The sequence below is a fragment of the Amycolatopsis eburnea genome (assembly GCF_003937945.1).
Taxonomy (GTDB): domain Bacteria; phylum Actinomycetota; class Actinomycetes; order Mycobacteriales; family Pseudonocardiaceae; genus Amycolatopsis; species Amycolatopsis eburnea.
Map to the genome: position 1 here is coordinate 392,501 of NZ_RSEC01000036.1, position 111,917 is coordinate 504,417.

Here is a 111,917-nt window from a genome sequence, read left to right on the forward strand (position 1 = left end):
GCGGCGACAAAGCCACATCGCCGAACGAAGACGTCAGCGCCAGCACCACCGCCAGGTCGATGCCCGGCTCCGTGATCTTCATGCCGCCGACCGTGGCCGTGTACACGTCTTTGTCGCCCAGCTTCAGCCCGCCGCGCTTCTCCAGCACCGCCAGCACCATCGCCACCCGGGCCGAATCGAGGCCGCTGACCGCGCGCCGCGGCTGGGGGGCCGACGTCGACGACACCAGCGCCTGCACCTCGCCCAGCAGGGGCCGCTTGCCCTCCATCGACACCGTGATCGCCGTGCCCGCGACCGGCTCCGCCGTGTGACTGAGGAACAGCCCGGACGGGTCCGGGACCCCGACGATGCCTTCTTCCTGCAGTTCGAAGCAGCCGATCTCGTCGGAGGCGCCGAAGCGGTTCTTGATGCCGCGGAGCATCCGCAGCGTCGAATGCTTGTCACCCTCGAACTGCAGCACCACGTCCACCAGGTGCTCCAGCACGCGCGGGCCGGCCACCGAGCCGTCTTTCGTGACGTGCCCCACCAGCACCACCGGCAGCCCGCGCTCCTTGGCCAGCGCGACCAGCCCGGACGTCACCGCGCGGACCTGCGTCACCCCGCCCGGCGAGCCGTCGACCTGCGGGGACGCCATCGTCTGCACCGAGTCGACGATCAGCACGCCCGGCTTCACGTCGTCGACGTGCCCGAGGATGGCCGAGAGATCGCTCTCGGCGGCCAGGTACATGCGGTCGTGGACGTTGCCCGTCCGCTCCGCACGCAGCCGGACCTGGCCCGCGGACTCCTCGCCGGTGACGTACAACGACCGGTCGACCGTCTTCGCCCACTGGTACGCGACCTCGAGGAGCAGCGTCGACTTGCCGACGCCCGGCTCACCCGCGAGCAGCACCACCGCGCCCGGCACCAGGCCGCCGCCGAGCACCCGGTCCAGCTCCGAGACGCCGGTGCGCCGGGCCCGCGCCGCTTCGACGTCGACTTCGCCGATCGGCCGCGCGGGAGCGCTGGGCGCCCCGGCCGCGACGCGCTGGATGGCCGGCCTGGCCGGCACCCCGCGCTCCTCGAACGAGCCCCATTCCTGGCACTCCGGACACCGGCCCAGCCACTTGGCCGCTTCGTACCCGCAGCTGCCGCAGCGGTAGGTGGTCCCTTTCTTCACCCCGCGAGGCTAGCGGCGACCACCGACAAAACCGGGGACCTACTCCTTGGCGTGCGCCGGCGCCGCCACGGGCAGCTCGACGGTGACCGGTCCGGCGTTCTTGAAGACGAACGTGACCTTGATGACCTGACCCGGCCACAGCGGCTGCTTCAGCGCCGGCAGCGTCACGGTGGCCTGGCCGACCTTCTCCGGCGCGGTCGGCGTCGCGGCCGGGCCGGACGACGGGACCTCGGAGGTGGCGGTCGCGGTCAGGTTGCCCGGGCTGGCGGTCGCCGAGCTGCTGCCGGACGCGGTCGGCGTCGACGAAGCCGGCGAGGACGGCGTGGCCGGGGCCGAGGTCTGCACCTCGTTGGTCGATTCGACGGCGTCGTCCGGGCCGACCACGAGCGAGTGCGCCGCGACGACCTCCTTCGAGCCGCCGATGGTGGCCTGGGTGCCGTCCTCGGTGGTGACCGAGACGAGCGAGTCGTCCTGGGCGCCCTGGTTCACGATCGTCAGGGTCAGCGCCGGGGTCGCGCCGACCGGGTAACCGGGGCCGGACGTCGGGTACTGCACCGCGGCGTTGCGCAGGACAATGGTCTTGACCTGGGCGTACGTCCCGTTGACAGCGGGCTGCTGCGAGTCGGTCTGGGTGATCTGGCCGGCCCCGCACCCGGCGAGCACGAGCGCGGCACCGAGCGCCAGCACGCCCGCGCCGAGCACGCGACGATTCTGCAGCCTCACGTCGCAGTCCTTCCCTTTTCACGGCCTCGTCCCCGCGAAGACTAGCCGGGGTCGATCTCCGGCACCGAACCGGTCCGCGTTGCGCCCAAGATCAACCGTCCAAAAAGGATTTCGCGATACCTGCCGGAACGCTTCCCCGCTACCTGCGTGAGCACGGGGGTCCGACGTTTGTCAACCCCCGCTCAGGCCGCTGACCTGCGAGGACGAGTCCGGCCCGCTAGGTGGGCACTGGCGGCCCGTGCTAGGATGGAGTCAGCGAAAGGGGCAGAGGACACATGGTTTTCAAGGTCGGAGAGACCGTCGTCTACCCGCACCACGGTGCCGCACTCATCGAAGCCATCGAGACCCGCGTGATCAAGGGCGAGGAAAAGAAGTACCTCGTCCTCAAAGTCGCGCAAGGGGATCTCACGGTTCGCGTGCCCGCTGACAACGCCGAGATCGTAGGCGTGCGCGATGTCGTCGGGCAAGAAGGACTGGACAAGGTCTTCGACGTTCTGCGTGCTCCCCACACCGAAGAGCCCACCAACTGGTCTCGTCGGTACAAGGCCAACCTCGAGAAGCTCGCCTCCGGCGATGTGAACAAGGTGGCCGAAGTGGTGCGCGACCTCTGGCGGCGAGAGAAGGACCGCGGACTTTCAGCCGGCGAGAAGCGCATGCTGGCGAAGGCGCGGCAAATTCTGGTCAGCGAGCTCGCGCTCGCGGAGGGCACCGACGAGGACAAGGCTGAGGTCCTCCTCGACGAAGTTCTGGAAACCGCGACGGTCTGAGCCCAAGGCGGCTCGCTCGCCCGGCGGGCGGCTGCCTCTACGATCGCGAACCGATGAACGTCGTCGTGATCGTGACCGTCGCACATCATGCCTCCGACTGGGAGCTCGCTCTCACGCCGGTCCATGGTGAGGCGCTACTCACGCACACCGTGCGGGGGCTGCTCGACGTACCGGAAATCTCTTCGGTGCTCGTGGCGGCCCCCCAGCGGTGTGCGAAGTCGTATTCCGAAGCCCTCGACGGGCTTCCGTGCCGGGTCGTCCCCGGCTCGCTCCGGCAGGCCTTCGCCGTCGTCGAGCCCGAAGTTCCCCGTGACTCAGTTGTACTCCTCCATGACGCTCTGCGTGCCTTCATTCCTGCGCAAACCGTGCGTGACGTGATCGACGCCGTCGGTGACGCCGGCGTCGTCGTCCCGGTGCTGCCGATGGCCGACACGGTGAAGGTGACCGACGACGCGTCGCTCATCGTCGGCACGGAGGACCGCTCCCGCCTGCGGACGGCCCAGACGCCGATCGGCTTCACGCTCGACGCGTTCCTCGCCGCCGGCTTCACGACGGCGGTCCCGGTGGGCGCGGCGACCGTGCCGGGCCACCCGGACGCGATGCGCGTCACCACCGATTTCGAACTTTCCCTGGCCGAGGCGATCGCGGCGGCACCGAAGAACGAGGAGACGCTGTGAGGATCGGCAACGGGGTCGACGTCCACCCGATCGAACCGGGCCGCGAGTGCTGGATGGCGGGCCTGATGTGGCCGGAGGCCGACGGCTGCGCGGGTCACTCGGACGGCGACGTCGCATCCCACGCGCTGTGCGACGCCCTGCTCTCCGCAGCGGGCCTCGGCGACCTCGGCGCGGTGTTCGGCACCGGCGACCCCCGCATGGACGGCGCCCACGGCGCGGACATGCTCGCCGAGGTCAGGACCCTGATCGAGGCCGCGGGCTGGCGCGTGGGCAACGCCACGGTCCAGATCGTCGGCAACGCGCCCCGGGTGGGCAAGCGGCGCGAAGAGGCGCAGGAGGTCCTGTCGGCGGCGGTGGGCGGCCCGGTGAGCGTGTCCGGCACTACGTCGGACGGCTTAGGCTTGACCGGCCGAGGTGAGGGCATCGCGGCCTTCGCGACGGCCTTGCTGCTGGCGGCCGAGTAGCCGCCCCAAGGTGGCCCGTTCGGCGTGAGCGGCTCCGGTGGGCCTCCGGAATAGGACCCCGCCGGAGCCCGTTCGGCGTGATATGTCCCTCACCCTCCCCGACGCCGTCCGCGCGCTGATCGACGGGAAGAACTTCGCCACCGTCGCCACCCTCGACGCCGACGGCGGGCCGCAGACCTCCGTCGTCTGGGTCGGGCTCGACGACGGCGACCTCGTCTTCAGCGCGACCGAGGACCGGCGCAAGGTCCGCAACCTGCGGCGCGACCCCCGCCTCAGCGTCTCGATCACCGACGCCGGGGACCCGTATCGGCACGCCCAGCTGCGCGGCACCGCCGAGATCACCCCGGACCCCGGGAAAGCGCTCCCCAAGGCGCTGAGCCACAAGTACCTCGGCCAGGACCCGCCGCCCGAAGGCCCCGAGGCCGAGCGCGTCGTGGTCCGGCTCAAGGTCGCCAAGATCGCCGGCAACGTCAAATAGGGTCCGGGCCATGGGTGTGACATTCAACGAGGCCACCAAGGCCCTGCTCGACGGCCGCAACTACCCGGTCGTGGCCACCACCAACGCCGACGGCTCGCCGCAGAGCTCCGTCGTCTGGGCCATGCGCGACGGCGACACCGTGCTGTTCGTGACCGTCCGGGGGCGGCGCAAGGAGCGCAACATCCGCCGCGACCCGCGGGTGTCGCTGTCCGTCTTCGACCTGGCCGATCCGGAGAACTACGTCGAGATCCGCGGCCGCGCCGAGGTCAGCGCCGAGGGCGGGCCCGAGCTGAACGACGAGCTGGCCCGCAAGTACACCGGCGGGGTCTTCCCGCCCGAGCCGCCGGAGGTCGTGCGCGTGCTGGTGCGCGTCGTGCCCGAACACATCACAGGGCATTCGGCCTGATGTCCCCGATAGGCTGAAACCATGACCATCAAGGCGGTGTTGTTCGACTACTCCGGCACCCTGTTCCGGCTGGAACAGGACGAGACCTGGCTCGCCGACCTCACCGACCACTCCGGCTCGCCGCTGGACATCGAGGCGCAGGCCGAGCTGATGCGCCGGATGACCGCCCCGGTCGGTCAGGTCGTCGAGCTGGACGCCGAGCACCTGCACGCGTGGCAGCACCGCGACCGCGACCCCGCGCTGCACCGGAAGGTGTACCTCGAGGTGCTCGGCAAGTCGGGCGTCCCGCGGCGCGAGGAGGCCGTCGCGCTGTACGAGCGGCTCATCGATCCCGGCCAGTGGACGCCGTACCCGGACACCGAGGCCGCGCTGAAGGCCGCGTCCGAACGGGGCCTCAAGGTGGGGGTGCTCAGCAACATCGCCTTCGACATCCGGCCCGCCTTCACCGCCCGCGGGTGGGACGCCTACGTCGACGAGTTCGTGCTGTCGTTCGAGGTCGGAGCGGTCAAGCCGGAGCTGGAGATCTTCCGCAAAGCGGTCGAGGGCCTCGGCGTGCCGGCCACCGAGACGCTGATGGTCGGCGACAGCGAGGAGGCCGACGGCGGCGCCCGCGCGCTGGGCTGCGAGTTCGCGCTGGTCGACCCGCTGCCGACGGCCGAACGGCCGGATGCCCTGCTCATGGCGTTGCGCGGCTTCGGCATCGGCTGAGGGCCTGCGACGCGGCTCACGCCGACCCCGTACCCTTTGAGGGTGGCCCTACACCTTTTCGACACAGCGACCCGGAGCGTGCGGGAGTTCCACCCCGTCCGTAGCGGAACGGCGTCGATCTACGTGTGCGGTGCCACCGTGCAGGGCGTGCCGCACATCGGGCACATCCGCGGCGCGCTGAACTACGACGTCCTGCGCCGCTGGCTGGTCCACAGTGGACTGGACGTGCTGCTGGTCCGCAACGTCACCGACATCGACGACAAGATCCTCACCAAGGCCGCCGACGCCGGCCGTCCCTGGTGGGAGTGGGCGGCGACGCACGAGCGCGCCTTCGAGCAGGCCTACGACCAGCTCGGCTGCCTGCCGCCGTCGATCAACCCGCGCGCGACCGGGCACGTCACCCAGATGGTCGAGCTGATGCAGCGCCTGATCGACCAGGGGCACGCGTACGCGACCGAAGGCGACGTCTACTTCTCGGTGAAGTCGTTCGACCACTACGGCGAGCTGTCGCGCCAGGGCCTCGACGACGTCCAGCAGGGCGAGACGCCGACCCGCGGCAAGCAGGACCCGCGCGACTTCACGCTGTGGAAGAGCGCCAAGCCGGGCGAGCCGTCGTGGCCGACGCCGTGGGGCGACGGCAGGCCGGGCTGGCACCTCGAGTGCTCGGCCATGGCCACGGCGTACCTGGGCGCGGAGTTCGACATCCACGGCGGCGGGATCGACCTGATCTTCCCGCACCACGAGAACGAGCGCGCCCAGTCGAACGCCGTCGGCGACCCGTTCGCCCGCTACTGGCTGCACAACGCGTGGGTGACCATGTCCGGCGAGAAGATGTCGAAGTCGCTGGGCAACACCGTGACGATCCCGGCGATGCTGGAGCGCTACCGGGCGGTCGAGCTGCGGTACTACCTGGTGCAGCCGCACTACCGGTCCAACATCGAGTACTCCGAAGCGGCGGTCACCGAGGCCGCGCAGGGCTACCGGCGGATCGAGACGTTCCTGCGGCGCGCGGCCGGGTCCGGCGAGGTCGGCATCGGCACGCTGCCCGGCGGGTTCGCGAACGCGCTCGACGACGACCTGGCCACCCCGCAGGCGTTCGCCGTGGTGCACAACACGGTCCGCGACGGTAACGCCGCTCTCGACGCGGGCGACACCCCGAAGGCACTCGAACTCGCCGCGGCCGTCCGCGCGATGACCGACGTGCTCGGCCTCGACCCGCTGTCCGCGCGCTGGTCCGAGGCGGGCGGTTCCGACACGCCCACCAAGGAGGCGCTGGGCTTCCTCGTCGAAAGCCTGCTGGCCGAGCGCCAGCAGGCCAGGGCCGAGAAGGACTTCGCCCGCGCGGACGCCGCCCGTGACCGCCTCCAGCAGGCGGGCATCGTGGTGGAGGACACCCCCAACGGTCCTCAGTGGACCGTCAAGGCCGACTGAGCAACGCAAGGAAACTTTCACCATGGCAGGCAATTCGCGGCGCCAGGGCGCGATCCGCAAGACGGGCACCAAGAAGGGCGCCGTCGTCGGCTCGGGCGGTCAGCGCCGCAAGGCCCTCGAAGGCAAGGGGCCGACCCCGAAGGCGGAGGACCGCCCCGGGCACAAGGCCTACCGCGCGGCCAACGCGGCGACCAAGCGCGACCAGGCCCGGCAGAAGAAGGCCGACAAGCCGGAGCTGATCGCCGGGCGCAACCCGGTGGTCGAGGCGCTGCGCGCGGACGTCCCGGGCACGGCGCTGTACGTCGCGCTGAACATCGACATCGACGAGCGCGTCAACGAGGCCGTCCGGCTGGCCGGCGACAAGGGCATCTCGATCCTGGAGATCCCGCGCGAGGAGCTGGACCGCAAGACGAACCGGGCCATGCACCAGGGCCTGGGCCTGCAGGTCCCGCCGTTCGAGTACGCCCACCCGGACGACCTGATGGCGGCCGCCCGCGACTCGGGCTCGACCCCGCTGTTCGTCGCGCTGGACGGCGTCACCGACCCCCGCAACCTGGGCGCGGTGATCCGCTCGGCGGCGGCGTTCGGCGCGCAGGGTGTCCTGCTGCCGGAACGGCGCAGCGCGGGCATGACGGCGGTCGCGTGGCGCACGAGCGCGGGCACGGCGGCGAAGCTCCCGATCGCGGTGGCGACGAACCTCACGCGACAGCTCAAGGCGTGGGCGAACGAGGGCCTGATGCTCGTCGGCCTGGACGCGGACGGCTCGGTCGACATCGACGAGCTCTCGCTGGCGGCGGACCCGCTGGTCATCGTGCTGGGCTCGGAGGGCCGCGGCCTGTCGCGGCTGGTCCGGGAGACGTGCGACGCGACGGTGTCGATCCCGATGGCGGCGGGCGTGGAGTCGCTGAACGCCTCGGTGGCGGCCGGCGTGCTGCTCGCCGAGGTGGCGCGACGCCGCCGTGTCGCCGGTCGGGTCTGACACCACCACCCGGTCGGGTTAAGGTCACCGTCGGATAAACCGAGGGGACCCGATGTCGTTCGTATCGCCACTTTTCCTGTGGTACTTCATGCCGGCGGTGCTCATCGCCGTGCTGGTGTGCCCGCGGAGCTGGCGCAACGGCATCATCGCGGTCGGCAGCCTGCTGTTCTACACGATCGGCGCCGGCGGGTTCGTGTTCCTGCTGCTCGGCTGCATGGTCGTGAACTTCGCGGCCGGCCCGCTGCTGGCCCCGAGCCCGTGGGACGTCCACGGCGTCCGGCGGCGCCGCATCCTGATCGCGGTGGTGTCGCTGGACGTCGCGGTGCTGCTGATCTGGAAGTACGCGGGCTTCGCGACCCAGCAGATCGCGGCGGTGGCGCACTGGTTCGGCGGCAGCGTGCCGGTCGCGAGCCTGGTCGTCCCGATCGGCATCTCGTTCTACACGTTCCACCACATCTCGTACGTGGTCGACATCTACCGCGGCGAGCGCCAGGCGCTGCGCAACCCGGTGTCGTTCGCGGCGTACATCGCGATGTTCCCGCAGCTGGTGGCGGGCCCGATCGTGCGCTACCGCGAGATCGCCGACCAGCTCCCCCAGCCGAGGTCCCACCGCCTCGACGACATCGCGGCGGGCTTCCCGCGGTTCGCGCTCGGCCTGTGCAAGAAGACGATCATCGCGGACTCGCTGAGCCCGTTGGTGGAGGCGTGCTTCAAGGTCCCGCCGGACCAGATGACGTTCGCGACGGCGTGGCTGGGCGCGATCGGCTACACCCTGCAGCTGTTCTTCGACTTCTCGGGCTATTCGGACATGGCGATCGGCCTCGGCCGCATGCTGGGCTTCCGGCTGCCGGAGAACTTCGCGAGGCCGTATTCGTCGGTGACGATCACGGAGTTCTGGCGCCGCTGGCACATGAGCCTCAGCCGCTGGTTCCGCGACTACGTGTACATCCCACTGGGCGGCAACCGGAACGGAGCGGCCCAGACGTACCGCAACCTCTGCATCGTGTTCGTCCTGACGGGCTTCTGGCACGGCGCCCAGTGGACGTTCCTGGTGTGGGGCTGCTACCACGGCGCCCTCCTGGTGATCGAGCGCCGCTTCGGCCTCGACCTCGACCCGGCGACACCGTGGAAACGCCACCTGCGCCGAGCCCTGACCATGCTCCTGGTGGTGTTCGGCTGGGTGTTCTTCCGTTCGGCGGACCTGGGCCACGCGTTGTCGATGATCGGCCACATGCTGATCCCGGACTTCGAGGGCTTGGGCGCCGGAGTGGAGCAGGCGTTCACGAACCAGCGCCTGGTCCTGCTGCTGGCGGCACTGGCGGTGTTCCTCCTGCCGGCCCACCCGGTGACGGGCCCGCTGCTGGAGTCGTCCCGCAGCCGCCCGGCCACGGCCCTGCGCATCGGCGTGATGACGGCGGGCCTGCTGTACGCGGCGATCCTGATCGCGACGGGAACGTTCAGCCCGTTCCTGTACTACCAGTTCTAATGTCCGCTCCTGGAAGAGTGGATCTTCGGCAGCTGAAACCGCCCTCTACCTGCGGTTTCAGCTCTCGGCGCTTCTCCGGACTTCTCATCCCGGCCCGTTGCCAGACGGCCTGGAGACGGCCTGAGCGGGCCTCGACCGCGTCTCCCCGTCGTCCCGATAGGCAGCCATCCAAGCGGCCGTCGCGTGGCGGCCGTTGGACGATCCGGCGTTCGGGTCGGCGGGGTTTGTGACAAGCGTTGCGTGGCCGGCCACCTGCCAGAGCTGGCCTCCGGGGCTGAGGCGGGCTTTCGGCGGCACTCTGTGCCCGGCCGCGCTCGGCGGGCTCGGCCCGCGACCGGCGGCCGAAGCGGAGCGGCGGGCCGTCCGTCCGTGTCGTATGGGCCCAGAGCCCACCAACGCAAGGTGACCAGCGCGCCGCCGTTCGGCGGCGCGCCTTGATCCCATAGAGCCAAGTTCGACAGAAGTGCCATTAGGTCAGACTTCCGTCGCAGTTTCCGACGTTCATCCCGACATAGTTCCCGTCGTAGTTTCCGAACTAGTTCCAGAACTAGTTCCCGACATAGTTTCCGACGTTCATCCCGACATAGTTCCCGTCATAGTTTCCGAACTAGTTCCAGAACTAGTTCCCGACATAGTTTCCGACGTTCATCCCGACATAGTTCCCGTCATAGTTTCCGAACTAGTTCGAGAACTAGTTCCCGACATAGCTCCCTGATACAATGTCAATGTTGACGCAAAGCGCTAAACCCCCCAGCCGACGCCACCCAGAGCGGCCTGACCAGGGGGTTTAGCTCACCGGTACAGGTGGTCGAACAGGTCTTGGAGGATCCTGACCACCTGGACTAACGTGCCAACGGTACCCGGTGGAAGAAGCTTCCACTTCTTCCACCGGGACCTATACTTCCGACATGGGCAGGCCATATCGCCGTGCGGACACTTAATTTTGTCGCCTTCCTGCTCGTAGTGGCCAGAGCCCAACCCAAGCTTTGATCCTCACGAACCAAGGCTTGAGGATCGAACTCAGATGAAGATCGTCGCTGGCGCCAGCGCGATATACGCAGTGTGCGCCCAAGAACGAGTCGATGCAACTACCAACGCGACATGATCTTGCTTTTTGCGCGGGTGATCGCCAGTTCCCTTGGCGTCCATTGCCGACCGTTGTCGTCCATTGACGTCCATTGCTGTCCACTGACGTCCACTAAGATCCGCACCCCTGACGAACCCAACCCGTAAGGATGTGATGCATTTCACTTGCACCTAGCGCTGTGGTGCGTGCCTCGCTCGGCCCGGATCAGACGTTGGGTTGAGCGGCAACGCCGCGTATCGCAGCCCCGGTGCTGACTGTGACGGCGAAGGCGAAGCGGGCGCTGATGACGCGGACGGGGTTGCGGTGGCAGAGTTCGTTCAGCCCGTTCCTGTACTACCAGTTCTGATCCGGTGACGATCGAGATGTCCCCTGAACTAACCAAGATGATCCGCAGCTGGCGCATCGAGGAGGGGCCGAGCCGGCGAGAGGTCGCCGCTCGCGCAACCCGCCACCTCGGTCTGGACCCAAGCGACAACCAGCTCGCCGGCCGCGCCTTGTGCTCCGAAGCAGCGGAGCTGCTCGGCGGGGAGCCCTGGAACTGACACGAGCCAGCTTCACCCGCCCCCGGCCAGACCCCACCCACCGACCCGGTACGAAGCCATCCTCAGCGGCCACGTCGCCGGGTCAAGGCACGCTTTCCCGCCTTGACGCGGGGACGTGGCCGTTGAACGATCGGCGGACCGGGCCGATGGGACAATCCCCCCATGACCGACCCCGTCGACCTGGCCAAAGTCCCAGGCGTGATCCCGTACGTGGACAACCACACCGGCCCCCGCCGTCTCCTCACCCTGGAAATCCCGCACCTCGGCCACACGGTCCGCGCGTACGCCCCGATAGCCAGCATCGACGGCCGCCAGTACATCGTCTCCTGGGGTTCGGTCACGTTCGAGATCCCGGCGGACCGCAACGTCCACGTGAGCGCCCACCTCCACACCAACAGCGGCTACGAGCACACGATCACGCCGTTCGCTTCGATGGTGCTGGTCCCGCACCCGGCCCCCATCAAGCTGAAAGCCCACTTCGTCCCCAGCCACGGCCCCGAAGGCAGCCTCGTCCCCGTGCCGTGACCTTGTAGCAGACCCGCGCCCGCACGCGACTCCTTTGTCCGTGGACACCCACGAAGAACCGATCACGGACGAAGAGCTGGCCCGCTACGCCAAGGGCAAGTTCCTGCTGTCCGCGCTGCGCCTCCGCCCGGTGTACTACCGCCTGCTCCGCGAAACCAACGGCCGCGACGCGCTGTGGGCTTCCGCTCAGGCCCGGCGCCTGGCACCCGACGACCCGGAGCTCCCGGCCCGGATCCGGGAATCGGTCCTCCGCATCGGCGCCTACCAGATCTGGGGTGACGTCCGGCGCAGCGACGAAGTCGTCGACCGGGTGGCACTTTTCCTGGCCGTCGCGATCCTGGCCGGTGCGGGCGGCGGCGCGGTGTTCTACGCCGACGGTTCGGTGCTGCGCCGGGTCGCGTACGCCGCCATCGCCGTCATCACGAGTCTCGGCGTCTGTTTCGTCGCGGACAGCGCGTCGGCGGTTCGCGCTCCGGTTTCCCCAGCCGGGAAAGCCCTGCTCGGTCTGCTCGGGCTGGGCGCGTTCCTGATCGCGGGCTGGTGGCTGCTGCGGTGGCCGACGCTCTGGGGCCTCGGGCTGTCGTCCGGCATCTTCATCGCCGTGGTCACGCTGTTCGTCCTGGGTTGCCTCTCCCAGCTGGGCCGCGTGCTCTCGCAGGCCGCCTACCGCTTCTCGTGGGCCAGGTGGACCTCCGCCGAGATCACCGAGACCCTCGCCGAGGCGCACTGGTGGTTGAGCAACGAGCCGGAACCCCACTGCCTGAGAAGCACCTCGGACAGCCTGGAGCACGTCGCCATCTGCGTCGAGCGCTTCCTTCCCCAGCACTTGACCGCGTACTTCGCCCCCGTGGTCAGGGCCTCGCTCACCCAGCGCGTCCAGCACGAGTTCGCCGGGATGGCGGCCCGGGCCCGGCTCCTGTCCAGGGAGTGCCTGCTCCCGAAGGCGACGACGCGCGTCGAAGTCGCCGACGAGGTGGCGCACCTGCTCGTCACCGCCGGGCGAGAACAGTGGGGCGAATGGGACCGCGCCGACGCGGACGAGGTCGAACGGTCCACTCGCTGGCGCCTCTGGCTCTCCGGCGCGCTCCGGCTCGGGCTCGGTCTGCTCCCGCTCATCCTCGTCGCCTTCGGCGCCTTCTACGTCTACCAGACCAACCCCGCCTCTCCCTTGCTCAAGGCCGAAGTCCTTGCCCCCGTCCTCGTCGCCGCCCTCGGGTTCTTCACCACCGTCCTCAGCTCCGGCGCCGAGCGGGAGAAGCCGGGGCGCCGTCGCAAGCCCTTCGGGGGGCGCAAGATCGGGACGTGAAAGCCTGAGGACCGTGCTGACCACGCGGTACCTGTTCCTCACCCGGCACGGCGACGCGACCCCGTCCGGCGAGCTCACCGAAGCCGGCCGGCGGCAAGCCGTTCTGCTCGGGCGGCGGCTGCGCGACGTTCCCGTCACCGCGATCCACCACGGTCCGCTGCCACGCGCCGCGCGGACCGCCGAGCTCATCGCCGCGCAGTTGCCCGGGGTTCCCGTCCACGTCGAAAAAGCCGCCGGGGACTTCGTTCCCTACGTGCCGAAGCGCGAGGAGCTGCCCGAAACCGCCGCCGGGGTGCTGCTCGCCTTCGCCCGCAGTCTCCCGCCCGCCGACGAAGAACTCGCCGCCGAGGCCGAACGCCGGTTCAGCGGGCCGGTGCCGGGAACCGAGCCGCGGTACGAGGTTCTCGTCACGCACAACTTCCTCGCCGGCTGGCTCGTTCGCGCGTCGCAGGACGCGCCGCCGTGGCGGTGGCTCGCGCTCAACCACGCCAACGCCGCCCTCACCGTCATCCGGTACTCGCCGGCGCGGCCCGCCGCGCTGCTGACCTACAACGACCAGAGCCACCTGCCCGCCGAGCTGTGCTGGACGGGGTTCCCGCCCGATTTCTACGTTCCGTAGTCGCCGGACGCGGAGCGTGTCCGCGGCGGAAAACACGTCTCGCCCGAATGGCCGCACCTGTCACGATGGCCGGATGAGTCCCGTTCCCGCGCCCACCTCCGATCGGCTGAGCGACTACCTCGCCGCCGACGACGTCGTCGACCACCGGCACCCGCTGATCCGCGCGCGGGTGGACGCTTTGCGCGCCACGAACGGAGATCCGGCCAAGGCCGCGTTCCGGTTCGTGCGGGACGAGGTCGAACACGTCATCGACGCGCGCGACCCGCGCGTCACCTGGCGGGCGTCGGACGTGCTCCGCGAGCGCGTCGGGATCTGCCACGCGAAGGCGCACCTGCTCGCCGCTTTGCTTCGGGCGCAAGGGATTCCGGCCGGCTTCTGCTACCAGGAGCTCTCCGCGCTGCACGGGCTGAATGCCGTGTACCTGCGCGAGCTGTGGTCACGGCTGGACGCCCGCGGCAACCGCACGGGCGCTCGCGGGGAGTTTTCGCTCGACGAGGAGAAACTGGCCTGGCCGGTCGACACCGGGCGCGGCGAACGCGATCACCCGGAGATCCACCCGGCGCCCGCGCCGGTCGTCGTCGAGTTCCTGAAGACCGTCCGCCCCGGCCCCGGCTGGTACGAAAAGGGCCTCCCGGCCACGCTCTGAGCCCGGTTTCCCGCCGTTTTCGGGAAACCGGGAGATCTGGTTAATTATTGCCGAGAGTGACGTTCGGCGGCGCACGCTGTCCCCCGAACTTCTTATTTCGCAGGCCCCCTCAGGCGCGTAAAGTGACTCCGCGCACTCGAACAGACACTATTTGCATTCGTCTGTTCGAGTGGTTCGAGGGAGGTGAAGCAAGTGGCCGCGGAAGGCGGACCCCGCCGCCGCACCCCACTGCAGGAGATCTTCTGGACCAGGACGAGCTTGCTCCTCACCGTGCTCGTCGTCGTCGCCGGCCTCAGCCTCTGGGTCGCCGGCCTGATGGACCCCGGCACCGGGAAGAACCTGGTGACGTCGCTGGGCACCGGCACCCTGATCTCCGCGATCGTGGGGTTCGGCACCACGCTGATCACCGCCAGCGCTTCGCAAAAGGCACTGGTGACCCCGGTGATCGAAGAGAGCAGGCGCGCGCTGGAAGACCTCAGCGCCGAATACCGCGCGCTGAACAAGGAGTTCTTCCCCACCGACGTGTTCGAGGCGACCACCGACCCCGACCCCGCGTTCAACCGCGGGCTGATGGCCGACCTCGACCACACGCGGCAGTACTTCTTCCGCGGCTTCTCCGGGCGGCACGCGGCCGCCCGCCTGCTGCTTTCCCGCACCGAACGCGAACTGCGCGCCGTCATCGCCGATCCGCGCGACGCGACCTCGATCAGCGGGCGCGCCCGCTACCTGTTGCGCCGCGAGGCCGGCGACGTCGACTACGAACAGATCCAGACCCGGCTCGACGAAGAGATCCGGATCGGGCTCGTCGGCCTCTTCCTGGCGCGCAGCCGCTGCGCGTCGGTCGACATCACCGTGGTCGCCGACCCGCCGCTGGACCGCCTCGAGCTGTTCGACGACAGCGTGTGGGTGTCGCTCTACAGCGACGTCCGCGGCGCCACGAAGCTGTACCCGCGGTCCCTGCGGTTCACCGAGGGTTCCTTCCTCTACAACATGGAGCGCGCCGAATTCGTGCGCGTCTCGCAGTCCCGGACCGGCCGCCACTTCCGCATCACGTCCGCGACGACGCGGACGGATTTCCTGGCGCTGTTCGAAAAGATCACCGGATCCCCGCTGTCCGAGGAGCAGTTCCGCGAGCTGGAGGCCAAGTTCCACGCCTTCCGCGCGGAGTTCTCCGAAGTCGCCGAGCTAGGGAGCTGACCTTGCTCACCCGCCTGTCCCCCCTCTCCGAACTGGCCACGCGCCTGCGCACGGCCCAGTTTCCGCTCGCCACCGAATGGCGCGCGGTCGACGGCTGGTTCCGGCCGTGGGCCGCGCAATCCGGCCTGCGCGACGAACTGCGGAACCAGCTGCGCACGCTCTCCGGCGCGCAAGCGACGAAGGTGCTGCGCTCGTCGCGGGAAACGACCACGCACTTCGCCTGGTGCCTGCTGGATTCGCCGGCCGACCCGTTTTCCTTCTGGCTGCACGAATACAAGGCCCAGGAGGACTGGCGGGAGGGCTACGCCGATTCGGTGCACAACCACAGGTACCACTTCTGCACCACCATTCTCCGTGGTGACTACTTCCACGAAAGGTACGAAACGACGATCGACGCCGGCACCGGCCTGATCGAGTCCGCGCGCCTGCGCCGCCGGGCCCTGTGCCAGGCCGGCGACTGCGCGACCATGCTCGCCGACCAGTTCCACCGGATCCCCGAAGCGGCCACCGGGACGATGACTTTCCTGGTGAAATCACGGCCCGTGAGCAGTTTCAGCCTTTCTTTCGATCCCGCCAGCGGAATCGGGCATCGTCACGTTCCGGTGGAGAGCCGATTGGGGGAATTGGCCGACCGCATCTAGCTACACACCGGCGTCAGCGGCGCTTACCATTACTCCACCCGTCTGAACACCACGGCCGGGATGGGAGAGGTGTATGCGCACGCAGGAAAGCACGATCGACCACGTGATCGTCGACGCCGTCGAAGACCGGGTCCACCGGCTTTGCCGCCAGTACGCCGGGCGGCTGCAGTTCCACGGCTGGCACCACGTCAGTTTCGTCCGCGCGAAGGCGGGTCATTTCGCCCGCCACAACGGGGCCGACCCCGCGGTGGTCGAAGTCGCCGCGCTCGTGCACGACGTCAACTACCTGGTGCTCCGGAACTCACCCGCGTCGGCGGGCCGGAACCTGCGCCTGGAAATCCTCGCCGGGTGCGGGGTGCCGCCGCGGGTTTCGCGGTGGATCGACGAGATCGTCGACGAGGCGGAAATGGCCACCCGCGGCCGCGACATTTCGCTGGAGGCGCAGGCGTTGAGCGACGCCGACACGTTGTTCAAGGCGCTCCCGGTGACGCCGGTCGTGCTGGCCCACCGGTACCTGCGCGAGAACGGGCTGAGCCTGCGCGAGCTGGCGGACAAGATCGTCGGCGAGCAGTGCGACGTCCACGACGAGGGTTACTACTTCTACAACCCGGAGGCGGCGGCGACGTACTCGCGCTGGGCGACGGCGAACCTCCAGCTGTGGCAGTGCATCAAGGAGGCGGTCGACGACCCGACGGTGGTGGAACTGCTGGACGCGGTGCACGCGGTCGACGCGCTGGCGTCTTAGCGACTTTCGCGGTTTCCGCCGTGGCGACGGGCGGCGGCTGGTAGGCATTCGGCGTAGCGCCCGCGTCGTCGAGGAGTCCGCATGACCTACGGCCAGTACCCCGGTCACCCGCCCGCTCCGCAGTGGCCCGGCCCCGGCGGGCCGGTGCCGCCGCCGAAGGGACCCGGGCTCGGCGTGGCCGCGCTGGTCCTCGGCCTGCTCGCGCTCGTGCTGCCGTTCCTGCCGGTGGACATGACCGGCTTCCGGGCGTACGTCGCGTTCCCGTTCGGGCTGGCCGGTCTCGTCCTCGGGGTCCTCGGCTGCGTGGGGCGCCGCGGCGGCAAGCCGCTGGCCGCGATCGGTGCCGTGCTGTCGTTCCTCGCGTTGGTGCTCGGCCTGATCATGGTCGTCAACCAGACCGTCCCGCACTAGCCCTGCCCGTAGCCGCGCAGCCGGTCGACGACCTTCGCCACCTCGGGCGGCGGGAGCAGGCTCGGCCGGCCGGCGCTCTGCGCGAGCAGCCACACGCGGCACGCCCACTCGAGCTGCTGCGCCCGGTGGTAGGCGGCTTCGAGGCCGTCGCCGTAGGTGAGCGTGCCGTGGTTGGCCATCAGGCAGCCGCGGCGCCCTTCGAGGGCCTCGAGCACCGCCGAGGCCAGCTCGGGGGTGCCGTACGTCGCGTAGCGCGCGACGCGCACCGACGGGCCGATCGTCGCGATGATGTAGTGGATCGGCGGCAGCTCGCGCACGAGCGTCGACGCGGCGGTGGCGTGCGGCGCGTGCGTGTGGACGACCGCGGTGACCGGCTCACCGTCCGGGTCGCGCACGTCCCAGTAGACCGACAGGTGCATCGGCAGCTCACTGGTCGGCTTGAGCGAGCCGTCGACGACCTGCCCACCGAGGTCGACAACGGCGACGTCGGCCGGCGTCATGCTCGAGTACGCGACCCCGGTCGGCGTGACGGCGACGAGGTCACCGCCCCGCACGGACACGTTTCCGGAGGTGCCGACGACGAGGCCGTCACCGGCCATCCGGCGGGCGTAGGCGCAGACGGCGGCACGCTCGGTCTCGAGGATCATGCGCACCACTCTGGTCCAGCCACGCCCCCGCCCTACGCCGGGGTCGCGTCCGCGCCGCTCAGCCCTTGGCCGCCGGAGCCGGAGCAGGTGCCGGGCTCGGCTTGCGGTCGCCGTTCGACGGCGCCTCCTCCACCGGCGCCAGCAGGCGCATGGCCTCCTGAACCGCCACGTCCGTCGCCGCGATCCGCTCGGCGACCTTCTTGCGCAGGTCCAGAGCCAGCTTCCGGTTCCGGTCGGCCTCGGTCTGCTGCGCACGGGCCGACGTCAACGCCGACTCCGTCTCCTGCTGCTTCCGCGCGACCTCGTCCTCGAACGCCTTCCGCTTCGCCGCGTACTCGTCCTCGAACGCCTTCTTCTTCCGCGCCAGCTCCTCCGCCGCCACCCGGTCGGCTTCCTGCCGCGCCGCGGCCGCCGCCGCTTCGGCCTTCGCGTCCGCTTCCTTGCGGGCGCGCTCCGCCGCCGCGGCCTGCTCGACGCGCTTCGCGCCCGCCGCCGCGTTCAGCTTCTCGATCTCGCCCTTCGCCTCCGACAGCAGGCGGGCGCGCTCTTCCTCCGCGTCCTTCGCCAGCTTGTCGGCCGTGCGGCGGGTTTCGTGCGCGTACTTGTCGGCCTGGTCGCGGGTGGAAGCTGCGTCGGCTTCGGCGGCCGCGCGCAGGTCGGCGATCTCCTCTTCGGCGAGCTGCATCATCATCCGGACGCGCTCGGCCATGGCGCCCGCGCCGGACGGGCTCGAGCTCATCCGCGCGAGGGCGGCCTTCGTCTCGGCCAGCTCCTTCTGCGCGTACGCCAGGGCTTTCGTGAGGTCCGAGGACGTCGCGACGGCTTCGTCGCGGCTGCGCGCCGTTTCGCGCATCTCCTTGGTCAGCTCGGCGAGGCGCTCGTCGACCTGGCGCTGGTTGTAGCCGCGGACACCGACCGCGAACTGGGTGGTCTTCGGGGCGGACTGGGGCTTCTCAGGCGCGACCATCGGCACACCTTAGTGAGCCGGGGACCGTCCGGACGTACCGCCAAACGGATGCATCACGGATTTTGGAACCCCCGGTGACGCATGGCATCCTGAGCTTGTTGACCAGCGGTTAACGGCGAGGAGGCCACTGTGGACATACTCGCCGACATCGGCGCGCACTGGCACGTCTACGCCACCATGCCGCTCATCGCCGCCCTCATCGGCTACCTGACCAAGCGGGTGGCCATCGAGATGATGTTCCGCCCGCTGGACTTCGTCGGGATCCGGCCGTTCCTCGGCTGGCAGGGCGTCATCCCGGCGAACGCGCGGCGGATGGCCACCACCGCCGTCGACCTGCTGACCCGCAACCTCGTCGACCCGCAGGAGATCTTCAGCCGCCTCGATCCGGAGGAAATGGTCAAAGAGCTCGAACCGCCACTGCTCAAGGCCGTCGAAGAAGTCACCCGCGAAGTCATGGAGACCTACCAGCCGCGGCTCTGGGAACTGCTGCCGACGCGGGCCCAGCGGCTGCTCGTCGAGCAGGTCCAGGCGCAGGCGCCGGCCGTCGTCAAGCGGCTGATGCGGGAGGTGTCGGCCAACATCGACGACGTCCTCGACGTCAACGACATGCTCATCGGGGCCATGGTCCGCGACAAGTCGCTGACCTGCCGGCTGATCCGCGAGGTCGCCGCGCCCGAGTTCAAGTTCATCGCGCGGTCCGGGATCTGGTTCGGGTTCGTGATCGGGCTCGTCCAGTTCGTCGCGTGGGCGCTGACGAAGCAGCCGCTCATCATGCCGATCTTCGGTTTCGTCACGGGCTTCGTCACCGACTGGCTCGCCCTCAAGATGATCTTCTACCCGCGCGAGCCGCGCGGGTTCGGCTTCTTCCGCTGGCAGGGCATGTTCCAGAAGCGCCGCCAGGAGGTCGCCGCCGACTACGGCGCGCTGATCGCCGACGAGGTGCTCACCGTGCGGAACGTGCTGGAGGCCGTGCTCACCGGGCCGCGCGCCGACAAGCTGTTCGCGATGATCACCCGCGAGGTCCAGCGCACGGTCGACCAGCAGGCGAGCATCGCCAAGCCGCTGGTCGCGCTGACCATCGGCGGCCGCCAGTACCAGGAGATGAAGCGCGCGGCGGCGGAGAAGGTCATCGCGTACCTCCCCGAGACGGTCAAGCACGTCGAGAGCTACGCCACCGGCGCGCTCGACGTCCGGAACACGATCGTCGGGAAGATGCAGCAGCTGACGCCCATCGAGTTCGAGGGCATCCTGCGGCCGGCCTTCAAGCAGGACGAATGGAAGCTCATCGCGGTCGGCGCGGTGATCGGTGGCCTGGTGGGTGAACTCCAGGTGCTGCTCCTGCTGCATTGATCGCGGGCCGATAGCGTGCGCGGGTGGACTTCGGCACGCACTGGCAGGTGTACGTCACCATGCCGTTCATCGCGGCGCTGATCGGCTACGTCACCAAGCGCGTCGCCATCGAGATGATGTTCCGGCCCCTCGAATTCGTCGGCGTCAAACCGTTCGGCTGGCAGGGCGTGCTGCCGGCCAACGCCGAGCGCATGGCGGCGACGGCCACCGAGATGCTGACGACGAACCTCGTCGACCCCAAGGAGATCTTCGCCCGGCTCGACCCGGCGCAGGTGGCGAAGGAGATCGAGCAGCCGCTGCTGCGGGTCGTCGAGGACGTCACGCGCGAGGTGATGGAGACCTACCAGCCGCGGCTGTGGGAGGTCCTGCCGAACGGCGCGCAGCAGCTGCTGCTCAAGCGCGTCCAGGCCGAGGCGCCGAAGGCGATCACCAAGATCATGCGGGAGATCGCCGACAACATCGAGGACGTGCTCGACCTCAAGCACATGGTCGTGACGAACCTCGTGCGCGACAAGGCGCTGCTCAACCGGCTGATCCGGGACATCTCGCGGCCCGAGATGCGGTTCATCGCGCGCTCGGGCATCTGGTTCGGGTTCGTCCTCGGCTGCGTCCAGCTGGTGGTGTGGGCGCTGACGAAGTCGCCGATCGTGCTCCCGCTGTTCGGCCTCGGCATCGGCTGGTTCACCGACTGGCTGGCCCTGAAGATGATCTTCCTGCCGCGCGAGCCGAAGCGGTTCTTCGGCCTCTACACCTGGCAGGGCATCTTCCAGAAGCGCCGCGACCAGGTGGCCGCCGACTACGGCGACATGATCGCGCGCGAGATCATCACCATTCCCAACCTGCTGGAAGCCGTGCTGCGCGGGCCGAAGTCCGACAAGCTGTTCGCGATGATCACCCGCGAGGTGCAGAAGACGATCGACGCGCAGGCCAGCGTGGTCAAGCCCTTCGTCGCCATCGCCGTCGGGACGAAGAAGTTCCAGGAGATGAAGCAGACGGCGGCGGCGAAGGCCGCGGAGCGCGTGCCGGAGACGATCCGGTACGCGGAGAACTACGCGATCAACGCCCTCGACGTGCGCAACACGATCGTCGACCGGATGCGGAAGCTGACCGCGCTCGAGTTCGAGCAGCTGCTGCGGCCGGCGTTCCGGCAGGACGAGTGGAAGCTGATCGCCGTCGGCGCGGTGATCGGCGGGCTCGTGGGCGAACTGCAGGTGCTCGCGCTGCTCGGGTAGCCGGTACGGTTTCGCTCTCGGGACTGCGAGGGAGGTCGGGGTGGACGCTGTCCTGCGCGACCTCGCCCTGCACTGGCCGGTCTACGCGGCGATGCCGTTCATCGCGGCGCTGATCGGCTACGTCACCAAGCGCGTCGCCATCGAGATGATGTTCCGGCCGCTGGACTTCGTCGGGATCCCGCCGCTGCTCGGCTGGCAGGGCGTCGTCCCGAAGCACGGCGGGCGGATGGCGGCGGTCGCGACCGAGCTGCTGACCGAGAACCTCCTCGACCTCCGCGAGGTGCTCGACCGGATCGACCCGGTGATCATCACGACCGAGCTGGAGCAGCCGCTGCTGCGCGCGGTCGACCACATCGCGCGCGAGGTGCTCGCCGAACACCACCCGCGGCTGTGGGAGGTCATGCCGACGCTGGCCCAGGAAATGCTGATCAAGCAGGTCCAGGCGTCGGCGCCGCGGCTGGTGCGGGAGTTCCTCGACGACGTCCGCGAGCACCTCGACGAGGTCCTCGACGTCCAGCACATGACGGTCCAGCGGCTGACGCGGGACCGCGCGCTGCTGGTCCGGCTGATCCGCGAGACGTCCCGCCCGGAGATGGCGTTCATCGCGCGGCTGGGCATCTACTTCGGCTTCGGGCTGGGCCTGGTGCAGACGATCGTCTGGGCGCTCACGCGCGAGCCGTGGGTGCTCCCGGTCTTCGGCGGCGCGATCGGGCTGTTCACCGACTGGCTGGCGATCAAGCTGATCTTCGTCCCGCGCGAGCCGGTCCGCGTCGGCCGGGTGATCTTCCAGGGCAAGTTCCAGCGGCGGCGCGCGGAGGTGGCGCGGCAGTACGGCGAGCTGATCGCGAACGAGGTGCTGACGGTCCAGAACCTGCTGGACGCGGTCCTGCGCGGGCCGCGCGCCGACCGCCTGGCGGCGCTGGTCGAGCACCTCGTGTCGGACGCGGTCGACAAGCAGATGCCCCTCTCCTGGACGGTCGGCGGCACACGGCTGAAGGAGATGAAGCACGCGGCGGCGGTGAAGGCGCTGGAGCGGCTGCCGGACACGGCCCGGTACGCCGAGGGCTACCTGACCGAGGCGATGGACGTCGCGAAGGTGATCGAGCAGCGGATGCTGGCGCTGACGCCGCTGGAGTTCGAGGGGCTGCTGCGGCCCGCGTTCCGGCAGGACGAGTGGAAGCTGATCGCGGTCGGCGGGGTGATCGGGTTCGTGGTCGGGGAGCTCCAAGTCCTGCTGATGCTCGGCTGACCGGGTGACGGCGGCGGCGCGCCTAAACCCGGCGACGACCCGCGCGTGTTCCGGGCGGCCAACCGGCCGATCGGGACAAGCAGAGGGGAAACCATGAAACGGTTCGTCACCGCGGTCGTTCTTTCGCTCGCCGGCCTGTTCGCGGGCACGGGCGTCGCGTCCGCCGACGTCATCGTCGCTCCGGGCCAGTTCGGGCACGTGTGCAGCGGTTACCAGTACGCCCCCGGCAACTCGGCGCTGTACTGGCAGTCGTGCGCCTGGGCGGACAACAACGAGGTCTACTTCACCGTGCACCTGGGCAACGCCTCGGACTACAACTGGATCCCGTCCCGGGTGAACATCAACTACTACAAGTCCGGCAGCTACTACCTGTGCGCCTACATCACGAACTTCGCGGTGCCGGCCCGTTCGGTCCGGCAGACGCCGAGCAACGCGTGCGTGCTGCAGCGGAGCCGGGCCGCCTACCAGTCCGTCGGCTACCCCAGCGGGGGCAATGCGGCGATCAGCGACACGCTCCAGGTGCAGTAGGTCAAGCCGCCGCGACGAGGTCCGGGGCCGGGTCGACGGACCGGACCCTCGTCCGGCGGTCACGCTGCCAGGCGATCACCCGGCAGACCACGTAGATCAGGAACGAAATCGCCGTCACGAACGCGCTCACCGGCAACCCGGGCGCCAGCGACAGCACGATCCCGCCGATCGCCGACACCTCCGCGAACACCACCGACAGCACCGTGGCCTTCCACGGCGACGCCGTCACGCGGGCCGCCGCCGCGGCGGGCGTCACCATCAAGGCGACCACCAGCAGCGAACCGACCACCTTCACGCTCAGCGCCGTCGAAACGCCCACCAGCAGCGCGAACACCACGGTCAGCGTCTTCACCGGGACCCCGCGCGCGACCGCCACGTTCCGGTCCACCGAGGCGAACAGCAGCGGCCGGTACACCAGCGCCAGCACCGCCAGCACCACCGCCGACGACACCACGAACAACGTCAGGTTCGTCGAATCGATCGTGATGATCTGGCCGGTCAGGATGCCGAACTTGTTCCCGGACCGTCCTTTGTAGAACGACAGGAACAGCACACCCATGCCGAGGCCGAACGACAGGATCACGCCGATCACCGAGTCGCGGTCGGCGTCGCGCGCGCCGAGGATGCCCAGCAGCAGCGCCGCCACCACCGCGCCGATCAGCGCGCCGTACTCGACGCCGATCCCGAGCAGCAGCGCCGCCGCGCCGCCGGTGAAGGCCAGCTCGGACGTGCCGTGCACCGCGAACGACATGCGCCGCATCACGATCAGCGGGCCCAGCACGCCGGCCACCAGGCCGAGGATCAACGCCGCCACCAGCGCGGTCTGCACCCCGGAAAGCTCGGTGATCAGCTCCCAGGTCTTGCCGAAGTCGAACAGATCCAAGACTCAGCCCACTTGCTCTTCGACGTCGTGTTCGTGGTGGTGCGGCTCCTCCTCGCACAACGCGCTCTGCGCGCCCGCGATGTGGATCTGCCCGCCCACCTTCAGCACCTCGACGCGGGTCCCGTACAGCTCGGACAGGGTCGCCGTGGTCATGACCTCGTCCGGCTTGCCGATCCGGAACTGGCCGTTGACCAGGTACAGCACGCGGTCGACGAACGGCAGCACCGGGTTGATCTCGTGCGTCACGAACAGCACCGCGGTGTCCGCCGCGCGCCGCCGGTGGTCGATCAGCTCGCTGATCGCGCGCTGGTGCGCCAGGTCCAGCGACAGCAGCGGCTCGTCGCAGAGCAGCACCTCGGGGTCGCCGACCAGGGCCTGCGCCACCCGCAGCCGCTGCTGCTCACCACCGGACAGCCGGCCGACCGGCTGCTTCGCGTACCTGGTCGCGCCGACCTCGGCGATGGCGTCGGCGACCCGGCGGCGGCGCGCGGCCATGCCGAACAGGCCGGGGCCCCAGCGGTGGCCGTCGAGCCCGAGCCCGACCAGGTCGACGCCCCGCAGCGTCAGCGACTCGTCGATCGCGCGCTGCTGCGGGATGTAGCCGATCTTGCGGTTGGCGCCGCCCGGGCGCCCGCCCGCGATCTCGACCGTGCCCGACGACAGGCCCTGCATGCCGAGCAGCGCCTTCAGCAGGCTGCTCTTGCCGGAGCCGTTCGGGCCGAGGACGGCGAGGAACTCGCCCGGCTCGACGACGAGGTCCAGCCCCGACCAGAGGGTCCGGGGACCGAAGGCCAAGCCCGCCCCGCGGACCCGGACCGCGGGGCGTACGTCGTCGGAAACGGGAGACATGGCTACTTCAACGCCCCCGCCAGCTCGTCGACTTCCCCGGTCATCCAGACAATGTAGTCCGTCACACCCTGCGGCAGCGTCTCGGTCACGTCCACGACGCCGATGCCGGCGGCCTTCGCCTGCCCGACGACGTCCTGGGTCAGCGGGGTCACCGTCTGCGCGTTGTTGATCAGGGCCTTGACCTGCTTGGTGGCGATGAGCTGCTTGTACTCGTTCACCGCGCCGGCCGGGACGTCGGTGTCGTTCTCCACCGCGTCCGAGAACGCCTTGGGCGTCGCGTCCGTCAGCTTCGCGCTCTGGAGCAGGTAGTGCGCGACCGGCTCGGTGACCACGACCTTCGCGCCCGGGTGCGTGGTGCCCAGGTCGCCGAGGCGCTTCTCCAGCTCGCCGACCTTCGCCTTGAACGCGGCCGCGTTGTCGGTGAACGCCTGCTTCGACGCCGGCTGCAGCTCGCCGAGCTGCGCCGCGACCTGGTCGGCGACCTTGCCGACGCCCGGCAGGTCGTACCAGACGTGCTCGTTCTCGTCGCCGGTCGCGGCGATGTCGTAGGCGACGAGCTTCTTGGCGTCCCCGGCCTGGCCGGCGAGCTTGTCGAAGAACTCGTCGTACCCGCCGCCGTTGGACAGGAGCAGCTTCGCGTCCTTCGCCGCGAGGGCGTCGTCCGCGGTGGTCTCGTACGAGTGCGGGTCGGCCGACGGGTCGTGGATGACCGACTTGACCTCGACCTTGTCGCCGCCGACGGCGCTCACGACGCTGCCCCAGACGTCCGTCGACGCCACGACCTTGATCTTGTCGGCGCCGCCGGACTGCCCGCCGCCGTCGGAGGCGGTTCCGCCGGAGCACGCGGCCAGGGCGAGCACGGACAGGGCCGAAGCGGCGGCGAGCGCGCTCCTGGTGCGGCGGGAACTCATCGAGGACACTCCTGCGAGACGCTAATGGAAACCGTTGTCAGATTCAGCTTACCCCATCCGGATGACTTCCTGGCCATCCGATCTCGTTTTGGTGTATGCGTCTCCATGCATGCGGATCGAGACATCGACCACCCGGGGTGTCTCTTCAGGAAAACGATCTGAACCGTTACGGTTTGCTGATGGGACGTCCTATTCGCACCCGGAGGCAGGCGACACTGGCGTCGCTCGCGGCGGAGCTCGGTGTGTCCAGGACCACGGTGTCCAACGCCTACAACCGGCCGGACCAGCTGTCCCCGGAACTGCGCCGCCGGGTCCTCGAGACCGCGCGGCGGCTCGGCTACCCCGGCCCCGACCCGGTCGCCCGCTCCCTGCGCACGCGCAAGGCGGGCGCGGTCGGCCTGCTGCTCACCGAGAACCTCTCCTACGCCTTCCGCGACCCCGCCGCCGTCGGCGTGCTCGAAGGACTGGCCCTGGCCTGCGAAGACGCCGGCGTCGGCCTGCACCTGGTGCCGGCCAGCCCCGGCCGCGAGGACGTCGCCGCGGTGCACCGCGCGGGTGTCGACGGCTTCGTCGTCTACTCCGTGCCGGACGACGACCCGCACCTGGCCGCCGTGCTGGAGCGCCCGGTGCCGACGGTGATCATCGACCAGCCGAGCATCGAGGGCATCGACCGCGTCGGCCCGGACGACGCGGCGGCCGTCGGCAAGATCGCCGAGCACCTCGTGTCACTGGGCCACCGGCAGGTCGGCGTCATCTGCATGCGCCTGGCCCGCGAGCGCAACGACGACTTCGTCTCGGCGGCGCGGCAGAGCGGCGCGCACTTCCACGTCCAGCGCACCCGCCTGGAAGCGCTCGCCGTGGCGTTCTCGGCGGCCGGCGTCGACTGGGCGGGCGTCCCCGTGGTCGAGCGCTTCGACCACACGGTGGACGACGGCGCGTCCGCGGCGCGGCAGCTGCTCGACGCGTACCCGCAGATCACGGCCGTGATCTGCACCTCGGACATCCTCGCGCTCGGCGCCATGGCCGAGGCCGAGCGGCGCGGGCTGCGGGTGCCGCAGGACCTGACCGTCACCGGCTTCGACGGCATCGCCGAAGCCGAGCGGATCGGGCTCACCACGGTCCACCAGCCGGTGCTCGAAAAGGGCAAGACGGCCGGGCGCCTGCTGCTGGGCTCGGCCGAGCGCAGCGCGCCGAAGGTGATCACGCTGCCCACCGAGCTGCGCGTCGGCCGCACGTCGGCGCCGCCGCGGACGGTCGAGGAGCCCTGGTTCGGCGGGTAGAAACCCGTGACATTGCTCGTAGTGCATTGCCCGCCGGGGTGCTCACCGGGTCCAATGGGTGGCACGCCCGCGCCGCGGGGCCACTGGCCGGAAGGTGACCGATGACCTCGATCGACGTACTGCTGAAGCGCAACCAGGAAATCGGCGACATCACCCCCGGTGACCGCTCGACCCCGCGCCCGTCCCTCCAGGTGGCGGTCCTGACCTGCATGGACGCCCGGATCCGGGTGTTCGAGATCTTCGGCCTCCTGCAGGGCGAGTCGCACGTCCTCCGCAACGCGGGCGGCGTGGTGACCGACGACGTGATCCGGTCGCTGGCCCTTTCGCAGCGCAAGCTGGGCACCCGCGAGGTGCTGATCGTCCAGCACACGGAGTGCGGCCTGTCGATGGTCACCGAGGACGACTTCAAGGACGAGCTGGAAGACGCCACCGGCCTGCGCCCGACGTGGGCGGTCGAGGCGTTCCGCAACGTCGAGAACAGCGTCCGCACGTCGATGGAGCGGGTGCGGCGCAGCGCGTACCTGCCGCACACCGAGAACGTCCGCGGCTTCGTGTACGACGTCAAGATCGGGCGGCTCACCGAGGTGAAGTAGGCCTCGGACAGACCGCGCGGCCAGGCGTCGCTGAGGGTGCCCCTCCTGGCGGCCGGCCCCCTGGGGTTCAATGTCCGGCGTGGCTGTGGACGCTGACGTACTGCTCGACTGGTTCTCCACGCACGGCCGGGACCTGCCCTGGCGCGAGCCGGACTGCTCGGCGTGGGGTGTGCTCGTCAGCGAGATCATGCTGCAGCAGACGCCGGTCGTCCGGGTGCAGCCGATCTGGCACGAGTGGATGGCGCGCTGGCCGGTGCCCTCGGCGCTGGCCGCGTCGAGCCAGGGCGAGGTCGTGCGCGCCTGGGGCAAGCTCGGCTACCCGCGGCGCGCGCTGCGGCTGCACGAAGCCGCCGGGGTGATCGCGCGCGAGCACGGGGACGTCGTTCCGTCCGATGTGGACACCCTGCTCGCACTGCCCGGGATCGGGGCGTACACCGCGCGAGCCGTCGCCGCGTTCGCCTACGGGCGGCGGGCGCCGGTCGTCGACACCAACGTGCGGCGGGTCGTCGCGCGGGCCGTGCACGGGGCCGGGGACGCCGGGCCCGCGTCGAACACCCGGGACATGAACGACGTCGAAGCCCTGCTGCCCGCCGAAGACGCGCCCGCCGCGAAGTTCTCCGCCGCGATCATGGAGCTCGGCGCGCTGATCTGCACCGCCCGGGCGCCGAAGTGTGCGGACTGCCCGATTTACGACGAGTGCGCGTGGCAGCTCGCCGGCCGCCCGGAGTACGCCGGGCCCGCCAAGCCGGTGCAGAAGTTCGCCGGGACAGACCGGCAGGTCCGCGGGCGGCTGCTCGACGTCCTGCGCGGCAGCGAAGGGCCGGTCGAGAAGGCGAAGCTGGACCTCGTCTGGCACGACGCCGGGCAGCGTGACCGTTGCCTGGACTCCCTGCTGGTCGACGGCCTCCTCGAACAAACCCGCGACGGTCTCTTCGCACTGCCGGGTGAACACTGACGCACTACGACCAAAGTTGGTCAATAGTTGTCACCGAAGCGTTCCGGAGTTACCTTTCTCCGCATGGTCACTGTTGACCGCCGGACCCTGCTCAAGGCGGGGGCGACCGCGACCGCGGCCGGCGCACTGGGGATGACGACCACGGGGACGGCCGCAGCGGCCGTGCCGACACCGACGATCCACCCGACGTCCGAGTGGGGCGCCCGGCCCGCCGCCGGCCCGATCGTGGTGGAGAACCACAAGCCGACCTACATCGTCGTGCACCACGCCGTCGATCCGCCGATGAACAACGACTTCTCGCTGGCGCGCGCGTTCTACGTCTCGCGGTACATCCAGAACCTGCACATGGACAAGAACGGCTGGATCGACAGCGGCCAGCAGTTCACGAACAGCCGCGGCGGGTTCGTCACCGAAGGCAGGCACCGCAGCCTCGAAATCCTGCGCGGCGGCACCCAGCACGTCCAGGGCGCGAACGTCGCCAACCACAACAGCGAGGTCATCGGGATCGAGAACGAGGGCCTCTACAGCACGGTCGACGTGCCGCAGGCGCTGTGGGACTCGCTGGTCGGCCTGGTCGCCTACATCGCCCACCAGTACGGCATTTCGCCCGAGTTCATCAAGGGCCACCGCGACTTCAACTCGACCGAGTGCCCCGGCCAGGTGCTCTACAACCGGCTGCCCGAGCTGCGGACCGCGGTGGGCCGCGTGCTCGGCGTCTCGGTCGCGCGCGCCGAGGCGGAGTGGCCGCTGCTCAAGCCCGGCGCCACCGGCCGGAAGGTCCAGCTGGCGCAGGAGTTCCTGCGCGAGACCGGCTTCGACGTGCCGACCGACGGCGTCTTCGGGCAGTCCACAAAGGACGCCGTCGCCGCGCTCTCGGCCCGCGCCGGCCTCGGCCGGGACACCTGCAACGCGGCGAAGGCGGAAACCGGCTTCCTCGGCGCCGACGTCTGGCCCCTAATCGTCCCGAGCGGCCGCTCGGCCGCGGCCTGGCGATCCGACCTTTCCAAAATCTAGCCCCCACCCCCGTCACCCTTGTGGGTGCTAAAGCCGCATCTTTCGGCGAGAAAGATGCGGCTTTAGCGCAGTAAGACGTCGGACAGGAAGGCTTCCACCGCGCCGCGGTAGGTCTCCGGGGCCTCGTCGTGGGGCAGGTGCGCCGAACCCGGCACCACGAGGTGCTTCGCGCCCGGCACCCGGGCCGCGACGGCGGCCTGCTGGCCGGGCGGCATCGCCGTGTGCTCACCCTCGACCAGCAGCAGCGGGCAGCGGATGGCGTCGACGACGTCCCAGTAGTCGCGCCTGCCCCATTCGGCCGCGATGACGTACAGGTCTTCCAGGTCGGCGACCAGGTGGTAGCCGTCTTCGCGTTCCTCGACGCAGTCCGCGAAGTACTCGCCCGCGTCGCCGAAGAACTCGCGGACGTGGTCGAGCGACTTGAACGGCACCGGCCAGCTCTCGAAGTACCCGCGCCAGGTTTCGACGGTCCGGCCGCGCTGGTCCGGCGCGAAGTCCTCGGACACGACCGCGCGCACCAGCTCGGGGTGCGTCGCCGCGGTCGCCCACGCGTGCAGGCCGCCCATCGAGTGCCCGATGAGCACGGCCGGGCCCGCGTCGAGCGTCCGCAACGCCCCGGCGATGTCGTCGACGAACTGCTCGGTGGTCCACGGCCCGACCCGCGGGGCGCTGCCGTGGCCACGCGCGTCGAAGCCGTACACCGCGCCGTACGGCCGGAGCCACTCCGCGACCCGCCACCACGTCCGCGCGCGGCCCATCAGTCCGTGGAGCAGCACGATCGGCACGCCCGTGCCGCCGAAACAGAGCACGCGGCCACCTAACCACATAAGCCCTGCTCCGGAACGTGACCGAGTGATCGCTTTCCATCACCTATGGTGGTCTCATGCGCCGCCGACTCGCTGCCCTCGCCGTCTGCGCCGCGGTGGTCCTCGCCGCGGCTTGCAGTGGTGACGCCGTCTCCGGCGCGCCCCAGCCGCCGCCGATGCACCCCACGCCGGGTGCGTCCGGCGCCGGTGATCCGTACTACCCCGACGACGGCAACGGCGGCTACGACGCCCTCGGCTACCAGGTCGCCGTCACCTACGACCCGCCGAGCGGACACCTCGACGGCGACACGACGGTGACCGCGCGGGCGACCCAGGACCTGAGCCGCTTCGACCTCGACCTGCGCGGCCTGGACGTGCGCGGCGTCGACGTCGACGGGAAGCCGGCGCGCTTCAGCCGGGAGAAGGCGCACGAACTGGTGATCACGCCGGCGTCGCCGATCCGCGCCGGGACGACGTTCCGCACGCGGGTGCGCTACGGCGGCGATCCGGCGAAGACCCCGCACGACGGCGGCAGCGAGAACGGCTGGCAGCACTCGGCCGACGGCGGCGCGTACATGGTCGGCGAGCCGCACTCGGCCGCGTTCTGGTACCCGGTGAACGAAACCCCGCGCGACAAGGCGACCTTCACGCTCACCGCGCGCGTCCCGGCCGGGTGGACGGTGGTTTCGAACGGCCGCGAAGGCCCGCCGGGCACGTGGACCGAGCCGAACCCGGTGGCGAGCTACCTGACGACGATCGCGATCGGCAAGTTCAGCGTCGACAAGTCGACATTGCCGGACGGCACCCCGGTGGTCTCGGCGTACGCCCCGGGCGCGGAAGCCCGCCGCGCGATCGGCGACCGCCTGCCGGAGGTGCTCGGCTTCCTGAGCGCCAAGTTCGGCCCGTACCCGCAGTCGGCGGCCGGCGGCATCTTCCTGAACGAGGACGTCCACTTCTCGCTCGAGACGCAGACCCGGCCGACGTACGCGAAGTGGGCCGACCTGCCGACGCTGGTGCACGAGAACGCCCACGAGTGGTTCGGCGACTCGGTTTCGCTGCGCGATTGGTCCGACATCTGCCTGAACGAGTGCTTCGCGTCGTACGCGCAGTGGCTGTGGGCCGAGCGCGAGGGCCAGAGCCTGGACGACCGCTACCGCGCGGCGATCGAAATCACCCGCGGCAGCACGGACTTCTGGGCGCAGAAGCTCGTCGGGATGGGCCGGGGCCACGAGTTCGAAGGCGTCTACAACAAGGGAATCCTGGCGCTGCACGCCCTCCGCCGCGAGATCGGCGACCCGGCGTTCGACCGGCTGCTGAAGGAGTGGCCGTCCCGCTACCGCCACGCGAACGCGACGTGGCCGGACTTCGAGGCGATGGCGACGCGCATCAGCGGCAAGAACCTGAAGAGCTTCTTCGACGAGTGGTTCCGCGGCACGAAGCTCCCCGCGGACGCAGACCTCTTCCCCGGCTCACTGCGCAGCTGAACTGCCCAGCAACGACCGCGTCAAGGAACTCCGCGCGTCCTGCATCTCCCGCAGCGCCGCCGTCAGCTCCTCGTCACCCACCACGACCTCGTCATCCGGCCGCGAAGCCAGCGACAGCAACGACGCGCGCCGCAGCAACTCCTTCGCGAAGGACGCCGTCACGCCCTCGGTGGCCGCCACGATCGGTCCGAGGTCCGCCGTCAGCTTCAGCCCGCGCGCGTACAGGCGCAGCAACGCCTCCCGGCCCGCCGCGTCCGGGAGCGGGATCTCCACGGCCAGGTCGACGCGGCCCGGGCGGTCGGCCAGTGCCCGCTCCAGCGCGCCCGCCCGGTTCGTCGTGAGCAGGAACGTCACGTCGGCGTCGCCGCCCACGCCGTCCATCGCGTCGAGGAGGGTGAACAGCAGCGGGTGCGCGTCCGGGCCGTAGCTGCGGTCCTGGGCGATCAGGTCGACGTCCTCCACCACGACCACGCTGGGCTGCAGCCGCCGCGCCAGCGCCGCCGCCTTCGCCACGAACCGCATCGCCGTGCCGGTCAGGATGATCACCGTGGTGCCCGGCAGGCGGCTCATCAGGTACCGGACGGTGTGCGTCTTGCCGGTGCCGGGCGGGCCGTGCAGCAGCAGGCCGCGCTTGAGGTGCTGCCCGGCGGCCAGCAGCCGTTCGCCGTGCTCCGCGATGCCGACCGTGTGCCGCTCGATCGCGTCGAGCACGCCTTCGGGGAGCACGACCTCGTCGCCGGTCAGCGTGGGCCGCGGGAGGAACGTCAGCAGGTCGTTGCCGCGGTTTTCGCTGGTGCCGAAGGCCAGCACCTGCCCGCGCAGCACGTCGTGGCGGGCCATCACGCGCTCGACGCGGTCGCGCACCTCCGTCGCGATCGCCCGCGACGGCGCGAGCACCTCGAGCCGGCACTCCATTTGCCCCCACTGCGGATTCGCGCCGCGGATCGCGAGCAGCACCGGCTCGCCGCCCGGCGCGCGCGTGCCGACGAGCCCGAGCTGCACGGCCTCGGTCGCGTCTTCGGGGCCGGTCGCCGTCGTCGTGTAGTCGACCGAGCCGAGCTCGAACGTGCCCTGCTTGCGCGCGATCACGAGCATCCCGATCAGGTCCTCGTGCGTGCGCTGGCCGCCGGCGATGCCGAACCAGCCGACGTCGGTGCCGTGCTCGGCGAGGTAGGCGTCGACGCCGCGCTGGATGTTCGCGTGCTCCCACATCGGCCAGTTGCGGGTCACGACCACCACGCCGGGCAGCGGCCCGACGTGCCCGGTGACGCGGTCGACCAGCTCGTTGCCCCCGCTCCCGGCCACGGAGTCGGCGGTCGCCCGGATGATGCGCTGCAAGTCGGCGGCGAGGTCGCGCTCGGTGCTCCCCATGGGTTTCACAGTGGCACGGATCACAGGGCGAGGCCAACTAGGCTGTCACCCATGAGTGTCGTGAAGATCAACGCGATCGAAGTTCCCGAAGGCGCCGGCCCCGAGCTGGAGAAGCGGTTCGCGGCGCGGCTGCACGCCGTCGACCAGCAGCCCGGGTTCCTCGGGTTCGAGCTGCTGCGCCCGGTTTCCGGCGAGACGCGCTACTTCGTGTACACGAAGTGGGAGACGGAAGAGGCCTACCAGGCGTGGGCGAAGGGCGGCCCGGCCGCGGCGGCGCACTCGGGCGAGCGCGCCAAGCCGGTGTCCACCGGGGCGAACCTGCTGGAGTTCGAGGTCGTCCTCGGTTCGCAGCCGGGTGAGTGAGCTCGCCCGTGCCGCGGAGCTGCTCGACGGCGCCGGCGCGCTCCTGATCTGCGCCGGCGCCGGCATGGGCGTCGACTCCGGCCTCCCGGACTTCCGTGGTGGCGAAGGCTTTTGGCGCGCGTACCCGCCGTACGCCCGGCTCGGGCTGCGGTTCGAGGAGCTGGCCGACCCGCGTCACTTCGCCGAAGACCCCGAGCTGGCTTGGGGTTTCTACGGGCACCGGCTTTCGCTGTACCGGAAAACCGTGCCGCACGACGGGTTCCGGCTGCTGCTCGACCTCGCCCCGCCCGGCGGCACCCGCGTCTTCACCTCCAATGTGGATGGACAGTTCCAGGCGGCGGGCTTCGCGCACGTCGCCGAAGCGCACGGCTCGATCCACCACCTGCAGTGCCTGTCCGGCTGCACGAGCGACATCTGGCCCGCAGACATCAACGTCGAAATCGACGAAGAGACGATGCGCGCGGTGCCGCCGCTGCCGTCGTGCCCCCGCTGCGGCGGGCTGGCCCGGCCCAACATCCTGATGTTCGGCGACTACGACTGGGTTCCGCACCGCAGCCAGGCCCAGCTCGACGAGCTGACGGCGTGGCGCCGCACCGCGCGCGACCTCGTGGTGGTGGAACTGGGCGCGGGCCAGGCCGTCCCGACGGTCCGCCGCTACAGCGAACTGGCCAGCGCGGCGACCGGCGCGCTGATCCGGATCAACCCGCGCGAACCCGAGATCCGCCACAACCGCGGCATCTCGATCCCGGCCGGCGCACTGGAGACGCTGACCGCCCTGCTGGCCTAGGTTGGGAGGGTCGGTACGGCCCCGCATCGGCGGCATCGCGGCGCCCGGCGGTGTCTTGAATGAGTCATTCAGGACCTCCGAAGACCTGAATGACTCATTCAAGACGCGAGCGCAGCCGACCGGGCCGCCGGACCCTGTCTCACACTCACGAGCGTCAAGGCAAGCGCACCTCGGCGAACACCGCGCGGTGGTCGCTGCCCGCGACGTCGAACACCCCGTAGTCCAGCACCGCCGCGCGGTTGTCGACGACGACGTGGTCGATCGTCACCACAGGCAGCGACGAAGGCCACGTCGGGGTCAGCGCCGAGCCGTGTTCCTCCGCCGCGTCGTTGTACCCGCGGGACAGCACGGTCCGGAACGCCGCGTGGTCCAGCGTCGCGTTGAAGTCGCCCGCCAGGATGCGCAGGCCGTGCTCGCCCGCCGCGCGCGAGAGGTCCTTCATCTCGCGCTCCCACTGCGGGGTGTCGACGTCCGGGGAGATCGGGTGCACGGCGACGATCTCCGCCACCACGCCGTCGCCGAGGTCGGCCTGCGCACCCGGCTGCTTGGCCGCCGAATCGCCGGTCAGGTTGACCTCCTTCAGCGGGAAGCGCGACACGATCCCCGAGCCGAACGCGCCCGGCGCCGGGTGCAGCACCCGGTACGGCAGCAGCTGGAACAGCCCGGCCGCGGTCAGCCCGTCGACCACCCGGGGCGTCATCTCGACCAGGTTCAGCACGTCGATCCGCTGCTCGCGCACCAGGTCGACGACGGCCTTCGGATCGGCCTGGCCGTAGAGCAGGTTCGACGAGAGCACCCGCAGCGTCTTGCCGTGCACCTCGCGCTGCTCGCTCGCGGACAGCCGCGGGAGCACCAGGACGGCCAGCGCGACCGACAGCACCAGCGCGACCCCGCCGGTCCACCAGCGCCGGCAGGCCAGGGCCAGGCCACCGGCGAGCAGGCCCGCGACCACCGCGTACGGCGTCAGCGCCAGCGCGATCAGGGTGTACCAGTTGCCGTCGAAGCCGATCAGGCGCAGCGCCGCCAGGCCGGCCAGCGGCACGACCGGTACCACCAGCAGGGCCGTGACCAGCGGGGTCTTCCGCCGCGACCGCGTCTCTTCCGCAAGGACCATGCCGCCGAGTATGCCGAGGACCGCCGCCGGGGGCTCGGGTACCGGCAACTCCTCCACAAGATCTCCACCAGCGGCTGCCAGCCGCTGCCAGCGCGCTGTGCGTGGGCTACCAGCGCCGGCGTCCACAGTGAAGCCCACAACGCGACAGCGAAGGAGGACGCCCATGTCGCACGCGATCCAGGCCGAGGGCCTGGTCAAACACTTCGGGGACACCAAGGCGCTGGACGGGGTGGACCTCGAAGTCCCGTTCGGCCAGGTGGTCGGGGTGCTCGGGCCGAACGGCGCCGGCAAGACGACCGCCGTCCGGATCCTGGCGACCCTGATGAAACCCGACGGCGGGAGAGCCACCGTCGGCGGCTACGACGTCGTCAAGGACCCGGTCCGGGTGCGCAGCCTGATCGGGCTGACCGGGCAGTACGCCTCGGTCGACGAGGACCTGAACGGGACCGAGAACCTGGTCCTCATCGGACGGCTCTACGGGATGCCCCGCGCACACGCCAAGCAGCGGGCCGCCGAGCTGATCGAGCGGTTCGAGCTGACCAAGGCGGCCAAGCGGCCGATCCGGACGTACTCCGGCGGCATGCGGCGGCGGCTCGACCTGGCCGCCAGCCTCGTCGGCGGCCCGGAGGTGCTCTACCTCGACGAGCCGACCACCGGGCTCGACCCGCACGCGCGCAACGAGGTCTGGGATGTCGTCCGCGGCCTCGTCGCCGAGGGCGCGACGGTGCTGCTGACCACGCAGTACCTCGAAGAAGCCGACCAGCTGGCCGACAAGATCACCGTGTTCGACCACGGCCGCGTCGTCGCCGACGGCCGCGCCGACGAGCTGAAGCGCCGCGTCGGCGGGCAGACGCTGCAGGTGCGCCCGACGCAGCTGTCCGACATGGACGCCGTCGACCGGATCCTCGGCGACCTGTCCGGGGTCCGGCCGACCCGCGACAACGGGACCGGGCTGCTCACCGCGCCGGTCAACGACCCCGTCCTGCTGTCCACTTTGGTCCGCAAGCTGGACGAAGCCGGGATCACCGCGGACGAGCTGGCGCTGCGGCTGCCCAGCCTTGACGAGGTGTTCCTCGCCCTCACCGGGCACACCGCCGAGCAGTCCACTGAGGACACCACCCGCGACCTCGAAGGGAGCCTGGCATGACGACGCTGGCGCTCGACCGCCCGGCCCCGCCGCGGCACATCAGCCTCGTCAAGGGCCTCCAGCACGCGCTTTCGCTGGCGTGGCGCGGCATCCTGAAGATCCGCAAGAACCCCGAACAGCTCGCCGACGTGACGCTGATGCCGATCGTCTTCCTGGTCATCTTCGTCTACCTGTTCGGCGGCGCGCTGTCCGGCTCGACCGACGCCTACCTGCAGATGGTGGTGCCCGGCATCATCGTGATGAACATCCTGCAGGCCTGCCTGACCGTCGGCGTGCAGCTCAACACCGACGTCACCAAGGGCGTGTTCGACCGGTTCCGCAGCATGCCGATCGCGCGCTCGGCACCGCTGATCGGTGCCGTGCTGGCCGACGTCGTGCGCTACCTTGTCTGCCTGGCGGTGCTCATGGTGGTGGCGACGCTGATGGGCTACCGGATCGCGACCAGCCCCGGCGAGTTCGCCGTGGCCATCCTGCTCGCGCTGGCGTTCGGGCTGAGCTTCTGCTGGGGCTCGGTGTTCGTCGGCATGCTGATGAAGACGCCGGGTTCGGCGCAGGCGCTGATGTTCGTCTTCATCATGCCGCTGACGTTCGGCAGCAACGTGTTCGTGCAGACGTCGACCATGCCGGGCTGGCTGCGGGCGTGGGCCGACATCAGCCCGGTCAGCCTGATGGCGAACGCGTTGCGCGGCCTGATGAACGGCGGCGCGGTCGCCGGGCCGCTGGCCGACGCACTGGCCTGGATGGCCGGTGCGGTCGTGGTGTTCTTCCCGCTGGCCACGTGGGCCTACCGCCGGCGGGTGTGAGGGCGCGGAGACACGGGGGTGTTCCGCACCAAGGGGAAGGTCGTGAGTGGCAAGTAGGGTTAGAACCCGACTTGCCACTCACGACCGTTTTCAGTCCAGTTCGGACAGGAGCCAGGCGATCGCGTCCTGTTTGGACTGGTTGCGGCAATCCTCGTAGAGGGCGTCGTAGCCGGGGAGGGCCGCGCGCAGGTCGTCGATGAGCGCCCGGACCTCCGGGCTGCCGAGGTCGAGCCGCCCGCGGATGACGGCCGACGCGGCGAGCACCCGGGCCGCCGTCTCGTGCCTGCCCTGCTGCGCGCGGATCATCGCCAGCAGCTCCACCGCGCCCGCCATGTCCGGCATGTCGCCCCGCCGGTTCGTCGCCCGGATCGCGACGGCCGCGTGCGGTTCCGCCTCGTCGGCGCGCCCCTCGGCCAGCAGGATCCGCGCCTCGAAGGCGTGCACGAACTCGTCGCCGATGCCGCCGGGGAACCAGTCGTCGCCGCCCATCGCGGTGACGCGGTCGAGCAGCGCCCGCGCCTCGGTCAGCTCGCCGGTGCGCAGCAGCAGTTCGAGCCGCCCGAACATCAGGATCGCGCGGTGCTGCAGGTTCGTGATGTCCTCGCCGTAGCGCTCCGCGGCTTCCTGGTCGCGCCACGCCCCTTCGAAGTCGCCGGTGCGCGCCCGCTCGACGGCCAGCCGCCACCAGTGCTGCACGGCGTCCTCATAGGACCGCAGTTCCATCGACAGCGCCAGGCCCTCTTGGTAGATCTCGATGGCCTTCGCGCTGTCGCCGTCTTGGGACAGCGCGTACGCCTTGAAGCTCAGCGTCATCGCGGTGCCCCAGCGGTCGCCGACGGCCTCGAACCCGGCGTGCGCCAGATCGCGCGCCCGGTCCGCGCCCGCGACGTCGCCCGCGTCGTCGAGCAGGAAGCTCTCCACCCAGTGCCCGCCGGCGCGCGTCCACGTGTCCGCGCTCTCCTGCGCCCGGTGCACCTCGCGGACGGCGATTTCGCGGTCACCGCCGAGGAAAGCCAGCATCGGCAGCGCCACCGCGAGCCCCGGGTAGCGCTCCACCGCGTTCGTGCGCACGCATTCGTCGACCAGCCGGAGGATCTCGCTCTGGTCGGACCGGACCGGGACCGCGTCCATCAGGTAGACCAGCGCCCGGTAGGCCGCCCCGACCGCGGGCGGCAGCCGGTCGCCGAAGTCCAGGGTCTCGCGGATCAGCCCGCCGACCCGGCTGCCCTGGCCGAGGATGGTCAGGTACCAGAACATCCCGTCCAGCAGCTCGACCGCGTTGTCCACATCGGACGCTTCGATCGCGCCGCGCAGGGCGGCGATCATGTTCGCGCTCTCGGCCTCGTACTGGTCGATCGCCCGCAGCTGGTCGGCGGTGCGCAGCGTCGGCTCCAGCCGTTGCGCGAGTTCGCCGTAGAAGGAGGCCATCGCGCGGCGCGTCCGGTCGTGCTCACCCGACTCGACCAGCCGCTCGGTGGCGTACGCGCGCAACGTCTCGAGCATCCGGTACCGCGGCTCGCCGGAGCCGCCGTCCACGGTGTCCACAATGGACTTCTCGACCAGGCTGCCGAGCACGTACGGGACGTCGGCGGCGGGCAGCAGCTCGTCCGCGCAGACGGCTTCGATCGGCCCCAGCTCGGCCCCGCCGGCGAACACCGCGAGCCGCCGGGCCAGCACCAGCTCGGCCTCGGTCAGCAGGTCCCAGCTCCACTCGACGACCGCGCGCAGCGTCCGCTGCCGGGGCAGCGCCGTCCGGCTGCCCGAGGTCAGCAGCCGGAACCGGTCGCCGAGCCGCCCGGCGATCTGGGCCACGGTCATCGACCGCAGCCGGGCCGCGGCCAGCTCCAGCGCCAGCGGCATCCCGTCGAGCCGGCGGCAGATCTCGCCGACCTGGTCCACAGTGGACTCGTCGAGCACGAAGTCGGGTCGCACGGCCGCGGCCCGGTCGAGGAACAACCGCGTCGAATCGAGCTCGGCGGCCTCCGCGGGCGCGGCGCGTTCGGCGGGCACCGGCAGCGGGCCGAGCGGGCACAGCGCCTCCCCGGTGATGGCGAGCGGCTCGCGGCTGGTGGCCAGGATCCGCAGCCGCGGCGCGCGCTGCAGCAGCTCGTCGGCCAGCCTCGCGGCGGCGTCGACGACGTGCTCACAGTTGTCCAGCACCAGCAACGCTTCCGCGCCGCCCAGCACCTCGAGGGCCTGGTCGAGCGGGTCCAGCGGGCGGCGGATCTCGGGTTCGGTGCTGCGGATGTCGCGGATCTCCAGCGCGCCCAGCAGCGCGCCGCCGAGGTCTTCCGGGTCGCGGACGCCGGCCAGCGCGGCGAACCAGACGCGGCCGCGCTGCTGCGCCGGGTGCCGGGACGCCGCTTCGGTGGCCAGCCGGGTCTTGCCCGCGCCGCCCGGCCCGGTCAGGGTGACCAGCCGGGCGCCGCCGAGCAGCTCGGCCAGCAGCTTGAGCTCGTCGTCGCGGCCGATGAACGTCGTCAGCCGGGTCGGCAGCCGGTCGGCCACCGGCGACGGCGGCGCGAGCTCGCCCCGCAGCGCGGCGACGTGGATCTCCTGCAGCTCGGCCGACGGGTCGACGCCGAGCTGGTCGGCCAGCGTGCGGCGGATCCCGGCGTACACCGACAGCGCTTCCGACTGCCGCCCGGCCGCGCAGAGCGCGCGCATCCGCAGCCCGGCGAGCCGTTCGCGCAGCGGGTCGGCCTCGGCCGCGGCGGTGAGGTCGGCCAGGACGGCGGCGTGCTCGCCCAGCCGGATCAGGGCTTCGAACCGGTCCTCGGCCGCTTCGGCCCGCAACCCGGTCAGCCGCCGCGCCGGCGCCGGCGCGAAGGGCGCGTCCAAGACGTCGGCGAGCGCGTCGCCGTGCCACAGCCCGAGTGCCTCGGCGAGCAGCTCGGCCGCGTAGCCGTCCCGGCCCGCGGCCAGCTCGCGACGCCCCTCGGCGGCGAGCCGTTCGAACCGCTCCGCGTCGACGTCTTCCCGCGCGACCGCCAGCCGGTAGCCGCCCGGCCCGGATTCCACCGCCACCGGCAGGGCTTTCCGCAGCCGCGAAACCAGCGACTGGAGGGCGTTGGCCGCGTCGGACGGCGGTTCGCCGCCCCACAGCCCGTCGACGAGCGCGTCGGCGGGCACCGCGCGCCCGGCGTCCAGCGCGAGCCTGGCCAGGAGCATGCGGAGGCGGGCACCGCCGATGTCGATCGGGGTGCCGTCGTCTTCCGCCGCACGCAGCGGGCCCAGCAGCGCGACGCGCATGCGTCCAGCTTTCCAGACGACGGGCGGGCGCCGGTCCGGGCGGGCCGGACGGGCCGACGTAAGTGCTGATTATCCGGACAAAACCGACGCAACGCCCAGCCGCCCGTGATCTTGCCACTACGTTGCGTCCGAGGTCACCCGATAGGACAGGAGCGTTCATGAGGGGACAGAAACCGGTCGTGGTCGCGGCCGCCGTCGTCGCCAGTCTCTGCCTGGGCACCGGCGTCGCCGCGGCGGGTGACGGCTGGGGTGCGACGCCCGGCAGCGACGGCGCCGGGGACAGCTACTACCCGCAGGACGGCAACGGCGGCTACAACGTCGCCGACTACAACCTCAAGGTCACCTACGACCCGGCGTCGCACCAGCTCACCGGGAACCAGGACATCACCGCGCGGGCGACCCAGTCGCTCAGCTCGTTCAACCTGGACTTCAAGGGCCTGACCGTCGACTCGGTCAAGGTCGACGGCCGGGACGCGAAGTTCGCCCGGACCGGCGACCACGAGCTGGTCGTCACGCCCTCGCGGGCGCTGTGGCGCGGCCGGGACTTCAAGGTCAAGATCGCCTACCACGGGGTGCCCGCGCCGATCGACGATCCGGCGCTCGGCAACAACGGCTGGCAGTTCGCCCAGGCGGGCGGCGCGTTCGTCGCCGGCGAGCCGCGGTCGGCGACGACCTGGTACCCGGTCAACGACACCCCGCTCGACAAGGCCACGTTCCACCTGGCGATCACCGTGCCCGACGAGTGGGGCGTGATCGCGAACGGCCGCGAGAAGCCGTCGATCAAGACGCCGAACGGCACCACGCACGTCTGGGCCGAGGAAACGCCGATCGTGCCCTACATGACGACGGTCGCGATCGACAAGTGGACCTTCGACCGCCAGACCCGCAAGGACGGCACCCCGGTCGTCAGCGCGTTCGCCCCCGGCGTGCCCGACTCGACGAAGCAGGCCGAAGGGCGGCTGCCGGAGATCCTCGACTTCCTCGAGTCCAAGTTCGGCAAGTACCCGATCGACGCCGCCGGCGGCATCTTCCTCAACGAGCAGATCGGCTTCTCGCTGGAGACGATGAGCCGGCCGATCTACTCCGCGGGCTGGGCCGGCACGGTGCCGACGATCGTCCACGAGAACGCCCACCAGTGGTACGGCGACTCGGTGGCGGTCGAGCACTGGAAGGACGTCTGCCTCAACGAGTGCTTCGCCTCCTACGCCACGTGGCTGTGGGACGAGGGCAAGGAAGGCGTCGACCTGGACAAGCAGTACGCGGACGACGTCAAGAAGGCCACGACGACGTTCTGGAACGGCAAGCTCTACGACATGGGACAGGGCAACGAGTTCACGTACGTGTACTCGAAGGGCCCGATGATGCTGCACGCGCTGCGCAACTACGTCGGTGAGCAGGCGTTCTCCCGGGTCCTCAAGACCTGGCCGTCGCTGCACCGCGACGGGAACGCGAACATGCAGCAGTTCCAGCGGTACACCGAAGCCGTCTCGCACCAGAACCTGCAGGGGTTCTTCGACGCGTGGGTGTACGGCACCGGCAAGCCCGCCGACCAGTACCTCTACCCCGGCGACCTGAAGCCCGCCGCCTGACCCGCATTTCGTGAAGGCCACCTTGAGGAACGTAGAGTTCCTGAAGGTGGCCTTCACGACTTTTCGGAGGTGGCATGGCCGAGGTGCTGATGACGGGGTTCGCGCCGTTCGGCGGTGAGCCGGTGAACCCCTCGTGGCAGGCGGTTTCCCGGCTCGGCGCGCGCCGGGACGACGTCGCCGCGGTCGAGCTGCCGTGCGAGTTCGCCGCGTCGCTGCCCGCGTTGCGCGCCGCGGTCGAGGCGCACCGGCCGTCGCTGGTGGTGTGCGTCGGGCAGGCCGGCGGGCGGTCCGACGTGACGCCGGAGCGGGTCGCGATCAACCTCGTCGACGCCCGCATCCCGGACAACGCGGGCGCGCAGCCGGTCGACGTCCCCGTGGTCGCGGACGGCCCGGCGGCCTACTTCTCGACGCTGCCGGTGAAGGCCTGCGTGGCCGCGATCCGCGCGGCGGGCGTGCCGGCGTCGGTGTCCCACACCGCCGGGACCTACGTGTGCAACCAGGTCTTCTACGGCCTGATGCACTTGCTGGCCACGGAGTTCCCCGGCGTGCGCGGCGGGTTCGTGCACGTCCCGTTCAGTCCGGAGCAGGTCGCGGCGTCGGGCAAGCAGGCGCCGTCGCTCGGCGTGGACCGGATCGCCGACGCGCTGGAAGTCCTGGCGGACACGGCGGTGAAGACGACCGCCGACCTCGTGATCAGCGCGGGCGCGGAGCACTAACCCCCGCGGCCGGTCAGCTCCACGAACGCCGCCGGGCCCGGGACGTTGTGGTGCACCGTCAGGTCGGCGACCCGGTCGCCGCTCCACCCCGGCGTGAAGCTGACCACCAGCGTGCACCGGCGGCCCGGCGCGATGTCCTGGTTCACGCAGCCGCGCGCGTCCACCGCGAAGTCCGTGCTGTCCAGCTCGATCCCGCTCACGCGCAGCGCGCTCGCCCCGACACTGCGGACCGCCACCGTGCACGTCGTCGTCGTGTGCACCGGGGTCGTGCCGCAGGCGACCGACTCCGGGACGGCGACCTTGGCCTCCGCGGCCGTCTCCGGCACCACCGGGAACGTCGCCGGCTTGCCGCGCACGAGGTCCAGCACGGTCACCCCGGTCACCGTCAGCACCAGCGCGCCGGCGGCCAGCAGCACGATCGCGATCGCCTTGATGCCGCGGGCCGCGCCGTCCTTGGCGGTGAACCCGCCCGCCGCCAGCACGGTGACCACGAGCGTCGAAATCAGCGTCGCGTTCGGGCCGGCGCCGATCGCGGCCGGGACGAGCGTGCCGAGCAGCGACGCCGCGACCGTGACGGCGAACCCGGTCCAGGAAAAGCGTTTCGCCTCGCGCAGCTGCCTCCGCACGGTCGGCGGCCGGGGCTTCGTCGCGGTACTCATGCAGGTAAGAGCGCCGAGCACCCCGCGCACGGACGAGGTTCCCCCGTTCGGCGGTACGGCACCCCGTTCGTGATCTGAGGCACACCACCGGGGAATCCCCCTGCCGGGCGATCGAACGGTGTTTACATGTCGGGATGATCGGATTCGAGACCGACCTGCAGGACCTGCGGGATTCGGCCGGGGCGCTGCAGGGCGCGGCCGACGCCGCGGAAGCCGCGTCGAACGGCCTGCGTGGCACCGACGTCCCCGTCTCCTCCGGCGGTGACGGGCTCTTCGGCGGCATCGCCGGGTTGATCCCCGTGGACAACGCCTTCGGCCGCACCCTCGGCATGCCGGCCGTCGCGAAGGCCTACAACGACCACCTGGCGAAGATCCAGAAGCTCGTCGCGCAGCTGCACCAGACGACCGCCGACACCAGCCACGCGCTGATGCGGGTCGCGGAGCTGTACGAGAAGGCCGACGAGGACTCGAAGCAGCGCGTCAACCGCGCGGCCGCCGGCCTGGAGGGGAACTGACGTGGACGGCTACTTCGACTCCGGGCTCGACGCCCGGCCGATGTCGAGCGGCGACGACCGCCGCGCCGAACTGCTCGAAGGCATCTCCGAGGACCTCAAGGAGGGCGCGAACGACGCCCTCGACGCGCTGGAGATCCTCAAGTACACCGACTGGGCCTTCGGCATCGGCACCGACGAAGGCGGCTTCCGGAAGATGCAGGACGACACCGCCGGTGTCTACCGCGAGTTCTCCGACGCCGACATCGACCACGAGTCGGCCAACGGCTTGCAGAGCCTGATCATGAAGCACGACGCCGTCTGGAAGGCGCTGCAGCGCGACTCGAAGCCGAAGCTCGACGACGCCCGGCAGTTCCTCGACGTCTGGCGCGGCTCCGCGGCCAACGCCGTCAAGGCGTACCTGAACGAGCTCGCCGACGCCTTCACCGAGGTCGAAACCAAGATCACGGTGCTGGAGAGCGACATCGTCGCGGCGCGCGAGGCGATCGCGTCCGCCCGGCAGGACCTGAACAACCTCGGCTCGACGTTCAAGCAGACAGCCGAGGACTACCAGAAGTCGCAGGAGCGCAAGCGCGAAGCGGCGATGTCGAAGGTGCTGGCGGCGACGTTCGCGGGCGCGGTCACCGGGCTGCTCACGGTGGCGACCGCCGGCGCGGGTGCCGTCGCGGGCGCGTCGGTGTTCACCGCGGCCAACGGCGCGCTGATCGCCGGGAACGCCGCCGGTGGCGCGATCACCGCCGTCGTGGCCAACCAGGCGGAGATCACCGGCGACAACGGGTTCGACCTGTACCAGAGCTTCGCCGAGAGCGCGGGCAAGATCCGCAGCGGCGCCGAGGACGCGGCTCAGACGCTGGCCGACCGCATCGGCGACGAGGCCGTCGACCTGCCGAAGATCCCGGACGCGCCGGACGTCAGCCCGGGGTCGAGCTTCGACCCGTCGAACTTCGAGACCGACCACACCTCGCGGCAGACCGAGAAGAACGTCCGCGACGCGAACGTCGACATCGCGCCCGACGGCGAGGTGTCCAGCGGCGCGACGCACGCCGGGAGGCTGGATGGCTGACGCCCCGGACCGCGAAGCCCTGCTGGCCGAGCTTTCCGCGCTGTCGGCGACGGCGACGTCCGACGACGGCGCGGTTTCGCTGTCGGTCAACACCGACGGCGTGCTGACCCGGCTGCGGCTCACCGACGCCGTGTCGGGGATGTCGCCCGCCGAGATCGCGGACGCCGTGCTGCGGACGTACGTTTCCGCGCAACGGGAGTCGGCGAAGCGGACGGGGCAGCTGCTGGCGCCGCTGGGCAGCGGCGGGTACCTGATGGACCGGCTGCGCTGGCGGGTCCAGTTCGAGCCCGAGCCGGTTCCGGTCGCCACTCCGGCCGCTCTTCCCCGCGCGGAAGACAGCACGGTGCTCAAGGACCGGTCTTCGGACGCGCCGCCCGCGGCACCACCGCCGTCCGGGCCCGTGCCGGACGACGACTACTACGGCAAGGGCATGCGGTTCGAGCAGGCCTGGTGACCGGTGGTCATCGCCACCACCTCCGGCGCGGCGGCGCGTACCTCGGCGGCTGGACGGCTTGCCACGGCTGGGGCCGCGGCGGCGCCACCGGCGGCCGGACCGGCGCGAACGCGGGCACGGTGAGGTCCGAGGTGCCGAGCGGAACGTGGTGCAGCCCGAACGCGACGGCCGTCTCGGGCTGGTCCAGCGTGGACGGCGTGACCCCGAGCTGCCGCCCGAGCAGCGCGGCCAGCAACGGCATCCGGCTCGGCCCGCCGACGAGGTGGATCCCGGCGAGCTGCGCGGGTGCCAGCCCGGCGCGGCGGATCGTCGTCCCGAGCAGTTCGGCGCTGCGCAGCAGGCTGGGCCGCACGAGCGCCTCGAGCTCGTCGCGGCTGACGAGGACGTCCCCGAACGGCTCGGGCATGGGGACGTGGGTCTGCGCGTGCCGGGAGAGGCTTTCCTTGGCGTCGCGGACGTCCTGGAGCAGCGCCCGCCGCGTCCGCCGGTCGGCGGTGGTCCGCGGGCGCAGCAACCGTTGCCACTGCGCGGGATCGGCGTGCGACACCGCGCGCCCGATGTGCACGAGCAGCGCCTGGTCGATGTCGAGGCTCCCGAGGTCCGGCAGCCCGCTCTCGGCGAGCACGGCGAACCCCTGCCGGCTCACCCCGACGACAGCGCAGTCGAACGTGCCTGCCCCGAGGTCGTAAACCCCGATCGGCCCACCCCCGGACCGCCCGAGACTCGCGTAGTGCGCGGCGGCGGCCACGGGTTCGGGGATCAGCCGGACATCGGGCAGCCCGGCCTTCGCGGCGGCGGTCCGGATCGCCTCCTGCCGGGCGGCACCCCACCCGGCGGGGTGCGAGATCCGCGTCTGCCCGGCGGGCCCGGCTTCCTCGCCCATCCGCCGCAGCACGGCGGCGAAGGCATCGGTGACCGGGACATCGGTGTCCCCGAGCCGCAGGGTGCCTTCCCCGATCCGCCGCTTGGGGTTCGGCTCGAACCGGCTGGGATCGAGCCGCGCCCGCCGCTCGGCATCACGGCCGGCGACGAGCAGGCCGTCGTCGTCGAGGAAGACGGCGGAGGGCATGGTGACGGACCCGTCGACCTCGACGGCCCGGGGCCCGTGCCCGGCGGTGGAGAGCACCCCCACGGTGCTGGAAGTCCCGAAGTCGATCGCCAGCACGTCCACGCGGAATCCCCTCCCCAGGCCCGCGGGCATCGTCTCACGCGCCCCAATGTGGCGTTCGGTGCGTCCAAAGCACCCAATGTGGCGTTCGGTGCGTTGGACGCAACCAACGCCACATTGGGGCGCTCGGGTCTGAGACACGAGAAAGGGCGGCTCCCCCGAAACCGGGGAAACCGCCCTAATCAAGCACCGCTCAGCCGATCACTCGCCTTCGGCTTCGCCGCCCTGCTCCTCGTGGCCCGCGCCGATGCTGACCGGCGGGGCGTCCGGGACCGACGACGGCTTGCGCTCACCGCGGAAGGTGAACTTGGCCTGGTCGTCCTTGTCCTCCGGGTTGCCGCTCCAGCCTTCGACGTCGACCAGGATGATCTGACCCGGCTCGACCTCGCCGAACAGGATCTTCTCCGACAGCTGGTCTTCGATCTCGCGCTGGATCGTGCGGCGCAGCGGGCGGGCACCCAGCACCGGGTCGAAGCCGCGCTTGGCCAGGAGGGACTTGGCCTTCTCGGTCAGCTCCAGCTCCATGTCCTTGGCGCGCAGCTGGGTCTCGACCCGGCCGATCATCAGGTCGACCATCTGGATGATCTGTTCCTGCGTCAGCTGGTGGAACACGATGATGTCATCGATCCGGTTCAGGAACTCCGGGCGGAAATGCTTCTTCATTTCCTCGTTGACCTTCTGCTTCATCTTCTCGTACCGGTTCGTGGTGTCGTTGGACCCGGCGAACCCGAGGGAGACGGACTTCGAGATGTCCGACGTACCCAGGTTGGACGTGAAGATGAGGACCGTGTTCTTGAAGTCGACCGTGCGGCCCTGACCGTCGGTCAGGCGGCCGTCCTCCAGCACCTGCAGGAGCGTGTTGTAGATCTCCTGGTGCGCCTTCTCGATCTCGTCGAACAGCACCACCGAGAACGGCTTGCGCCGCACCTTCTCGGTCAGCTGCCCGCCCTCTTCGTAACCGACGTAGCCCGGAGGGGCACCGAAGAGCCGCGAAGCGGTGTAGCGGTCGTGGAACTCGCCCATGTCGATCTGGATGAGCGCGTCGTCCTCGCCGAACAGGAACGAGGCCAGCGCCTTGGACAGCTCGGTCTTACCCACACCGGACGGGCCGGCGAAGATGAACGAGCCCGACGGGCGCTTCGGGTCCTTCAGGCCGGCACGCGTACGGCGGATCGCCTGCGAGACGGCCTTGACCGCGTCCTCCTGGCCGATGATGCGCTTGTGGAGCTCGTCCTCCATGCGCAGCAGCCGGGTGGTCTCCTCCTCGGTCAGCTTGAACACCGGGATGCCGGTCCAGTTGGCCAGCACCTCCGCGATCTGCTCGTCGTCGACCTCGGCGACGACGTCGAGGTCGCCGTCCTTCCACTGCTTCTCCCGCTCGCCCTTCTGGCCGAGGAGGGTCTTCTCCTCGTCACGCAGGCGGGCGGCCCGCTCGAAGTCCTGCGCGTCGATCGCGGACTCCTTGTCGCGGCGGACGTTCGCGATCTTCTCGTCGAACTCGCGCAGGTCCGGCGGCGCGGTCATCCGGCGGATGCGCATCCGGGCGCCTGCCTCGTCGATCAGGTCGATCGCCTTGTCCGGGAGGAACCGGTCGTTGATGTACCGGTCCGCCAGGGTCGCGGCGGCGACCAGCGCCGAGTCGGTGATCGAGACGCGGTGGTGCGCCTCGTACCGGTCGCGCAGGCCCTTGAGGATCTCGATCGTGTGCTCCAGCGACGGCTCGCCGACCTGGATCGGCTGGAACCGGCGCTCGAGGGCGGCGTCCTTCTCGATGTACTTGCGGTACTCCTCGAGCGTGGTCGCGCCGATCGTCTGCAGCTCACCGCGGGCGAGCATCGGCTTCAGGATCGAAGCCGCGTCGATCGCGCCCTCGGCGGCACCCGCCCCGACCAGCGTGTGCAGCTCGTCGATGAACAGGATGATGTCGCCGCGGGTCTTGATCTCCTTGAGCACCTTCTTCAGGCGCTCTTCGAAGTCACCGCGGTAGCGGGAGCCGGCGACCAGGGAGCCCAGGTCCAGCGTGTAGAGCTGCTTGTCCTTGAGCGTCTCGGGCACCTCGCCCTTGACGATGCTCTGCGCGAGGCCCTCGACGACGGCGGTCTTGCCGACGCCCGGCTCGCCGATGAGCACCGGGTTGTTCTTGGTCCGGCGGGACAGCACCTGCATGACCCGCTCGATCTCCTTGCCGCGCCCGATGACCGGGTCGAGCTTGCCCTCGCGGGCGAGCACGGTCATGTTGCGGCCGAACTGGTCCAGCACCAGCGACGACGACGGGGTGCCCTCACCGCGGCCGGAACCGGTTTCGGTGGACTCCTTGCCGCCCTGGTAGCCCGAGAGCAGCTGCAGCACCTGCTGGCGGACCCGGTTGAGGTCCGCACCCAGCTTGACCAGCACCTGCGCGGCGACGCCCTCGCCCTCGCGGATCAGGCCCAGCAGGATGTGCTCGGTGCCGATGTAGTTGTGGCCGAGCTGCAGCGCTTCGCGCAGTGACAGCTCCAGCACCTTCTTGGCCCGCGGCGTGAAGGGGATGTGCCCGCTCGGGGCCTGCTGCCCCTGGCCGATGATCTCCTCGACCTGCTGGCGGACGCCCTCAAGCGCGATACCCAGCGACTCCAGCGCCTTGGCGGCGACACCCTCACCCTCGTGGATCAGACCCAGGAGGATGTGCTCGGTGCCGATGTAGTTGTGGTTGAGCATCCTGGCCTCTTCTTGAGCCAGGACGACCACCCGCCTCGCGCGGTCGGTGAACCTCTCAAACATGTGCACTCCCTCGACTGCTGCGCCGGCGGCCCGTTTCCATCGTGCTTTCACCGCGATGGATTCAGCACCGTGAGACCACTCTAGTAGCCAAGTGGTCGCGCTGGCGTACCACTACGGCTGACAGTGGCCTTTTCCGCACCCGGACGTGGCATCTCCCGGGTGCGCCCATCTTCGTGTTGCCCTGCACCTTTACGTCAAGCCCAACGTGCGGGCGGCCGCCCGGATTCCGCCATCCGCGCGGTGTCCGCTCACCGCGAACAGTCCGCAACCTGGGAGTGCCGGATCACGGTGCCACCCGATTGGCGCAGTCGCCGTCTGCCTGTAAGGTTAGGCACGCCTAATCCATGACGGCTGCGAGGAGGGCCGCGGTTGAACCAGCAGCGGTCCTTCCGAGACGCACGCGAGGTCGGCGACGGCCTCGCGTCGTCGTTGCGGCGGGTCTCCGGCCGCCAGCGGCGCACCGAGCTGCGCCGCGACGTCCCGGCGGGCTGGATCCGCTGCTCGGAGCTGCTGGAGACGCCCGCGTACTTCGACGAGTGGCGTGGCCTGCTCGGCGACTGGCTGCTGCGCGAGCACGACGCGACGCCGTCCCGCACCACGGCCAGCTGGGTGATGACCTGGTACCTGCACGTCCCGGCGTACGTCGGCGCGCTGCTGCTGCACCACGAGCGCCGGGTGCCGTCGCTGAAGCCGGCGGAGCTGGCGTTCCGGCTGGCCGACGACCGCCCGCACCCCGACGGCATGGCCGTGCTGGGTGACGCGTTCCACTGCCTGCCGACGGACCCGGGATCGGCGCTCCCGGAGGCCACCGTGGTGCGCGACGAGCGCGCGCTGGCGGCGGTCCTGCGCGCTCGCTACCTGGCCCACGCGGCCCGGTTCGTCCAGGCGTACGCACCGGTCAGCAGGCTCGGCCGCCGGATGCTCTGGGCGGCGGCGACCGACGCGCTGGAGAACTCGCTGTGGTGGGCGGGCCGCCAGGGCGGCACGCCGGAAGCGGAGGGCGCGGGCGTCGCCGACGCGGCGCTGGTCCTCGACGCGCGCTACCCGCCGCTGACCTCGGCGTCGACGTTGCGCCTGGCGGAGGGCCCCGACTGCCACCGCGAGTGGACGCGGCGCCGCGAGAGCTGCTGCTTCTCCTACCTGCTCCCGGCCGAGTCGGAGTGCGACGGCTGCCCGCGCACCTGCTCCCGCTGACCCGAGCGCCCCAAGGTGGCCTTGGTTGCGTCTCGCGCACCGAAGGCCGCCTTGGTTGCGTCTGACGCACCGAAGGCCACCTTGGGGCGCATTGGTCAGGGCGTCCAGGACGGGTCGCGCCCGGAGGCGCCCAGCGCCCGGTCCAGCGCCGACGCACCGTCGGGAACAACCACCTCGGGCCCGTAGACGCCCATCGAGCGCGCCTGCTCGCCCATCAGCACCGCGGACTCGTACACCACCGTCGCCGCTTCGGGGGCGCAGACCAGCTCCTGGCCGCTCGCCCGGGCCAGGTCCCAGCCGTGCAGCACGAACTCGCCCAGCACCATGGCGCCGACCACCGAGGCGGGCAGCCGGGCCGTGCCCAGTGCCGTCGTGCCCGTCCACGCCGACGGCGTCCCGAAGACGTCCACGAGCGTCTCGGTCTGCTTCTCCAGCACCTCTCGCCAGTCCTCGCCGACCAGCGCCGCCTCCGCCTCGGTCCCGGCGGGCGGCGGCTCCTCGCGCCGTCCGGCGGCCAGCAGCCACGGGCCCCAGTGCAGGAGGTGGTTCAGGAGGCCGCACACGTCGTAGCCGTCGCACGGCGTCGGCGCGGTCAGCTCGGTCACCGCGGTGGCGACCCGGACGAATTCGGCCGCGGCGGGCCGCAGCAGTTCGGCAGTCATGCCGGCGAGCCAAGCCGGTCTCCGGCGGCCCGTATTGGACGAACGCGACAGCTACCGTGTGGGGCGTGGCGCACCGGATCCCGCGCGGCATCGTGGCCGAGGCCACCGCGCGCACGATGTTCACGCTGACCAGGCACCCGCCCGCCCCGGCGCTGGCGGACTTCGTCGACTACCACTGGGTCCTGCGCTGGGACCGGCGCGGCGAGCCACCGCACGAGCAGCGGGTGCTGCCGAACCTCGCGGTGCACGTGACGTTCTTCCCCGGGGCGTCCGGGGTGTACGGCCCGGCGCGCGACGTCTTTTCCCACCGCCTCACGGGCCGCGTGCAGGGTTTGGGCGTGCGTTTCCGGCCCGGCTGCTTCCGCGCGTTCCTCGGCCGCCCCGTGAGTGACATCGCCGACCGATCCGTCCCGCTCACGGACGTTTTCGGGCCGGCGGCGATCCGGGCCGCGGAATCGGTGCGCACGGCGGGCGACGACGCGCAAATGGTCCGTGCGATCGACAACTTGCTGATCGCAAATCCGGTACGGCTCTCCCCGGCCGCGCGCCAGGCCGCCGAGGCGGTGGAATCAATCGCACGCGATCCGGGAATTACCCGGGTGGCGCAACTGTGCGCGGATACTGGACTGACCACCCGGTCCGTCCAGCGGTTGTTCGCCGAACACGTCGGCTGCCCGCCCAAGTGGGCGATCCGGATATACCGCCTCAACGACGCTGCGCAGCGGTTGGTCACGGAAGGGCGGCCGGATTACGCCGGACTGGCGGTTCGACTGGGCTATAGCGACCAGTCGCACTTCATCCGCGATTTCCGGACGGTGACCGGCCAGTCGCCTGCCGAGTACGCCCGGACGGCTCAGGCCGCCGAACCGGACAAGGACCGGACATGAAGAAAGCCGCCGGGCGAATTCGCCCGGCGGCCTCCAGCACCTCGTGAACGGCCCTCAGTTCTTCTTGTGGTAGGCCTCGACGACCTCGGAGGGGATGCGGCCCCGGTCCGAAACCGCGTAACCGTTCTTGCGCGCCCAAGCGCGAATGGCCTGGTTCTGCTCACGGTCGACCGCGGCCGGGCGAGCCGATCCCTTGCCCGAGACCGGGCGCACGGAAGCGCGCTTGCGGCCACCCGCGCGCCGCGCGTGCTCGACATACTGGGCGAGGGCGTCCCGCAGCTCCTCGGCGTTTTCCGAGGAGAGATCGATCTGGTAGCTGACGCCGTCCAAACCGAACTCGACGGTCTCTTCGGCCTCGCTGCCGTCCAGGTCGTCCACCAGCGAGACGAGCACCTTCTGCGCCATCTGTTTCCTCCTGCGGGGCTTACTCAATGATCTGGTGACGGGGCGAGCCCCGGGGACAGAAGACTTTGTCTAGAACATTAGTACCCGCTCCGGGAGTGCAGCGCAAATCTCTATGCGATAACCGGCCGCTATCCTCACACGGGCGGGTTATTCCGGACGTACCAGCGGGAAGAGGATCGTCTCCCGGATACCGAGACCGGTCAGCGCCATGAGCAGCCGGTCGATCCCCATTCCGACGCCGCCGCTCGGGGGCATTCCGTACTCCAGCGCCCGCAGGAAATCCTCGTCCAGCCGCATGGCTTCGCTATCACCCTGCGCGGCCAGCAGCGACTGTTCGGTGAGCCGTTCCCGTTCGACGACCGGATCGACCAGCTCGGAGTATCCGGTGGCGAGTTCGAATCCGCGCACGTAGAGGTCCCACTTCTCGGCCACGCCCGCCCGCGAGCGGTGCTGCCTCGTCAATGGCGACGTCTCCAGCGGAAAATCACGGACAAACGTCGGTGCGTGCAGGTGATCTCCGACGAGGTGTTCCCACAGTTCCTCGACGAGCTTCCCGTGCCCGAGCTTCGGATCCACTTCGAGGCCCCTGGCCTGCGCGAATCCGTGCAGTTTGGCCGCGGGCGTCTCCGGCGTCACCTCTTCGCCGAGGGAATCGGACAACGACTCGTACATTCCGAGTGTGGTCCATTCGCCGGAGAGGTCGTACTCCGAACCGTCGGGCAGCGTGACGACCTGGGTGTCCAGCACGGCCTGCGCGGCCTCCTGGATCAGCTCCCGCGTCATCACGGCGTTCGTGTCGTAAGTGGCGTACGCCTCGTAGTACTCGAGCATCGCGAACTCCGGCGAGTGCGAAGAGTCGCTGCCCTCGTTCCGGAAGTTGCGGTTGATCTCGAAGACCTTTTCGATGCCGCCGACGACGCAGCGCTTGAGGTAGAGCTCCGGCGCGATCCGCAGGAACAGCTCCATGTCGAACGCGTTCGAGTGCGTGACGAACGGGCGGGCCGCGGCGCCGCCGTGCAGCGTCTGCAGCATCGGCGTCTCTACCTCGGTGAACCCGCGGCGGTGGAACGACTCCCGCAGCGACCGGACCACGCCGGCGCGGGTGCGCACGACGTCCCGCGCGCGCGGGCGCATGATGAGGTCGACGTAGCGCTGGCGGATCCGCGTTTCCTCGGCGAGTTCCTTGTGCGCGTTGGGCAGCGGGCGCAGCGCCTTCGACGTGAGGCGCCAGGCGTCGGCCATCACCGACAGCTCGCCGCGCTTGGACGTGATGACCTCGCCCTGCACGAACACGTGGTCGCCGAGGTCGACGTCGGCCTTCCACGCCGCCAGCGCGTCTTCGCCGACCTTCGCCAGGCTGATCATCGCCTGCAGCTCGGTGCCGTCGCCCTCGCGGAGGCTGGCGAAGCACAGCTTGCCGGTGTTGCGCAGGAACATGACCCGGCCCGTGACGCCGACCGTCTCGCCCGTGGCGGTGTCGACGGGCAGCCCTTCGTGCGCCGCCCGCACTTCGGCGAGCGAGTGCGTGCGCGGCACCTCGACCGGGTAGGGATCGATGCCCTCGGCGAGGATCCGGTCGCGCTTCTCCCGGCGCACCCGCATCTGCTCGGGCAGTTCGTCTTCGGCGGGGTCGCTGGTGGAAGCGGGGTTTTCGGTCATGGCCCATAGGGTACGAACCCCGCCGCGCGCTACGCCAACCGGATTACCTTTACTTTCCTTCCATTAACCTGGCCCGGTGAGTGATCCCACCCGCGCCCGGCGGGCTTCTTCCTTCGGCAGCCGCGCGGCCGCGTACGCCGAGCACCGGCCCGATTACCCGCGGGCAGCGATCGAGTGGGGCCTTTCCGGGGCCACCGGAACGCCGCGGCGGGTGCTCGATCTCGGCGCCGGAACGGGCAAGCTGACCCGCGGCCTCACCGACCTCGGCCTCGACGTCACCGCCGTCGAACCCGACCCGGAAATGCGCGCGGAACTGGCGCGGCGGGTGCCGTCGGCGACCGCGCTGGCCGGCCGCGCGGAACGGATCCCGGTGCCCGACGCCGAGGTCGACGCGGTATTCGTCGGCCAGGCGTTCCATTGGTTCGACGTGCCGGCGGCGATGACGGAGATCGGCCGCGTGCTGCGTCCCGGCGGCGTGCTGGTGCCGATGTGGAACTACGAGGACGAATCGGTCCCGTGGGTGGCCGAGTTCACCGAACTGGGCCGCGACGGCGCCCGCAAGCCGGCGTCGACCGACGATTTGCGTGAGGTGGCGCACCCGGCGTTCGAGCCGTTCGACCAGGAACGGTTTCACCATGTGCAACGGCGCACCGCGGAGACGCTGCTGGAAACGATCGCGACCTATTCCCTCGTGATCGTCTCGTCCCCGGCGGAGTCGGCCGCGCTCTTGGCCCGCCTTCGCGACTTCCTCGCGGCCAATCCGGCGACGGCGAATGGTGAGTTCGACCTCCCGTTGGTCACCTGGGGACTGCGCGCCCGCCGCCGTTGACGCCTCCGGCGTGCTAGCTTCGGAAGTGGCCCCCGCGTCCGCGGCCGGCCCCGGACGAGCGCGTCGTACCCGGTCAGGACAAGACGGCGCAGTGGTTCCACACACTGCGAAAGGCTCGTCATGTCCTGGCTCGTCCTCATCCTGTCCGGCGTTTTCGAAACCGTCTGGGCGGCCGCGCTCGGCGCGTCCAAGGGGCTCTCCCGCCCGGTTCCCGCGGTGACGTTCGTGCTCGCCCTCGCGCTGAGCATGGGCGGGCTGGCGTACGCACTCCGCGAAATCCCGCTCGGCACCGGTTACGCGATCTGGGTCGGCATCGGCACGATCGGCACCGCCCTTTACGGCATCGTCGTGCTCGGCGACTCCGCTTCGGCGGCGCGGATCACCTGCCTGGCGCTGATCCTGGCGGGTGTCGTCGGACTCAAGCTGCTGCATTGACCTCGATCAAGGTGGAGGTTCGATACTGGCGGGATGAGCCGGAAACCCTTGGGGCGAGCGCTGATCTCGCTGACTTCACTCCTGACGGCCGTGGGCCCGTACCGCGCCGACTGGAACGAGACCCACGTGTACAACCCCGCGTGGCCACCGCACGCGAAGTTCCACAACGGCCAGACGATGAGCCTGGGACTGGCACTGGGCGTCACCAGCCTGTGGCAGCTGTGGCGGCCCGCTTCGGGCCGGGCCGGCCTCGACGCGGGGGCCGCGCTGGCGTCGTTGTACTGGGTGACGCAGGTTTCGGCGCTGGCCTACCCGGGGTCCCGCGCGGTCGATCCGCCGGGGGAAGGGCGGTTTCCGCAGGCGAAGGTGGCTTTCCCGGCGCTGGCGGTGACGGCGCTGGGGTACGTGCTGGAGCGGCGCAGGCTGGCTCGCGGCTGACCCGCCATCCGCCCCTGGCCACCGGTCAGGGGCGGATGTTGCGCTCGTAGACCAGCCGCAACCCCAGCAGCGTCAGGTCCGGCACGTGGTCGGTGATCGTCTCCGACTCCCCGATCACCAGCGGCGCCAGCCCGCCGGTCGCCAGCACCGCGACCGGTTCCACGCCACCGGGCGAAAGCTCCCGCACGATCCGCTTCACGAGCCCGTCGACCTGCCCGGCGAACCCGTACAGGATCCCCGACTGCAGGCACTCCACGGTGTTCTTCCCGATCACCGACCGCGGCGGCACCAGCTCGACCTTCCGCAGCGCCGCCGCGCGCAGGGCCAGCGCGTCCACCGAAATCTCGATCCCGGGCGCGAACGCGCCGCCCAGGAACTCGCCGCGCGAAGAGATCGCGTCGACGTTGGTCGACGTGCCGAAGTCGACCACCACGCACGCCGTGCCGCGGTGGAGGTGGTGCGCGGCCAGCGTGTTCGCCAGCCGGTCCGCGCCCACCTCCTTCGGGTTGTCCACCAGCAGCGGGACACCCGTGCGGACGCCCGGTTCCACCACGATCTTCGGCACGTCGGCGTAGTACCGCGAAAGCATCACGCGCAGTTCGCGCAGCACCGCCGGCACCGTCGACAGCGCGCTGATGCCCGTCACCGAATCCGCGTGCGGGCCGAGCAGGCCGCGCACCGTCAACGCCAGTTCGTCGGCCGTCATGCGCGCGTCCGTGCGCATGCGCCAGTCACCCACGAGCGACTGGCCGGACCACAGGCCGAGGACGATGTTCGTGTTGCCGACGTCGACGGTGAGCAGCAAGCGGGTCAGCTTTCCGCGTGCAGCAACGCGTCGAGGCGGCGGGCGTCCGCCGTCTCCGCGACCGGGAAGACCGCCGTCTCGTCGTCCGGCAGCGTCACGGTGCCGCTCAGCAGGCCCGACCCTTCCGGCGCGTAGCCGGGGTCGCTGTGCCGGTGGACGATCCGGTTGTCCGCGTCGACGAACACCACGCGCGGTTCGTACCGCGCGGCCTCGGCGTCCTCCATCTGGCCGTACGAAATGAGGATGACCAGGTCACCCGGGTGCACCAGGTGCGCCGCCGCGCCGTTGATGCCGAGGACGCCGCTGCCGCGCTCGCCCTTGATGACGTAGGTCTCCAGCCGGGCGCCGTTCGTGACGTCCACAATGGACACCTGTTCGCCCGGCAGCAGGTCCGCGGCTTCCATCAGATCTTCGTCGACCGTCACGGATCCGACGTAGTGCAGGTCGGCCTGGGTCACGGTGACCCGGTGGATCTTCGACTTGAGCATCGTGCGGTACATCGTGGACTCCTATTCCCCTGCGTCCAGCCGCTCCGGGTGCTCGACGGCCTTGCCGAGCAGCACCGAAACGTTGTCGATCAGCCGGGTACTCCCCACCCGGGCCGCGATCAACAGTCGTGCCTCACCGTCGACGGGCGCGGGCCCGAGGTCGGTTCCCCTCAACTCCAGGTAATCCACCTCGACCGCCGGCCGGGCGGCGAGGGTCTTCCACGCGGTTTCGAGGACCGCGTCGGCGCCGTCCCGGCCGACGAACGCCCCCGCGGTGAGGGCGGCCGACAGGACGACGGCGTCTTCGCGCTGCTCAGGCGTCAGGTAGACGTTGCGCGACGACAGCGCCAGCCCGTCGCGTTCCCGCACGGTCGGCACGCCGATGACGCGCGTGTCGATGTTCAGGTCCCGGACCATCCGCTTGATCAGCACCAGCTGCTGGTAGTCCTTCTCGCCGAAGAACGCGTAGTCCGGGCGCACCAGGTTGAACAGCTTCGCGACGACGGTCAGCACGCCGGCGAAGTGGCCGGGACGGACGGCGCCCTCGAGCTCGTCGCCGAGCGGGCCCGGGTGCACGGTCACCGCGGCGCCGTCGGCGTACAGGGCGTCGGCGCTCGGGGTGAACGCGATTTCGACGCCGTCCTCGCGCAGCACGGCCAGGTCGGCGTCCAGGGGCCGCGGGTACGCCTCGAAGTCCTCGCCCTCGCCGAACTGCAGCGGGTTGACGAAGATCGAGGTGGCCACGACGGTGTTCGGCAGCCGCTTCGCGCGGCGGATCAGCTCGCGGTGCCCGGCGTGCAGCGCGCCCATGGTGGGCACGAGCGCGACCTTGCGGCCGACGGCGCGCAGCGCACGGCTGACCTGGCTGACGTGCTCGGGCGGCGCGAACGCGTTCAGCGTGCCGCGGGTGAATTTCGGTGTGGTCACTGGTCTTGCTGCCCTTCGGCGGGATCGTCGAGGAGTTCGGTGAGGTCTTTGGCGGCCGCGGCGTCCGGCAGCACTCCGGCCGCGAGGGAACGCGCCACCGTGCGCTTGGCCAGCGCCCGGTAGGCCGGTGCCACGTCCGGCGCCCGGTCCGTGAGCACCGCGAGGTGCTTGCGGACGGTGCCGAGATCACCACGGGCGACCGGGCCGGTGAGCGCGCGGTCGCCGTGCCGCAGCACATTATCCAACGCCGCCGAAAGCAACGGTGCGACCAGGCGTTCGGAATGCCCGATTCCGGCTTCCCGCAAGACTTCCGTGCAGTCGGCGACCAGTGTCATCAGGTGGTTCGCGCCGTGGGTCAACGCAGCGTGGTAGAGCGCTCGCGCGGAGTCGGGGATGCGCACCGGCTCGGCACCCATCTCGACCGCCAGCGCTTCGCCGACGTTCCAGGCCGCTTCGTCGTCCTCGGCCGCGGTGACGCCGATGCTGCACGCCGCCAGCCGTTCGAGGTCCTCCTCGCGGCCGGTGAACGTCATCACCGGGTGCAGCGCGAGCGGCAGCGCCCCCGCTTCGGCCGCGGGCGCCAGCACGTCGATGCCCTGCGCGCCGGAGGTGTGCACGACGATCTGCCCCGGCCGCAACGACCCCGTGGCGACGAGCCCGCGGACCATCCCGGCCAGCGCGTCGTCGGGGAGGGCGAGCAGCACCAGGTCCGCCCGGCCGACGGTTTCGTCGGGCGGCAGGAGGGGCACGTCGGGGAGGAGGCGTTCGGCCCTGGCCAGCGACGCCGCGGAGAGGCCGGACGCGGCGACGACGGTGTGTCCCGCCCGGGCCAGCGCGGCGCCGAGCACACTGCCCACCCGGCCGGCGGACACGACGCCGACCGCGAGGCGGGCGGGCCTCATCATGGCGTGCGCCTGTGGACGCTCATGGCTGGCAGACTCCCTCTGCTCTCGTTCCAGTCCCGCTCCGGGTACCGGACGAACGGCGCGAGACTAACTCGATTAAGCGCGAAGGGTTGAACCCGGGTGACCAGCTTCACCCGGACCGGTTCACCCGCGGGCGGCCTCGTCGGCGAGGCGCGTCGCCTCCGCCCGGGCGGACTTCAACGTGCGCAGCAGCTCCCGCTGGCGCTGCCGGTCGGCGTCGCTGCGCAGCTCACGCCGGTCGAGGAAAGCGAGCTCGGTCACGCTCGCCTGGTAAAGGGCGACGGCCTTCGCGGCCTGCTTGCCGGACTGCCGCTTCGCCTGCCGCCGCCACGCCCGCCGCCCGGGCAGGCTGGCCAGCAGATCGACCTCCGACGGCGCGATCCAGCGCGCCGACGCCATGTGCGGCAGCGCGGCGGCGATGATCCGCTGCTCCCGCCGTCGCTGCAGGATGACCAGGTAGAAGACGCCGAGGAACAGCGGCACCATGATCAGGAAGTAGACGGTGAGGAACTTCGACCCGCCGAGCAGCGCGGCGCTGTTCCACAGCGCGTGCAGGCAGACGGCGGCGAGGTAGCCGGCGATCGGCGCGACGAACTTGAGCGCCTTGGTGGTCGTCCGCGCGGCGATGCCGATCCCGATGCCGGTCAGCACCGCGAACAGCGGGTGCGTGAACGGCGCGAGCACGCCACGCAGGAAGAACGCCGTGATGACACCCTGGCTGTGCCCGTCCCCGAAGCCGTAGTCGGCGAACGCGCGGCCGAAGTAGTAGATGTTCTCGGTGAAGGCGAACCCGGCCGCGCTGAACCCGGCGTAGACGACCCCGTCCACGACGCCGTCGAACTCGCTGGACCGGCGCCACGCGATGAGCACGACGAACAGCGCCTTCGCGGCCTCCTCGACCACGGGAGCCGAGACGAGCGCGGCGAGCGTGTTGCCGTTGCCGGTCCCGAGCAGTTCCTCGCCCACGGCCTCGGCGGTGGTGTTGATGAGCAGCGCGGTGATGGTGGCGATGCAGGCGCCCCAGGCGAACGCGAGCAGCAGGAACTTGGCGGGCTCGGGCTCCCACCGGTCGACCCAGAGGAACCCGGCGACGACACCGGCGACCGGCACGAGCGCGGCCAGCACCCCGATGGTGACGGCGAGCGGCCCGACCCGCGCGGTGGCCAGCCCGAACAGGAACAGGCCGCACAGGGCCACCACGATCAGCCCGAACACCGGCAGCAGCACGGTGATCCGCCGGGGCCGCCGGCCACGGTCGAGTCCCGTCGCGGGCGAGAGGGTTCCGCTCACAGGCGGTCACCCTACGCAGACCGGACAGGAGAAGGAACGCCACCTCGCCCCTCGGCGCGCCCCAACGCCACATCGGGGCGCTCGGGAGCGGGCCGACCGGCGCTGCCCGAGCCGTGGTCCGCACGCGGGCGGCCACAAGCGCCCCAATGTGGCCTTCGGTGCGTGAGACGCACCCAAGGCGGCCTTCGGTGCGTCAGACGCACCCAAGGCGGCCTTCGGTGCGTCAGACGCACCCAAGGCCACCTTGGGGCGCTCGGGGGCGGGCCCAACGGCGCTGCCCGAGCGTGGCCTGCGCATCTGCGGAGGCCTTGAGGCGTGCGGGCCGGAGGCTTTCCGGTCGGCTGCGGGGCTCAGTCCTCCGCGCGACGGCGGCGGCGCGGGGTCGCGCCGGTTCCGCCGTTCGCCGCCAGCAGCTCGCTCACCGAGCGGCCCGCCGCGTGCGAACCGCTGCCCGGGGGCGGCTCCGCCGAACGGTGGCCGTTGCGGCCGTTGCCGTTCTGCTCGGCGTCCGCCGGGTCGACCGGGGCCATGTTGCGCCGCGACATCGAAGCGCGCTCGGCGACCATGCCCTCCCACGCCGGGGGCTCGCCGTCCGGGCGACGGCGGCGGCCGCCGCCCGTCGGTTCCGGCGCGGGGACCGGCGGCATCTGCTGCGACTCGTCCGGCTTGCGGCGGCGCCCGCCGGACCGGCCCTGGAAGTTGCGGACCGACTCGGGGAGCGTCGGGTTCGCGATCGGCGCCTTGTCGTGCGCGGCCTCCGCCGGCGCGCGGTGCGAACCGCTGTGCCGGGACGGCGGCTCGTCGAGGATCGGCGACATGTCGGCCCGCGAGAACTGCTCCAGCCGCGACGGACGGCGGCCGTCGGCGGCCGGGACCGGCGTGGTCGGCGGGACGACCGGCGGCAGGTCTGTCCGCGACGGCTGCCGCGGCGGCGTGCTCTTGCTCGGCACCGGGGTCGTCGGCGGGGCGACCGGCGGGAGGTCGTTGCGCGACGCCGTGGCGTCCCGCGGCGGGGCCGGCTTCGGCTCCGGCGGCTTCGGCCGGTTCGGGCGCTGCCGCTCGGCGAAGTCGTCGCGGTTCTGGAACGCGGCGCTGAGGTCCTTGACCGGCCGGATGTCCGACCGCGACATCTCCGACGGCTTCGGCGGCGGCACGCTGGCCGCGGGCCGCCCCGGCGCCGCACGCGGCGGCTCGGGCTTGCGCGGCTCGGGACGCGCGCCGTTCGGCTTCGGGCCGACGCGCGGCAGGTCCGGCCGCGACATCTCCACGCGAGGAATGTCCGGCCGCGACATCTCGACCCGGGGAATGTCCGGCCGCGACATCTCCACTCGCGGGATGTCCGGGCGCGACATCTCCACGCGAGGAATGTCGGGACGCGACATCTCCACTCGCGGGATGTCGGGACGCGACATCTCGACGCGCGGGATGTCCGGCCGCGACACCTCGGCGGGCCGCATCGCCGGGCGCGACAGCTCCGCGCGGCGCGCGGGCGGCGGCTCGGGACGGCGGATCTCCGTCTTCGGCTCCGGCGCCCGCCGGATCTCGGTCTTGGGCTCGGGCCGCGGCACCTGCCGCGTCGGCTCGGCGGCGGCGTCCGGACGGCGCTCGGGCTTCGCGACCTCGTCCGGCTTCGGCAGCCGCATCGGCTGCGACTCCGCCTGGCGGCGCGCCGCCTCGGCCCGCAGCTCGGCGGCCTTCAGCTCGCGCTGCGCGGCGTTCAGCGCCGGGTCGACCGCCGGCACCGGCGGACGGCGCTCGCTCAGCGGCTTCGGCCGGGCCATCTGCTGGGTGCTCTGCACCGAGACGTTCGCCGGGGTCTTCGGGACGGCCTTGCCGCCGAAGCCCTTGCCGAGCCCCTTGCCGTTCGAGGGCTTGCCGTTCGACGCCTTCCGGCGGCGCTCGTCGAGGACGCGGTCGATCAGCTCGGTCGGCCGGTCGCCCGCCTCGGGCACCGGCTTCTTCGCGGCCAGCAGCTGGGCGGGCTTCTTCTTCGGCGCGCCGTCGGTGACCATGCGGTTCTCGTCGGACAGCTTGCGCATCCGGGTCGCCTGCGCGGTCAGCGCGACGCGTTCGAGCAGCACCTCGCCACCGAACAGCGACTGGAGGCTGTCGCGCAGCGCCGACACCTCCGCGCGCAGCGCCTCCAGCTCCTCGCGCCCGCGGGAGTCGGCGGCACTGCGGTTGTCCGCCTCCATCTCCAGCTCGTACTCACGCCGGGCCGCGATCTCGCGTTCCAGCTCCAGCTCGTACACAGCCTGCGCCTCGGCGACCGCGTCCTCGCTCTGTGCCGCGTGCTTGCGGTACTTCACGGCGAGGAAAGCGCCGATCAGGGCAGCCCAGAGGGCGGCGACGATCCCCAGCCGGAGATAGCGGAGGTCGTCGCTGAGCACCAGTGCGAGGGTGGCTCCGATGGCGAGGACGAATCCGACGACGAGCCACGGCCTGCCCAAGAGGCGGCCGCGCGAGTCGTCACCCACGCCGGTCATGACTGACACCGTACCTGCTCGTAATCCGAACGAGACCTACTCGGTCCAGCGAGCGGTGGGATTCCAGCGCTAACCGGTCGTCCCGCGGGTGTGCTCACGATCTTGGTCACGCGGGGTCCGGCAGCAGTGTTCGAGCCACAAACCCGCTGCTACCAGGGCCGCGGCGGACGCGACGCCGACGATCGCCGCGCGCGTGTCGAGCACCGCGGCGACGAGTTCGTCACGTCGCGGGAAAAGGTAGGCGAGCGCGGCCAGCCACGCGCCCGCCATGAACGCTCCGGCGAGCGACGAAGCCTTCGCCAGCGCCACCGATCGGGCGATCCCGATCGCGGCGACCACGCGGCCGTTCTTGATCCGCGAGCGGATGGAGAACGCGAGCCCGGCCTCGATCACCGCGAGGACGGCCAAGGTGATGCCGGCGAGCAGCGGCAGCTGGGGCAGCGAGCCGTAGGCGATCTGGAACAGCAGGTAACCGATCGCCAGGCCGAGCAGCCCGGCGACGACCAGGTCACGGGGCCGCGTGAAGTGCATACGTCAACCGTACCGTGCGAAGCTTGACTCTCCCCCGACTGGAGAGTTCACCATGCGTCTAGTGGGTACCACCGCGACATTCACCATCGGCGAGCTGGCCCGGCGGACGGGCCTGCCGGTCAAGACCATCCGCTTCTACTCGGACGAGGGCCTGCTGCCCCCGACCGAGCGGACGGACGCCGGCTACCGCCTCTACGACGCGGCGGCGATGGCCCGCCTGGAGCTGGTCCGCACGCTGCGGGAACTGGGTCTGGGCCTGGCCGACGTCTCCGCGGCACTGGCGGAGCCGGCGACGGTCGGCGAGCTGGCGACCCGGCACGTCGAGGCCCTGGACGAGCAGATCCGGCGGCTGCGGCTGCGCCGGGCGGTGCTGCGCGCGGTGGCCAAGCGCAATTCCGAGTTGGAGGAAGTGAACCTGATGAACCGTCTCGCGTCGATGTCGGACGAAGAGCGCAAACGGCTGGTGGACGAGTTCTGGGACGAGATGGTCGCCGGGCTCGACGTGGACCAGGAGTTCTACCAGCGCATGCGCGCGGGTAAGCCGGAGCTGCCCGACGACCCGTCGCCGGAGCAGCTGGAAGCGTGGATCGAGTTCGCCGAGCTGGTGCAGGACCCGTCGTTCCGGGCGCTGATCCGCGGCATGAGCGAGCAGCAGTCCGAGCAGATCAAGGCGGGCGAGTTCCGGCAGCCGACGGACGCGTGGGAGCGGAACTGGCCGGACTGGATGGCCCGCGCGGAAGCGGCGGTCCAGGCGGGCGATTCGCCCACGTCGGGAGCGGGGCAAACGCTTGCGGCCGACATCGCGGCGGCGACCGCCCGACCGGACCAGGACCCGGAGTCCCCGGAGTTCCGCGCGGAGATGGCGGACCGGTTCGAGACAAGCGGCGACCCCCGGGCGGAGCGGTACTGGCAGCTGCTGGCGACGATCAACGGCTGGCCCCCGGTCCAGACGGCCCAGCCCGCGGTGCGGTTCATGGTGGCCGCCCTGCGGGGGTGAACGTCTTGAATGACTCATTCAGGTCTTCGGAGGTCCTGAATGACTCATTCAAGACACCACAGGGCCGCCCGGCCCCACTCGCCGCGGCCGGCACCGGTCGGTTCAGACCGAGGGCGGCCGGCCCCCGGCGACTTTGCCGGAGCCCTGCCTGGGAGGTCTTGAATGAGTCATTCAGGGCGTTGGTCCTGTCACCGATCGCGGAGGACAGCTCGGCGATCGGTGCCCCGACGGGGGTTGACTAGCTCGGCCGAACTCCCCGGGGGCTGGTGGCCGGCGAAGTCGGCCGGCCGAGCTGGGGCGTGGCCGGCATCGCTCACGCGCGGGCTTCGGCCAGGCCGCGGGCGGGCCGCCACCGCCGGCTCGCTCAGCTCAGGTCGAAGTCCGTCCGGCGGACCGTCGCCACCTCGTCCGCCGGGCGGGCTGCCAGCAGGGTCGCGATCGGGCCGTGGCCCGGCAGGACCGCCGCCGGGTCGATCTCCGCCCAGGGCACCAGCACGCTGGCGCGGTCCGGGGTTCCCGGGTGCGGGAGGAGCAGCTCGGGGTCGTCGGACGTCACGCCGTCCACCGTGACCACGTCGACGTCCAGGGTGCGCGGGCCCCAGCGGAGGTCGCGGACGCGGCCCGCCGCCTGTTCGGCCGACTGGCCCGTGCGCAGCCACGCCCAGTGGTCGCGGGCCGGGTCGTCGACCACGCAGACCGCGTTCAGGAAGTCCGGCTGGTCTTCGACGCCCCACGCCTTCGTCTCGTACACGCTCGACACCGCGACCAGTGCCGGGCGGACCGCGTCCAGGGCCAGCTTCAGGAAGCCCAGCCGGTCGCCCAGGTTCGAGCCCAGGGAAAGGACCGCGCGGCTCATCGGTCGCGCCGGACCGTCACCGCGACGTCGTCGAACGTCAGCGGGATCGGGGCCGACGGCTTGTGGACCGTCACCTCGATCGCGCTCAGGCGCTCGTCGCGCATGACCTCGTCGGCGATCTTGCCCGCGACGCTCTCGATGAGGTCGTACGGTTCGCCCGCGACGATGCCCGCCGCCAGCTCGGCCAGCTCGCCGTAGTGGAGGGTCTTGGTCAGGTCGTCCGACGCGGCGGCCGGCCCGAGGTCGAGCCAGGCCGTGATGTCGATGACGAACTCCTGGCCGTCGCGCTTTTCGTGCTCGAACACGCCGTGGCGGCCGAACACGCGCAGGCCGGTCAGCGTGATCCGGTCAGACATCCGGGGAACCCTTCCACCACGCCGCGGCCACCGCGACCGCGTCCAACGAAGCTCCCACCTCGTGCACCCGCACGCCCCACGCGCCGGCCGCGGCGGCGAGGGCGGAGATCGCCGCCGTCGCGTCCTCGCGGCCGTCCGGTGGGCGGGGTGTGCCGTCCTTTTCGGACAGCAGGCGGCCGAGGAACCGCTTGCGCGAGGCGCCGACGAGCACCGGGAAACCCAGCGACAGCAACGAGTCCAGCCCGCGCAGCAACGCCCAGTCGTGCTCGGCGTTCTTCGCGAACCCGAGCCCGGGGTCCAGCACGATCGCGCTCTCGGCCACCCCGGCCGCCAGCGCTTCGTCCACCCTGGACAGCAGCTCGGACCGGACATCGGCGACGACGTCGGTGTAGGACGCCAGCGCCTGCATGTCCTTGCTGTGCCCGCGCCAGTGCATCAGCACCCACGGCACGCCGGTTTCGGCCGCTACCCGCGCCATGTCCGGATCGGCCAGCCCGCCCGAGACGTCGTTGATCACGTGCGCGCCGGCTTCGAGCGCCGCGGCGGCGACGGCCGCGCGCGTGGTGTCGACCGACAGCGCCACGCCTTCGCCGGCGAGCGTCCGGATCACCGGCAGGATGCGCGCCAGCTCGGTCTCGGCGTCCACCCGGGCCGCACCCGGCCGCGTCGACTCGCCGCCGACGTCGATCAGGTCGGCGCCGCGCGCCCACATCTCGCGCGCGTGCTCCAAGGCCTGGTCGAGGCCGAGGTACCGGCCACCGTCCGAAAAGGAATCGGGCGTCACGTTCAGCACGCCCATGACGACGCACCGGCCGGGAGCGGGAAGCCCCACGCTCACCGGCGCGCCTTGATCAGGTCGAGCGCCTCCGCTCGCGACGACGGCGAATCCTTCAGCTGCCCACGCACCGCCGACGTGGTGGTGCGCGCGCCGGGCTTGCGGATGCCGCGCATGGCCATGCAGAGGTGCTCGGCCTCGATCACGACGATCACCCCGCGCGGGTCGAGCTTCCGCACGAGCGCGTCGGCCACCTGCGACGTCAGGCGCTCCTGCACTTGCGGGCGCTTGGCGTAGAGGTCGACGAGCCGCGCCAGCTTCGACAGCCCGGTCACCTTCCCGGCGGCGTTCGGGATGTACCCGACGTGCGCGACGCCGTGGAAGGGGACCAGGTGGTGTTCACATTGGCTGAACATCGGGATGTCCGTGACCAGCACCAGCTCTTCGTGGGACTCGTCGAACGTGCGGTCCAGCACCGAGTCGGGCTCGGTGTACAAGCCCGCGAACATCTCGTGGTACGCGCGGGCGACCCGGGCGGGGGTGTCCTTGAGACCGTCCCGCTCCGGGTCTTCACCGCACGCCAGGAGAAGCTCGCGGATCGCCTTCTCCGCCCGGTCCTGGTCGAAGACCGGGCGGTCGGCGTCACTACGGCTTGTCCGGTCCATCCGCGTCACGTCGTTCTCCCTCGTTCTGCTGGTTGCCCGCCTGATCGGCGAACCAGCCGTGCTCACGAGGGCGTTCTTCACCACCAGGCCGCCACGACTGGCCCGGCTGGCCGCCGGGGGAGGTCGCGGGGGTCCAGCCCGGAGGGGCACCGTAGTTCGGCGGGCCGCTCTGGCCGCCGGCCGGGCCGCCCGGGTAGCCGCCGGGCTGCTGGCCGCCGTAGGACTGCGGCCAGTGCGCCGTGCCGTTGGGGCCGCCGTTCGGACCGCCGTAGGGACGGCCGCCGTTCGGGTAGGCACCCGGCTGCGGCGGAGCGTACGGGTTGGCGTTCGGGTCCGCCGGCGTCGGGGCCGGGTACGGCGGGCCGCCGGGCAGGTCGCCCGCGCCCTGGGCCGTGCCGACCGGGGTCGGCTCCGGCTTGAGGGCCGGCTTCGGCTCCTTCTCCGGCGGCGGCCACGGCTCGCCGCGCTCCATCGCCAGCTCGCCCGGGGTCTTGATCGGCGGCTTGTCCGACGGCGTGCGCTCGCCGAACTCGTTGAAGACGGTGATGTGCGGGCGCTTCTCGACGGTCGCGAAGATCCGCTCGAGGTCCTTGCGCTGCAGCGTCTCCTTCTCCAGGAGCTCGATGACCAGCTCGTCGAGGACGTCGCGGTAGGTGTTCAGCACGTGCCACGCCTCGGTGTGCGCCGTCTCGATGAGCTTGCGCACCTCCTCGTCGATCTCGTGCGCCACCTCGAGCGAGTAGTCCGCCTGCCGCCCGGCCGACCGGCCGAGGAACGGGTCGCCCTGCTCCTGGCCGTACTTGACCGCGCCGAGCCGGGCGCTCATGCCGTACTCCATCACCATCGCGCGGGCGATCTTCGTCGCCTGCTCGATGTCCGCGGACGCGCCGGTGGTGGGCTCGTGGAAGACGAGCTCCTCCGCCGTGCGGCCACCCATCGCGAAGACCAGGCGGCCGATCATCTCCGAGCGGGTCATCAACTCCTTGTCGTCCTCCGGGACGATCAAGGCGTGCCCGCCGGTGCGGCCGCGCGGCAGGATGGTCAGCTTGTAGACCGGTTCGATGTCCGGCATCGCCCACGCGGCGAGCGCGTGCCCGCCCTCGTGGTAGGCCGTGATCTTCTTCTCCTTCTCGGAGATGATCCGGCTCTTGCGGGCGGGGCCGCCGACGACGCGGTCGACCGACTCCTCCAACGCGACGTCGGTGATCACGTGCCCGTTCTGGCGGGCGGTGAGCAGCGCGGCCTCGTTCAGCACGTTGGCCAGGTCCGCGCCGGACATGCCAACGGTCCGCTTCGCCAGGCTGCCCAGGTCGGTGCCCTGCGCGATCGGCTTGCCCTTGGCGTGCACCTCGAGGATCGCCTTGCGGCCGCGCAGGTCGGGCGCGGACACCGGGATCTGCCGGTCGAACCGGCCGGGGCGCAGCAGCGCCGGGTCGAGGATGTCGGGCCGGTTGGTGGCCGCGATCAGGATGATGCCGCCGCGGGCGTCGAAGCCGTCCATCTCGACGAGCAGCTGGTTCAGGGTCTGCTCACGCTCGTCGTGCCCGCCGCCGAGGCCGGCGCCGCGCTGGCGGCCGACCGCGTCGATCTCGTCGACGAAGATGATGCACGGCGCGTTCTGCTTGGCCTGCTCGAACAGGTCGCGCACTCGCGAGGCACCGACACCGACGAACATCTCGACGAAGTCCGAGCCGGAGATCGTGTAGAACGGCACGCCCGCCTCGCCGGCGACGGCTCGCGCGAGCAGCGTCTTACCGGTACCCGGCGGCCCGTAGAGCAGCACGCCCTTCGGGATCTTCGCGCCGAGCGCCTGGTAGCGCGCCGGGTTCTGCAGGAAGTCCTTGATCTCGTACAGCTCTTCGACGGCCTCGTCGGCACCCGCGACGTCCCCGAAGGTCGTCTTGGGCATGTCCTTGTTCAGCTGCTTGGCCTTGGACTTGCCGAAGTTGAGGACGCGGTTGCCGCCGCCCTGTGCGTTGTTCATCATCCACATCAGCAGGCCCAGGACGAGGGCCAGCGGGATGGCGAAGATGAGGATCTGCGTCAGCACGCCCTGCTGGGTCACCTTGGTGGTGAACTTGATCGGCTGGCCGCCGTTCTTCGCCGCGATCAACGAGTCGTAGATCGGGCGGGTGGCGTCCGCCGGGTACTGCGAAATGATCTGGGTGACCTGCTGGCCGTCCACGTCCACCGGCTTCGAGAGCAGCAGCTTGAGCTGCTGTTCCTTGTCCTCGAGGCTGGCTTCCTTGACGTTGTTCGAGGAGATCTGGGAGTTCGCCACCGAGATGGGTGCCTGGGTGTACCCACGATCACTGTCGAAGATCGTGTTGTACGCGAACAACGCCAGCAACCCCGCGACGATCCACAGCAGTGGGTTCCTGAGCACGCTCTTCCGGTTCATACGACTCGGCCCTGGTGGCCTCGACCCTCCCTGGTTGGGCGGCTCCTGTGATACCCGCCATCACGATCTTGACAACCCGTGGTGCCCGGGCTGCCGTCCCATCAGGGTACCGTCCGCTGCCGCGTTCATCCCCTGTGAGCCTCTCGCAGGTCAACGGGCGATACCGCGCCGGGGTTCCCGGCCGGTGCCGACGGGGTTCACGCTAGCGCGTGCCGTCGGACACACTGCTCACCATCTCGCCCAGCCGCGTCCGCAACGTCGCCGGGTCGGCCGGGGCCACCGTGACCCACTCCCGACCGTCCGTACCTGCGCGGGAGAGGCTCAGGTAGCGGCCGGTCGCGGTGTCGAACCAGGCCAGGACGCGGGACCGCTGCTTGGCCCCGACCTGCGAACGGCTGTTCGCTGCCAGCTGACCGCCCCGCTGCCGCGGCTGCCCGGCCAGGCGGCCGTACGCCTCCCGCGGGTCGGCCGTGACGCGCTCGCTCAGCGGGGTGCGGCGTGCCTTGCCCCGGCGTTTGTCTTCTTCCTCACCCGGCGCCGACGGCAGCGACACGGGCACCCGGATCGGGGGCGTGCGCAGGGCGTCGTCCAGCGGGAGCGTGACCGACGCCTCGCTGCCGCGCGGGCCGGCGGGCAGCACGTCGACGACCGCGGACACCAGCGCGTCCGGCGCCAGGTCACGCAGCCAGATGCCGTCGGCGTCCTGGACCGCGAGCACGCCCTTGCTGTCGTCGGCCGCCGCGAGCACGCCGACGGTCGGCGCCTCGAACTGCGGGATGTGCAGCGCGTCGATGGTCAGCGGGGCGAAGGCCAGCAGGTGCAGCGCGTCTTCGATCGGGGGCGCGAGCGTGCCCCGCTGCTCACGGACGCCGCGCGCCTTCAGCTCGACGTCGATGCGGTGGCGCAGGGAAACGCGCTCGTCCTCGGTCGCGCCGTGCGACCGGACGCGCAGCGGGTACGGCAGCTCCCCGACCTGCGCCGACTCCCAGAGGAAGTCGAACGCCAGCGGCGAGAAGAACTCTTGCATCATTACTCTCCCGGATCGGACTCTTGCTCAGCGTAGCCCGCACCACCGACGAAAAGTGAGCGCCGGCCGAGCACGCTAGGAGAAGCCGGAGCCCGATCCTGGCAGAGGTGGCCGGTGGTGCCGGCAGGAGCCCACCGGCGCCGGCCGTGGCGAGTGGCGCCGGGCGGGCCCTGTGGTGTCTGGGGCCCGGCAAACTCGCGCCGGCGAGCGGGTGACCGGCGGCGGAGTCGCCTGGCCGTGGTCGGCCCGGCGCCGCGGAGATGTCGTGAAAGGGTCGTTCATGTCGGCTGGTGAGGTGAACGACCCTTTCATGACATCGCTGACCGGCCGCGCCGGCCCGGCTTTGCCGGGCGCCTGGCCGCAAACGCCACGCCCCTCGGGAACCGTCAGACCGGCGCGGCCGAACCCGCCGCCGTCGCCAGCATCTCGCCGAGGCGGTGGCGCAGGGTCGCCGCGTCCGCCGGGGCGATCGTGATCCAGTCGCGGCCGTCGCGGCCGCTGGTCGCCTGCGTGAAGTAGCGGCCCGTCTCGGTGTCGAACCAGCTCAGCACCGGCGTCCGCGTGCGGCCGCCCATCCGCGAACGCGCGTTGGCCGCGATCTGGCCGCCGCGCAGGCGGGGCTGGGCGTGCAGCCGGGCCAGTGCCTTGCGGTCCTCGTCCGCCGACGAGCGTTCGTCGCCGTTGCCGCGGCGCTGCAGGAAGTCGACGCCGTGCGCGCCGACCAGCTGCTCCAGCGGCACCGTGATCGACTTCTCGCTGCCGCGCGGGGCACCCGGCAGCAGCGAGACGATCGCACTGGCGAGGCCGTCGGTCGGGCACGGCTGCAGGTGCAGGCCTTGCCGGTCCTGCACCGCCAGCAGGCCCTGCCCGCCCAGCACGCCCGCCACCGCGAGCAGCGGCTCGGCGTCCGGGGCGATCAGCTGGACGGCGTCCAGGCTCAGTTCCGGGGTCGCCAGCACGCCGAAGTAGTCCTCGACGTGCGGTTCGGGCCGCCCGCGGCCGTCGGCGAGCCCGCGTGCGACGAGGCCCTCCAGCGTGCGGCGGCGCAGCAGCGCGCGCTCGTCGACGGTCGCGCCGTGCGAGCGGATGCGCAGCGGGTACGGCAGCTCGCCCAGCCCGGCGGACTCCCACAGGAAGTCCACCTCGACCGGGGTGAGCAGCTCAGCGTTCGGCATCGAGCCACCCCCAAGAGAAACCGGGCCGGGCACACCGTCGGCGTGCCCGGCCCGAAAGGATCAGCGGTCTTCGTCGTCCCCGGACCACGCGCCGATGACCGGCGGCGGGGTCGCCTGGTTGGCGCCGAAGGCCTCGTCCGGGTCCGCCTCGATGAGGAAGGACGCGTGCGTGTGCTCCTCGTCCTGCTCGCCCTGGGCACCTTGCGGGGCCATGCCGCCCATGCCGCCCGGGTTCATCGGCGGCGGGGCCTGCTGCCCGCCGATGGTGCCGGCGGACGAGACGAGCCCCTGCTGCGGTGCCTGCTGCGAAGCGGCGCTCTGGCCCTCGGCCGAAGCCAGGGTCGTGTCGTTCTCGGCCTTCGAGCCGGACTTGCTGCCCGCGCCGAGCGCCCGCGACGCCAGCGCGCCGAGACCGCCGGCGACGCCGCCGATGCCGAGGCCCATCCCGATCTTGCCCAGCGGGCTGCCGCCACCGGCCGCCGTGCCGCCCGGGGCGACCTGGCCGGCCCCGGTCACGGAGCCGGCACCGGTGCCCGGGGCCGAACCGCCGGGGGCGTCGCTGCCGAGCGAGGCCGCGTCGGCCCCGAAGCCGCCGGGCCCGCCGTGGCCCGCCCCGGCCACGCCGGCCGCGTGCTGCGCGCCGAACGCGCCGCCGCCGAACCCGGAGCCGCTGGAGGCGAAGATCGCGTCGCCCGCGCCACCGGGGAGCCCCTGGACCGGGCCGGTGCTGCCGACGGCGTTGACCGAGTTGAACGAGACGGAGTTGTGCGAGCCCGTCGGCTTCATGCCGAGCGACTCCGGGCCGAAGCTCGGGGTCGAGCTGTCGACCTCGCTCATCGCCTTGGTGTAGGCGTTGAAGAACGCGACCTGCTGCGCCTTGACGTCGTTGGCCGCGTCCGCCTGCGCCTTCTGGTCGGCGATCAGCGCCGCCGGACCGCCGGCGAGCGCCGCCGCCATGGCCTGCTTGGGGTCGTAGTCCTTGGGGGCCGGCATCTTCTTGACCTCGGCGGCCGCCGCGGCCTGCCGGGCGAGCCGGTCGGACATCGTGTGCGCGGCGTCGGAGGCCTGCGAACCGGAGTTGGCGATGGCCACCAGCGCGCCCTGCGCGCCGCCGGCACCCTGGCCGACCCACGCGTTGCCCAGCTCGGCGATCGCGTTGTACAGGTGGTCGGACGCCTGCTTCAGCTCGGTGCCGTGGTGCGCCCAGGCGTGCCCGGTCGCCTCGGCCGTGCCGGGGTCGTTGTTGTTGACCGCGCCGGCGTACAGCTGCTGGCTTTCCTGCGCGTTCCAGTTCGGCGGGTTCGCGATCGCGCGGTCGCTGCCCATGTCGAAGCCGCCGGCGCTGCCGCGGGCGTTGGCGACGATGTTCTGCGCCGCCGAGTTGTCGCCGAGCGGGACGAGCGAACCCGGGTCGGTCGACGACGGCTGGTCGCTGTGGTTCGGAGCCATGACTGCGAAATCCCCCTCAGGACTCAGGCGTTGCGGAACGGGTCGGCGGCGGCGTTGTCGATCTCGTGGTAGCGGGACATCGCCGTGACGATGCCCTCCTCCGCGGCCGAGTACTGGTCGAGCAGGTTCTGCAGCGCGGCGGCGTAGGAGTCGCCACCGCCGTCGGCGCGCTGCACGAACTTCGCGGCCATCGCGTTGCCGACCGGGTTGTCGCCGAGCTTCGGCGGCTGGGCGAGCGTGCCCGCGCTGCTGAGCAGCGCTTCGACGGCGTCCTTGCCGGTGCGGATCTTGTTCAGCACGGTCTGCGCGGCGTCGGGGTCGATCCCGACCTGACCCGCCGCGGCCGCGGCCTTGAAGGCGTTCGCGTCGGCAGCGCTGCTGTTCCCCATTTGAGCTCTCTCCCGTTCCCCCGACCCGGTCACCGCGGGCACGACTGGTCTTCGCATAGGTTAACGCACGTGATCAGAGCCTATGACGCAAACTTCGCGACCGGGGTTCCGCGATTCCGGTGGTTGCGGTGAACGGTCGGTGAACTACGAGGTGTAGACCTTCGGGTCCAGCGTCCCGATGTACGGCAGGTCCCGGTAGCGCTCGGCGTAGTCGAGGCCGTAGCCGACGACGAACTCGTTCGGGATGTCGAAGCCGATGTACTTCACCGGCACGTCCACCTTCACGGCTTCGGGCTTCCGCAGCAGCGAAACGACCTCGAGCGACGCCGGGTTGCGGCTCGCGAGGTTCTTCAGCAGCCACGACAGCGTCAGGCCCGAGTCGACGATGTCTTCGACGATCAGGACGTCCCGGCCCGCGATGTCGCGGTCGAGGTCCTTGAGGATCCGCACGACACCCGACGACGACGTCGCCGAGCCGTACGAGGAGACGGCCATGAATTCCAGCTGCGTCGGCAGCGGCAGCGCGCGGGCGAAGTCGGTCATGAACATGACCGCGCCCTTCAGGACGCCCACCAGCAGGAGTTCGCCCTGCCCGTTGGCCGGGTAGTCGGCGGCGATCTGCTCCGACAACTCCGCGATCTTGTCCTTGATCTGCTGCTCGGTGACGAGCACGGAGGCGATTTCGCCCTCGTACACGGGTCATTCTCCTCGTGTGGTGGGTTGGGAGGTGAGGCAGAGCCTGCCACGGCACCGGCTCGCCTCCAAGTTGCCGGGCAACCAGACGCCGCCCTGACCACGCCACCGGGCGACCAGTCCGTCGACCGCGCGGAGGTGTCCGTCGGTGAGTTCGCGCACGCCCGAGCCCAGCAGCCACCTGCGGAGAACCCGCCGCCGCAGGGCGGGCGGCTCGCCCTCGAGGACTCCCACATCCAGTCCTTCGGGGCCGCCCGCGCGGGTGAAGATCCTGTCCGCCATTGTGTCCAACGCCTCGTTGTCCTCGCGCAGCTGCGCGGCCGTGCGGGCGAGCGCGCCTGCCACCCCGCCGTTGAGGACGTCTTCCAGGAGCGGCAGCACTTCGGTGCGCAACCGGACGCGCGTGAAGCGCGGTTCGGCGTTGTGCGGGTCGTCCCACGGCTCGACGCCCAGCTCGGCGCAGGCGGCCCGGGTGGTGGCGCGCGGGACGGCCAGCAGCGGCCGTCCCCACGGCGGGTCGTGCGGCCGCATCCCGGCGACGCTGCGCGCGCCCGAGCCGCGGCCGAGGCCGAGCAGGACGGTTTCGGCCTGGTCGTCGAGGGTGTGGCCGAGCAGGACGAGCTCGTGCCCGGCCAGCGCCCGGTAGCGGGCGTTGCGCGCGGCGGCTTCCGGGCCACCGGGGCCGGTCACGTCGGCGCGGCGCACCTCGGCTTCGTCGACGCCGAGCGCCTTCGCGGCCGTGGCGGCGTCGAGCGCGATCTTGCCCGAGCCCTCCTGCAGGCCGTGGTCGACGACCAGCGCGCGGACGACGTGGCCGCGGTGGTGCCCGACGTACGCGGTGGCCTCGGCCAGCGCGAGGGAATCGGCGCCGCCGGAGACCGCGACGCAGAGTTCGGCCGGCGCTTCGACGCCCTCCAGGAAGGCGCGGACGGCCCGCCGGACGGCCGCGACCGCCGGCCCGGTCATCCGTGCAGGCGCCGGACCCACGCCGCCGGATCGGCGATCTCGGCGCGCGACGGCAGGGTGTTCGGCGAGCGCCAGACGGCGTTGAAGCCGTCCATGCCGACGGCGTCCACGACGTGCTTCGTGAACTTCGCGCCTTCTTCGTACTGGCGGATCTTCGCGTCGACGCCGAGCAGCGCGCGCAGCAGCCGGTCGAAGACCCCACCGCCCTTGCGCCGGGCGGTGAACCGCGCGCGGATCGTGTCGACGCTCGGGACGACCCGCGGCCCGACGGCGTCCATCACGTAGTCGGCGTGGCCTTCGAGCAGCGTCGAGAGCGCCAGCAGCCGGTCGAACACCGCGCGTTCCTTCGGCGACTGGAGCAGCTCCGCGAGGTTCAGCTTCGGCCCCTGCTTGATCGCCTCGGGCAGCCTGCCGAACAGGTCCGACAGGCTGTCGCTGCCCCCGCCGGCGAGGCCGGAGACGAGCCGCTCGACCTCGTCGGCGAAGTAGTCGCGCAGCCACCGGACCGCGGTGAACTGCAGCCGGTGGGTGCATTCGTGCAGGCAGACCCAGAGCCGGAAGTCGTGGCCCGGCACGTTCATCGCCTGTTCGGCGGCGACGACGTTCGGCGCGACGAGCAGCAGCTGGCCATCCCGCTCCGGCCCGCCGAAGGGGTCGTACTGGCCCAGCACGCGGCTGGCGAGGAAGGCGAGCACGAGCCCGGTCTGGACGCCGGCGCCCCCGGCGAGGATCGGCCCGAGCGCCCCGCCCTGCTGCGGCAGCGCGCGCCCGGTCAGCGCGTCGAGCCCGGCGGCGGCGGAGCGCACCCAGCCGGGCCGGTCGACGACCTCGCCGGGCAGCAGCGGCAGGTCGAGACCCAGGTTCGTCAGCTGCCGGACGTGCCCCTCGGCCTCCATCGTCAGCTCGCGAAGATCGGTGACGGCCGCTTCGGCCTCCTCGCGCGGGACCGACGGGCCGCCGCGCACGAGCAGCGCGCCGGTCTGCGCGGCGATCGCCCAGTCGACCATGGGCCGGGTCTCGGTTTCCTGACTCACCCTTCCGACGCTACCTGGCCGGTGGGCGTTTCCGGCCACGATCTTCGTACGGTTCGCACACGGAGAGGTACGCCGCTACGCGCACCCGCACTTGCGGAGGCTCGTGGCGAGGACGTCGATGGCGTCCCGGCCGGGGTCGGTGTCCGAGCCGTTGGACATGAACGCGAACACCAGCACCCGGCCGTCCTGGTCGAGCACCAGGCCCGCGAGGGTGTTCACCCCGGTCAGCGTGCCCGTCTTGGCCCGCACCCAGCCGCGGCCCGCCTGGGACGCCGGCGTGTCGAACCGCTTGTCGGCGAGGGTGCCGGAGCCGCCCGCGACCGGGAGACCGGCCAGCACCGGGCGCAGCTTCCCGGTGCTCGGGTTCTTGCCCTCGGGGGCCGCCGCGGCCGCCAGGAGCTGGGTCAGCAGCCGGGCCGGGATGCGGTTGAGCGACGAGATCCCGCTGCCGTCGGACAGCTCGACGCCCGAGACGTCGAACCCGTGGTCCTTGAGCACCTTGATCGTCGCCTTCGCGCCGCCGGCGTAGCTCGCTTCCTCGCCGTTGGCCAGGGCCACCTGCCGGGCGATCGCCTCGGCGAGGACGTCGTCGGACAGCACCATCAGGTCGGACACCAGCTCGGTCAGCGGCGCCGACTTGACCTCGCCGAGCACCTTCGCGTCCTTGGCCGCGCTCGCCTGGCCGCCGGGCGAGGCGCCCAGCTTCGAGGCGATGGACGAGGCCAGCGCGCTGCCCGCGTTCGCCGTGCGCTGCGAGTTGTTGTCCTTGGGGCTGAGCCGGCCGCCGTCGGCCATCACCGGGGCCATCTGCGTCGCGTACGTCGACGGCGCGTCGCCCGCTTCCCAGCCCGGCGCGGTCGTGGCGCCCTTGAACAGGCTCAGGTCGACCTGCACCTTCTTGACGCCGGGCGCGGCCTTCTTGACCTGCGCGACGAGGTCGTCGACGTGCGCGGCCCCCGGGTAGAGCGGCGAGTCCGTGCCGAGCGGCAGGTTGGTGATCGTCGTGTCGCCGCCGCCGACCAGCACGACCGTGCCCGGGTCCGCGCCCTGGACGATCTTGGTCGACAGCCGCAGGTTGTGGTCCAGCGAGAGCAGCGCGGCCGCCGACGTGAGCACCTTCGTCGTCGACGCGGGGGTGACCGGCGTCGACGAGCCGCGGTCCCACAGCACGGTGCCGGTCACCGGGTCGATGACGCTGCCGGTGAGCTGGCCGAGCGCGCCGTTGCCGGCCGCCGAGGCGAGCACGGACTTGACGCCGTTCGCGGTCGGCGCCTGCCCGGTGTTGTCCGGCCCGGCCAGCTGACGCGTGGCGGCGGCCGGCTCCGGGCTGTCGCCCTTCGGCGCGTTCGGCGCCCACGGCAGGCCCAGCCGGTTCGACACCTTCGGCATCGCCGCGGCGACCCCGCCCCCGGCCAGCACCAGCAGGACGACCACGACGAGCGCGATCAGCTTGCCCTTGCGCTTCTTCTTCGGCGGCTCCTCGACCGGCGGCGCTTCGGCGGCGGACGGCGGCTGCTGCTGGTCGGGCCGCGGCGGCTCGGTGCGCGGCTGCGGCTGCTGCTGGAAGGCGGCGGGGAACTGGGTGGGCCGCTCGATCCCGACGGTCGCCTCGGCGTCGAACCGCTGCCCGTCCGGCTCGATCCGCTGCGGCCGGGCGAGCGAGCCGGCGGACGCCGAGGGCACGACGCCGCGGGGCGGCTCGGGGGGCAGGCCGGGGTGCCGATCGCTGGGTTCGGCCGGACGGTCACCACCGCGAGGCGGCTCCGACGCCAGGCCGGGCTGCCAGTCACTCGGCTCAGCCGGGCGGTCACCACCGCGAGGCGACTCCTGCGGCAGACCGGGGCGCCGGTCACCGGACTCAGCCGGACGGTCACCACCACGAGGCGACTCCGACGGCAAGCCAGACCACCGGTCACCCGGCTCGGCCGGGCGATCGCCACCACGAGGCGGCTCCGAGGGCAGACCCGGGCGCCGATCGCTGGGTTCGGCCGGACGGTCACCACCGCGAGGCGGCTCCGAGGGCAGACCGGCGCGCCGGTCACCGACCTCAGCCGCGCGGTCACCACCACGAGGCGACTCCGACGCCAGGCCAGGCTGCCAGTCACCCGGCTCAGCCGAACGGTCACCACCACGAGGCGACTCCGGCGCCAGACCGGCCAGCCGGTCACCCGGCTCAGCCGAACGGTCACCACCACGAGGCGACTCCGACCCCAGACCAGACCGCCCGTCGCCCGGCTCGGCCGCGCGGTCGCCACCGCGGTCCTCCCGCAGCTCGATGCGCTGGGCCCAGGGCTGCTGAGATCCCTCCGGCCGCTGCTCCTCACGGCGCTGGGCGTCAGCGCGCTTCAGCTGCTCCTCGCGGCGCTGCTGCTCTTCCCGCCACAACTTCAGTTCCTCACGCCACTGCTGCTGCGGCTCCTCACGACGTTCCTGCTGCTCAGCGGGCCAGACGTCGCGCTCGACCGGCACCACGGGCGGCTGCTTGACCTCGATGAACTGCGTGCTCTCGGCGACCGGCGGCGAGGCCCGGAGGTACTCGGTGCCCGCCTCGGCCGGCCGCTTCGGCTCCCGGCTGCCGAGCCGGTCGGCGAGGTCCTGCTTGGCGGGTGGCGGCGGGGGCGGCGGCTCCTCGGCCGGGGCGTTGAGCCCGGGGACCGGCTCAGGCTCGACGTTCGGCGCGAACCACGACCCCTTCGGGGCGTCGCTGCCTGTGACCTTCGGCACGCCGGACCCCTCCGGGGCCTTCGCCGGCGGGTCGGGCAGGGACATCGGGGTGGTCTTCCGCGCGCCCGACGACGAGCGGTCTTCGTCCGACGAAGGCCACATCGGCTGGTCGTTTTCCGGCACCCACCACTCCTTCTCACCTGCCCCGTGGAGGGGCCAAGGTCACATGCCGCGTGGCCGACATCCATGCGGACGCGCGGCAGGCCGTAGTCCACACTAGGAGACGTCAAGACAGTCATGAAGGTTGCCGCCCACGACGGGTGGGCACGCCCGGATCTACAAAAGAAGCAGCGAGGACGCCGTGGAGTTCGACGTCACGATCGAAATCCCCAAAGGGGAGCGCAACAAGTACGAGGTCGACCACAAGACCGGCCGCATCAAGCTGGACCGGACCCTGTTCACGGCCACGCAGTACCCGGCCGACTACGGCTTCATCGACGACACCCTCGGCCAGGACGGCGACCCGCTCGACGTGCTCGTCCTCGTCCAGGAGCCGACGTTCCCGGGCTGCCTGATCCGCTGCCGCGCGATCGGCATGTTCCGGATGACCGACGAGAAGGGCCCGGACGACAAGGTCCTCGCGGTCCCGACGAACGACCCGCGCCTCGAGCACCTGCGCGACATCCACCACCTGAACGAGTTCCACAAGCTGGAGATCCAGCACTTCTTCGAGGTCTACAAGGACCTCGAGCCCGGCAAGAGCGTCGAAGGCTCGTCCTGGGTCGGCCGCGCCGAGGCCGAGAACGAGATCGCCCGCTCGTACGAGCGCGAGACCGACCGCCTGGCCAAGGAAGAGGCCAACGGCGGCGCGGCCCACTAGCTGCCAAACGCCGTGAAGGCCTCCTTACCGGCTTTTTTGCCCGGTAAGGAGGCCTTCACGGCTTTTCAGTGGGTCAGTGCGCCAAAGCCAGGGCGGGAGTCTCTTCGGCCTCCGCGCGCTGCTCCATCGCCGACTTGTCCGAGAGCGGCTTCTCCTTGAGGAACCACACCAGGGCGAACCCGACGGTCAGCACGATCCCGCCGACCAGGAACACCGTGCTCATCGACTCGGCGAAGCCCTGCAGGATCGGCCGGGCCAGCGTCGGGTCGAGCGTGGACAGGAACGACGTGTCGTTGACGTCCAGCGCGCCGCTCTTCAGCTGCTGCGCGAACGCGGGGTTCTGCGCCAGCGCCGACACGTACGCCGGGCTGGTCATCGCCGAGCGGACGGCGTTCGCGATCCGGTCGCCGACCGTGCCGAACAGGATCGACAGGAACACCGCGGTGCCCGCCGTGCCGCCGATCTGGCGGAAGAACGTCGCCGCCGAGGTGGCGACGCCGATGTCCTGCGGGCGGACGTCGTTGGTCGCGGCCAGCACCAGCGTCTGCATCGAGGCGCCGAGGCCGAGGCCGATCACGAAGGCGATCACCATGACCAGCGCCAGCGAGCTGTCGACGGTGATGGTCGAGAGCGCGAACAGCGCCGCCGCCATCAGGCCGATTCCGGCCACCGCGAACATCTTGTAGCGCCCGGTCTTCGAGATGATCCGGCCGCTGGTCATGCTCGCGGACATGATGCCCAGCGTCAGCGGCAGCATCTGCAGGCCGGCCTGGGTCGGCGTCGCGCCCTTGACGATCTGCAGGTACAGCGGCAGCGACATCATCGCGCCGAACATCCCGGCGCCCTGCACGACGGTGACGAGCGTCGACATCCGGAACACCGGCCGGTTGAACAGCCGCAGCGGCAGCAGCGCGGCGTCGCCCATCCGGCGTTCGATCCAGACGAACGCGGCCACGCCGAGCCCGCCGACGACGTACATCGCGATCGAAGCGGCGGAACCCCAGCCCCACTCACGGCCCTGCTCGGCGACGATCAGCAGCGGCACCAGGCCGGTGGCCAGCGCGACGGCACCCCAGTAGTCGACCTTCTGGTCCACGCGGGTGTGCGGGAGGTTCAGCACCTTGGTGACGACGACCAGCGCGGCCAGCGCGATCGGGACGTTGACCAGGAAGACCCAGCGCCAGCCGGTGATGCCGGCGAAGGTGTCGATGCCGGCGAAGAAGCCGCCGACGACCGGGCCCGCGACGCTCGAGATGCCGAACACCGCCATGAAGTAGCCCTGGTACTTGCTGCGCTCACGCGGCGCGGTGATGTCGGTGATGATCGCCAGCGCCAGCGACATCAGGCCACCGGCACCGAGGCCCTGGAAGGCGCGGAACGCGGCCAGCTCGTACATCGACGTCGCCATGCCGCTGGCCAGCGAGCCGACCAGGAACAGCGAGATCGCCGTCAGGTACATGGGCTTGCGGCCGTAGAGGTCGGACAGCTTGCCGTACAGCGGCGTCGAGAGCGTCGCGGTGATCAGGTACGCCGTGGTGGCCCAGGCCTGCAGGGACAGGCCGTGCAGCTCGTCGGCGATGGTGCGCATCGACGACGACACGATCGTCTGGTCGAGTGCGGCGAGGAACATGCCGAGCATCAGCCCGGACAGGACGGTCAGGATCTGGCGGTGGGTCAGTTTGCCGTTCGTAGCGGCTGCTCCTTCCGCCGTGGTGGTGTCGCTCATGGTGGTCTCCCTCGGGAAGTCTCCGCGTAGTTGCTTGTACCCCTCAACTACTTGCCTCGACCAAGTATTCCCCCAAAGCTTGTATGATGCAACCAAACTTTCCCGTGACCCCGGACACGCCAAGGGCGGCACTTTCCCTACGAAAGTGCCGCCCTGGGGTGGTGCGTCAGGCGGAGTAGCCCGGGATGGGGAACGGCGTCAGGAACTCGCGGATCTCCGCGGCGATGGTGTCGAGCGAGGAGTCGTCGTCGGCCGCGGCCGCCGTCACCGTGCGGTCGATCCAGTCGGCCACCTGGGGCTGGTGCTCCGGCTTGAGGCCGCGGGTGGTGATCGCGGACGTGCCGAGCCGGATGCCGGACGGGTCGAACGGCTTGCGCGGGTCGAACGGGACCGTGTTGTAGTTCAGCTCGATGCCCGCGCGGTCCAGCGCCTTCGCCGCCGGCTTGCCCGCGACGGCCTTGTTCGTCAGGTCGATCAGCAGCAGGTGGTTGTCCGTGCCGCCGGACACCAGGTCGTACCCCTTCGCCAGCAGGGCGTCCGCCAGCGCGCGGGCGTTGGCGACGATCGTGTGCGCGTACTCGCTGAACGACGGCTGCTGCGCCTCGCCGAGCGCGACCGCGATGGCCGCCGTCGTGTGGTCGTGCGGGCCGCCCTGCAGGCCGGGGAACACGGCCTTGTCGACGGCTTTGGCGTGCTCGGCGTCGGAGAGGATCATCGCGCCGCGCGGGCCGCGCAGCGTCTTGTGCGTGGTCGTCGTGATGACCTGCGCGTGCCCGACCGGCGACGGGTGCGCACCACCCGCGACGAGGCCGGCGATGTGCGCGATGTCGGCGACGAGCACCGCGCCGACCTCCGCGGCGATCTCGGCGAACGCCGGGAAGTCGATCGTGCGCGGGATCGCCGTGCCACCGCAGAAGATCAGCTTCGGCCGGTGCTCGCGGGCGAGGTCGCGGACCTGGTCGAGGTCGACGCGGCCGGTCTCCTTGGCGACGCCGTAGCGCACCGGCGTGAACCACTTGCCGGTGGCGGACACGCCCCAGCCGTGGGTGAGGTGGCCGCCGTCGGGCAGGCCCATGCCGAGCACGGTGTCGCCGGGCTCGGCGAAGGCGAGGTACACCGCGAGGTTCGCCGGGGAGCCGGAGTACGGCTGGACGTTCGCGTGGTCCGCGCCGAACACGGCCTTCGCCCGGTCGATGGCGAGCTGCTCGACCTGGTCGATGAACTGCTGGCCCTCGTAGTACCGCTTGCCCGCGTAGCCCTCGGAGTACTTGTTGGTGAGCACGCTGCCGGTCGCTTCGAGGACGGCCTGCGAGACGTAGTTCTCCGACGCGATCAGGCGGATCTTGTCGTGCTGGCGCTTCGCTTCGTCCTCGACCAGCCCGGCGATCTGCGGGTCGGCGGCGGTCAGCGCGTTCAGTGCTGGCTGGTGTGTCATGGCGTACTCCGGCTCTGGAGTGGCCTTCACCCAGGCGCGCGGTGCCGGCCTCGTCGTCGCTTCCCGGTGGTGCTCCACCTCGATGGCGCCAGTCGCTGCTGCGGGTCAGAGCCTAGTCCACCCCGCTCGAAGACCGGCGGTGTTCGGCGCACCACTTGCGGGTGCACCCCGAAGTCCGGTCGCAGAACGGCTTCGCGCAGGTGGCGCAGCGCTTCACCCGCCGCCAGCCGCCGACCGTGACGAGTTCGGCCAGCCCGGCCGCGCCGGCGGCCAGCTCGCCGGTGCCCGCGTACGGCGTCACGTAGACGATCCGCCACGCGGCACCGGTGTCGACGAGCCGCGGCCGCGCCCCGGCCTCCGCCAGCACGGCGTTGAGGCGGCGCGCGGCCGCGTGTTCGTCGGGCAGCCGGGCGACGATCGCGCTCAGCTCCGGATTTCCCTGGCGCAGCAACCGTTCCGCCACCCCGAGCTCGGGGTCCAGCGCGTGGAACGGCGGCACGACCGCGTGCTTGCGCACGTCAGTCCACGACCACGACGCCCATGGAACGCGCCGTGCCCGCGATCGTGCGCATCGCCGCTTCGACGTCGGAGGTGTTGAGGTCCGGCAGCTTGCGCTCGGCGATCTCGCGCAGCTGGTCCTTGGTCAGCTTGCCCGCGACCTCGTGCCCCGGCCGCGCGGAACCCTTGTCCCCCAACGCCTTCTTGATGAGGAACGACGTCGGCGGCGTCTTGAGCCGCAGCGCGAACGAACGGTCCTCGAACACCGAGACGACGACCGGCACGATGTCGCCGCGCTGCGCCGCCGTCGACGCGTCGTAGGCCTTCTTGACCTCGACGAGGTTGACCCCGGTCTGTCCCAGCATCTTGCCGAGGTCGACGACCGGCGCGTTGCCCGCGGTGAGCTCGAGGGTGACCTGGTGGGTGAGTTTCTTCGGAGCCATGCCCCGAAGCTAGGGTCTCCAGTTACTGGAGGGTCAAACCGGTTTCGTGCCCGCGCGGTGCCGGCGGGCCAGCTCCTGGTAGATCGCCGCGTTGTGCTCGACCCACATGCGCGCCGAGTCGGTCAGCGGCACGAACTTCTTCGCCGGGCTGCCCATCGCGATCACCTCGCCGGGCACCTCCGTCGCCGGCGTGACCGTCGCCCCGGCCGCGACCAGCGCCCGCGCGCCGATCTTCGCCTTGTCGAGCACCGTCGAGCCGTTGCCGATCAGCGCCTGCTCCCCGATCGTGCAGTCGTGCACCAGGCACTGGTGACCCACGGTGACGTTCTTGCCGACCTCGCAGACGCCGTCGTTGACGTGGATCACCGAGTTGTCCTGGATGTTGGCGCCCTCGCGGATGACGATCCGGCCGAAGTCGGCCCGGAGCACCGCGCCGAACCAGATCGAGGCGTCCTTCTCGACGACGACGTCGCCGATGAGGGTGGCGGTGGGGGCGATCCAGGCGTCCGGGTGGACCTGCGGGCTGAGCCCTTCGAACGAGAACAGAGGCATGCCCAGACCCTAAACCGCCCCCGCGCGCTCAGCCCGTGATCGCGGCGTTGATCAGGATGTCCACGGCCTGGTCGTTGCGCGTGGTCTGCGGCACGATCTGCGTGTCGCGCGGGTAGAAGCCCGGGCTGCTGCCCTTCGGGTACATCTCGAAGGTGAAGCTCCAGATCTTGTGCTGCGCCCACATCCAGTCGTTGACGCTGCCGTCGGTGATGTAGAGGTCGCTGGACTGCTGCGGCGTGTAACCGTTGGTAGCGGCCATCTGCCTGCCGAGCGACTGGAACTTCTGCGCCTCGGCCGCGGTCAGGCCCGGCGCGGTGTCGGCGTAGGTGTAGCCGAAGGGCCAGAGCACCAGCTCGGAGTAGGTGTGGAAGTCGATGTGCGTCTTGATCTGCTGGACGCCGCCGACCACCCGCGAGTTCACCCAGTTCGAGACGGCGCGGGTCTCGGGCGCGGAGAAGGCCGCCGTGCCGCGGTAGGTCTCGCTGGACGTCGAACCCGACGAGCCGCCGCAGCAACCCCACTTGTAGCCCCAGTTGCGGTTGGTGTCGGTGCCGGGGCCCTGGCGGTTCTTGCGCCAGCTGTGGAACGTGCCGCCGGAGATGTCGTACTCGGAGCCGTCCGGGTTGACGCTCGGGACCACCCAGATCTCGGCGCTGTCGACGAGCCGCTTGATCGCCGGGTCGGTGGCGTACCCGCTGGTCAGCCGCTGCACGATGCGGAGGCACATCTCGGTGGTGAGGTGCTCGCGCGCGTGCTGGTTGCAGGTGAAGAGGACCTCGGGCTCGTTCTCGTCGGTGCCGGCGTTGTCGCTGATCTTGAGCACCGACAGCGCGCGGCCCTCGTAGGAGTTGCCGACGCTGCCGAGCTTCGCCAGCGCCGGGTAGTTCGCGACGGCCTTCTGCAGCTCGGTCTGCGTCTCGGCGTAGGTGTGGTAGCCGGTGTAGCCGGCCGGGAAGTCTTCGACGGTCTCGGTGCCCTGCGGCCGGTTCACCTTCCCGAGCGCCTTGACGCCGAAGCCGAGCGCGCGCAGCTGGGCCGCCTCGCCGGGGTTGGCGATGATCGTCGTCGTCGCGCCTTCGACGTCGAGGATGTCCGCGCCGGTCCGCGCGACCTCGGTGCGCTGCTGGGCGGTGCCGGTGCCGGTCACTTCGTAGACCTGTGGTCCGTCCGGCTGGGCGGCACCGGCCTGGCCGCCGGCGGTGAGCACCAAGAGGACGGCCGCGGCCGCCGCCGTGCACGTTCGTGTGCGCATCACGTCTCCTGCTCTCGGGGGTTCCTCGACCTTGGCCGGAGCCGGACGTACCGCACAATCCGTACGCGTACGGATCTATTGGGCGTTATTGGCCGTAGTTCGCGAAGCAGAGCGCCTCGATGTCGGCACGCAGCGTGGCGAACGGCCGAGGGCGCACCCGCTGCTGGACGACCGTGCCCAGCAGGTACGACAGCAGCGCCCGGGCGCGCGCCCGCGGGTCGTCGACGTCGAGCGGGGCGAGGAGCTCGGCGAGCAGTTCCGCGAGCGAGGTGAGCATGACGTCGATGGCCTGCGGGTGCTGCGCCCGCCCGGCGGCGATCCAGTACTCGAACCAGAGGAACGCCGCGTTCGGGTTGGCGGCGAAGACCCGCAGGTACTCCTCGAGGACGGCGAAGAGCCGCTGGCGGGGTTCGTCGTGCTTCGCGGCCACCTCGCGCAGGCCCGCCGCGAAGGCGGTGATGTGGGCGGCCATCGCGCGGTCGATGAGGACGTCGATGTCGGCGAAGTAGTAGTGGATCGCGCTCTTGGTGAGCGGTCCGGCGTCGGCGATGGCGCGGACGGTGCACCCGGCGAGGCCGTCGCGGGCGAGCACCACGCGCGCGGCTTCGACGATCTGTTCCTGCTTGGCCAGCTGGTTGGGAGAGAGCCGGTCGCTGCGACCGGGGACTGCGCTCACGGTGATTCTCGTTACCTTCTTTCCGGACGACAGGCCCGAATCCTAGGGCAGACGTCCTGCGGGTGACCTTCGGGTGAAAAACCGGATTGGCCACCCCGGTCCGCGCGGCGGACAATGCGCGGCATGGTGATCTCAGGGGACAAGGGGCTCAGCCCGGCTGCGCGCAGCCAGCTGGAGAAGGAAATCGCGAACTTGCGCGCGCAGCGGGAGGCCCTCGCGCCGCAACCCGGCGAGCAGGAGCGCACCGGCGACGCGGCGGACCAGGCGGACGTGATCGACCGCGCCGAAGCGGCCGCCCGGCTCGACCGCCAGATCGCCGACCTGGCCGCGAAGATGGAACACGGCGGCTACGGCAACGCCCAGCTCCCGGACGGCACCACGGTGACCCTCCGCTTCCCGGACGGCGACGAAGAGACGTTCCAGGTGGTCACGGTCCCGGGCGAGGACGCCGACGCGATCACCTCGGACAGCCCCCTCGGCCTGGCCCTGGTCGGCGCCAAATCCGGCGACGAGATCACCTACCGAACCCCCCGCGGCGACGCCAAGGCAACGGTCGTGAAACTGAACCCGCCGAAGTAAAGCCCCCCGCTCTTCCGAAGGCCCCCAGCCACAAGCCGGGGGCCTTCGCCATCTCCAACTTGACCCATAAGGGTGGTTCCCCCAAACAATTTCGCAAGGTTCACGCCGAACGCAACCACGACGGGGGGCCGGGGGCGGAGCCCTCCGGGCGGGGCGCGGGGCGAAGCCCCGCAAGATACGCGAGACAAGAAACGGCCCCTGCCCTCGAGGGGCAGGGGCCAGCAACCTTGTCGAGCCGCCTGGGGGAATCGAACCCCCGACCTATTCATTACGAGTGAATCGCTCTGGCCGACTGAGCTAAGGCGGCATGTCTCCGGCTCGCGCTGGCGACGTCAGCAAGTGTAGCGGAAGCTCGTGCCGTCACTTTCCGGGGGGACCGTCGTTAGGGCCCTATGACGCCGGTCTCACTCACCGGTCGACCTATCTGGAGGCTCTGGCACATGCGGCGAAGACTGCCCCGTTCGGTGGCCCTGCCGGCGGCCGCGGCGTTGTTGCTGTTCAGCGCGGCGCCGGCGAACGCCGATCCCACTTATCCGACGACGCCGATCCCGCAGCCGGCGAGTTCCGGGCAGGCGCCGATCTCGGCGCCGGTCGGGCCGCAGCCGCTGGGGCAGGCGGTCGGGGATGCCGGGACCGCGCTCGGGATCGTGCGGTTGCTGCCCAACGCCGTGCCGACGAAGACGATCCTGCCCGGGTTCGGCGACACCCTGCCGAAGCAGTCGGCGCTCGAGGCGGGCATGGGCCTGTCGAGCGCGTCGGCGAACTCGGACGCCTACCTGAGCTACGAGAAGTCGATCGCGCAGGCGTCGCCGTTCGGGTTGTCGGTGGGCGGGAACGCGCCGCAGACGCCGGGCAGCGTCGTGCAGACCGCGTTGCCGGACAACCCGCAGCCGATCAGCGGTGGGCTGAACGGGCCGTCGAACCCGCTGCTCAACGTCGGGGTGCTGAACGGGAGCGCGCACGCGCGGTGGAGCCAGACGCTCGGGCCGTGCGTCGACACGATCGCTGACGCGAGCACGTCGGTGGCGAGCCTGTCGCTGCTGAACGTCATCCCGTCGATGCCGAACCTGGGGCTGGACGCGCTGAAGCCGAAGCTCGACCCGGGGTCGCTGGCGAGCGGGTTCGACCTGACCAAGGGCCTGCAGAGCCTCGGCGGCCTGCTGCAGGGCGGCGGGCAGACCGCGGCCAACGGCACCGGCTCGCTGCTGAGCCTGCCGAACACGCTGTCGTCGCGCTCGCAGGTCAAGCTGGTCGACATCCCGGGCTCGAAGAACAAGGCCGTGCAGTCGACGTCGACGCTGCAGGGCGCGGACATCGAGATCCTCAAGGGCACGCCGCTGGCGCTGAGCATCAAGGTGGCCAGCCAGCCGACGCTCAAGGTGACCTCCACCGGCGACGCCAAGACGTCCAAAGTGGACTACACCGCGCCGGTGCTGACCATCGCGGCGGGCGGCAAGACGCTGTACACGCTGGACGCCGCGCACCCGACCAAGGACATCCCGATCGGGCTGCCGTTGAAGGGCCTGAGCGACCAGTTCGGGCAGGTCGACGACATCCCGGTGGTCGGCGGGCTGGTCTCCACGCTCACCAAGGGCCTCCAGCAGGTCGGCAACACCGCGGGCACCGTGCTCGACCTCGGCGTGCTGCGGCTGAGCATCGCCGGGCTGGACCAGAAGTCCGCGAACATGACCACGCCGTTCAAGGGCTTCCAGCTGGGCGCGTCGGCGCGGATGTTCGACCTGCAGCTGCTGCCGACGACCAAGCTCAAGAGCCTGCTGCCGGACGAGCAGGCCAAGAACCTGCCGTCGTCGCTGGCCCAGCTGTCGCTCGGCGAGCAGATCGCGCGGGCGTACGCGCCGACCGGCGGGGTCGTCTGCGGGTCGACGTCGACGCCGCCCGCGGGTGGCCAGGCGCCGAAGGGGCCGGTGAAGAACCTCGCGTACACCGGGGGCGCGTACGACACCGTGCCGCTGTTCTGGTCGGGCACCGCGATGCTGCTGCTGGGTGTCGTGATGGTGGCCGCGATGCCGGGGACGCGCCGTCGCCCGCTGGCGGTCGCCGTCGAGGAGAAGCCGTTCAAGCCGTCACCGCGGCCGCGCGAGTGACGCGAAGGCAGTGAAGGAACCCCGCCGGGAGCTTTCCCGGCGGGGGTTCTTCGCGTTTCAGCCCTGGCGCAGCGTCGTGACCATCGCCTCGACGGCGATGCGCGGCTTGACGTTCAGGTCGATCGCCTCGCGGCACTCCAGCACCGCTTCGAGCCGGCGGAGCGTCGATTCCGGCGTCCACGCCGAAGCCGCTTCGCGGATCTGGTCCGCGTGGTCGGGGTGGTTGAGCGTCGCGCCGGAGCGGGTGGCCGTCACCAGGACGTCGCGGTAGAAGCCGGCGAGGTCGACCAGCGCCAGGTCGAGCGTGTCGCGCTGCGTCCGGGTGGCGCGGGACTTCTGCTTCTTCTCCAGCTGCTTGACCGCGGCTTCGGCGGCCCGCTTGGCGCCGGCGACGCCCTTGCCGACGCCGTCGCCGCCCATCGCCGTCCGCAGCTCGTTGCGTTCGTCCTCGTCGCGGCCCTTGCTCGCCTCGCCCGCGTCCGCCTCGGCCGCGCTGATCAGCTGGTCGGCGCAGGTGAAGACGTCGGCGGGACGGCGCAAGCCCAGCGGGATCCGCAGCACGGTGGCCCGGCGCTGGCGCGCGGCTTCGTCGGTGGCGAGCCGGCGCGCGCGGCCGACGTGACCGCCGCACACCGAAGCGGCCCAGTGCGCCCGCTCCGGGTCGACGTGGTCGCGGCGCACCAGCACGTCGGCGATCGCCTCCGGGGCGGGCGTCCGCAGCGTCACCAAGCGGCAGCGCGAGCGGATCGTCACCGAGATGTCCTCGGGGTGGTCCGACGGCGCGCAGAGCAGGAAGACCGTGCGGTCCGGCGGCTCTTCGACGGCTTTCAGCAAGGCGTTCGACGCGCCTTCGGTGAGCCGGTCGGCGTCCTCGATGATGACGACCTGCCAGTTGCCGGTGGTCGGGCGGCGCGCGGCGGCCTGCACCAGCGCGCGCATCTCGGCGACCGAGATCGACAGGCCTTCGGGCACCACGAGCCGGACGTCGGCGTGCGTGCCCGCCATCGTCGTGTGGCAGCCGGGGCAGGCGTCGCAGCCGGTGCCGGTGCTGCACTGCAGCGCCGCGGCGAACGTCCGCGCGGCCACCGAGCGGCCGGACCCGGGCGGGCCGGTGAGCAGCCACGCGTGCGTCATCGCCCCGGGTGGGGCGGGCTCGCCGGCGACGATCTTCGCGGCGGCCGACGCGGCCGAGGTCAGCGTTTCGACCGCGGCTTCCTGGCCGACCACCTGGTTCCAGACGCCGATGCGCTCGGTCGTCGTCACTTCGCCTCCACGCGAGGCTCTTCCGGGGTTTCGACGGGCAGGGGTTCATCGATGTCCAGCGGCAGCGTCACCGGCTTTTCGGTCGTCGGCGCCAGCGCGGCCAGCCGGCCGACGAACACGGCACGCAGCGCGGTGCGGATCCGCTCGGCGACCTCGGCGTCAGTGCCGTCGGCGTCGATCACGACGTACCGGTCCGGATCGGCCGCGGCCATCTCGGTCAGCAGGTGCTGGACGCGCCACTGGTCGTTCATGGCGGCCGACTTGTCGCGCGGTGCGCCGTTCGGGGCGGCGTCGAGCAGCACGGTCAGGTCCGGGCGCAGCCGCCCGGTCGCCCAGTCGGCGAGACCCTCGAGCTCGTCGCTGTCCAGGCCGGCGACGGCGGACAGGTGCGCGAGCGGCGAGTCGACGAACCGTTCCATCACGACCACCGAACCGGCGTCCAGCGCCGGCTGGACGTGCCGCTCGACGATGTCGGCCCGTACCGCGGCGGCGGCCAGCGCCTGGGCCCGCGCCCCGGTCAGTGAAGCCCCGGAGACCAGCGCGGTGAGCCGCTGGTCGTCGAGCGCGGGGTCGGCGGCGACCACGACCGGGCGGGTGCCGCCGCGCATCCAGTCGGCCAGGTTGACGGCCTGGATCGCGGTGTTGATCGCGGTGGTGCCCTCGACGGCGATGAGGAATCCGTTGACCCGCCGCGGGGTGCGGCGCAGCGCGTTGCGCAGGTCGGACAGGATCGGCTCGGTGCGCTTGTCGTCCATCTGCCGGTAGGCGAAGAGCCCGGCGACGAGCGCGATCGCGGCGCCGCCGAGCATGACCGGGCGGGTGCCGTCGATGGTGAGCGGGCTGCCCCAGACGGTGATCGTGTGCCGCTGCACCAGGCCGACCAGCACCGGCACGGTGACCGTGGTGCCGAACAGCACCAGCTTCATCATCAGCTGGTAGATCGCGTTGATCCGGCCGCGGATCGCGTCCTCGACGCGCGAGCCGATGATCGTGACGCCGGTGAGGAACGCCGTCCCGGCCCAGATGCCGACAGAGCAGACGGCGATCAGCGCGACCGCCAGGTGCGGCGACAGCGCCACAACCAGGAGCGACAGCGCGGCGGCGATGATGGAGATGCCGAACAGCCGGTCGTGCGCCAGGCGCCGGGCGAGCTTGGGCGCGAACGCCATGCCGGTGGCCAGGCCGAGGAAGACGGCCAGCACCAGCAGGTTGAACGCCGAGTCACCGGCCAGCAGGCTCGAGGAGTACGGCTTGGCCGAGCCGATCACGGCCCCGCCCGCGGCGAACGCGCCGAAAGCCCCGACGAGCAGGCCGCGCACGAGCGGCGTGCTGCGGATGAACCGGAAGCCGTCGGCGATCATCTGGCCGACGCCGAACTTCTCTTCGTCGGCCTGCTTGACCTTCTGCTCCGGCAGCGCGTGGACGTTGCGCAGCGAGAGCTCGGGGATCCGGGTGGCGATCAGGATCGCGCTGGCCAGGTAGAGCAGGCCGGTGATGATGACGACGAGCTTCGCGATGTTGAGGCTCGGGTCGCCCGGGAACAGGTGGAACGTCGTGTTGACGCCGGTGATGGCCGCGTTGGCCCCGGCCGCGGTGATGACGGCGAGGCCGTAGGTCATCACCATGCCGAGCTGGTTGGCGGTCTCGACCTGGTCGGGACGGCGGAGCAGGTTGGGGACGGCCGCCTCTTTCGAGGGGATCCACATGCTCGACGCGCAGCCGACGAGGAAGTTCCCGGCGAGCAGCCACCAGGGCGCGCTGACGATGGCGATGGACAGCAGGAACCCGCACCGCAGCAGGTCGGCGACGACCATGACCTTGCGGCGGTCGAACCGGTCCGCGAGCAGCCCGCCGACCGGGGCGAACAGCAGGCCCGGCGCCAAGCCGGTCAGCACCACGCCGACGAACGCGAAGTTCTGGGCGAAGTAGTTGTCCGTCAGCTTCGTGGCCAGGCCGGTGAGGGCCAGGATGTTCAGCCAGTCGGCCACGCTGCACAGGTACGTGACGCCCCAGAGCCGCCGGAAAGGTTTGATCGCCAGTACCCGCCGGACCCGGTTGATCGTGGACGCCTCGGCGCCCGACGACGCACCCGGGCCGGCCCCGGGTACCGACCGCACGCCCTCGCTGATACGCCCACCCCACTAGTCACCGCGGTGCCGGACGTCCTCGTGAGGTAGCCCGACCGTGAAGCCAGGGTAGCCCGATCGGCCCTTGCCTCGCGGACGGCCCCGAGGTCCCGGTGGGGTGGGGAACAGCGAGCGAACGCTAGTCGAACAGGCCCGTCACGCTGCTGACCAGGCTCGACACCATCTCGATGGCGACGAAACCGAACACGATCAGCAGCACCACGGCGAGCATCACGCCCGCCGCGCTCGACGACGGCCGGTTGAACGCCGGCATCGACACCGCCGGCATCTTCGGCAGCTTCCGCCGCTTGACCGGCACGACGTCGACGTCGTCGGCGTCCTCGTCCGGCAGCGGGTCCTGGCGGAGGGGCCGCAGCAGCTGCGGTGGCCGGGTCGGCCAGGTGCGCTGCCGGTTCCGCTGCCGCGGCAGCACCCCGAGCGGCGGGTTTTCGCCGTTCACCGCCAAGGTGCCCGCGGGCGGGATCGCCTCCGGGGCCTTCGCGCCGGTTTCGCTCTCCTCGCGGAGCGTCTCCTCGACCATCCGGCGCACGACCTCTTCGTCGGGCTGCACGGGTCCGGCCACCGGGAAGGCGGCGGGCTCGTGGCCGTTCGGAGCCGCGGCACGGGGCTCCGGCCCCGCGGTGACCAGTCCGGAGACCGGGTCCGCGAACGTCTCGCCTGGTGCTTGGGACAGAGTGCCGTCGCGCTGAGTGAGCTCGGGGGCATTGAAGAAGGGAGCCTCACCGTTCGCGCTCATGGTGACCACCTCACTACTGAATGTCCTCGCCTTTCCAGGGTAGCGACGATGGCGGATAACGCATCCGCCCAATGGCTCTGTCTCCAGTGGAGGGTCGGTCACGCAGCGCAAGCCCGTACCCGAACCCCCTGCAGTGTCCAGCCCGCCGGTGGCCGGGTCGACCGCCGTTGGTGACGGATCGTAGTGAGTCCGGTCACACGAGCCTCGAGATGGCCGCGCGCGACTGGCCACACCCTGGGTGTCAAGATGGCCAGTTTCGCAGCTCGCGCTCGGGCCCGGATGGAGTACCGGTCAGGGCACCTCCTCCTGTCCGAGGTCGATCATCTTCCGGCACCAGTCGCGGAGCATCCCGCGGCTGAACGGGCTCAGGACGAGCTGCCGACGTCCGTCACCGCGGTCGAGCGCCGCCAGCGCGAAGCGGCCCAGGTCCGTGTCCACGAGGACGAAGCCGTGGTCGGGGAACTCCGCGCACAGCCCGCCGAAGGCGAGCATGTCGAGCACCGCCGTGCCCGAGCGCGGCCGGGCCAGCACCTCCCGCATCGCCCAGACGTCGGCGTCCTGACCGTCGTGGACCAGGCCGTCGTCGTCCACCGACAGCCAGATCGCCCGCGGCGAGGCGCCGAACGGCACCTCCGGCAGCTCCGCGATGAGCATCTCCGGCAGCTCTTCGAAGTCGGCGAGGTGGATCGCCGTCCGCCCCGGGAGCGAGCCCATCATGAAGGCCCGCTCGCCGTCCGCGTAGCACCGGATGTCCGCCGTCGCGGGCCCCTCGTCGAAGACGCCGCACAGCGCCGCCCGCACCGAACCGCGCAGCATCAGCGAGACGACCTCGAACCCGATCTCGTTCAGTTCACCGTCCTCCCCGAAGGGTGTGCCTTCGATCCAGGCCGCCCAGGCCATGTGGCGTTCGACCTCGGCGATCAGGTCCGCGGGGTCGTCGGAGACCGGGCCGTGGACGAGGATGTCGTGGTCGCTGACGTCCGGGTTGTAGAGCCGGTCGACGGGTTCGCGGTCCGGCATCGCCGCCAGCACCGGCCCGGCGGCGAGCTCGAGCAGCTCCCGGGCAGCGGTCCGCTCAGCCATGGCCTCGCACCTCCTTGTCGGTCTCGTCACCGGTGGCTCCGCTGCGAGGGATCGGAACGTCGCTGATCAGCTCGGCCGCCGCCAGGATCGCGTCGCGGACCGTGAGGCCCAGCGCCGCCTCGGGCCCTTCCCCGCGGACCGGCGGGCTCTCCACCGGCTCACGCATGGCTCTGCACCGCCTCGACGATCCACTGCTCGGCCGTGCTCCGCGAGGCCGGACCCCACGTGACCGTCCACCGGCCGGTGCGGTCCACCGCCGCGCTGAACTGGTAGCGGCCGAGGTCGTTGTCGACCAGGCCGAACGCGCCGTGCGGGTACTCCGCCAAGATCGCGTCGCGGACCGCCAGGTCCACTAGTACCGTGCCCAGCCGCGGACGGGCCGCGCACTCGCGGATCAGCTCGACCGCCCGCTCGCAGCCGCCCGGGATCAGGCCGCGCTCGTCCGTCTCGATCCGCACGTGCCGGCCCGGCCCCGGCGGCCGGTCCGGCAGGCCGTCGAACACCCAGCCCGGCAGCTCGCTGAGGAAGCCCGACCGCAGCCGCGCGCGGTTGCCCAGCTTGTGCAGCACCGTGGTGTAGTCCTCGTCGCCGAAGAACCGCACCTCCCACGGCTCCTGGCGGGCCGGGAAGACCCCGGTGACCACGCCGCGGATGAAGCCACCGCGCAGCGCCCGGTACAGCCCGACCGCCTCGGCCGTGACCTCGCCACCCGGGGCCAGGCCGATCGCGGCCATCCCGGCGACGAACCGGGTGTACTGCTCCACCTCGTCGGCCAGGCTCAGCGGCGGCGAAGGAGGACGACCCGGGAGCGGTCCGGTGTCCGCCAGCACCGGCGGGATCTCGAACTCGGGGTCGTAGAACTCCATCACCGAGGGCCGCTCCGGCACCTCGGCCGACAGCGGGGCGATGACCTCGTCGATGACGTCGAAGACGGCGACTGAGTTGCTCACCCCTTGATTGAACACCCTGGCACCGACAATTTCTCGCACATGTGTTCGAGTGGGTGACATCGTTCGGCGAGCGGTCGGCGAGCGGCTCAGACATGCTCCGGAATCCGCCCTTCGACGATCTCCGCCAGCCCGTCGACGCTGCCCGGCAGCCACCAGAACCGGCGGCGGCCGCCCCGGCGCCTGCCCAGCACCGCCAGGTGCCTGCCGCGGGCGTCGTCGACGAACGCCACCACCTCCCACGGACGGCGCGGGCCGCGGGCGAGGTCGATCTGGACCGTGCCGAGCCGGGGTCTTCGGAGCTCTTCCATCAGGTCGAGGACCAGGCACTCCTGCCCGGCCGCCAGGACGCCGCGCTCGTCGGCGTCCAGGTACAGGCCGCTGCCGGGCGCCGGCGACCGCAACGGCAACCGCGCGAAGGCCAGGCCGAGCAGCTCCGCGACCGAGCCGGACGACGGCCCGGACCGGCGCAGGCCGTCCCCGGCGACGCCGAACCGCGTGCCGTCGTCGAAGAACGCCGACGTCCACGGCTCGTCGAACAAGGCGACGGCCACGCCGCAGACGCCGTCACCGGCGAACCCGGGCAGCGAGTCGTGGAGGTCCAGCGCGGACGGACTGCCCGCGGCCGCGGCGCGGACGGGCTTGAGGATCTTGGCAAGCACCGTGTGCACGGTGCGTGGTGTTGTGGTCACACGTTCAGGAAACCCGGGACCACCGACAATTTCCCGAACATCCGTTCGAGGTGTCACCCGAAAGTGTGGCCAAAGTCCGTGAAGGCCTCCTTACCAGGCAAAAACGCCGGTAAGGAGGCCTTCACGGACTTCTGACGTGCTACTTCGTCTTCGTCGCGGTGGACCGTTTGGCGGTGGTGGCCTTCTTGGCCGTGCCAGCCTTGACCGTCTTCGCCGTCGTCGACGCCGGCTTGCGCGCCGGCGCCTTCCGCTTCGGCGCCGGGCCCTTCGCCCGCTTCTCGGCCAGCAGCTCGGACGCCCGTTCCGCGGTCAGCGACTCGATCTCGTCGCCCTTCCGCAGCGTCGCGTTGTACTCGCCATCGGTCACGTACGGACCGAAGCGCCCGTCCTTGACCACCATCGGCTTCTTCGACACCGGGTCCTCGCCGAGCTCCTTGAGCGGCGGCTTCGCGGTCGCCGACCGGCCCCGCTGCTTCGGCTCCGAGTAGATCTTCAGCGCTTCCTCGACGGTGATCGAGAACAGCTGGTCCTCGGTCGAGAGCGACCGCGAGTCCGTGCCCTTCTTCAGGTACGGCCCGTAGCGCCCGTTCTGCGCCGTGATCTCGTCGCCGGACTCCGGGTCCTTGCCGACCACGCGCGGCAGCGAGAGCAGCTTCAGCGCGTCGTCGAGCGTGATGGTCTCGATGTCCATGGACTTGAACAACGAGCCCGTACGCGGCTTCGGCGCCTTCGCCTTCAGAGCCTTCTTCTGCGCGGCCGTGGCGTCCTCGGGGATCTCGATCTCGGGCAGCAGCTCGGTGACGTACGGCCCGAAGCGGCCTTCCTTGGCGACGATCTCGTGCCCGCTCACCGGGTCGACGCCCAGCGAACGCCCCTCCTGCGGGGTCGCGAACAGCTTCTCCGCGATCTCCTGCGAAAGCTCGTCCGGCGGCAGGTCCTCGGGCAGGTTCGCGCGCTGCGAGTTCCCGTCGACCTCGCGCTCCAGGTACGGCCCGTAGCGCCCGACGCGGACCACGACCGTGTGCCCGTTGGCGTCGCTGAACAGCGGGATCGAGTTGATCTCGCGCGCGTCGATGTCCTCGACGCTGCCTTCGACCAGCTTCTTGAGCCCGCCCAGGCGGCCGATCGAGCCGTCGACGCCCATGTCGCCACCGAAGTAGAACTTCGACAGCCACTGCGCGCGCTGCTCGTCGCCCGCCGCGATGCGGTCGAGCTCGTCCTCCATGCCGGCGGTGAAGTCGTAGTCGACGAGCCGCTCGAAGTGCCGTTCCATCAGGCCGATCACGGCGAACGCGACCCACGACGGGACGAGCGCGGAGCCCTTCTTCCAGACGTACCCGCGGTCCTGGATGGTCTTGATGATCGACGCGTACGTCGACGGACGGCCGATGCCCAGCTCTTCCAGCTTGCTGACCAGGCTCGGCTCCGAGTACCGCGCCGGCGGCGAGGTGGTGTGGCCGTCCGGGTTCAGGTCGGACGCGGTGAGCGCCTGGTCCTTCTCCAGCACCGGCAGGCGGCTCTGCTTGTCGTCGGCTTCGCCGCCGGTCTCGGTGTCGACCGCCTCGACGTACGCCTTGAGGAAGCCCGCGAAGGTGATCGTGCGGCCCGAAGCCGCGAAGGTGCATTCCTCGCCCGAGGTCGCGTTGCCGACGATGCGCACGGACATCGTGGTGCCCTTGGCGTCCGCCATCTGCGACGCGATCGTGCGCTGCCAGATCATCTCGTAGAGGCGGTACTCGTCGGTGTCCAGCTCGCTCGCGACCTGGCCCGGCGTGCGGAAGACCTCGCCCGACGGCCGGATCGCCTCGTGCGCTTCCTGCGCGTTCTTCACCTTGCGCGTGTACTGGCGCGGCGACGGCGAGACGTACTCCTTGCCGTACAGCTGCGTGGCCTGGCTGCGCGCCGCCGAGATCGCCGACTCCGACAGCGTCGTGGAGTCGGTACGCATATAGGTGATGTAGCCGTTCTCGTACAGCTTCTGCGCGATCCGCATGGTGCGCTCCGAGGTGAACCGCATCTTGCGGCCCGCCTCCTGCTGCAGCGTCGAGGTCATGAAGGGCGCGTACGGCTTGCGCGTGTACGGCTTCTCTTCGACGCTCGCGACCTTGAAGTCACGCTGCTTCAGCGCTTCGGCCAGGCGCCGCGCGTCGGCCTCCGCGAGCACGCGGACCTCGGTGTTCGACGCCTTGAGCTGCCCGTCCGAGCCGAAGTCGCGGCCGGTGGCCAGGCGCGCGCCGTCGACGGCGACCAGGCGCGCCGGGAAGTTCCGCGGCGAAGCCTCTTCACCGGCGTCCATGGTCGCCGAGATGTCCCAGTAGGACGCCGAGGTGAAGCGCATGCGCTCGCGTTCGCGCTCGACCACGATCCGGGTCGCCACCGACTGCACGCGGCCCGCCGAGAGCTTCGGCATGACCTTCTTCCACAGGACCGGCGAGACCTCGTAGCCGTAGAGGCGGTCGAGGATGCGGCGGGTCTCCTGCGCGTCGACGAGGTCGGCGTCCAGCTCACGGGTCGAGTCGGCGGCCGCGCGGATGGCCTGTTCGGTGACCTCGTGGAAGACCATCCGGCGGACCGGGACCTTCGGCTTCAGCGTCTCGAGCAGGTGCCACGCGATGGCTTCGCCCTCGCGGTCGGGGTCCGTGGCGAGGTAGAGCTCGTCGACGTCCTTGAGCAGCCCCTTGAGCTCGGTCACCTTGGACTTCTTGTCCGGGGTGACCACGTAGAGGGCCTTGAAGTCGTTGTCGACGTCGACGCCGAGGCGGGCCCACGACTCGCCCTTGTACTGGGCCGGCACGTCGGCGGCACCACGAGGCAGGTCGCGGATGTGCCCGACGGAGGACTCGACGACGTAACCGCCGCCCAGGTAGGGGGCGATCTTGCGGGCCTTCGTCGGCGACTCGACGATGACCAGCCGCCGGTGCCCGGCGCCGTTGCCCGCCGAGGCTCCGTTCTTCTTGGTCCGTGCTCCTGCCACGCTGTCCTGCTCTCCGCTCATCTCGTCCCGCGACCGGGACCAGGCCCTGCCTTGAGGCGTCGGGCCCGCGTCTTCGACCTGCCAGTGTGCACGCTGTCCCGGCGCGGACGGCGCGGAGGTGACCCAACACGCCGCCGTTCCTGTGTCCAGCGCATCGCCGCTGACCTCGACGATGTTTCCCCAACGTACCTGCCACGTGATTTCGGCCACGTCCCGCGCAGCCTAGCGCGTGACCGCCTGGATACCCTCCGTTCGACGGTGGTGGGCGCGGGGACGTGACCGCTTCACTGGTTTCCCCGTCCAGCCGAAAGGATCCGCCATGACCCGACGCCTCCTCGGCGCCCTGCTCACCGCCGCGACCGCCACAGTATTACTGGGGACCACTCCGGCGAGCGCGGCCGCGGCGAACTTCGCCGGCACGGTAGCCCTCTCCAACTGCTCGGGCTCGGTGGTCAAGCCGGCGGCGACGCCGGACACCGCGCCCGCGCTCGTCATGTCCAACGGCCACTGCCTCGAGACCGGCTTCCCGGCACCCGGGCAGGTCATCACCAACCGGTCGTCCAGCCGGACGTTCACGCTGCTCAACGCCAGTGGCGGCAACGCGGGCACGCTGCGCGCCAAGAAGATCGTCTACGGGACGATGACCGACACCGACGTGTCGCTCTACCAGCTCACCACCACCTACGCGCAGATCAAGTCGAGCTACGGGATCTCACCGCTGGAGCTGTCCAACGCGCACCCGACGGCCGGCGCCGCGATCGACGTCGTCTCCGGCTACTGGAAGCGGATCTACTCGTGCAACATCGACGGGTTCGTGTACCGGCTGAAGGAGGGCAGCTGGACCTGGAAGGACTCGATCCGCTACACCTCCGCCTGCCAGACCATCGGCGGCACGTCCGGCTCGCCGATCGTCTCCGGCGGCAAGGTCGTCGGCGTGAACAACACCGGCAACGAGGACGGCCAGCGCTGCACGGACAACAACCCGTGCGAGGTCGACCAGGCCGGCAACGTCACCGTGCACTACAAGACGAACTACGGCCAGGAGACGTACGGCATTCCCGCGTGCCTGACCGCGGCCAACGAAATCGCCCTCACGCAGGCCGGCTGCACCCTGCCCCGGCCCTGACGCGGCGCCCGCACCCGGTCAGGCCGTGCTCGTCACGGCCTCCGGGTGCGGCACCGGCAGCGGCTCCGCGCCCGGCCACGCCGCTTCGGCGCCCGGCGGCGGCTCCCCGATCAGTTCCAGCAGCGCCTCCAAACGGCGTTTCCCGGTGACCTTGACGGCCGGGACCTCGGCCTTCGGCCCGGTCAGCTTCGCCGGGACCCCCAACGGCGTCAGCGCCTCGACCAGCCTTTCGTGCATGGTCGGCGCGAGCGGGTCGACCCCGAGCAGGTAGCCCTGCGTACCGGGGCGGCCGCCGGCCAGCGCCCACATCCGCAGCATCGCGCCGCTCAGCCGGAAGCCGTCCGGCACCGCCTTGCCCGAGTCGTCCTCGACCGGGCCCGCACAGCCCTCACGCAGCCACCGCAGCGCCAGCGGGAGCAGGTCGACCCGGAACGACGTGCGCACCTGCGGGCGGCCGCACTCGGCCTTCGAGACCTGCGCGTCCGCGCCGCGGCAGCGGAACTCGCGGGCCAGGACGTGCGCCCGCCACGGCTCCTCGACGACCACCGACAGCCGGGCGGCGGTGCGCCCGAAGCCGGTGATCTGGCCGTGGCAGCACAACAGGCCGGCCAGGTCGCCCAGGCCCGGCCCGCTGGCCTCGGCGGAGAAGAGCGAGATCGTCCGATCCACCGCGCCATACTAGAACACAAGTTCGATTCGCGGCAGTACTGTGAGCGATCTTCAGCCAGGAGGTTGATCCAGCTGGCGGCAGGCCGGGGCGCGCTGCTCCGCCGCCGCCAGTGCCGGGACGTCCTTGAGGCCCTTGAGGTAGTCGAGCGCGTCGATGCGGTCGAGCGTCGCCCTGGCGTCGCCGAGGGCGGCCTTCGTCGCCGTCGCGTCGCCGCGGACGGCGTCGATGCGCTGCCGCGCCTGCTCGGCCTGGTCCCGGATCTCGGTGAACTGCCCGATGACGTCCGCGCGGCCGCCGTCGGCCGACCGCACCGGCGGCGCGCCGAGCGCGGTCAGCCCGGCGAGGCTCTGGTTCAGCCCGCCGACCACCGAGGAGAGCAGGTCGCTCGACGTCCTGGACGCCTGCTGCGGCGTGCTGGGGTCGACGGTGGGCAGCTCCGCCAGCGCGCGGACCAGGTGGGTCACCGAGGCGCAGTAGCCGTCCGCCCATCTCGCCACCGGATCGGCCTGCGGCACCACGGTCGTCACCGACAGACCCTGGTCCCGTGCCGGGGACTGCGCGGGTTGCCCGCAACCGGCGAGGCCGATCGTGATCGTCGTGGTTAGGGCGGCTAAGACGGTTGACCGCGGCCGCACCTGCGCACCTCCTGCTCGACGACGTCCCGGAAGGGCCGACGGTACCGACTCGGTGCTGCTTCGCAAGTCGCCGAGCCAGTGTGGGATGTCCCGGCACGCGCCGGGCCCGGCACGCGACGCTGCGTGCCGGGCCCGGAACGGTGCCTCGGTCAGGCCTTGATCTCGGCCGGGGCGTCGGAGATGACCGTCCCGCGCCGCTTCGAGATCACGATCGCCGCCACGACGACGGCGAGCGCGACCAGCGAGATGATGATGCGCACGGCCGTGTTCTGGTCCGGGCCGATCGAGAACTGCACGACGGCGGGCGCGATCAGCACCGAGACCAGGTTCATGACCTTGATCAGCGGGTTGATCGCCGGGCCGGCGGTGTCCTTGAACGGGTCGCCCACGGTGTCACCGATGATGGTGGCCTCGTGCGCGTCCGAACCCTTGCCGCCGTGGTTGCCGTCTTCGACCAGCTTCTTCGCGTTGTCCCACGCGCCACCGGAGTTGGCGAGGAAGATCGCCATCAGGGTGCCGCAGGCGATCGCGCCGGCCAGGTAGCCGGCGAGCGCGCCGGTGCCCAGGCCGAAGCCGACCGCGATCGGGGCGAAGACCGCCAGCAGACCCGGCGTCGTCAGCTCGCGCAGCGAGTCGCGCGTGACGATGTCGACGACCTTGCCGTACTCGGGGCGGGTGGTGCCCTCCATGATGCCCGGGATGTCGCGGAACTGGCGGCGGACTTCGTAGACCACCGCGCCGGCCGCGCGCGAGACCGCGTTGACGGCGAGACCCGAGAACATGAACACGACGGCCGCGCCGATGATCACGCCGACGAGCGTGTTCGGGCTGACGACCTGGTTGACGAACGACTTGGCCGCGTCGAGGCCGGTGACCACGCCGTTGCCCATGCCCGCCAGCGTCTTCGTGATCGCGTCCGAGTAGGACCCGAAGAGCGCGGTCGCCGCGAGGACGGCGGTCGCGATCGCGATGCCCTTGGTGATGGCCTTGGTGGTGTTGCCCACCGCGTCCAGCTCGGTCAGGATCTGCGCGGCCTTCTCGTCGACGTCGCCCGACATCTCGGCGATGCCCTGCGCGTTGTCCGAAACCGGGCCGAAGGTGTCCATCGCGACGATGACGCCGACGGTGGTCAGCAGGCCGGTACCGGCCAGCGCCACGGCGAACAGCGCGACGCCGCCGCCGAGCAGGTACGCGCCGAAGACGGCCGCGCCGATGACGAGCGCGGTGTACACGGCGGACTCGAAACCGATCGAGATGCCGGACAGGATGACCGTCGCCGCACCGGTTTCCGACGTCTGGCCGACGTCCTTGACCGGCTTGTACTCGGTGCCGGTGTAGTACCCGGTCAGCTTCAGGATGACCGCGGCGAGCACGATGCCGATGATCACCGAGATGGTCGCGATGACCGCCGGGTTGCCCGAGTTCTCGAAGCCCGCGCCGAAGTCGGAGAAGCTGCTCGGCAGGTACACGAACGCCGCGATCGCCGACAGGACGGCGGAGATGACCGCGGAGATGTAGAAGGAGCGGTTGATCGTGACCAGACCGCCCTCACCCGCGCGCGCCTTGGTGATGTAGACACCGATGACCGCGGTGATGACACCGATGGCGGGCACGATGAGCGGGAAGATCAGGCCGTGCACGCCGAAGGCGGTGCTGCCCAGGATCAGCGCGGCGACCAGCATGACGGCGTAGGACTCGAAGAGGTCCGCGGCCATGCCGGCGCAGTCGCCGACGTTGTCGCCCACGTTGTCCGCGATGGTGGCGGCGTTGCGCGGGTCGTCCTCCGGGATGCCCTGCTCGACCTTGCCGACCAGGTCCGCGCCGACGTCGGCGGCCTTGGTGAAGATACCGCCGCCGACACGCATGAACATCGCGATCAGGGCGGCGCCGAAGCCGAAGCCCTCGAGCACCTTGGGCGCCTGGCCGGTGTAGACCAGCACGACGACCGCGGCACCGAACAGGCCGAGGCCGACGGTGATCATGCCGACGACGCCACCGGTGCGGAACGCGACGCGCATGGCCTTCTCGCGGCCGCCTTCCTCACGCGACGCGGCGGCCACGCGCAGGTTCGCCTGCGTGGCCAGCCACATGCCGAGGTAGCCGATCGCGAACGAGAACGCCGCACCGACCAGGAAGAAGATCGAGCGGCCGATCTTCTCGTTCCAGTCGTCGGCGGGAAGTGCGAAGAGCAGGAGGAACACGATCACGCCGAAGATGGCGAGGGTGTTCCGCTGCCGCTTGAGGTAAGCGGCCGCGCCTTCCTGCACCGCCTTGGCGATGTCCTGCATCTTGGCGGTGCCCTGGCCTGCGGCCAGCACCTCCTTGAGCAGGACGTAGCCGATGACGAGTGCGGCAAGCGCGACCACGGCGACTACACCGACAATCGTGTAGCCACCTCCGGAGAGCGAGATATTTCCCGCGCCCTCCGCGAGGAACTGCCGTGACATTCGTCCTCCAGGAGACGTCGCTCTGCGCCAACGCCGACGGCAAGCCGAGGGTTCGACACGGCCGACGCTGGCATGGACCCTGTACCGAGCGACACGCTAGCCGGGACGCAATGCACGTCTCACATGACGCTCACCACAGAGGGTGTGGATTGCGGGAGTGTATTGGTATCGCAACCAGCGTCTTCACGCCGTCCCGGTGACGGCACATTCCGTTACCTTGTGAGCCTCCTCACTTGATCGATCACCCTTCCGCCGATCCGTTGGCGCAGCTGGGGATGCGAGAACTGTCGGACCCCTGTGCCAAGCTCAGCTGGTGGAGGACTCGAGAGGACGGCGGCTGCTGGGGCGGGTGACCGCCGGCATCCCGTCGCGCGAGAACCCGGTCACGCACGTGGCCGACCTTCCGGGCCGCGCGGCAGGTCACGCAGAGTGGCCGTCGTGGGCGGATCCGGCAGTCGTCGCTGCGCTGCGTGACTGCGGCGTCGCGGCTCCTTGGGCGCACCAGGCCGAGGCGGCTTCGCACGCGTACGAGGGCCGTCACGTCGTGGTTTCGACCGGCACGGCATCGGGCAAGTCGCTGGCCTACCAGCTGCCGGTGCTGTCGCGGCTGGCCGCCGGCGAGAAGGCGAACGCGCTGTACCTGTCGCCGACGAAGGCGCTGGGCGCGGACCAGCTGCGGTCGGTGTCCTCTTTGGACGTCCCGGGTGTGCGGGCGGCGTCGTTCGACGGGGACACCCCGATGGCGGAGCGCGACTGGGTGCGCGCGCACGCGAACTGGGTGTTCACCAATCCGGACATGCTGCACCGCGGGATCCTCTCGGCACACGGGCGGTGGGCGTCGTTCTTCCGGCGGCTCAGCTGCGTCGTGGTCGACGAGTGCCACAGCTACCGCGGGGTGTTCGGCTCGCACGTCGCCTTGCTGCTGCGCCGGCTGCGGCGGGTGGCGGAGCACTACGGCGCTTCGCCGGTGTTCGTGCTCGCTTCGGCGACAACGGCTTCGCCTGCTTCGTTCGCTTCGCGCCTGACGGGCGTGCCTTGTGTCGCCGTGACGGAGGACGCCTCGCCGCGCGGCGCCCGCACGGTCGCGTTGTGGGAGCCGCCGCTGCTGGAGGAACTGACCGGGGAGAACGGCGCGCCGGTCCGGCGTTCGGCCGGTGCCGAGACGTCGCGGATCCTCGCCGACCTGGTCCTCGAAGGCGCCCGGTCGCTGGCGTTCATCCGGTCCCGGCGTGGTGCGGAGCTGGCCGCGCTGGGTGCGCGTCGCATTCTGTCCGAAGTGGACCCCGCGCTGGCGGAAACCGTTGCGGCGTACCGGTCTGGTTACTTGCCGGAGGAGCGACGAGCGCTCGAAGCGGCGTTGCTGTCGGGGCGGTTGCTGGGGGTCGCCACGACGAACGCGCTGGAGCTGGGCGTCGACATCGCGGGGCTGGACGCGGTGGTGCTGGCCGGCTACCCGGGCACGCTCGCTTCGTTCTGGCAGCAGGCCGGGCGCGCGGGCCGGTCCGGTGATTCCGCGCTGGTGGTGTTCGTCGCGCGGGACGACCCGCTCGACACCTACCTCGTCCACCACCCGGCGGCGCTGCTCGAGCGGCCGGTGGAGACGGCGGTGCTCGACCCGGCGAACCCGTACGTGCTGGCGCCGCAGCTCGCGTGCGCCGTCGCCGAGCTGCCGCTGACGCTTTCCGAGCTGGAGGTGTTCGGCGGCGCGGCGGCACTGGAGGTGCTGGCCGAACTGGCGGAGCAGAAGCTGCTGCGGCGCCGGTCGAGCGGCTGGTACTGGACTTCGCGCGACCGGCCGCACGCCGAGGTCGGCATCCGCGGGACGGGCGGCGAGCAGATCGCGGTCGTCGAAGCGGACTCCGGGCGGATGCTCGGGACGGTCGACCCGGGCTCGGCGTGCTTCGCCGTCCACCCCGGCGCGGTGTACCTGCACCAGGGGTCGTCGTACGTCGTCGACGAGCTGGACCTGGAGACCGGGCTGGCGCTGGTGCACGCGGAAAACCCGGACTGGACGACGACCCCGCGCGAGATCGTGGACATTTCGGTGCTGAGCACCCAGGAGAAGCAGGACTTCGGCGGGGTGAGCGTCTGCCTTGGCGAGGTGGCCGTGACGTCGCAGGTCGTCGGGTACCTGCGACGCCGGCCGTCCGGGGAGGTGCTGGACCACACGCCGCTCGACCTGCCGGAGCAGAGCCTGCGCACGCGCGCGGTCTGGTACACGGTTTCCGCCGAGCTGCTCGGCGGCACCGCGGTCGATGGCGTGGCGGGGACCGGGGGCCATCGGGTGGGGACCGAATCTGCGGGGCCGGTGGGGACCGGGGAGGAAACCCCGGCGAGCGGTCGGGGGCCCGCTCGCGAGGGTGGCAGGACACCGGGGGGTGCCGGATTGGTTCCGGCACGGGTCCCCGGTGCCCTGCATGCCGCCGAGCACGCGGCGATCGGCCTGCTACCGCTGTTCGCTACGTGCGACCGGTGGGACATCGGCGGGGTGAGTACCGCGTGGCACGACGACACCGGGGAGGCGACGGTGTTCGTGCATGACGGCCATCCCGGGGGTGCGGGGTTCGCCGAACGCGGTTATGCCGCGATTGTCCCGTGGCTGGCCGCAACGCGGGAGGCGATCGTCTCCTGCGAGTGCCCGACGGGATGCCCGTCCTGCGTCCAGTCGCCGAAGTGCGGGAACGGCAACGATCCGCTGGACAAGGCGGGTGCGGTGGCCGTTCTGGAAACCGTGCTCGGGGCGTTGCGTCAACACGGGAGCTAGAACGGCCACTTGGTGGTTCATGGAGTTGTGTCGTGCTCCGCCACGGCCGGGCTGGGACCGGCCGTGGGCGGTGGTTCGGGTGACTCAGGCCGCGGTGGTCTGAACCAGCTGCGAAGCTCCGGCGCCGGCCAGCGCACGGACGAGCACGTCGTGCACCTCGGCGGCGTCCGGCAGCTGCCAGCCGCAGACCTCGGGCTTGACGCGCCAGTGCACGACACCGTGCTGGAACGGCGACGGCGGCAGCGGGATGTAGCTGTCCTTGCCGTGCCACTGGATGCCGGCCCGCGACGCCAGCTCGGCCGGAACGTGGTCGGCGACGGTGGTCAGGAAGAGCCAGCGGCCGTTCGGCAGCGCGATGATCGGCGCGGGGTGGCCGATGGCGCGGAGCAGGCGGCAGGCGCGCTTGCCGAGTTCGTCGTCGACCTCGATGGCGTCGAGGACGGTGCCGGTCGCGACGAGCAGGCTGTGGGTGCGGTCGGAGAACCAGGTGGCGACTTCGTGGGCGTGGGTGCCGATCTGCTCGCGCCAGGCGTCACTCGCCGGCACCGGACGGCGCCAGGTGAGGTCGTCGCCTTCGGTGAGCGGTGCGGGGTTGACGCCCGGGAGCACCGGCCAGCCACGCCAAGCGAGTCCGATCGCCTCCGCCCGCAGTTCGATGCGGAAGGCACCTCGCCAGCTGTCCGGCCAATTCGCGTCCAACATTGTCTTCCTGCCTTAGGTTCCGGTTCTCCGCGACCCGCTAGACCCTGTCGTGGTGTCGCACATCTCACTTAACGGCAAGTTGCACATTGCCCGGAACCCCCACGCGACAACCGGTGGTTACGAGGCGATGAACGCCCAGTGATCCGTACGGCCCGACCGAACCCGGCGGCACATATCGACGGCGAACGGCGACCGCACGCGGACCGCTCGTCGTGCGAATCCCCAGGACGGGACCCGCTCGAACCGGCCGGGCGGTAGCGGTGGCGCAGCGGTTCGCCCCAGGTGAGCGGGGTGTTCGACCGCTCGCCGTGCACCAACGACCGCTGCCCGTGACGACGCGCCGCTCATCGCCGGGCCCATGGCGAGAGCCGGTTATCGCCGCATACCGACCGGTCGGCGCGACGAACGGTAGGCCGCGCTGACGGCGACGAGCGGTTCCGGCCACGGTGCTCGGCAAGCGGCGGCGGGTGGCCCACGGGCCTCCGCCGCGGTGGCGGGCTGCCGTGGTTGGCCATCGCCTGGCCACTCGCGCTCTTACGGGGGCCGGGCGGTGGGGCCGGCTCGGGCGCGGGCTGCTGGGCCGGGTAGGCCGGCGAGGCCGCCGGTGGGGGACTCGACCTCGATCAGGGCGTCGAGGCGTTGCCAGCGGCAGGTCAGGAGCTTCACTCCCATCCGGTCGGTGACCCACCGGGCGCGTTCGCAGGCTTGTACCGGGCCTTCTGCCGCGTGGGAGGCCGCCGCCAGGGCTGCCAGGTCGGCAGCTGCCTCGGCTCGGTGGCGGGCGATCGTGGCCGCTCCCAGCCAGATGCCGAGGGTGGTCACGCCGGTCAACGCGGCGACGGCCAGCGCTGTCCAGATCGTGGCCGCTCCCCTGTCCGAACGCGGGTCAACCATCGTCGGTCCCGGTGCCCGGCTCGGCCACCGCGTAGGCCGTCGCGTTGAGGTGGACCGCCGGGAGCAGGCCGCCGGCGGGTTGGGCCGTCACCTTCACCGTTATCGCGTCGCCTGCTTGCTCGACGGTGAGCTTCGCGTCCGTCGGGGCGATTCGGTGGACGGCCGCCGCTGCCAGCTCGGGTTGGCCCCTTGACAGGAGTCTTGCCGCTTCGCGGGCCGCGTCGGTGCAGCGCAGCTGGCTCGTCAGGGCTGTCAGGGCCGCTACCAGCAGCACCGTGGTCACCGTCAGGCCGGCGAGGCCGAGGGCCGCCTCGACCGTCACCGCTCCTTCGTCCCGGCGGGTCACGACGGCACCGTCAGGGCCTTCATGACCAGGTTCGTCAGCCACGAGACCACCGAGTCCCCGGTGAGCAGTGTGTAGAGAACGGCCGCGAACGCCGCGACGGCCACGGTGACGATCGCGTACTCGACGGTCGTGGAGCCTTCGTCCGAGCGGAGGCGGCGCTTGAACGCGCGCATGGGTTCTTCCCTTCGGTACTGGTGGTCAGAAGAGGGGACCGAGGTGGCCGGCCAGGCCGAGGACGACCGGCAGCACGCCCAGGCAGAAGAAGGCCGGCAGGAAACACACGCCGACCGGCAGGGCGAGCGCCACCCCGGCCCGTTCGGCGCGCTCCTCCGCTTCCGCGGACAGCTCGTCGCGGAAGCGGACGGCGAGGTCGGCGGCCGCCGACGCGAAGGCCGCGCCGGAGCGGGACGTCCGGGTGGCCGCGCCCGCCAGTTCGGCGAGTCCGGGGGTCGTGCGCACCGGTTCCCACGCCTCTTCCGGTCGGGAGCCGAGGGCCAGGTGGCCGGCCGTCGAGCGCAGTGCCTCGGCCGCGGCCGGGGGCGCTGTTGCGGCGACGGCGTCGAGTGCCGAAGGAACCGGCAGCCCCGCTCGCAGGCAGGCCGCCAGGAGGTCGAGTGTTCCCGCGAGCCGGAGCCTGGTCGCGATGTCCGTCGTCGGTGCGCGGGGACGGCGGGCGCGGCGGATGGCCCACCAGCCGGTGGCGGTCAGCATCGCGCCCAGCGTCACCCCGGTGGCGCCGCCGACCAGCACCGCCGTCGACACGCCGGCCGCCGCCGTCGCGATGGGGCCCAGCGCGACCGGCCACTTCCGGGTGGGCTTGTGAGGCCGGCCGAAGCGGCGCGCTGCCGTGTTGTCCGGCCAGATGAGCAGGGCCGAGGCGACGAGTACGAGTGCGGCGGCGTTCATCGGATGCGTACCTGTCCGGTCAGCGCGCGGCACCACGCCGTGCCCGCCCAAAGCAGGACGCTGCCGACGATGAGCAGCAGCCGGCCCGGGGTGCTCCCGGTCAGCACGGAGAGCGGGGCCGCGCCCATCGCCTGCCCGAGGAGCAGGCACAGCGCCGGGAGGCCGGTGAGCACCGCCGCGCTCGCTCGGGGCCCGGCCAGCTTCGCGCGCATCCGGCGGGCGAAGCCCAGACTCGCTTCGGCGTCGCGGCGGGCCGCGTCGAGGACGTCGGCCATCGGCAGGCCGTAGCGCCTGCCGAGCGTCCAGGACGCTGCCAGTTCCGGCAGGGCCGGTGCGTGCAGTTCGCTGTCGAGCCGGGCCGCCGTCGCCAAGGCGCGGAGGTCGTTCGCCAGCGCCGGGACGACGTCCGCGGCCGCTTCCGCCGCGGTGACGGGGTGGGCTCCGGACCGGAGCTCGGCCACCATCGTCCGCAACGCGGTCGCGGTGTGCGCAGCCATCGCCAGCTCGGCGGTCGCGCGCCGGTGGGCCCGCCACTCCTGGCGCCACGCCAGGGTCAGGACGCCGGCGGCGATCGCGCCGCCGATTCCGGCCGGCACCGCGGCGAGCGCGGTGGGGAGCAGCCAGCAGACGACGCGCCGGACGTCCGGGAGGCGGATCGTCGTCGGTGGCTCGACCGCCGCTTGGAGCCGGTTCGGTGGTGCGGGCCAGCACGCCAGAGCCGCGCCGACGCACAGCGGGACCCACGCCGTGATCACCCGCGTCTCCTTTGCTCGTGCGGGAAACCGTTGGTCAGCACGCGATCGCCCCCGAAGTCGCGAAGAGGTGGCGGTCGATCGTCCAGCGGCCCGCGCGCCACACCGGCACCACCCGGGCCCGGCCGTGCTCGGCGCGGAGGACGCCGACCTCGGCGAGGCGACGGCGGCCGCCCTGCTCGCGTCGCATGTGCAGGACCACGCGGATCGCCGCGACCAGCTGGCTGTGCACGGCATCGCGGCCGAGGCCGCCCAGCGCGGCGAGTGCCTCGATGCGGGCGGGCACCTCCGCCGGGGAGTTCGCGTGGACGGTGCAGGCGCCGCCGTCGTGGCCGGTGTTCAGCGCGGTGAGCAACGCGCCGACTTCGGCGCCGCGGACCTCGCCGACCACCAGCCGGTCGGGGCGCATGCGCAGGGCCTGGCGCACCAGCTCGGGCAGGCCGACCGCGCCCACACCCTCCACATTGGCCGGACGGGCGACGAGGCTGACGAACTGCGGGTGGGCGGGCTGCAGCTCGCCGGCGTCCTCGACGCAGACGATCCGCTCGGCCGGGTCGACCGCGCCGAGCAGCGCGGCGAGGAGGGTGGTTTTGCCCGCACCCGTTCCGCCGGTGACGAGAAACGCCATTCGCTTCGCGACGACGGTCTGCAGCAGTTTCGCGCCTTCGGCGTCGAACGCGCCGAGCGTGCGGAGTGCGGCGAGGTCGTGCGTTGCCGGGCGGAGGACGCGGAGGGACAGGCAGGTGCCCGCCGCCGCGACCGGTGGGAGGACGGCGTGGACGCGGATCCGGCCGTGCGGACCGGAGCCGGGGAGCCAGCCGTCCACATAGGGCTGGGCGTCGTCGAGGCGGCGGCCCGCGGCGAGGGCGAGGCGCTGGGCCAGGCGGCGGACGGCCTCCTCGTCGGTGAAGTGGACGGTGGTGCGGGTGAGGCCGGTGGGGCCGTCCGTCCAGACTTCGCCTGGGCCCGTGACGAGCACGTCGGTGGTCGTCGGGTCTTCGAGGAGCGGGGCGAGGGGGCCGGCGCCGAGGAGTTCGTCGCGGGCTTGGCGGGCCGCGTCGAGGACGGCGTCGTGGCCGAGGGCACCGGCCGCCTCGGCGCGGACGGCGGTGGCGACGGCGACCGGGTCGGCCTGGCGGCGGTCGCCGGCGAGGCGGTTGCGGACGCGGTCCACGAAGTCGGTCGTCATGGGGTTACCGGTTCGGTTGGGGCGGACTGGGCGGTGACTCGGGTGCCGGGCCGGGGTTGGGACGGCAGCGGCGTCGGGGTGGGTGCGGCCGGAGTGGCTTCGGCGGTGACTCGGGTGCCCGGCCGTGACGGGAGTGGCAGCGCCGCCGGAGTGCGCGGCGGGGTGGCTTCGGCGGTGACTCGGGTGCCCGGTTGTGACGGGAGTGGCAGCGGCTGCGGGGAGAACGCTGGCGGGGTGGTCTCGGCCGTGGTGCCGGCGCCCGCCTGCGACGAGAGTGGCAGCGGCGCCGGAGTGCCCTCGGCGGTGACTCGGGTGCCCGCCTGCGACGGAAGTGGCAGCAGTGCCGGAATGCGCGTCCGGGTGGCGTCGGCGGTGACTCGGGTGCCGAATCGTGACTGGAACGGCAGCGATGCCGGAGTTGGCTCGGCCGTGGGTTGGGGGGCGGGTGGTAGCAGGGACAGGAAGTTCTTCGCGCTTGTCCGTCCTCGGCTTGCCAGGGTCAGCAGGGTGGGCAGGAGGAGGTCGCGGACTCTTGTCGGGGTTGTCATCGGGTGGCCGTTCGGGCTTCGTGGCGGGCTGCTGCCAGGAC

At 71.2% G+C, this 111,917-nt stretch carries 109 protein-coding genes, 1 tRNA gene, 1 pseudogene and 1 riboswitch (2 of these 112 running past the window's edge); of the genes and pseudogenes, 47 read left to right on the plus strand and 64 right to left on the minus strand.

The genetic code is table 11. The features are described 5' to 3' along the window. Together radA and EIY87_RS14395 are read right to left on the minus strand one after the other, a co-directional pair. Window positions 1-1,156, minus strand: partial view of a DNA repair protein RadA gene (gene radA / locus EIY87_RS14390; RefSeq protein ID WP_125308204.1) — the 5' portion only. 203 nt of this gene lie to the left of the window's left edge; the window shows 1,156 of its 1,359 coding nt (coding positions 1-1,156); it begins with the start codon at window positions 1,154-1,156; its stop codon lies beyond the left edge, outside the window. A 39-nt stretch (window positions 1,157-1,195) separates the two neighbouring features. Then, entirely contained in the window at window positions 1,196-1,879 is a 684-nt protein-coding gene (locus tag EIY87_RS14395; protein WP_125308205.1) for a copper chaperone PCu(A)C, read from the minus strand. 275 nt (window positions 1,880-2,154) lie between these two features. On the opposite strand from EIY87_RS14395, the gene EIY87_RS14400 reads away from it, so the two are divergent. The 18 genes from EIY87_RS14400 to EIY87_RS48350 all read left to right on the plus strand — a co-directional run bounded on the left by EIY87_RS14400 (window position 2,155) and on the right by EIY87_RS48350 (window position 16,994). Further along, complete coding sequence (locus tag EIY87_RS14400; protein WP_004559016.1) at window positions 2,155-2,646, plus strand: CarD family transcriptional regulator; 492 nt, start codon at window positions 2,155-2,157, stop codon at window positions 2,644-2,646. A gap of 53 nt (window positions 2,647-2,699) precedes the next feature. Continuing rightward, complete coding sequence (locus EIY87_RS14405) at window positions 2,700-3,323, plus strand: IspD/TarI family cytidylyltransferase (RefSeq protein WP_125308206.1); 624 nt, start codon at window positions 2,700-2,702, stop codon at window positions 3,321-3,323. Next, window positions 3,320-3,787, plus strand: a complete 468-nt coding sequence (gene ispF / locus EIY87_RS14410; protein ID WP_125308207.1) for a 2-C-methyl-D-erythritol 2,4-cyclodiphosphate synthase — start codon at window positions 3,320-3,322, stop codon at window positions 3,785-3,787. Before EIY87_RS14405 ends, ispF begins: the two co-directional genes overlap by 4 nt. Before the next feature lie 82 nt (window positions 3,788-3,869). Then, window positions 3,870-4,265 (plus strand): PPOX class F420-dependent oxidoreductase, encoded by a 396-nt coding sequence (locus EIY87_RS14415; protein ID WP_125308208.1) that lies wholly within the window; start codon window positions 3,870-3,872, stop codon window positions 4,263-4,265. Window positions 4,266-4,275: 10 nt separating this feature from the next. Continuing rightward, complete coding sequence (locus EIY87_RS14420) at window positions 4,276-4,671, plus strand: PPOX class F420-dependent oxidoreductase (RefSeq protein WP_125308209.1); 396 nt, start codon at window positions 4,276-4,278, stop codon at window positions 4,669-4,671. Between the two features lie 21 nt (window positions 4,672-4,692). Continuing rightward, on the plus strand, window positions 4,693-5,379 hold the full coding sequence (locus tag EIY87_RS14425; RefSeq protein WP_125308210.1) for an HAD family hydrolase: 687 nt from the start codon (window positions 4,693-4,695) through the stop codon (window positions 5,377-5,379). A gap of 42 nt (window positions 5,380-5,421) precedes the next feature. Beyond that, on the plus strand, window positions 5,422-6,810 hold the full coding sequence (gene cysS / locus EIY87_RS14430; RefSeq protein WP_125308211.1) for a cysteine--tRNA ligase: 1,389 nt from the start codon (window positions 5,422-5,424) through the stop codon (window positions 6,808-6,810). Window positions 6,811-6,832: 22 nt separating this feature from the next. Next, the gene (gene rlmB / locus EIY87_RS14435; RefSeq protein ID WP_125308212.1) at window positions 6,833-7,789 is read left to right on the plus strand and encodes a 23S rRNA (guanosine(2251)-2'-O)-methyltransferase RlmB; all 957 of its coding nucleotides are present in this window, start codon (window positions 6,833-6,835) and stop codon (window positions 7,787-7,789) included. A gap of 52 nt (window positions 7,790-7,841) precedes the next feature. Next, entirely contained in the window at window positions 7,842-9,275 is a 1,434-nt protein-coding gene (locus EIY87_RS14440; RefSeq protein ID WP_125308213.1) for an MBOAT family O-acyltransferase, read from the plus strand. Window positions 9,276-10,712: 1,437 nt separating this feature from the next. Next, window positions 10,713-10,904, plus strand: coding sequence for a hypothetical protein (locus tag EIY87_RS14445; protein WP_125308214.1), 192 nt, complete (start codon window positions 10,713-10,715; stop codon window positions 10,902-10,904). 162 nt (window positions 10,905-11,066) lie between these two features. Beyond that, the gene (locus EIY87_RS14450) at window positions 11,067-11,429 is read left to right on the plus strand and encodes a hypothetical protein (protein ID WP_125308215.1); all 363 of its coding nucleotides are present in this window, start codon (window positions 11,067-11,069) and stop codon (window positions 11,427-11,429) included. A 40-nt stretch (window positions 11,430-11,469) separates the two neighbouring features. After that, window positions 11,470-12,735 (plus strand): hypothetical protein, encoded by a 1,266-nt coding sequence (locus EIY87_RS14455; RefSeq protein ID WP_125308216.1) that lies wholly within the window; start codon window positions 11,470-11,472, stop codon window positions 12,733-12,735. A 13-nt stretch (window positions 12,736-12,748) separates the two neighbouring features. Continuing rightward, a complete protein-coding gene (locus tag EIY87_RS14460) occupies window positions 12,749-13,354 on the plus strand; it encodes a histidine phosphatase family protein (protein WP_125308217.1) in 606 nt (201 codons plus the stop codon). Window positions 13,355-13,427: 73 nt separating this feature from the next. Next, a complete protein-coding gene (locus tag EIY87_RS14465) occupies window positions 13,428-14,000 on the plus strand; it encodes a transglutaminase domain-containing protein (RefSeq protein ID WP_125308218.1) in 573 nt (190 codons plus the stop codon). A 183-nt stretch (window positions 14,001-14,183) separates the two neighbouring features. After that, window positions 14,184-15,197, plus strand: a complete 1,014-nt coding sequence (locus tag EIY87_RS14470) for a hypothetical protein (RefSeq protein ID WP_163046628.1) — start codon at window positions 14,184-14,186, stop codon at window positions 15,195-15,197. Between the two features lie 2 nt (window positions 15,198-15,199). Continuing rightward, entirely contained in the window at window positions 15,200-15,838 is a 639-nt protein-coding gene (locus tag EIY87_RS14475; protein WP_125308219.1) for a hypothetical protein, read from the plus strand. 73 nt (window positions 15,839-15,911) lie between these two features. Continuing rightward, window positions 15,912-16,583, plus strand: coding sequence for an HD domain-containing protein (locus EIY87_RS14480; protein ID WP_125308220.1), 672 nt, complete (start codon window positions 15,912-15,914; stop codon window positions 16,581-16,583). An 81-nt stretch (window positions 16,584-16,664) separates the two neighbouring features. Continuing rightward, window positions 16,665-16,994, plus strand: coding sequence for a hypothetical protein (locus EIY87_RS48350; protein WP_225439869.1), 330 nt, complete (start codon window positions 16,665-16,667; stop codon window positions 16,992-16,994). Here the strand turns inward: EIY87_RS48350 and EIY87_RS14490 are convergent. Together EIY87_RS14490 and EIY87_RS14495 are read right to left on the minus strand one after the other, a co-directional pair. Continuing rightward, window positions 16,991-17,641, minus strand: coding sequence for a class II aldolase/adducin family protein (locus EIY87_RS14490; RefSeq protein ID WP_125308221.1), 651 nt, complete (start codon window positions 17,639-17,641; stop codon window positions 16,991-16,993). The genes EIY87_RS48350 and EIY87_RS14490 overlap by 4 nt on opposite strands. Window positions 17,642-17,699: 58 nt before the next feature. After that, the gene (locus EIY87_RS14495) at window positions 17,700-18,608 is read right to left on the minus strand and encodes a coiled-coil domain-containing protein (protein ID WP_125308222.1); all 909 of its coding nucleotides are present in this window, start codon (window positions 18,606-18,608) and stop codon (window positions 17,700-17,702) included. Window positions 18,609-18,785: 177 nt separating this feature from the next. On the opposite strand from EIY87_RS14495, the gene EIY87_RS14500 reads away from it, so the two are divergent. The 4 genes from EIY87_RS14500 (at window position 18,786) to EIY87_RS14515 (ending at window position 22,967) form a co-directional block, all read left to right on the plus strand. Then, window positions 18,786-19,958: a DUF445 domain-containing protein gene (locus tag EIY87_RS14500; RefSeq protein WP_191984156.1), complete on the plus strand. Its 1,173-nt coding sequence runs from the start codon at window positions 18,786-18,788 to the stop codon at window positions 19,956-19,958. A 59-nt stretch (window positions 19,959-20,017) separates the two neighbouring features. Further along, window positions 20,018-21,190 (plus strand): DUF445 domain-containing protein, encoded by a 1,173-nt coding sequence (locus EIY87_RS14505; RefSeq protein WP_125309753.1) that lies wholly within the window; start codon window positions 20,018-20,020, stop codon window positions 21,188-21,190. Between the two features lie 40 nt (window positions 21,191-21,230). Further along, on the plus strand, window positions 21,231-22,439 hold the full coding sequence (locus EIY87_RS14510) for a DUF445 domain-containing protein (protein WP_125308224.1): 1,209 nt from the start codon (window positions 21,231-21,233) through the stop codon (window positions 22,437-22,439). A 93-nt stretch (window positions 22,440-22,532) separates the two neighbouring features. After that, window positions 22,533-22,967 (plus strand): hypothetical protein, encoded by a 435-nt coding sequence (locus EIY87_RS14515; RefSeq protein ID WP_125308225.1) that lies wholly within the window; start codon window positions 22,533-22,535, stop codon window positions 22,965-22,967. Window position 22,968: 1 nt separating this feature from the next. Here EIY87_RS14515 and EIY87_RS14520 read toward each other — a convergent pair whose 3' ends face one another. Genes EIY87_RS14520 through EIY87_RS14530 form a run of 3 tightly spaced genes read right to left on the minus strand, consistent with a single transcriptional unit; the run spans window position 22,969 to window position 25,610 of the window. Further along, window positions 22,969-23,850, minus strand: a complete 882-nt coding sequence (locus EIY87_RS14520; protein ID WP_125308226.1) for a metal ABC transporter permease — start codon at window positions 23,848-23,850, stop codon at window positions 22,969-22,971. A 3-nt stretch (window positions 23,851-23,853) separates the two neighbouring features. Further along, window positions 23,854-24,699 (minus strand): metal ABC transporter ATP-binding protein, encoded by an 846-nt coding sequence (locus EIY87_RS14525; protein ID WP_125308227.1) that lies wholly within the window; start codon window positions 24,697-24,699, stop codon window positions 23,854-23,856. A gap of 2 nt (window positions 24,700-24,701) precedes the next feature. Beyond that, the gene (locus EIY87_RS14530; protein WP_125308228.1) at window positions 24,702-25,610 is read right to left on the minus strand and encodes a metal ABC transporter solute-binding protein, Zn/Mn family; all 909 of its coding nucleotides are present in this window, start codon (window positions 25,608-25,610) and stop codon (window positions 24,702-24,704) included. 179 nt (window positions 25,611-25,789) lie between these two features. Here EIY87_RS14530 and EIY87_RS14535 point away from each other — a divergent pair, with 179 nt between their 5' ends. The 4 genes from EIY87_RS14535 (at window position 25,790) to EIY87_RS14550 (ending at window position 29,452) form a co-directional block, all read left to right on the plus strand. Then, entirely contained in the window at window positions 25,790-26,890 is a 1,101-nt protein-coding gene (locus tag EIY87_RS14535) for a LacI family DNA-binding transcriptional regulator (RefSeq protein ID WP_125308229.1), read from the plus strand. A gap of 101 nt (window positions 26,891-26,991) precedes the next feature. After that, window positions 26,992-27,483, plus strand: coding sequence for a beta-class carbonic anhydrase (locus EIY87_RS14540; protein WP_125308230.1), 492 nt, complete (start codon window positions 26,992-26,994; stop codon window positions 27,481-27,483). A 70-nt stretch (window positions 27,484-27,553) separates the two neighbouring features. Then, on the plus strand, window positions 27,554-28,438 hold the full coding sequence (locus EIY87_RS14545; protein WP_191984092.1) for an A/G-specific adenine glycosylase: 885 nt from the start codon (window positions 27,554-27,556) through the stop codon (window positions 28,436-28,438). Between the two features lie 63 nt (window positions 28,439-28,501). Next, on the plus strand, window positions 28,502-29,452 hold the full coding sequence (locus EIY87_RS14550; RefSeq protein WP_125308232.1) for a peptidoglycan recognition protein family protein: 951 nt from the start codon (window positions 28,502-28,504) through the stop codon (window positions 29,450-29,452). A gap of 62 nt (window positions 29,453-29,514) precedes the next feature. Here EIY87_RS14550 and EIY87_RS14555 read toward each other — a convergent pair whose 3' ends face one another. Further along, on the minus strand, window positions 29,515-30,261 hold the full coding sequence (locus EIY87_RS14555; RefSeq protein WP_125308233.1) for an alpha/beta fold hydrolase: 747 nt from the start codon (window positions 30,259-30,261) through the stop codon (window positions 29,515-29,517). A 74-nt stretch (window positions 30,262-30,335) separates the two neighbouring features. On the opposite strand from EIY87_RS14555, the gene EIY87_RS14560 reads away from it, so the two are divergent. Beyond that, a complete protein-coding gene (locus EIY87_RS14560; RefSeq protein WP_125308234.1) occupies window positions 30,336-31,742 on the plus strand; it encodes a M1 family metallopeptidase in 1,407 nt (468 codons plus the stop codon). Here the strand turns inward: EIY87_RS14560 and EIY87_RS14565 are convergent. Then, a complete protein-coding gene (locus EIY87_RS14565) occupies window positions 31,728-33,113 on the minus strand; it encodes an AAA family ATPase (RefSeq protein ID WP_125308235.1) in 1,386 nt (461 codons plus the stop codon). The genes EIY87_RS14560 and EIY87_RS14565 overlap by 15 nt on opposite strands. A gap of 51 nt (window positions 33,114-33,164) precedes the next feature. On the opposite strand from EIY87_RS14565, the gene EIY87_RS14570 reads away from it, so the two are divergent. Beyond that, window positions 33,165-33,476: an antibiotic biosynthesis monooxygenase family protein gene (locus EIY87_RS14570; protein ID WP_125308236.1), complete on the plus strand. Its 312-nt coding sequence runs from the start codon at window positions 33,165-33,167 to the stop codon at window positions 33,474-33,476. Then, the gene (locus tag EIY87_RS14575; RefSeq protein WP_125308237.1) at window positions 33,469-34,263 is read left to right on the plus strand and encodes an SIR2 family NAD-dependent protein deacylase; all 795 of its coding nucleotides are present in this window, start codon (window positions 33,469-33,471) and stop codon (window positions 34,261-34,263) included. The genes EIY87_RS14570 and EIY87_RS14575 overlap by 8 nt, the downstream gene beginning before the upstream one ends. Before the next feature lie 154 nt (window positions 34,264-34,417). Here the strand turns inward: EIY87_RS14575 and EIY87_RS14580 are convergent, their stop codons facing one another. Continuing rightward, window positions 34,418-35,377 carry an endonuclease/exonuclease/phosphatase family protein gene (locus EIY87_RS14580; RefSeq protein WP_225439870.1) on the minus strand — a complete coding sequence of 320 codons (960 nt, stop codon included), beginning with the start codon at window positions 35,375-35,377 and terminating at the stop codon, window positions 34,418-34,420. A 163-nt stretch (window positions 35,378-35,540) separates the two neighbouring features. Between EIY87_RS14580 and EIY87_RS14585 the strand changes: the two genes are divergently transcribed. Both EIY87_RS14585 and EIY87_RS14590 read left to right on the plus strand, forming a co-directional pair. Next, window positions 35,541-36,524, plus strand: coding sequence for an ATP-binding cassette domain-containing protein (locus tag EIY87_RS14585; protein ID WP_125308239.1), 984 nt, complete (start codon window positions 35,541-35,543; stop codon window positions 36,522-36,524). Beyond that, window positions 36,521-37,327 carry an ABC transporter permease gene (locus EIY87_RS14590; RefSeq protein WP_125308240.1) on the plus strand — a complete coding sequence of 269 codons (807 nt, stop codon included), beginning with the start codon at window positions 36,521-36,523 and terminating at the stop codon, window positions 37,325-37,327. Before EIY87_RS14585 ends, EIY87_RS14590 begins: the two co-directional genes overlap by 4 nt. A 90-nt stretch (window positions 37,328-37,417) precedes the next feature. On the opposite strand, the gene EIY87_RS14595 is transcribed toward EIY87_RS14590, so the two are convergent. Beyond that, complete coding sequence (locus tag EIY87_RS14595; protein WP_125308241.1) at window positions 37,418-40,579, minus strand: BTAD domain-containing putative transcriptional regulator; 3,162 nt, start codon at window positions 40,577-40,579, stop codon at window positions 37,418-37,420. Window positions 40,580-40,737: 158 nt separating this feature from the next. On the opposite strand from EIY87_RS14595, the gene EIY87_RS14600 reads away from it, so the two are divergent. Both EIY87_RS14600 and pcp read left to right on the plus strand, forming a co-directional pair. After that, complete coding sequence (locus EIY87_RS14600; RefSeq protein ID WP_125308242.1) at window positions 40,738-42,168, plus strand: M1 family metallopeptidase; 1,431 nt, start codon at window positions 40,738-40,740, stop codon at window positions 42,166-42,168. Between the two features lie 74 nt (window positions 42,169-42,242). Further along, window positions 42,243-42,884 (plus strand): pyroglutamyl-peptidase I, encoded by a 642-nt coding sequence (gene pcp / locus EIY87_RS14605; RefSeq protein WP_125308243.1) that lies wholly within the window; start codon window positions 42,243-42,245, stop codon window positions 42,882-42,884. Here pcp and EIY87_RS14610 read toward each other — a convergent pair. Further along, window positions 42,881-43,543, minus strand: coding sequence for an Ig-like domain-containing protein (locus EIY87_RS14610; RefSeq protein WP_125308244.1), 663 nt, complete (start codon window positions 43,541-43,543; stop codon window positions 42,881-42,883). The two genes, pcp and EIY87_RS14610, sit on opposite strands and share 4 nt — an antisense overlap. A gap of 134 nt (window positions 43,544-43,677) precedes the next feature. Between EIY87_RS14610 and EIY87_RS14615 the strand changes: the two genes are divergently transcribed. The 3 genes from EIY87_RS14615 to EIY87_RS14625 are packed head-to-tail and all read left to right on the plus strand — an operon-like array spanning window position 43,678 to window position 45,572. Continuing rightward, window positions 43,678-44,058 (plus strand): hypothetical protein, encoded by a 381-nt coding sequence (locus EIY87_RS14615; RefSeq protein WP_125308245.1) that lies wholly within the window; start codon window positions 43,678-43,680, stop codon window positions 44,056-44,058. 1 nt (window position 44,059) lies between these two features. Then, window positions 44,060-45,118: a hypothetical protein gene (locus tag EIY87_RS14620; RefSeq protein ID WP_225439871.1), complete on the plus strand. Its 1,059-nt coding sequence runs from the start codon at window positions 44,060-44,062 to the stop codon at window positions 45,116-45,118. Continuing rightward, on the plus strand, window positions 45,111-45,572 hold the full coding sequence (locus EIY87_RS14625; RefSeq protein WP_125308246.1) for a YbaB/EbfC family nucleoid-associated protein: 462 nt from the start codon (window positions 45,111-45,113) through the stop codon (window positions 45,570-45,572). Before EIY87_RS14620 ends, EIY87_RS14625 begins: the two co-directional genes overlap by 8 nt. A 28-nt stretch (window positions 45,573-45,600) precedes the next feature. On the opposite strand, the pseudogene EIY87_RS14630 reads toward EIY87_RS14625, so the two are convergent. Next, window positions 45,601-46,743, minus strand: a pseudogene (locus EIY87_RS14630) (Hsp70 family protein); the annotation flags it as partial. Window positions 46,744-46,941: 198 nt separating this feature from the next. Beyond that, window positions 46,942-49,500 (minus strand): ATP-dependent Clp protease ATP-binding subunit, encoded by a 2,559-nt coding sequence (locus tag EIY87_RS14635; RefSeq protein ID WP_125308247.1) that lies wholly within the window; start codon window positions 49,498-49,500, stop codon window positions 46,942-46,944. Between the two features lie 369 nt (window positions 49,501-49,869). Between EIY87_RS14635 and EIY87_RS14640 the strand changes: the two genes are divergently transcribed. Beyond that, on the plus strand, window positions 49,870-50,694 hold the full coding sequence (locus EIY87_RS14640) for a (2Fe-2S)-binding protein (RefSeq protein WP_125308248.1): 825 nt from the start codon (window positions 49,870-49,872) through the stop codon (window positions 50,692-50,694). A 95-nt stretch (window positions 50,695-50,789) separates the two neighbouring features. On the opposite strand, the gene EIY87_RS14645 is transcribed toward EIY87_RS14640, so the two are convergent. Beyond that, complete coding sequence (locus tag EIY87_RS14645; protein ID WP_125308249.1) at window positions 50,790-51,356, minus strand: TIGR03086 family metal-binding protein; 567 nt, start codon at window positions 51,354-51,356, stop codon at window positions 50,790-50,792. A gap of 65 nt (window positions 51,357-51,421) precedes the next feature. Here EIY87_RS14645 and EIY87_RS14650 point away from each other — a divergent pair, with 65 nt between their 5' ends. Then, complete coding sequence (locus EIY87_RS14650) at window positions 51,422-52,243, plus strand: helix-turn-helix domain-containing protein (RefSeq protein WP_225439872.1); 822 nt, start codon at window positions 51,422-51,424, stop codon at window positions 52,241-52,243. A 54-nt stretch (window positions 52,244-52,297) separates the two neighbouring features. Here EIY87_RS14650 and EIY87_RS14655 read toward each other — a convergent pair whose 3' ends face one another. Next, on the minus strand, window positions 52,298-52,648 hold the full coding sequence (locus tag EIY87_RS14655; protein ID WP_086858523.1) for a histone-like nucleoid-structuring protein Lsr2: 351 nt from the start codon (window positions 52,646-52,648) through the stop codon (window positions 52,298-52,300). Window positions 52,649-52,795: 147 nt separating this feature from the next. Then, window positions 52,796-54,307: a lysine--tRNA ligase gene (lysS, locus tag EIY87_RS14660; protein ID WP_125308250.1), complete on the minus strand. Its 1,512-nt coding sequence runs from the start codon at window positions 54,305-54,307 to the stop codon at window positions 52,796-52,798. Between the two features lie 76 nt (window positions 54,308-54,383). Between lysS and EIY87_RS14665 the strand changes: the two genes are divergently transcribed. From EIY87_RS14665 to EIY87_RS14675, 3 genes are all read left to right on the plus strand, one after another. Beyond that, a complete protein-coding gene (locus tag EIY87_RS14665; RefSeq protein WP_125308251.1) occupies window positions 54,384-55,136 on the plus strand; it encodes a class I SAM-dependent methyltransferase in 753 nt (250 codons plus the stop codon). 37 nt (window positions 55,137-55,173) lie between these two features. Then, window positions 55,174-55,229, plus strand: a riboswitch (guanidine-III (ykkC-III) riboswitch). 27 nt (window positions 55,230-55,256) lie between these two features. Beyond that, window positions 55,257-55,571, plus strand: coding sequence for a DMT family transporter (locus EIY87_RS14670; RefSeq protein WP_125308252.1), 315 nt, complete (start codon window positions 55,257-55,259; stop codon window positions 55,569-55,571). Window positions 55,572-55,604: 33 nt separating this feature from the next. Then, on the plus strand, window positions 55,605-56,009 hold the full coding sequence (locus EIY87_RS14675) for a DUF6640 family protein (RefSeq protein WP_125308253.1): 405 nt from the start codon (window positions 55,605-55,607) through the stop codon (window positions 56,007-56,009). Window positions 56,010-56,034: 25 nt separating this feature from the next. Here the strand turns inward: EIY87_RS14675 and EIY87_RS14680 are convergent, their stop codons facing one another. From EIY87_RS14680 to EIY87_RS14710, 7 genes are all read right to left on the minus strand, one after another. Next, window positions 56,035-56,814, minus strand: coding sequence for a type III pantothenate kinase (locus tag EIY87_RS14680; RefSeq protein WP_125308254.1), 780 nt, complete (start codon window positions 56,812-56,814; stop codon window positions 56,035-56,037). Between the two features lie 5 nt (window positions 56,815-56,819). Further along, window positions 56,820-57,314 (minus strand): aspartate 1-decarboxylase, encoded by a 495-nt coding sequence (gene panD, locus EIY87_RS14685; RefSeq protein WP_125308255.1) that lies wholly within the window; start codon window positions 57,312-57,314, stop codon window positions 56,820-56,822. Between the two features lie 9 nt (window positions 57,315-57,323). Next, entirely contained in the window at window positions 57,324-58,229 is a 906-nt protein-coding gene (gene panC / locus EIY87_RS14690; protein WP_125308256.1) for a pantoate--beta-alanine ligase, read from the minus strand. Further along, window positions 58,226-59,188, minus strand: a complete 963-nt coding sequence (locus tag EIY87_RS14695; protein WP_404800057.1) for a Rossmann-like and DUF2520 domain-containing protein — start codon at window positions 59,186-59,188, stop codon at window positions 58,226-58,228. The genes panC and EIY87_RS14695 overlap by 4 nt, the downstream gene beginning before the upstream one ends. A 90-nt stretch (window positions 59,189-59,278) precedes the next feature. Next, window positions 59,279-60,382 carry a PrsW family intramembrane metalloprotease gene (locus EIY87_RS14700; RefSeq protein WP_125309757.1) on the minus strand — a complete coding sequence of 368 codons (1,104 nt, stop codon included), beginning with the start codon at window positions 60,380-60,382 and terminating at the stop codon, window positions 59,279-59,281. 413 nt (window positions 60,383-60,795) lie between these two features. Continuing rightward, window positions 60,796-62,931 carry a DUF6779 domain-containing protein gene (locus EIY87_RS14705; RefSeq protein ID WP_125308258.1) on the minus strand — a complete coding sequence of 712 codons (2,136 nt, stop codon included), beginning with the start codon at window positions 62,929-62,931 and terminating at the stop codon, window positions 60,796-60,798. A gap of 69 nt (window positions 62,932-63,000) precedes the next feature. Then, window positions 63,001-63,462, minus strand: coding sequence for a DUF3180 domain-containing protein (locus tag EIY87_RS14710; RefSeq protein ID WP_125308259.1), 462 nt, complete (start codon window positions 63,460-63,462; stop codon window positions 63,001-63,003). A 61-nt stretch (window positions 63,463-63,523) separates the two neighbouring features. Here EIY87_RS14710 and EIY87_RS14715 point away from each other — a divergent pair, with 61 nt between their 5' ends. Further along, complete coding sequence (locus tag EIY87_RS14715) at window positions 63,524-64,459, plus strand: helix-turn-helix domain-containing protein (RefSeq protein ID WP_125308260.1); 936 nt, start codon at window positions 63,524-63,526, stop codon at window positions 64,457-64,459. 364 nt (window positions 64,460-64,823) lie between these two features. Here EIY87_RS14715 and folK read toward each other — a convergent pair whose 3' ends face one another. The 13 genes from folK to dacB form a co-directional block, all read right to left on the minus strand. Next, window positions 64,824-65,315 (minus strand): 2-amino-4-hydroxy-6-hydroxymethyldihydropteridine diphosphokinase, encoded by a 492-nt coding sequence (folK, locus tag EIY87_RS14720; RefSeq protein WP_125308261.1) that lies wholly within the window; start codon window positions 65,313-65,315, stop codon window positions 64,824-64,826. Then, complete coding sequence (gene folB, locus EIY87_RS14725) at window positions 65,312-65,671, minus strand: dihydroneopterin aldolase (RefSeq protein WP_125308262.1); 360 nt, start codon at window positions 65,669-65,671, stop codon at window positions 65,312-65,314. The genes folK and folB overlap by 4 nt, the downstream gene beginning before the upstream one ends. Next, window positions 65,664-66,470: a dihydropteroate synthase gene (folP, locus tag EIY87_RS14730; RefSeq protein ID WP_125309759.1), complete on the minus strand. Its 807-nt coding sequence runs from the start codon at window positions 66,468-66,470 to the stop codon at window positions 65,664-65,666. The genes folB and folP overlap by 8 nt, the downstream gene beginning before the upstream one ends. 35 nt (window positions 66,471-66,505) lie before the next feature. Next, entirely contained in the window at window positions 66,506-67,111 is a 606-nt protein-coding gene (gene folE / locus EIY87_RS14735) for a GTP cyclohydrolase I FolE (RefSeq protein WP_191984158.1), read from the minus strand. Beyond that, window positions 67,092-69,512, minus strand: a complete 2,421-nt coding sequence (ftsH, locus tag EIY87_RS14740) for an ATP-dependent zinc metalloprotease FtsH (RefSeq protein ID WP_125308264.1) — start codon at window positions 69,510-69,512, stop codon at window positions 67,092-67,094. Before ftsH ends, folE begins: the two co-directional genes overlap by 20 nt. 202 nt (window positions 69,513-69,714) lie before the next feature. Then, the gene (locus EIY87_RS14745) at window positions 69,715-70,542 is read right to left on the minus strand and encodes an ESX secretion-associated protein EspG (RefSeq protein WP_125308265.1); all 828 of its coding nucleotides are present in this window, start codon (window positions 70,540-70,542) and stop codon (window positions 69,715-69,717) included. Window positions 70,543-70,925: 383 nt separating this feature from the next. Then, window positions 70,926-71,714, minus strand: coding sequence for an ESX secretion-associated protein EspG (locus tag EIY87_RS14750; RefSeq protein WP_125308266.1), 789 nt, complete (start codon window positions 71,712-71,714; stop codon window positions 70,926-70,928). A gap of 60 nt (window positions 71,715-71,774) precedes the next feature. After that, window positions 71,775-73,163 (minus strand): hypothetical protein, encoded by a 1,389-nt coding sequence (locus EIY87_RS14755; protein ID WP_125308267.1) that lies wholly within the window; start codon window positions 73,161-73,163, stop codon window positions 71,775-71,777. 23 nt (window positions 73,164-73,186) lie between these two features. After that, complete coding sequence (locus EIY87_RS14760) at window positions 73,187-73,552, minus strand: hypothetical protein (RefSeq protein WP_125308268.1); 366 nt, start codon at window positions 73,550-73,552, stop codon at window positions 73,187-73,189. Window positions 73,553-73,696: 144 nt separating this feature from the next. Further along, on the minus strand, window positions 73,697-74,248 hold the full coding sequence (hpt, locus tag EIY87_RS14765) for a hypoxanthine phosphoribosyltransferase (RefSeq protein WP_125308269.1): 552 nt from the start codon (window positions 74,246-74,248) through the stop codon (window positions 73,697-73,699). 3 nt (window positions 74,249-74,251) lie between these two features. Continuing rightward, a complete protein-coding gene (tilS, locus tag EIY87_RS14770; protein ID WP_125308270.1) occupies window positions 74,252-75,211 on the minus strand; it encodes a tRNA lysidine(34) synthetase TilS in 960 nt (319 codons plus the stop codon). Beyond that, window positions 75,208-76,218 (minus strand): zinc-dependent metalloprotease, encoded by a 1,011-nt coding sequence (locus EIY87_RS14775; protein ID WP_125309761.1) that lies wholly within the window; start codon window positions 76,216-76,218, stop codon window positions 75,208-75,210. Before EIY87_RS14775 ends, tilS begins: the two co-directional genes overlap by 4 nt. A 102-nt stretch (window positions 76,219-76,320) precedes the next feature. Continuing rightward, window positions 76,321-79,092, minus strand: coding sequence for a D-alanyl-D-alanine carboxypeptidase/D-alanyl-D-alanine endopeptidase (gene dacB / locus EIY87_RS14780; protein WP_318531890.1), 2,772 nt, complete (start codon window positions 79,090-79,092; stop codon window positions 76,321-76,323). Window positions 79,093-79,270: 178 nt separating this feature from the next. Here dacB and EIY87_RS14785 point away from each other — a divergent pair, with 178 nt between their 5' ends. Continuing rightward, complete coding sequence (locus EIY87_RS14785; RefSeq protein ID WP_125308271.1) at window positions 79,271-79,789, plus strand: inorganic diphosphatase; 519 nt, start codon at window positions 79,271-79,273, stop codon at window positions 79,787-79,789. 73 nt (window positions 79,790-79,862) lie between these two features. On the opposite strand, the gene EIY87_RS14790 is transcribed toward EIY87_RS14785, so the two are convergent. The 7 genes from EIY87_RS14790 to EIY87_RS14820 form a co-directional block, all read right to left on the minus strand. Continuing rightward, window positions 79,863-81,515 carry an MDR family MFS transporter gene (locus EIY87_RS14790; RefSeq protein ID WP_125308272.1) on the minus strand — a complete coding sequence of 551 codons (1,653 nt, stop codon included), beginning with the start codon at window positions 81,513-81,515 and terminating at the stop codon, window positions 79,863-79,865. Window positions 81,516-81,681: 166 nt separating this feature from the next. Beyond that, a complete protein-coding gene (locus tag EIY87_RS14795) occupies window positions 81,682-82,950 on the minus strand; it encodes a serine hydroxymethyltransferase (protein ID WP_125308273.1) in 1,269 nt (422 codons plus the stop codon). 112 nt (window positions 82,951-83,062) lie between these two features. Then, window positions 83,063-83,467 carry a hypothetical protein gene (locus tag EIY87_RS14800; RefSeq protein WP_125308274.1) on the minus strand — a complete coding sequence of 135 codons (405 nt, stop codon included), beginning with the start codon at window positions 83,465-83,467 and terminating at the stop codon, window positions 83,063-83,065. Window position 83,468: 1 nt separating this feature from the next. Further along, window positions 83,469-83,891: a 50S ribosomal protein L11 gene (gene rplK / locus EIY87_RS14805; RefSeq protein WP_125308275.1), complete on the minus strand. Its 423-nt coding sequence runs from the start codon at window positions 83,889-83,891 to the stop codon at window positions 83,469-83,471. A 33-nt stretch (window positions 83,892-83,924) separates the two neighbouring features. After that, complete coding sequence (locus EIY87_RS14810; protein WP_125308276.1) at window positions 83,925-84,443, minus strand: gamma carbonic anhydrase family protein; 519 nt, start codon at window positions 84,441-84,443, stop codon at window positions 83,925-83,927. 28 nt (window positions 84,444-84,471) lie between these two features. Next, window positions 84,472-85,695, minus strand: coding sequence for a M14 family metallopeptidase (locus EIY87_RS14815; protein WP_125308277.1), 1,224 nt, complete (start codon window positions 85,693-85,695; stop codon window positions 84,472-84,474). An 85-nt stretch (window positions 85,696-85,780) separates the two neighbouring features. Next, the gene (locus EIY87_RS14820; RefSeq protein ID WP_125308278.1) at window positions 85,781-86,371 is read right to left on the minus strand and encodes a TetR/AcrR family transcriptional regulator; all 591 of its coding nucleotides are present in this window, start codon (window positions 86,369-86,371) and stop codon (window positions 85,781-85,783) included. A 123-nt stretch (window positions 86,372-86,494) separates the two neighbouring features. Between EIY87_RS14820 and EIY87_RS14825 the strand changes: the two genes are divergently transcribed. Next, window positions 86,495-86,950: a GreA/GreB family elongation factor gene (locus EIY87_RS14825; protein WP_125308279.1), complete on the plus strand. Its 456-nt coding sequence runs from the start codon at window positions 86,495-86,497 to the stop codon at window positions 86,948-86,950. Between the two features lie 233 nt (window positions 86,951-87,183). On the opposite strand, the gene EIY87_RS14830 is transcribed toward EIY87_RS14825, so the two are convergent. After that, window positions 87,184-87,257: transfer RNA gene (locus EIY87_RS14830), tRNA-Thr, on the minus strand. 133 nt (window positions 87,258-87,390) lie between these two features. On the opposite strand from EIY87_RS14830, the gene EIY87_RS14835 reads away from it, so the two are divergent. After that, window positions 87,391-89,055, plus strand: a complete 1,665-nt coding sequence (locus tag EIY87_RS14835) for a hypothetical protein (protein ID WP_191984093.1) — start codon at window positions 87,391-87,393, stop codon at window positions 89,053-89,055. Window positions 89,056-89,112: 57 nt separating this feature from the next. Here EIY87_RS14835 and EIY87_RS14840 read toward each other — a convergent pair whose 3' ends face one another. The 8 genes from EIY87_RS14840 to topA form a co-directional block, all read right to left on the minus strand. Beyond that, a complete protein-coding gene (locus tag EIY87_RS14840) occupies window positions 89,113-90,318 on the minus strand; it encodes a DNA polymerase III subunit delta' (RefSeq protein WP_125308280.1) in 1,206 nt (401 codons plus the stop codon). Further along, window positions 90,315-92,435 carry a bifunctional MFS transporter/dTMP kinase gene (locus EIY87_RS14845; protein WP_125308281.1) on the minus strand — a complete coding sequence of 707 codons (2,121 nt, stop codon included), beginning with the start codon at window positions 92,433-92,435 and terminating at the stop codon, window positions 90,315-90,317. Before EIY87_RS14845 ends, EIY87_RS14840 begins: the two co-directional genes overlap by 4 nt. A 148-nt stretch (window positions 92,436-92,583) precedes the next feature. Continuing rightward, on the minus strand, window positions 92,584-93,201 hold the full coding sequence (locus EIY87_RS14850) for a hypothetical protein (RefSeq protein WP_225439873.1): 618 nt from the start codon (window positions 93,199-93,201) through the stop codon (window positions 92,584-92,586). Between the two features lie 291 nt (window positions 93,202-93,492). Continuing rightward, window positions 93,493-94,284 (minus strand): hypothetical protein, encoded by a 792-nt coding sequence (locus tag EIY87_RS14855; protein ID WP_125308283.1) that lies wholly within the window; start codon window positions 94,282-94,284, stop codon window positions 93,493-93,495. Then, window positions 94,277-94,450, minus strand: coding sequence for a hypothetical protein (locus tag EIY87_RS47620; RefSeq protein ID WP_158641304.1), 174 nt, complete (start codon window positions 94,448-94,450; stop codon window positions 94,277-94,279). The genes EIY87_RS14855 and EIY87_RS47620 overlap by 8 nt, the downstream gene beginning before the upstream one ends. Further along, a complete protein-coding gene (locus EIY87_RS14860) occupies window positions 94,443-95,234 on the minus strand; it encodes an ESX secretion-associated protein EspG (RefSeq protein ID WP_125308284.1) in 792 nt (263 codons plus the stop codon). The genes EIY87_RS47620 and EIY87_RS14860 overlap by 8 nt, the downstream gene beginning before the upstream one ends. An 86-nt stretch (window positions 95,235-95,320) precedes the next feature. Beyond that, entirely contained in the window at window positions 95,321-95,893 is a 573-nt protein-coding gene (locus EIY87_RS14865) for a hypothetical protein (RefSeq protein ID WP_225439874.1), read from the minus strand. A gap of 169 nt (window positions 95,894-96,062) precedes the next feature. After that, a complete protein-coding gene (topA, locus tag EIY87_RS14870; protein WP_191984094.1) occupies window positions 96,063-98,918 on the minus strand; it encodes a type I DNA topoisomerase in 2,856 nt (951 codons plus the stop codon). Window positions 98,919-99,216: 298 nt separating this feature from the next. Here topA and EIY87_RS14875 point away from each other — a divergent pair, with 298 nt between their 5' ends. Further along, entirely contained in the window at window positions 99,217-100,023 is an 807-nt protein-coding gene (locus EIY87_RS14875; RefSeq protein ID WP_125308286.1) for a S1 family peptidase, read from the plus strand. 18 nt (window positions 100,024-100,041) lie between these two features. On the opposite strand, the gene EIY87_RS14880 is transcribed toward EIY87_RS14875, so the two are convergent. The 3 genes from EIY87_RS14880 to EIY87_RS14890 all read right to left on the minus strand — a co-directional run bounded on the left by EIY87_RS14880 (window position 100,042) and on the right by EIY87_RS14890 (window position 103,775). Beyond that, window positions 100,042-100,692 (minus strand): hypothetical protein, encoded by a 651-nt coding sequence (locus EIY87_RS14880; RefSeq protein WP_125308287.1) that lies wholly within the window; start codon window positions 100,690-100,692, stop codon window positions 100,042-100,044. Between the two features lie 51 nt (window positions 100,693-100,743). Continuing rightward, window positions 100,744-101,220: a hypothetical protein gene (locus EIY87_RS14885; RefSeq protein ID WP_225439875.1), complete on the minus strand. Its 477-nt coding sequence runs from the start codon at window positions 101,218-101,220 to the stop codon at window positions 100,744-100,746. A 257-nt stretch (window positions 101,221-101,477) separates the two neighbouring features. Further along, window positions 101,478-103,775 (minus strand): sodium-translocating pyrophosphatase, encoded by a 2,298-nt coding sequence (locus EIY87_RS14890; protein WP_125308289.1) that lies wholly within the window; start codon window positions 103,773-103,775, stop codon window positions 101,478-101,480. A gap of 349 nt (window positions 103,776-104,124) precedes the next feature. Between EIY87_RS14890 and EIY87_RS14895 the strand changes: the two genes are divergently transcribed. Then, window positions 104,125-106,539, plus strand: a complete 2,415-nt coding sequence (locus tag EIY87_RS14895) for a DEAD/DEAH box helicase (RefSeq protein ID WP_125309769.1) — start codon at window positions 104,125-104,127, stop codon at window positions 106,537-106,539. 84 nt (window positions 106,540-106,623) lie between these two features. Here EIY87_RS14895 and EIY87_RS14900 read toward each other — a convergent pair whose 3' ends face one another. The 8 genes from EIY87_RS14900 to ssd all read right to left on the minus strand — a co-directional run. Continuing rightward, window positions 106,624-107,241, minus strand: coding sequence for a bifunctional DNA primase/polymerase (locus EIY87_RS14900; RefSeq protein ID WP_125308290.1), 618 nt, complete (start codon window positions 107,239-107,241; stop codon window positions 106,624-106,626). Between the two features lie 534 nt (window positions 107,242-107,775). Further along, window positions 107,776-108,135, minus strand: coding sequence for an Rv3654c family TadE-like protein (locus EIY87_RS14905; protein WP_125308291.1), 360 nt, complete (start codon window positions 108,133-108,135; stop codon window positions 107,776-107,778). Next, complete coding sequence (locus EIY87_RS14910; protein WP_125309771.1) at window positions 108,128-108,457, minus strand: TadE family type IV pilus minor pilin; 330 nt, start codon at window positions 108,455-108,457, stop codon at window positions 108,128-108,130. Before EIY87_RS14910 ends, EIY87_RS14905 begins: the two co-directional genes overlap by 8 nt. A gap of 20 nt (window positions 108,458-108,477) precedes the next feature. Next, a complete protein-coding gene (locus EIY87_RS14915) occupies window positions 108,478-108,654 on the minus strand; it encodes a DUF4244 domain-containing protein (RefSeq protein ID WP_086865512.1) in 177 nt (58 codons plus the stop codon). Window positions 108,655-108,679: 25 nt separating this feature from the next. Further along, window positions 108,680-109,387: a type II secretion system F family protein gene (locus tag EIY87_RS14920; RefSeq protein WP_125308292.1), complete on the minus strand. Its 708-nt coding sequence runs from the start codon at window positions 109,385-109,387 to the stop codon at window positions 108,680-108,682. After that, window positions 109,384-110,142 carry a type II secretion system F family protein gene (locus EIY87_RS14925; protein WP_125308293.1) on the minus strand — a complete coding sequence of 253 codons (759 nt, stop codon included), beginning with the start codon at window positions 110,140-110,142 and terminating at the stop codon, window positions 109,384-109,386. The genes EIY87_RS14920 and EIY87_RS14925 overlap by 4 nt, the downstream gene beginning before the upstream one ends. Window positions 110,143-110,176: 34 nt before the next feature. Next, complete coding sequence (locus EIY87_RS14930) at window positions 110,177-111,328, minus strand: TadA family conjugal transfer-associated ATPase (protein WP_125308294.1); 1,152 nt, start codon at window positions 111,326-111,328, stop codon at window positions 110,177-110,179. A 544-nt stretch (window positions 111,329-111,872) separates the two neighbouring features. Beyond that, on the minus strand, window positions 111,873-111,917 hold the 3' end of the coding sequence (ssd, locus tag EIY87_RS14935) for a septum site-determining protein Ssd (protein ID WP_125308295.1). Its footprint extends 1,029 nt past the window's final position; only the last 45 of its 1,074 coding nucleotides appear in the window; its start codon lies off the right edge, out of view; it ends in the stop codon at window positions 111,873-111,875.

Excerpts from the sequence above, each read along its gene's own strand:
- EIY87_RS14450 (WP_125308215.1), top strand. The coding sequence starts at position 11,067 with ATGACCGACCCCGTCGACCTGGCCAAAGTCCCAGGCGTGATCCCGTAC.
- EIY87_RS48350 (WP_225439869.1), top strand. The coding sequence starts at position 16,665 with ATGACCTACGGCCAGTACCCCGGTCACCCGCCCGCTCCGCAGTGGCCC.
- folE (WP_191984158.1), bottom strand. The coding sequence starts at position 67,111 with ATGGACCGGACAAGCCGTAGTGACGCCGACCGCCCGGTCTTCGACCAG.
- folK (WP_125308261.1), bottom strand. The coding sequence starts at position 65,315 with ATGAGCCGCGCGGTCCTTTCCCTGGGCTCGAACCTGGGCGACCGGCTG.
- EIY87_RS14875 (WP_125308286.1), top strand. The coding sequence starts at position 99,217 with ATGACCCGACGCCTCCTCGGCGCCCTGCTCACCGCCGCGACCGCCACA.
- EIY87_RS14560 (WP_125308234.1), top strand. The coding sequence starts at position 30,336 with ATGCGCCGCCGACTCGCTGCCCTCGCCGTCTGCGCCGCGGTGGTCCTC.
- EIY87_RS14760 (WP_125308268.1), bottom strand. The coding sequence starts at position 73,552 with ATGGGGAACAGCAGCGCTGCCGACGCGAACGCCTTCAAGGCCGCGGCC.
- EIY87_RS14635 (WP_125308247.1), bottom strand. The coding sequence starts at position 49,500 with ATGTTTGAGAGGTTCACCGACCGCGCGAGGCGGGTGGTCGTCCTGGCT.
- EIY87_RS14515 (WP_125308225.1), top strand. The coding sequence starts at position 22,533 with ATGAAACGGTTCGTCACCGCGGTCGTTCTTTCGCTCGCCGGCCTGTTC.
- EIY87_RS14810 (WP_125308276.1), bottom strand. The coding sequence starts at position 84,443 with ATGCCTCTGTTCTCGTTCGAAGGGCTCAGCCCGCAGGTCCACCCGGAC.
- panD (WP_125308255.1), bottom strand. The coding sequence starts at position 57,314 with ATGTACCGCACGATGCTCAAGTCGAAGATCCACCGGGTCACCGTGACC.
- folB (WP_125308262.1), bottom strand. The coding sequence starts at position 65,671 with ATGTCTGACCGGATCACGCTGACCGGCCTGCGCGTGTTCGGCCGCCAC.
- EIY87_RS14750 (WP_125308266.1), bottom strand. The coding sequence starts at position 71,714 with ATGCCGAACGCTGAGCTGCTCACCCCGGTCGAGGTGGACTTCCTGTGG.
- EIY87_RS14540 (WP_125308230.1), top strand. The coding sequence starts at position 26,992 with ATGACCTCGATCGACGTACTGCTGAAGCGCAACCAGGAAATCGGCGAC.
- EIY87_RS14905 (WP_125308291.1), bottom strand. The coding sequence starts at position 108,135 with ATGGTTGACCCGCGTTCGGACAGGGGAGCGGCCACGATCTGGACAGCG.
- EIY87_RS14670 (WP_125308252.1), top strand. The coding sequence starts at position 55,257 with ATGTCCTGGCTCGTCCTCATCCTGTCCGGCGTTTTCGAAACCGTCTGG.
- EIY87_RS14580 (WP_225439870.1), bottom strand. The coding sequence starts at position 35,377 with ATGGTCCTTGCGGAAGAGACGCGGTCGCGGCGGAAGACCCCGCTGGTC.
- EIY87_RS14790 (WP_125308272.1), bottom strand. The coding sequence starts at position 81,515 with ATGAGCGACACCACCACGGCGGAAGGAGCAGCCGCTACGAACGGCAAA.
- EIY87_RS14585 (WP_125308239.1), top strand. The coding sequence starts at position 35,541 with ATGTCGCACGCGATCCAGGCCGAGGGCCTGGTCAAACACTTCGGGGAC.
- ftsH (WP_125308264.1), bottom strand. The coding sequence starts at position 69,512 with ATGAACCGGAAGAGCGTGCTCAGGAACCCACTGCTGTGGATCGTCGCG.
- EIY87_RS14915 (WP_086865512.1), bottom strand. The coding sequence starts at position 108,654 with ATGCGCGCGTTCAAGCGCCGCCTCCGCTCGGACGAAGGCTCCACGACC.
- EIY87_RS14415 (WP_125308208.1), top strand. The coding sequence starts at position 3,870 with ATGTCCCTCACCCTCCCCGACGCCGTCCGCGCGCTGATCGACGGGAAG.
- EIY87_RS14550 (WP_125308232.1), top strand. The coding sequence starts at position 28,502 with ATGGTCACTGTTGACCGCCGGACCCTGCTCAAGGCGGGGGCGACCGCG.
- EIY87_RS14815 (WP_125308277.1), bottom strand. The coding sequence starts at position 85,695 with ATGCGCACACGAACGTGCACGGCGGCGGCCGCGGCCGTCCTCTTGGTG.
- EIY87_RS14530 (WP_125308228.1), bottom strand. The coding sequence starts at position 25,610 with ATGAGTTCCCGCCGCACCAGGAGCGCGCTCGCCGCCGCTTCGGCCCTG.
- EIY87_RS14745 (WP_125308265.1), bottom strand. The coding sequence starts at position 70,542 with ATGATGCAAGAGTTCTTCTCGCCGCTGGCGTTCGACTTCCTCTGGGAG.
- EIY87_RS14645 (WP_125308249.1), bottom strand. The coding sequence starts at position 51,356 with ATGACTGCCGAACTGCTGCGGCCCGCCGCGGCCGAATTCGTCCGGGTC.
- EIY87_RS14400 (WP_004559016.1), top strand. The coding sequence starts at position 2,155 with ATGGTTTTCAAGGTCGGAGAGACCGTCGTCTACCCGCACCACGGTGCC.
- EIY87_RS14835 (WP_191984093.1), top strand. The coding sequence starts at position 87,391 with ATGCGGCGAAGACTGCCCCGTTCGGTGGCCCTGCCGGCGGCCGCGGCG.
- EIY87_RS14825 (WP_125308279.1), top strand. The coding sequence starts at position 86,495 with ATGGTGATCTCAGGGGACAAGGGGCTCAGCCCGGCTGCGCGCAGCCAG.
- EIY87_RS14675 (WP_125308253.1), top strand. The coding sequence starts at position 55,605 with ATGAGCCGGAAACCCTTGGGGCGAGCGCTGATCTCGCTGACTTCACTC.
- EIY87_RS14595 (WP_125308241.1), bottom strand. The coding sequence starts at position 40,579 with ATGCGCGTCGCGCTGCTGGGCCCGCTGCGTGCGGCGGAAGACGACGGC.
- EIY87_RS14545 (WP_191984092.1), top strand. The coding sequence starts at position 27,554 with ATGTCCGGCGTGGCTGTGGACGCTGACGTACTGCTCGACTGGTTCTCC.
- EIY87_RS14890 (WP_125308289.1), bottom strand. The coding sequence starts at position 103,775 with ATGTCACGGCAGTTCCTCGCGGAGGGCGCGGGAAATATCTCGCTCTCC.
- EIY87_RS14655 (WP_086858523.1), bottom strand. The coding sequence starts at position 52,648 with ATGGCGCAGAAGGTGCTCGTCTCGCTGGTGGACGACCTGGACGGCAGC.
- EIY87_RS14500 (WP_191984156.1), top strand. The coding sequence starts at position 18,786 with ATGCCGCTCATCGCCGCCCTCATCGGCTACCTGACCAAGCGGGTGGCC.
- EIY87_RS14405 (WP_125308206.1), top strand. The coding sequence starts at position 2,700 with ATGAACGTCGTCGTGATCGTGACCGTCGCACATCATGCCTCCGACTGG.
- EIY87_RS14565 (WP_125308235.1), bottom strand. The coding sequence starts at position 33,113 with ATGGGGAGCACCGAGCGCGACCTCGCCGCCGACTTGCAGCGCATCATC.
- EIY87_RS14710 (WP_125308259.1), bottom strand. The coding sequence starts at position 63,462 with ATGCACTTCACGCGGCCCCGTGACCTGGTCGTCGCCGGGCTGCTCGGC.
- tilS (WP_125308270.1), bottom strand. The coding sequence starts at position 75,211 with ATGACCGGGCCGGCGGTCGCGGCCGTCCGGCGGGCCGTCCGCGCCTTC.
- EIY87_RS14490 (WP_125308221.1), bottom strand. The coding sequence starts at position 17,641 with ATGATCCTCGAGACCGAGCGTGCCGCCGTCTGCGCCTACGCCCGCCGG.
- EIY87_RS14465 (WP_125308218.1), top strand. The coding sequence starts at position 13,428 with ATGAGTCCCGTTCCCGCGCCCACCTCCGATCGGCTGAGCGACTACCTC.
- EIY87_RS14625 (WP_125308246.1), top strand. The coding sequence starts at position 45,111 with ATGGCTGACGCCCCGGACCGCGAAGCCCTGCTGGCCGAGCTTTCCGCG.
- EIY87_RS14920 (WP_125308292.1), bottom strand. The coding sequence starts at position 109,387 with ATGAACGCCGCCGCACTCGTACTCGTCGCCTCGGCCCTGCTCATCTGG.
- EIY87_RS14610 (WP_125308244.1), bottom strand. The coding sequence starts at position 43,543 with ATGAGTACCGCGACGAAGCCCCGGCCGCCGACCGTGCGGAGGCAGCTG.
- topA (WP_191984094.1), bottom strand. The coding sequence starts at position 98,918 with ATGAGCGGAGAGCAGGACAGCGTGGCAGGAGCACGGACCAAGAAGAAC.
- pcp (WP_125308243.1), top strand. The coding sequence starts at position 42,243 with ATGGCCGAGGTGCTGATGACGGGGTTCGCGCCGTTCGGCGGTGAGCCG.
- folP (WP_125309759.1), bottom strand. The coding sequence starts at position 66,470 with ATGGGCGTGCTGAACGTGACGCCCGATTCCTTTTCGGACGGTGGCCGG.
- EIY87_RS14600 (WP_125308242.1), top strand. The coding sequence starts at position 40,738 with ATGAGGGGACAGAAACCGGTCGTGGTCGCGGCCGCCGTCGTCGCCAGT.
- EIY87_RS14795 (WP_125308273.1), bottom strand. The coding sequence starts at position 82,950 with ATGACACACCAGCCAGCACTGAACGCGCTGACCGCCGCCGACCCGCAG.
- EIY87_RS14590 (WP_125308240.1), top strand. The coding sequence starts at position 36,521 with ATGACGACGCTGGCGCTCGACCGCCCGGCCCCGCCGCGGCACATCAGC.
- lysS (WP_125308250.1), bottom strand. The coding sequence starts at position 54,307 with ATGACCGAAAACCCCGCTTCCACCAGCGACCCCGCCGAAGACGAACTG.
- EIY87_RS14505 (WP_125309753.1), top strand. The coding sequence starts at position 20,018 with ATGCCGTTCATCGCGGCGCTGATCGGCTACGTCACCAAGCGCGTCGCC.
- EIY87_RS14440 (WP_125308213.1), top strand. The coding sequence starts at position 7,842 with ATGTCGTTCGTATCGCCACTTTTCCTGTGGTACTTCATGCCGGCGGTG.
- EIY87_RS14850 (WP_225439873.1), bottom strand. The coding sequence starts at position 93,201 with ATGAGCGCGAACGGTGAGGCTCCCTTCTTCAATGCCCCCGAGCTCACT.
- EIY87_RS14480 (WP_125308220.1), top strand. The coding sequence starts at position 15,912 with ATGCGCACGCAGGAAAGCACGATCGACCACGTGATCGTCGACGCCGTC.
- EIY87_RS14930 (WP_125308294.1), bottom strand. The coding sequence starts at position 111,328 with ATGACGACCGACTTCGTGGACCGCGTCCGCAACCGCCTCGCCGGCGAC.
- EIY87_RS14705 (WP_125308258.1), bottom strand. The coding sequence starts at position 62,931 with ATGACCGGCGTGGGTGACGACTCGCGCGGCCGCCTCTTGGGCAGGCCG.
- EIY87_RS14525 (WP_125308227.1), bottom strand. The coding sequence starts at position 24,699 with ATGTCTCCCGTTTCCGACGACGTACGCCCCGCGGTCCGGGTCCGCGGG.
- EIY87_RS14425 (WP_125308210.1), top strand. The coding sequence starts at position 4,693 with ATGACCATCAAGGCGGTGTTGTTCGACTACTCCGGCACCCTGTTCCGG.
- EIY87_RS14420 (WP_125308209.1), top strand. The coding sequence starts at position 4,276 with ATGGGTGTGACATTCAACGAGGCCACCAAGGCCCTGCTCGACGGCCGC.
- EIY87_RS47620 (WP_158641304.1), bottom strand. The coding sequence starts at position 94,450 with ATGCGTGAGCCGGTGGAGAGCCCGCCGGTCCGCGGGGAAGGGCCCGAG.
- rlmB (WP_125308212.1), top strand. The coding sequence starts at position 6,833 with ATGGCAGGCAATTCGCGGCGCCAGGGCGCGATCCGCAAGACGGGCACC.
- EIY87_RS14535 (WP_125308229.1), top strand. The coding sequence starts at position 25,790 with ATGGGACGTCCTATTCGCACCCGGAGGCAGGCGACACTGGCGTCGCTC.
- EIY87_RS14755 (WP_125308267.1), bottom strand. The coding sequence starts at position 73,163 with ATGGCTCCGAACCACAGCGACCAGCCGTCGTCGACCGACCCGGGTTCG.
- EIY87_RS14775 (WP_125309761.1), bottom strand. The coding sequence starts at position 76,218 with ATGGTCGACTGGGCGATCGCCGCGCAGACCGGCGCGCTGCTCGTGCGC.
- EIY87_RS14615 (WP_125308245.1), top strand. The coding sequence starts at position 43,678 with ATGATCGGATTCGAGACCGACCTGCAGGACCTGCGGGATTCGGCCGGG.
- EIY87_RS14900 (WP_125308290.1), bottom strand. The coding sequence starts at position 107,241 with ATGTTGGACGCGAATTGGCCGGACAGCTGGCGAGGTGCCTTCCGCATC.
- EIY87_RS14570 (WP_125308236.1), top strand. The coding sequence starts at position 33,165 with ATGAGTGTCGTGAAGATCAACGCGATCGAAGTTCCCGAAGGCGCCGGC.
- rplK (WP_125308275.1), bottom strand. The coding sequence starts at position 83,891 with ATGGCTCCGAAGAAACTCACCCACCAGGTCACCCTCGAGCTCACCGCG.
- EIY87_RS14855 (WP_125308283.1), bottom strand. The coding sequence starts at position 94,284 with ATGGCTGAGCGGACCGCTGCCCGGGAGCTGCTCGAGCTCGCCGCCGGG.
- EIY87_RS14495 (WP_125308222.1), bottom strand. The coding sequence starts at position 18,608 with ATGGTCGCGCCTGAGAAGCCCCAGTCCGCCCCGAAGACCACCCAGTTC.